This is a genomic window from Sporofaciens sp. St.21A7, from assembly GCF_059728535.1.
The window spans coordinates 115,343-229,702 of the sequence record NZ_BAAGFN010000001.1 but is presented as its reverse complement, the minus strand read 5'-3'; the positions used below and the strand labels follow the sequence as shown (position 1 = coordinate 229,702).

General features: G+C 46.4%; 115 protein-coding genes, 1 tRNA gene and 3 pseudogenes (2 of these 119 only partly in view). 28 read left to right on the top strand and 91 right to left on the bottom strand.

Going from position 1 to position 114,360, the window contains the following annotated elements; genetic code table 11:
* The 9 genes from AC6I3O_RS01185 to AC6I3O_RS01145 all read right to left on the bottom strand — a co-directional run.
* A protein-coding gene (locus tag AC6I3O_RS01185; protein ID WP_497849417.1) for a response regulator transcription factor crosses the window boundary here: on the bottom strand, window positions 1-474 show its 5' portion. Its footprint begins 189 nt before the window's first position; only the first 474 of its 663 coding nucleotides appear in the window; it begins with the start codon at window positions 472-474; its stop codon lies off the left edge, out of view.
* Between the two features lie 101 nt (window positions 475-575).
* The gene (locus AC6I3O_RS01180) at window positions 576-2,927 is read right to left on the bottom strand and encodes an ABC transporter permease (RefSeq protein ID WP_497849416.1); all 2,352 of its coding nucleotides are present in this window, start codon (window positions 2,925-2,927) and stop codon (window positions 576-578) included.
* The gene (locus AC6I3O_RS01175) at window positions 2,924-3,607 is read right to left on the bottom strand and encodes an ABC transporter ATP-binding protein (protein ID WP_497849415.1); all 684 of its coding nucleotides are present in this window, start codon (window positions 3,605-3,607) and stop codon (window positions 2,924-2,926) included. Before AC6I3O_RS01175 ends, AC6I3O_RS01180 begins: the two co-directional genes overlap by 4 nt.
* A 234-nt stretch (window positions 3,608-3,841) precedes the next feature.
* Complete coding sequence (locus AC6I3O_RS01170; RefSeq protein ID WP_004604849.1) at window positions 3,842-4,156, bottom strand: DUF6618 family protein; 315 nt, start codon at window positions 4,154-4,156, stop codon at window positions 3,842-3,844.
* Between the two features lie 13 nt (window positions 4,157-4,169).
* Window positions 4,170-4,976 (bottom strand): ExeA family protein, encoded by an 807-nt coding sequence (locus tag AC6I3O_RS01165; RefSeq protein ID WP_004604850.1) that lies wholly within the window; start codon window positions 4,974-4,976, stop codon window positions 4,170-4,172.
* A complete protein-coding gene (locus AC6I3O_RS01160) occupies window positions 4,976-6,244 on the bottom strand; it encodes a DDE-type integrase/transposase/recombinase (RefSeq protein WP_039909679.1) in 1,269 nt (422 codons plus the stop codon). The genes AC6I3O_RS01165 and AC6I3O_RS01160 overlap by 1 nt, the downstream gene beginning before the upstream one ends.
* A 90-nt stretch (window positions 6,245-6,334) precedes the next feature.
* Window positions 6,335-6,853, bottom strand: a complete 519-nt coding sequence (locus tag AC6I3O_RS01155) for a DUF6431 domain-containing protein (protein WP_290452057.1) — start codon at window positions 6,851-6,853, stop codon at window positions 6,335-6,337.
* A 461-nt stretch (window positions 6,854-7,314) separates the two neighbouring features.
* Entirely contained in the window at window positions 7,315-7,455 is a 141-nt protein-coding gene (locus AC6I3O_RS01150) for a hypothetical protein (protein WP_497849414.1), read from the bottom strand.
* A gap of 272 nt (window positions 7,456-7,727) precedes the next feature.
* Window positions 7,728-9,365, bottom strand: a complete 1,638-nt coding sequence (locus tag AC6I3O_RS01145; protein ID WP_497849413.1) for a DUF4368 domain-containing protein — start codon at window positions 9,363-9,365, stop codon at window positions 7,728-7,730.
* 28 nt (window positions 9,366-9,393) lie between these two features.
* Here AC6I3O_RS01145 and AC6I3O_RS01140 point away from each other — a divergent pair, with 28 nt between their 5' ends.
* The 4 genes from AC6I3O_RS01140 (at window position 9,394) to AC6I3O_RS01125 (ending at window position 12,664) form a co-directional block, all read left to right on the top strand.
* On the top strand, window positions 9,394-9,768 hold the full coding sequence (locus tag AC6I3O_RS01140) for a TnpV protein (RefSeq protein ID WP_491867378.1): 375 nt from the start codon (window positions 9,394-9,396) through the stop codon (window positions 9,766-9,768).
* 287 nt (window positions 9,769-10,055) lie between these two features.
* The gene (locus AC6I3O_RS01135) at window positions 10,056-11,135 is read left to right on the top strand and encodes an ATP-binding cassette domain-containing protein (protein ID WP_497849412.1); all 1,080 of its coding nucleotides are present in this window, start codon (window positions 10,056-10,058) and stop codon (window positions 11,133-11,135) included.
* Window positions 11,125-12,459, top strand: a complete 1,335-nt coding sequence (locus AC6I3O_RS01130; protein ID WP_497849411.1) for an FtsX-like permease family protein — start codon at window positions 11,125-11,127, stop codon at window positions 12,457-12,459. The genes AC6I3O_RS01135 and AC6I3O_RS01130 overlap by 11 nt, the downstream gene beginning before the upstream one ends.
* A 34-nt stretch (window positions 12,460-12,493) precedes the next feature.
* Window positions 12,494-12,664 (top strand): cysteine-rich KTR domain-containing protein, encoded by a 171-nt coding sequence (locus AC6I3O_RS01125; RefSeq protein WP_491867381.1) that lies wholly within the window; start codon window positions 12,494-12,496, stop codon window positions 12,662-12,664.
* Between the two features lie 454 nt (window positions 12,665-13,118).
* On the opposite strand, the gene AC6I3O_RS01120 is transcribed toward AC6I3O_RS01125, so the two are convergent.
* The 4 genes from AC6I3O_RS01120 to AC6I3O_RS01105 all read right to left on the bottom strand — a co-directional run bounded on the left by AC6I3O_RS01120 (window position 13,119) and on the right by AC6I3O_RS01105 (window position 17,387).
* Window positions 13,119-14,819 carry a recombinase family protein gene (locus AC6I3O_RS01120; RefSeq protein WP_497849410.1) on the bottom strand — a complete coding sequence of 567 codons (1,701 nt, stop codon included), beginning with the start codon at window positions 14,817-14,819 and terminating at the stop codon, window positions 13,119-13,121.
* Between the two features lie 133 nt (window positions 14,820-14,952).
* Entirely contained in the window at window positions 14,953-15,237 is a 285-nt protein-coding gene (locus tag AC6I3O_RS01115; RefSeq protein WP_497849409.1) for a hypothetical protein, read from the bottom strand.
* 9 nt (window positions 15,238-15,246) lie between these two features.
* Window positions 15,247-16,143 (bottom strand): ParB/RepB/Spo0J family partition protein, encoded by an 897-nt coding sequence (locus AC6I3O_RS01110; protein WP_497849408.1) that lies wholly within the window; start codon window positions 16,141-16,143, stop codon window positions 15,247-15,249.
* Entirely contained in the window at window positions 16,140-17,387 is a 1,248-nt protein-coding gene (locus AC6I3O_RS01105) for a relaxase/mobilization nuclease domain-containing protein (RefSeq protein ID WP_497849407.1), read from the bottom strand. The genes AC6I3O_RS01110 and AC6I3O_RS01105 overlap by 4 nt, the downstream gene beginning before the upstream one ends.
* Before the next feature lie 81 nt (window positions 17,388-17,468).
* Between AC6I3O_RS01105 and AC6I3O_RS01100 the strand changes: the two genes are divergently transcribed.
* Window positions 17,469-17,756, top strand: a complete 288-nt coding sequence (locus AC6I3O_RS01100; RefSeq protein WP_016220920.1) for a transposase — start codon at window positions 17,469-17,471, stop codon at window positions 17,754-17,756.
* Entirely contained in the window at window positions 17,753-18,670 is a 918-nt protein-coding gene (locus AC6I3O_RS01095; protein WP_016220921.1) for an IS3 family transposase, read from the top strand. Before AC6I3O_RS01100 ends, AC6I3O_RS01095 begins: the two co-directional genes overlap by 4 nt.
* Window positions 18,671-18,840: 170 nt before the next feature.
* On the opposite strand, the gene AC6I3O_RS01090 is transcribed toward AC6I3O_RS01095, so the two are convergent.
* The 5 genes from AC6I3O_RS01090 to AC6I3O_RS01070 all read right to left on the bottom strand — a co-directional run bounded on the left by AC6I3O_RS01090 (window position 18,841) and on the right by AC6I3O_RS01070 (window position 22,055).
* On the bottom strand, window positions 18,841-19,143 hold the full coding sequence (locus tag AC6I3O_RS01090) for a plasmid mobilization protein (RefSeq protein WP_497849406.1): 303 nt from the start codon (window positions 19,141-19,143) through the stop codon (window positions 18,841-18,843).
* 784 nt (window positions 19,144-19,927) lie between these two features.
* Window positions 19,928-20,599, bottom strand: coding sequence for a hypothetical protein (locus tag AC6I3O_RS01085; RefSeq protein ID WP_497849405.1), 672 nt, complete (start codon window positions 20,597-20,599; stop codon window positions 19,928-19,930).
* 87 nt (window positions 20,600-20,686) lie between these two features.
* Entirely contained in the window at window positions 20,687-21,199 is a 513-nt protein-coding gene (locus tag AC6I3O_RS01080; RefSeq protein WP_322203316.1) for a GNAT family N-acetyltransferase, read from the bottom strand.
* A 62-nt stretch (window positions 21,200-21,261) separates the two neighbouring features.
* Complete coding sequence (locus AC6I3O_RS01075; protein WP_217957973.1) at window positions 21,262-21,540, bottom strand: hypothetical protein; 279 nt, start codon at window positions 21,538-21,540, stop codon at window positions 21,262-21,264.
* A 143-nt stretch (window positions 21,541-21,683) separates the two neighbouring features.
* Window positions 21,684-22,055 carry a TnpV protein gene (locus AC6I3O_RS01070; protein WP_497849404.1) on the bottom strand — a complete coding sequence of 124 codons (372 nt, stop codon included), beginning with the start codon at window positions 22,053-22,055 and terminating at the stop codon, window positions 21,684-21,686.
* 416 nt (window positions 22,056-22,471) lie between these two features.
* Here AC6I3O_RS01070 and AC6I3O_RS01065 point away from each other — a divergent pair.
* Window positions 22,472-22,630: pseudogene (locus AC6I3O_RS01065) on the top strand (RNA polymerase subunit sigma-70); the annotation flags it as partial.
* A 388-nt stretch (window positions 22,631-23,018) separates the two neighbouring features.
* Here AC6I3O_RS01065 and AC6I3O_RS01060 read toward each other — a convergent pair.
* The 3 genes from AC6I3O_RS01060 to istA form a co-directional block, all read right to left on the bottom strand.
* Window positions 23,019-23,291 (bottom strand): hypothetical protein, encoded by a 273-nt coding sequence (locus AC6I3O_RS01060; RefSeq protein WP_125128212.1) that lies wholly within the window; start codon window positions 23,289-23,291, stop codon window positions 23,019-23,021.
* Window positions 23,292-23,401: 110 nt separating this feature from the next.
* Complete coding sequence (locus tag AC6I3O_RS01055) at window positions 23,402-24,046, bottom strand: ATP-binding protein (protein ID WP_497853397.1); 645 nt, start codon at window positions 24,044-24,046, stop codon at window positions 23,402-23,404.
* 119 nt (window positions 24,047-24,165) lie between these two features.
* Window positions 24,166-25,728, bottom strand: a complete 1,563-nt coding sequence (gene istA, locus AC6I3O_RS01050) for an IS21 family transposase (protein WP_497849403.1) — start codon at window positions 25,726-25,728, stop codon at window positions 24,166-24,168.
* Window positions 25,729-25,954: 226 nt separating this feature from the next.
* Between istA and AC6I3O_RS01045 the strand changes: the two genes are divergently transcribed.
* A complete protein-coding gene (locus AC6I3O_RS01045; protein WP_497849402.1) occupies window positions 25,955-26,698 on the top strand; it encodes a recombinase zinc ribbon domain-containing protein in 744 nt (247 codons plus the stop codon).
* A gap of 82 nt (window positions 26,699-26,780) precedes the next feature.
* Here AC6I3O_RS01045 and AC6I3O_RS01040 read toward each other — a convergent pair whose 3' ends face one another.
* Window positions 26,781-27,782 (bottom strand): hypothetical protein, encoded by a 1,002-nt coding sequence (locus AC6I3O_RS01040; RefSeq protein WP_497849401.1) that lies wholly within the window; start codon window positions 27,780-27,782, stop codon window positions 26,781-26,783.
* A gap of 188 nt (window positions 27,783-27,970) precedes the next feature.
* On the opposite strand from AC6I3O_RS01040, the gene AC6I3O_RS01035 reads away from it, so the two are divergent.
* Window positions 27,971-29,737 carry a recombinase family protein gene (locus tag AC6I3O_RS01035; protein WP_497849400.1) on the top strand — a complete coding sequence of 589 codons (1,767 nt, stop codon included), beginning with the start codon at window positions 27,971-27,973 and terminating at the stop codon, window positions 29,735-29,737.
* 130 nt (window positions 29,738-29,867) lie between these two features.
* On the opposite strand, the gene AC6I3O_RS01030 is transcribed toward AC6I3O_RS01035, so the two are convergent.
* From AC6I3O_RS01030 to AC6I3O_RS00985, 10 genes and pseudogenes are all read right to left on the bottom strand, one after another.
* Window positions 29,868-30,170: a hypothetical protein gene (locus AC6I3O_RS01030; RefSeq protein WP_497849399.1), complete on the bottom strand. Its 303-nt coding sequence runs from the start codon at window positions 30,168-30,170 to the stop codon at window positions 29,868-29,870.
* Window positions 30,167-31,531: a relaxase/mobilization nuclease domain-containing protein gene (locus tag AC6I3O_RS01025; protein ID WP_497849398.1), complete on the bottom strand. Its 1,365-nt coding sequence runs from the start codon at window positions 31,529-31,531 to the stop codon at window positions 30,167-30,169. The genes AC6I3O_RS01030 and AC6I3O_RS01025 overlap by 4 nt, the downstream gene beginning before the upstream one ends.
* Window position 31,532: 1 nt before the next feature.
* Window positions 31,533-31,889, bottom strand: coding sequence for a plasmid mobilization protein (locus AC6I3O_RS01020; RefSeq protein ID WP_497849397.1), 357 nt, complete (start codon window positions 31,887-31,889; stop codon window positions 31,533-31,535).
* Window positions 31,890-31,894: 5 nt separating this feature from the next.
* The gene (locus AC6I3O_RS01015; RefSeq protein ID WP_497849396.1) at window positions 31,895-32,056 is read right to left on the bottom strand and encodes a hypothetical protein; all 162 of its coding nucleotides are present in this window, start codon (window positions 32,054-32,056) and stop codon (window positions 31,895-31,897) included.
* A gap of 99 nt (window positions 32,057-32,155) precedes the next feature.
* Window positions 32,156-32,320, bottom strand: a complete 165-nt coding sequence (locus AC6I3O_RS01010; protein ID WP_497849395.1) for a hypothetical protein — start codon at window positions 32,318-32,320, stop codon at window positions 32,156-32,158.
* 203 nt (window positions 32,321-32,523) lie between these two features.
* Window positions 32,524-32,616, bottom strand: a pseudogene (locus tag AC6I3O_RS01005) (sigma-70 family RNA polymerase sigma factor); the annotation flags it as partial.
* Window positions 32,615-34,087, bottom strand: a complete 1,473-nt coding sequence (locus tag AC6I3O_RS01000) for an Eco57I restriction-modification methylase domain-containing protein (protein WP_497853396.1) — start codon at window positions 34,085-34,087, stop codon at window positions 32,615-32,617. The gene AC6I3O_RS01000 and the pseudogene AC6I3O_RS01005, both read right to left, overlap by 2 nt.
* A gap of 35 nt (window positions 34,088-34,122) precedes the next feature.
* Window positions 34,123-35,088, bottom strand: coding sequence for a XamI family restriction endonuclease (locus AC6I3O_RS00995; RefSeq protein WP_497849394.1), 966 nt, complete (start codon window positions 35,086-35,088; stop codon window positions 34,123-34,125).
* 4 nt (window positions 35,089-35,092) lie between these two features.
* Complete coding sequence (locus AC6I3O_RS00990) at window positions 35,093-35,242, bottom strand: helix-turn-helix domain-containing protein (RefSeq protein WP_497849393.1); 150 nt, start codon at window positions 35,240-35,242, stop codon at window positions 35,093-35,095.
* Window positions 35,243-35,428: 186 nt separating this feature from the next.
* Window positions 35,429-35,767 (bottom strand): TnpV protein, encoded by a 339-nt coding sequence (locus AC6I3O_RS00985; RefSeq protein ID WP_497849392.1) that lies wholly within the window; start codon window positions 35,765-35,767, stop codon window positions 35,429-35,431.
* Between the two features lie 93 nt (window positions 35,768-35,860).
* Between AC6I3O_RS00985 and AC6I3O_RS00980 the strand changes: the two genes are divergently transcribed.
* The 5 genes from AC6I3O_RS00980 (at window position 35,861) to AC6I3O_RS00960 (ending at window position 38,358) form a co-directional block, all read left to right on the top strand.
* Entirely contained in the window at window positions 35,861-36,499 is a 639-nt protein-coding gene (locus tag AC6I3O_RS00980; RefSeq protein ID WP_497853395.1) for a transposase, read from the top strand.
* Between the two features lie 288 nt (window positions 36,500-36,787).
* Entirely contained in the window at window positions 36,788-36,946 is a 159-nt protein-coding gene (locus AC6I3O_RS00975; protein WP_497849391.1) for a hypothetical protein, read from the top strand.
* 134 nt (window positions 36,947-37,080) lie between these two features.
* Window positions 37,081-37,245 carry a hypothetical protein gene (locus AC6I3O_RS00970; RefSeq protein WP_497849390.1) on the top strand — a complete coding sequence of 55 codons (165 nt, stop codon included), beginning with the start codon at window positions 37,081-37,083 and terminating at the stop codon, window positions 37,243-37,245.
* Between the two features lie 290 nt (window positions 37,246-37,535).
* A complete protein-coding gene (locus tag AC6I3O_RS00965; RefSeq protein WP_497849389.1) occupies window positions 37,536-37,694 on the top strand; it encodes a hypothetical protein in 159 nt (52 codons plus the stop codon).
* Complete coding sequence (locus tag AC6I3O_RS00960) at window positions 37,660-38,358, top strand: hypothetical protein (RefSeq protein WP_497849388.1); 699 nt, start codon at window positions 37,660-37,662, stop codon at window positions 38,356-38,358. The genes AC6I3O_RS00965 and AC6I3O_RS00960 overlap by 35 nt, the downstream gene beginning before the upstream one ends.
* Before the next feature lie 58 nt (window positions 38,359-38,416).
* Here the strand turns inward: AC6I3O_RS00960 and AC6I3O_RS00955 are convergent, their stop codons facing one another.
* From AC6I3O_RS00955 to araA, 9 genes are all read right to left on the bottom strand, one after another.
* Window positions 38,417-39,565: a sensor histidine kinase gene (locus AC6I3O_RS00955; RefSeq protein ID WP_497849387.1), complete on the bottom strand. Its 1,149-nt coding sequence runs from the start codon at window positions 39,563-39,565 to the stop codon at window positions 38,417-38,419.
* Window positions 39,566-39,648: 83 nt separating this feature from the next.
* Entirely contained in the window at window positions 39,649-40,335 is a 687-nt protein-coding gene (locus tag AC6I3O_RS00950) for a response regulator transcription factor (RefSeq protein WP_497849386.1), read from the bottom strand.
* Window positions 40,336-40,471: 136 nt separating this feature from the next.
* Complete coding sequence (locus AC6I3O_RS00945) at window positions 40,472-40,942, bottom strand: hypothetical protein (RefSeq protein WP_497849385.1); 471 nt, start codon at window positions 40,940-40,942, stop codon at window positions 40,472-40,474.
* Window positions 40,943-41,019: 77 nt separating this feature from the next.
* Complete coding sequence (locus AC6I3O_RS00940) at window positions 41,020-42,363, bottom strand: sensor histidine kinase (protein WP_497849384.1); 1,344 nt, start codon at window positions 42,361-42,363, stop codon at window positions 41,020-41,022.
* A complete protein-coding gene (locus AC6I3O_RS00935; protein ID WP_497849383.1) occupies window positions 42,360-43,058 on the bottom strand; it encodes a LytR/AlgR family response regulator transcription factor in 699 nt (232 codons plus the stop codon). The genes AC6I3O_RS00940 and AC6I3O_RS00935 overlap by 4 nt, the downstream gene beginning before the upstream one ends.
* Window positions 43,059-43,061: 3 nt before the next feature.
* Window positions 43,062-44,255, bottom strand: a complete 1,194-nt coding sequence (locus tag AC6I3O_RS00930; protein WP_497849382.1) for an ATP-binding protein — start codon at window positions 44,253-44,255, stop codon at window positions 43,062-43,064.
* Between the two features lie 227 nt (window positions 44,256-44,482).
* The gene (locus AC6I3O_RS00925; RefSeq protein WP_497849381.1) at window positions 44,483-45,184 is read right to left on the bottom strand and encodes an L-ribulose-5-phosphate 4-epimerase; all 702 of its coding nucleotides are present in this window, start codon (window positions 45,182-45,184) and stop codon (window positions 44,483-44,485) included.
* Window positions 45,185-45,196: 12 nt separating this feature from the next.
* Entirely contained in the window at window positions 45,197-46,792 is a 1,596-nt protein-coding gene (locus AC6I3O_RS00920) for a xylulokinase (RefSeq protein WP_497849380.1), read from the bottom strand.
* A 12-nt stretch (window positions 46,793-46,804) separates the two neighbouring features.
* Window positions 46,805-48,304: an L-arabinose isomerase gene (araA, locus tag AC6I3O_RS00915; protein ID WP_497849379.1), complete on the bottom strand. Its 1,500-nt coding sequence runs from the start codon at window positions 48,302-48,304 to the stop codon at window positions 46,805-46,807.
* A 321-nt stretch (window positions 48,305-48,625) separates the two neighbouring features.
* On the opposite strand from araA, the gene AC6I3O_RS00910 reads away from it, so the two are divergent.
* The 4 genes from AC6I3O_RS00910 to AC6I3O_RS00895 all read left to right on the top strand — a co-directional run bounded on the left by AC6I3O_RS00910 (window position 48,626) and on the right by AC6I3O_RS00895 (window position 52,428).
* A complete protein-coding gene (locus tag AC6I3O_RS00910; protein WP_497849378.1) occupies window positions 48,626-49,954 on the top strand; it encodes an MATE family efflux transporter in 1,329 nt (442 codons plus the stop codon).
* 357 nt (window positions 49,955-50,311) lie between these two features.
* The gene (locus tag AC6I3O_RS00905) at window positions 50,312-50,725 is read left to right on the top strand and encodes a DUF4430 domain-containing protein (RefSeq protein WP_497849377.1); all 414 of its coding nucleotides are present in this window, start codon (window positions 50,312-50,314) and stop codon (window positions 50,723-50,725) included.
* A 26-nt stretch (window positions 50,726-50,751) separates the two neighbouring features.
* Window positions 50,752-51,285 carry a hypothetical protein gene (locus tag AC6I3O_RS00900; RefSeq protein WP_497849376.1) on the top strand — a complete coding sequence of 178 codons (534 nt, stop codon included), beginning with the start codon at window positions 50,752-50,754 and terminating at the stop codon, window positions 51,283-51,285.
* A gap of 66 nt (window positions 51,286-51,351) precedes the next feature.
* Entirely contained in the window at window positions 51,352-52,428 is a 1,077-nt protein-coding gene (locus AC6I3O_RS00895) for an AraC family transcriptional regulator (RefSeq protein ID WP_497849375.1), read from the top strand.
* A 2-nt stretch (window positions 52,429-52,430) separates the two neighbouring features.
* Here the strand turns inward: AC6I3O_RS00895 and AC6I3O_RS00890 are convergent, their stop codons facing one another.
* From AC6I3O_RS00890 to AC6I3O_RS00855, 8 genes are all read right to left on the bottom strand, one after another.
* Window positions 52,431-54,890: an ABC transporter permease gene (locus AC6I3O_RS00890; protein WP_497849374.1), complete on the bottom strand. Its 2,460-nt coding sequence runs from the start codon at window positions 54,888-54,890 to the stop codon at window positions 52,431-52,433.
* Window positions 54,890-55,573, bottom strand: coding sequence for an ABC transporter ATP-binding protein (locus AC6I3O_RS00885; RefSeq protein WP_497849373.1), 684 nt, complete (start codon window positions 55,571-55,573; stop codon window positions 54,890-54,892). The genes AC6I3O_RS00890 and AC6I3O_RS00885 overlap by 1 nt, the downstream gene beginning before the upstream one ends.
* A gap of 103 nt (window positions 55,574-55,676) precedes the next feature.
* The gene (locus AC6I3O_RS00880) at window positions 55,677-56,897 is read right to left on the bottom strand and encodes a sensor histidine kinase (RefSeq protein WP_497849372.1); all 1,221 of its coding nucleotides are present in this window, start codon (window positions 56,895-56,897) and stop codon (window positions 55,677-55,679) included.
* Window positions 56,870-57,550 (bottom strand): response regulator transcription factor, encoded by a 681-nt coding sequence (locus tag AC6I3O_RS00875; protein ID WP_497849371.1) that lies wholly within the window; start codon window positions 57,548-57,550, stop codon window positions 56,870-56,872. Before AC6I3O_RS00875 ends, AC6I3O_RS00880 begins: the two co-directional genes overlap by 28 nt.
* A gap of 30 nt (window positions 57,551-57,580) precedes the next feature.
* Complete coding sequence (locus tag AC6I3O_RS00870; protein ID WP_497849370.1) at window positions 57,581-57,907, bottom strand: TfoX/Sxy family protein; 327 nt, start codon at window positions 57,905-57,907, stop codon at window positions 57,581-57,583.
* On the bottom strand, window positions 57,883-58,827 hold the full coding sequence (locus AC6I3O_RS00865) for a helix-turn-helix transcriptional regulator (protein WP_497849369.1): 945 nt from the start codon (window positions 58,825-58,827) through the stop codon (window positions 57,883-57,885). The genes AC6I3O_RS00870 and AC6I3O_RS00865 overlap by 25 nt, the downstream gene beginning before the upstream one ends.
* Window positions 58,828-58,870: 43 nt before the next feature.
* Window positions 58,871-59,509 carry a GyrI-like domain-containing protein gene (locus AC6I3O_RS00860; RefSeq protein ID WP_497849368.1) on the bottom strand — a complete coding sequence of 213 codons (639 nt, stop codon included), beginning with the start codon at window positions 59,507-59,509 and terminating at the stop codon, window positions 58,871-58,873.
* A 161-nt stretch (window positions 59,510-59,670) separates the two neighbouring features.
* Window positions 59,671-59,814 carry a hypothetical protein gene (locus AC6I3O_RS00855; protein WP_497849367.1) on the bottom strand — a complete coding sequence of 48 codons (144 nt, stop codon included), beginning with the start codon at window positions 59,812-59,814 and terminating at the stop codon, window positions 59,671-59,673.
* A 179-nt stretch (window positions 59,815-59,993) separates the two neighbouring features.
* Between AC6I3O_RS00855 and AC6I3O_RS00850 the strand changes: the two genes are divergently transcribed.
* On the top strand, window positions 59,994-60,368 hold the full coding sequence (locus AC6I3O_RS00850) for a DUF2200 domain-containing protein (RefSeq protein WP_497849366.1): 375 nt from the start codon (window positions 59,994-59,996) through the stop codon (window positions 60,366-60,368).
* Window positions 60,358-60,663, top strand: a complete 306-nt coding sequence (locus AC6I3O_RS00845) for a DUF1905 domain-containing protein (protein ID WP_497849365.1) — start codon at window positions 60,358-60,360, stop codon at window positions 60,661-60,663. The genes AC6I3O_RS00850 and AC6I3O_RS00845 overlap by 11 nt, the downstream gene beginning before the upstream one ends.
* Here AC6I3O_RS00845 and AC6I3O_RS00840 read toward each other — a convergent pair.
* The 10 genes and pseudogenes from AC6I3O_RS00840 to AC6I3O_RS00795 form a co-directional block, all read right to left on the bottom strand.
* Window positions 60,629-61,513: a sensor histidine kinase gene (locus AC6I3O_RS00840; protein ID WP_497849364.1), complete on the bottom strand. Its 885-nt coding sequence runs from the start codon at window positions 61,511-61,513 to the stop codon at window positions 60,629-60,631. The genes AC6I3O_RS00845 and AC6I3O_RS00840 overlap by 35 nt on opposite strands.
* Window positions 61,514-61,620: 107 nt before the next feature.
* Complete coding sequence (locus AC6I3O_RS00835; RefSeq protein WP_497849363.1) at window positions 61,621-62,427, bottom strand: ABC transporter permease; 807 nt, start codon at window positions 62,425-62,427, stop codon at window positions 61,621-61,623.
* Window positions 62,420-63,346, bottom strand: coding sequence for an ABC transporter ATP-binding protein (locus AC6I3O_RS00830; RefSeq protein ID WP_497849362.1), 927 nt, complete (start codon window positions 63,344-63,346; stop codon window positions 62,420-62,422). The genes AC6I3O_RS00835 and AC6I3O_RS00830 overlap by 8 nt, the downstream gene beginning before the upstream one ends.
* A 94-nt stretch (window positions 63,347-63,440) precedes the next feature.
* A complete protein-coding gene (locus tag AC6I3O_RS00825; RefSeq protein ID WP_497853394.1) occupies window positions 63,441-64,148 on the bottom strand; it encodes a response regulator transcription factor in 708 nt (235 codons plus the stop codon).
* Between the two features lie 24 nt (window positions 64,149-64,172).
* Window positions 64,173-65,690: an arabinosylfuranosidase ArfA gene (gene arfA, locus AC6I3O_RS00820; RefSeq protein WP_497849361.1), complete on the bottom strand. Its 1,518-nt coding sequence runs from the start codon at window positions 65,688-65,690 to the stop codon at window positions 64,173-64,175.
* Between the two features lie 72 nt (window positions 65,691-65,762).
* Window positions 65,763-66,173: pseudogene (locus AC6I3O_RS00815) on the bottom strand (NifB/NifX family molybdenum-iron cluster-binding protein); the annotation flags it as partial.
* Window positions 66,172-66,681, bottom strand: a complete 510-nt coding sequence (gene nrdG / locus AC6I3O_RS00810; protein WP_497849360.1) for an anaerobic ribonucleoside-triphosphate reductase activating protein — start codon at window positions 66,679-66,681, stop codon at window positions 66,172-66,174. The gene nrdG and the pseudogene AC6I3O_RS00815, both read right to left, overlap by 2 nt.
* A 90-nt stretch (window positions 66,682-66,771) precedes the next feature.
* Window positions 66,772-68,961, bottom strand: a complete 2,190-nt coding sequence (gene nrdD / locus AC6I3O_RS00805) for an anaerobic ribonucleoside-triphosphate reductase (RefSeq protein ID WP_497849359.1) — start codon at window positions 68,959-68,961, stop codon at window positions 66,772-66,774.
* A gap of 248 nt (window positions 68,962-69,209) precedes the next feature.
* Entirely contained in the window at window positions 69,210-70,025 is an 816-nt protein-coding gene (locus AC6I3O_RS00800; protein ID WP_497849358.1) for an HAD family hydrolase, read from the bottom strand.
* A 159-nt stretch (window positions 70,026-70,184) separates the two neighbouring features.
* Complete coding sequence (locus AC6I3O_RS00795; RefSeq protein ID WP_497849357.1) at window positions 70,185-70,430, bottom strand: helix-turn-helix domain-containing protein; 246 nt, start codon at window positions 70,428-70,430, stop codon at window positions 70,185-70,187.
* Window positions 70,431-70,558: 128 nt separating this feature from the next.
* Between AC6I3O_RS00795 and AC6I3O_RS00790 the strand changes: the two genes are divergently transcribed.
* Both AC6I3O_RS00790 and AC6I3O_RS00785 read left to right on the top strand, forming a co-directional pair.
* Window positions 70,559-70,903 (top strand): hypothetical protein, encoded by a 345-nt coding sequence (locus AC6I3O_RS00790; protein ID WP_497849356.1) that lies wholly within the window; start codon window positions 70,559-70,561, stop codon window positions 70,901-70,903.
* A 72-nt stretch (window positions 70,904-70,975) separates the two neighbouring features.
* Window positions 70,976-71,749 carry a TatD family hydrolase gene (locus AC6I3O_RS00785; RefSeq protein WP_497849355.1) on the top strand — a complete coding sequence of 258 codons (774 nt, stop codon included), beginning with the start codon at window positions 70,976-70,978 and terminating at the stop codon, window positions 71,747-71,749.
* A gap of 86 nt (window positions 71,750-71,835) precedes the next feature.
* On the opposite strand, the gene AC6I3O_RS00780 is transcribed toward AC6I3O_RS00785, so the two are convergent.
* The 4 genes from AC6I3O_RS00780 to AC6I3O_RS00765 form a co-directional block, all read right to left on the bottom strand.
* On the bottom strand, window positions 71,836-72,822 hold the full coding sequence (locus AC6I3O_RS00780; protein ID WP_497849354.1) for a diaminopimelate dehydrogenase: 987 nt from the start codon (window positions 72,820-72,822) through the stop codon (window positions 71,836-71,838).
* Between the two features lie 116 nt (window positions 72,823-72,938).
* Window positions 72,939-74,885, bottom strand: coding sequence for a methionine--tRNA ligase (gene metG / locus AC6I3O_RS00775; RefSeq protein ID WP_497849353.1), 1,947 nt, complete (start codon window positions 74,883-74,885; stop codon window positions 72,939-72,941).
* Window positions 74,886-75,242: 357 nt separating this feature from the next.
* Window positions 75,243-75,401, bottom strand: a complete 159-nt coding sequence (locus tag AC6I3O_RS00770) for a hypothetical protein (protein ID WP_497849352.1) — start codon at window positions 75,399-75,401, stop codon at window positions 75,243-75,245.
* Between the two features lie 45 nt (window positions 75,402-75,446).
* On the bottom strand, window positions 75,447-76,217 hold the full coding sequence (locus AC6I3O_RS00765) for a Uma2 family endonuclease (RefSeq protein ID WP_497849351.1): 771 nt from the start codon (window positions 76,215-76,217) through the stop codon (window positions 75,447-75,449).
* Between the two features lie 173 nt (window positions 76,218-76,390).
* Here AC6I3O_RS00765 and AC6I3O_RS00760 point away from each other — a divergent pair, with 173 nt between their 5' ends.
* Complete coding sequence (locus AC6I3O_RS00760; RefSeq protein ID WP_497849350.1) at window positions 76,391-78,133, top strand: DUF885 domain-containing protein; 1,743 nt, start codon at window positions 76,391-76,393, stop codon at window positions 78,131-78,133.
* A gap of 14 nt (window positions 78,134-78,147) precedes the next feature.
* Here AC6I3O_RS00760 and AC6I3O_RS00755 read toward each other — a convergent pair whose 3' ends face one another.
* The 3 genes from AC6I3O_RS00755 to AC6I3O_RS00745 all read right to left on the bottom strand — a co-directional run bounded on the left by AC6I3O_RS00755 (window position 78,148) and on the right by AC6I3O_RS00745 (window position 81,036).
* Entirely contained in the window at window positions 78,148-78,480 is a 333-nt protein-coding gene (locus AC6I3O_RS00755; protein ID WP_497849349.1) for a hypothetical protein, read from the bottom strand.
* 67 nt (window positions 78,481-78,547) lie between these two features.
* On the bottom strand, window positions 78,548-80,203 hold the full coding sequence (locus AC6I3O_RS00750) for a hypothetical protein (protein WP_497849348.1): 1,656 nt from the start codon (window positions 80,201-80,203) through the stop codon (window positions 78,548-78,550).
* A 191-nt stretch (window positions 80,204-80,394) separates the two neighbouring features.
* Window positions 80,395-81,036 (bottom strand): hypothetical protein, encoded by a 642-nt coding sequence (locus tag AC6I3O_RS00745; RefSeq protein WP_497849347.1) that lies wholly within the window; start codon window positions 81,034-81,036, stop codon window positions 80,395-80,397.
* 213 nt (window positions 81,037-81,249) lie between these two features.
* On the opposite strand from AC6I3O_RS00745, the gene AC6I3O_RS00740 reads away from it, so the two are divergent.
* Together AC6I3O_RS00740 and AC6I3O_RS00735 are read left to right on the top strand one after the other, a co-directional pair.
* On the top strand, window positions 81,250-81,882 hold the full coding sequence (locus tag AC6I3O_RS00740; RefSeq protein ID WP_497849346.1) for a cupin domain-containing protein: 633 nt from the start codon (window positions 81,250-81,252) through the stop codon (window positions 81,880-81,882).
* Window positions 81,842-82,201, top strand: coding sequence for a helix-turn-helix domain-containing protein (locus tag AC6I3O_RS00735; protein ID WP_497849345.1), 360 nt, complete (start codon window positions 81,842-81,844; stop codon window positions 82,199-82,201). Before AC6I3O_RS00740 ends, AC6I3O_RS00735 begins: the two co-directional genes overlap by 41 nt.
* A gap of 50 nt (window positions 82,202-82,251) precedes the next feature.
* Here the strand turns inward: AC6I3O_RS00735 and AC6I3O_RS00730 are convergent, their stop codons facing one another.
* From AC6I3O_RS00730 to AC6I3O_RS00665, 14 genes are all read right to left on the bottom strand, one after another.
* Window positions 82,252-83,970, bottom strand: a complete 1,719-nt coding sequence (locus tag AC6I3O_RS00730) for an AAA family ATPase (RefSeq protein WP_497849344.1) — start codon at window positions 83,968-83,970, stop codon at window positions 82,252-82,254.
* Window positions 83,971-84,061: 91 nt separating this feature from the next.
* A complete protein-coding gene (locus AC6I3O_RS00725) occupies window positions 84,062-85,699 on the bottom strand; it encodes a DUF4091 domain-containing protein (RefSeq protein WP_497849343.1) in 1,638 nt (545 codons plus the stop codon).
* A gap of 40 nt (window positions 85,700-85,739) precedes the next feature.
* Window positions 85,740-86,561 (bottom strand): carbohydrate ABC transporter permease, encoded by an 822-nt coding sequence (locus AC6I3O_RS00720; protein ID WP_497849342.1) that lies wholly within the window; start codon window positions 86,559-86,561, stop codon window positions 85,740-85,742.
* Window position 86,562: 1 nt separating this feature from the next.
* The gene (locus tag AC6I3O_RS00715) at window positions 86,563-87,441 is read right to left on the bottom strand and encodes a carbohydrate ABC transporter permease (protein ID WP_497849341.1); all 879 of its coding nucleotides are present in this window, start codon (window positions 87,439-87,441) and stop codon (window positions 86,563-86,565) included.
* Window positions 87,442-87,534: 93 nt separating this feature from the next.
* A complete protein-coding gene (locus tag AC6I3O_RS00710) occupies window positions 87,535-88,803 on the bottom strand; it encodes an ABC transporter substrate-binding protein (protein WP_497849340.1) in 1,269 nt (422 codons plus the stop codon).
* A gap of 242 nt (window positions 88,804-89,045) precedes the next feature.
* A complete protein-coding gene (locus AC6I3O_RS00705) occupies window positions 89,046-90,653 on the bottom strand; it encodes an ATP-binding cassette domain-containing protein (protein WP_497849339.1) in 1,608 nt (535 codons plus the stop codon).
* An 11-nt stretch (window positions 90,654-90,664) separates the two neighbouring features.
* Window positions 90,665-91,606, bottom strand: a complete 942-nt coding sequence (locus tag AC6I3O_RS00700) for an alpha/beta fold hydrolase (RefSeq protein WP_497849338.1) — start codon at window positions 91,604-91,606, stop codon at window positions 90,665-90,667.
* A 2-nt stretch (window positions 91,607-91,608) separates the two neighbouring features.
* Window positions 91,609-92,979: a citrate/2-methylcitrate synthase gene (locus tag AC6I3O_RS00695; protein ID WP_497849337.1), complete on the bottom strand. Its 1,371-nt coding sequence runs from the start codon at window positions 92,977-92,979 to the stop codon at window positions 91,609-91,611.
* 22 nt (window positions 92,980-93,001) lie between these two features.
* On the bottom strand, window positions 93,002-93,889 hold the full coding sequence (gene rsmA, locus AC6I3O_RS00690; protein ID WP_497849336.1) for a 16S rRNA (adenine(1518)-N(6)/adenine(1519)-N(6))-dimethyltransferase RsmA: 888 nt from the start codon (window positions 93,887-93,889) through the stop codon (window positions 93,002-93,004).
* Window positions 93,890-94,000: 111 nt separating this feature from the next.
* A complete protein-coding gene (locus AC6I3O_RS00685; RefSeq protein WP_497849335.1) occupies window positions 94,001-95,512 on the bottom strand; it encodes an extracellular solute-binding protein in 1,512 nt (503 codons plus the stop codon).
* Window positions 95,509-96,309 (bottom strand): ABC transporter permease, encoded by an 801-nt coding sequence (locus AC6I3O_RS00680; RefSeq protein ID WP_497849334.1) that lies wholly within the window; start codon window positions 96,307-96,309, stop codon window positions 95,509-95,511. The genes AC6I3O_RS00685 and AC6I3O_RS00680 overlap by 4 nt, the downstream gene beginning before the upstream one ends.
* Window positions 96,309-97,103, bottom strand: a complete 795-nt coding sequence (locus tag AC6I3O_RS00675) for an ABC transporter permease (protein WP_497849333.1) — start codon at window positions 97,101-97,103, stop codon at window positions 96,309-96,311. Before AC6I3O_RS00675 ends, AC6I3O_RS00680 begins: the two co-directional genes overlap by 1 nt.
* An 11-nt stretch (window positions 97,104-97,114) precedes the next feature.
* A complete protein-coding gene (locus AC6I3O_RS00670) occupies window positions 97,115-98,554 on the bottom strand; it encodes an ABC transporter ATP-binding protein (RefSeq protein WP_497849332.1) in 1,440 nt (479 codons plus the stop codon).
* An 80-nt stretch (window positions 98,555-98,634) separates the two neighbouring features.
* Window positions 98,635-99,192, bottom strand: a complete 558-nt coding sequence (locus AC6I3O_RS00665; RefSeq protein WP_497849331.1) for a helix-turn-helix domain-containing protein — start codon at window positions 99,190-99,192, stop codon at window positions 98,635-98,637.
* Window positions 99,193-99,510: 318 nt separating this feature from the next.
* Between AC6I3O_RS00665 and AC6I3O_RS00660 the strand changes: the two genes are divergently transcribed.
* Window positions 99,511-101,334: a LysM peptidoglycan-binding domain-containing protein gene (locus AC6I3O_RS00660; protein WP_497849330.1), complete on the top strand. Its 1,824-nt coding sequence runs from the start codon at window positions 99,511-99,513 to the stop codon at window positions 101,332-101,334.
* A 95-nt stretch (window positions 101,335-101,429) separates the two neighbouring features.
* On the opposite strand, the gene AC6I3O_RS00655 is transcribed toward AC6I3O_RS00660, so the two are convergent.
* The 5 genes from AC6I3O_RS00655 to AC6I3O_RS00635 all read right to left on the bottom strand — a co-directional run bounded on the left by AC6I3O_RS00655 (window position 101,430) and on the right by AC6I3O_RS00635 (window position 106,201).
* A complete protein-coding gene (locus AC6I3O_RS00655; RefSeq protein WP_497849329.1) occupies window positions 101,430-102,671 on the bottom strand; it encodes an aminopeptidase P N-terminal domain-containing protein in 1,242 nt (413 codons plus the stop codon).
* Window positions 102,672-102,770: 99 nt separating this feature from the next.
* On the bottom strand, window positions 102,771-103,442 hold the full coding sequence (locus tag AC6I3O_RS00650) for an RpnC/YadD family protein (protein WP_497849328.1): 672 nt from the start codon (window positions 103,440-103,442) through the stop codon (window positions 102,771-102,773).
* A 189-nt stretch (window positions 103,443-103,631) separates the two neighbouring features.
* A tRNA-Lys gene (locus tag AC6I3O_RS00645) sits at window positions 103,632-103,704 on the bottom strand.
* 325 nt (window positions 103,705-104,029) lie between these two features.
* Window positions 104,030-105,817 carry a hypothetical protein gene (locus AC6I3O_RS00640; protein ID WP_497849327.1) on the bottom strand — a complete coding sequence of 596 codons (1,788 nt, stop codon included), beginning with the start codon at window positions 105,815-105,817 and terminating at the stop codon, window positions 104,030-104,032.
* 219 nt (window positions 105,818-106,036) lie between these two features.
* A complete protein-coding gene (locus AC6I3O_RS00635) occupies window positions 106,037-106,201 on the bottom strand; it encodes a hypothetical protein (RefSeq protein WP_497849326.1) in 165 nt (54 codons plus the stop codon).
* Window positions 106,202-106,247: 46 nt separating this feature from the next.
* Here AC6I3O_RS00635 and AC6I3O_RS00630 point away from each other — a divergent pair, with 46 nt between their 5' ends.
* On the top strand, window positions 106,248-106,823 hold the full coding sequence (locus AC6I3O_RS00630; RefSeq protein WP_497849325.1) for a DUF6512 family protein: 576 nt from the start codon (window positions 106,248-106,250) through the stop codon (window positions 106,821-106,823).
* Between the two features lie 93 nt (window positions 106,824-106,916).
* Here AC6I3O_RS00630 and AC6I3O_RS00625 read toward each other — a convergent pair whose 3' ends face one another.
* Window positions 106,917-108,722, bottom strand: coding sequence for a GH32 C-terminal domain-containing protein (locus AC6I3O_RS00625; RefSeq protein WP_497849324.1), 1,806 nt, complete (start codon window positions 108,720-108,722; stop codon window positions 106,917-106,919).
* Between the two features lie 159 nt (window positions 108,723-108,881).
* Here AC6I3O_RS00625 and rbr point away from each other — a divergent pair, with 159 nt between their 5' ends.
* Window positions 108,882-109,421: a rubrerythrin gene (gene rbr / locus AC6I3O_RS00620; RefSeq protein WP_497849323.1), complete on the top strand. Its 540-nt coding sequence runs from the start codon at window positions 108,882-108,884 to the stop codon at window positions 109,419-109,421.
* A gap of 82 nt (window positions 109,422-109,503) precedes the next feature.
* Here rbr and AC6I3O_RS00615 read toward each other — a convergent pair whose 3' ends face one another.
* From AC6I3O_RS00615 to AC6I3O_RS00595, 5 genes are all read right to left on the bottom strand, one after another.
* The gene (locus AC6I3O_RS00615) at window positions 109,504-110,091 is read right to left on the bottom strand and encodes a hypothetical protein (RefSeq protein ID WP_497849322.1); all 588 of its coding nucleotides are present in this window, start codon (window positions 110,089-110,091) and stop codon (window positions 109,504-109,506) included.
* Between the two features lie 62 nt (window positions 110,092-110,153).
* A complete protein-coding gene (locus AC6I3O_RS00610; RefSeq protein ID WP_497849321.1) occupies window positions 110,154-110,771 on the bottom strand; it encodes a V-type ATP synthase subunit D in 618 nt (205 codons plus the stop codon).
* A gap of 26 nt (window positions 110,772-110,797) precedes the next feature.
* Complete coding sequence (locus AC6I3O_RS00605; protein WP_497849320.1) at window positions 110,798-112,183, bottom strand: V-type ATP synthase subunit B; 1,386 nt, start codon at window positions 112,181-112,183, stop codon at window positions 110,798-110,800.
* Window positions 112,184-112,197: 14 nt separating this feature from the next.
* Window positions 112,198-113,958, bottom strand: a complete 1,761-nt coding sequence (locus AC6I3O_RS00600) for a V-type ATP synthase subunit A (RefSeq protein WP_497853393.1) — start codon at window positions 113,956-113,958, stop codon at window positions 112,198-112,200.
* A gap of 4 nt (window positions 113,959-113,962) precedes the next feature.
* Window positions 113,963-114,360 carry the 3' portion of a V-type ATP synthase subunit E gene (locus AC6I3O_RS00595; RefSeq protein WP_497853392.1) on the bottom strand. The gene runs 190 nt beyond the window's last position, so 398 of the gene's 588 nt are visible here — the last part of the coding sequence; its start codon lies beyond the right edge, outside the window; its stop codon occupies window positions 113,963-113,965.

Below are 114,360 nucleotides of genomic sequence, written 5' to 3'. Positions count from 1 at the left end.
CAGCAGTTCAAACTCTTTGTGCGTCAGCTCCACTTCATTGCCATCTACCGTTACTCTGTGCGCCAAAGGCGACAAGACAATCCCCCCTGCCCTAAGCCCATCCTGTGAAATATTCCCTGTGCGTCGGAGCAGTGCGTTGATCTTTGCCAGAAGCAGCTTGAGGCTGAAGGGTTTCGTCACATAATCATCCGCTCCGTATTCATAACCTCTCAGCTTATCTTCCTCATCACTTTTCGCCGTCAGGAACAGAATCGGCAGATTTCCCATTTCCCGCGCCAGCTTACAGACCGAAAATCCGTCCAGATGGGGCATCATAATGTCCAGAATAGCCAAATCCACAGCATTATTTTTCAATGCCAGGGCTGCGTCCAAACCGTCGTCAGCGGTAATACAGGTATGCCCATTCCTCTTCATATAATCCACAAGTATCTCCTGCATCTCTTTTTCGTCTTCCGCAATCAATATCGTTGCCATCAGCCCATCACCTCGCTTTAAGCGCCGGATGCAGCGCTTGATGAACATATTATAATGCCCACATGAAAATTCTGCAAATAAAAACTATCCCATTCTCTCGCCTACTCCCTGCTTATCGTCTCCACAACCGTCATCCTTTTTATCTGCCTCGCCGGATTAAGCACCGCCAGACATACCGAAGCAAGCATAACGAAGACAATCACCACCATTTCCCATCCCGGAAGGCTCCAAGCCTCTCCCCACTTATTGGTCACTATGGTATGGAACATGAACCGGTTCAGCGGAAGACCTGCCAGACATCCGAAAATCAAGCCGAAAACCGTATACGTCAGCGTCTCCCCCGTTACCATCCGAATCAACTGCCCCACACTCATCCCGATCGCGCGCATCGCCCCATATTCCCGCATCCTTGCCGACACGCTCATACCAATACAGTTAATAATATTGAAAAATGCTATCAAAGCTATCACCGCCAAGAACCCATAGAGGAAAACCGCCATGGAAAAATATGCCCCTTTTATTTCCTGATTTTTCATTCGTTTATCCGAAAAAGTAAAATCCTCTCCGCACACCTGCCCCACAGCCTTACGGATTTCCTGCACCTGCATATCAGTGACATCCTTCTCAAGCTGTATGTCAAGCGCCGTGAAGCCCTTCTCCCCGGTCAGTTCCCGGAACATTTCCTCAGAACAGATGAGGGTATCTGTCGAGAAATTCAAGATATCAGACACACACTCTATGACGCCTGACACATGGATTTTTCGTTCCTTTCCGTCTGCCGATACCAAAATATTACTGCTGCATGCAAAAGTATGCTCCTCCAGAAACACAGAAAGTACGCCTTTCCCATCTATCACCTCCTGAAGCCTGCCTTCGATCAGCATATCTTCTGCCATCCTAAGCTGCCGCTCATCATATGATATCAAAACCACGTCTTTTCCGGCTGCCGGCATGGTAAGGTATGCATAACCTTTCCGGAATACCCGCTTCACCCCCGGATACTCTTCCAAATCTTCGGCAAATGCCGTCGGAATCCGGTTCATTTCCTCCGTCCCCACATTCACCGCAATATCCGGCGCCGAAGAGCGCAGAGGGGTGACGGCATGGTGCATGAAGTCAATCAGCGTACCAAAGGACAGGAATAAGATGATACTAAACGCAAAGGAACCTGCGACCAGAAAGAAATTCTTCTTACTTCCGGATGCATGATGGATGCCCAGCGCCATATCTACCTTGAACAGCCTGGTATGCGCCGCCTTCTTTGCCGCATAGACTGTCCCGGCATTTCCCGAGACTGCCGTAAGGGGCGAAACAGCCCCGGCTCTTTTCGCCGGAGAACGTGCAGCCAAAAGAACTGTGACCAGACCCATGAGAATCCCGGCTGCCGCCCCCAGCCAGCTAATCCCCAATACCGGCAGCCCGTCGAACAGCCCCGGACTTAAAAAACGCAGCATTCCACACAAAGCCCATGTGACTGCCACTCCTGCCGCCACTCCCGCCGGGATTGCATCTTTGCACCAGCTAAGAGCCTCTTTTCGCACAAAACGGACGACTTGTTTCCCGGTCGCCCCGAGACAGCGCATCATCCCAAAAAATTCTGTGCGCCTTGCAATACTGCTGTTCATGCTTGCCGTTATCATAAAAATCCCGGCTATCACCACCAATACTGCCAGCATTCCTGCCAGCAGATAGAATGACAGCAGATAGGAATCTCTGGTCTGAAGCATCAGCATCAGAACCTTCGCATTCTGCCGTACCTGCCCATCTTCAAGCCCAAACTGGGTGCGAATCTCGCCGATTGCCTTCTGGATATTACAGAACTTCCGAAACTCGACAAAATAGATTGTTTCCTGAGCTGTCCCCGTTTCTTCCGGGCGTAATGCCAGAAATCCGTCGGTATTAAGGAACACACAGAACGCATCCAGTTCCGCCGTCAACGCCGTATTCTTTGCAATCCCGGTAATTACGTACTGCCGCGCTTCCCCTTGGGGTATGGTCATAGAAACCTTATCCCCAATCTGCGTCCCAAGCCTGTCCATTGCGTTTTCATTCAGCGCAATCTCCTCTGCCGTTTCGGGAAATGTTCCTTCTAAGATTTCAGCATCCGGGAACATTTCCTGAAATTCCTTATCGAATCCGCAGATTCCCGTCTCGACTCCCTTTATCTGATAACCGCCCCCAAGATTGTAATTCAACGAGCCATATCGGGCGATTTTCTTTATCTCGGGGCGTTCCCCAAGCAATGCCCCCTGTTCTTCATCCATCACGAATCCCCCATGCCAGCTCCCGTCTGTCTTGACTGCTTGGAAATACTGAGAGCGCATTTCCATATCTGCCATCCCGAAAATTACCGTTACCAGAAATACTGCCAGCGCGATACAAAGCCGGGTCATACGGTTCTGTTTCCTGTGCTGCTTTGCCGAGATTTTGATTAAGTCCAGATAGTGTTTCACTTACACACACCTCCCAGCTCGCTAAGTTTCCCGTCCGATACCCGAAACACCCTGTCTGCCGACGCTGTCAGGTTCATATTGTGGGTAATCATCAGGACTGTCTGCTGGTAATGCCGGGATGCCTTGCACAGAAGCTCCATCACGTCCTGACTGCTCTGGGAATCTAAATTTCCTGTGGGTTCGTCTGCCAAAACCAACGCAGGATGTGTGATGAGCGCCCGCCCAATCGCCACCCGCTGCTGCTGCCCGCCGGATAACTGCCCAGGCAGATGTCTCCGCCGATCCGTTAACCCAAGGACTTCCAAAATCTCGTCTACCCGCCCCGGGTCTGGTTTCTTATAATCCAGCAAAAGCGGGAACATAATATTCTGCTCCACGTCAAGCTCCGGGATGAGGTGGAAGGACTGGAAGATGAAACCAATATTCTGCCTGCGGAAAATGGTGCGTTCGTTTTCCCCCATTGCGAATAAATCCTTTCCGTTCAGGAATACCTTTCCCTTGTCTGCAAAGTCAAGCCCTCCGATACAGTTCAGAAGCGTACTCTTTCCAGAACCGGAAACTCCAACCACTGCGCCGAACTCACCTCTTTCCATGGTGAATGAAACTTGCTTTAATGCCTCCACCCGGGCTTCTCCCGCTCCGTAGACCTTACTCAGGTTCTCTACTCTTAATATTTCCACTGATGACACCTTACCTTTCTTTCGGGGTTCATATATTGTTGGGCGGCGAATTGAGGGAGACGCAAACAGCAAATTATTTTTCCAACTTTTCTCCCGTAGACTGCGCAGTGCCTTCTGCAAATGCATAATGCTGTCGAAAATGTTGCACACTGCCGGTATTGATTTTTCCTTTGAAACGCAAAAGGCCATAGATCCTGTCGTAAGATCCACGGCCACAAGATGCATATAGGTGGTTCATTGTTTGTCAGCCAGAGTCGGGAGATAAGCCAAGCCAGAGGCAACCGTAACTGCATCTACCTTCCGCATCAGACTGCTGAGCCGCCCCTCATTCCAAAAAATATCAGAAAAATCAGACAGTTCACATCCTACATCATGGTTCGGGATACAAAGGTAATTCCCATATTTATGCTGCCCGGCCAGGATGTGGAAGTAAGTCCCCCGCCCATTGATCTCTGCTTCATACCACCCAGGCCGCCACCGTAATAAGAGGATCTTTCCTGTCCAGATTTCCCTGCGGGGACCATCCCTGAGGATACAGTTATATTCCATAAGCAGCACCTCCCTACCCAAGATTCTGGCTGCTGACGGAGGCTAGTATCACTTCTGTGTCGATCATCTTCTTCTCCATCTGTGCGCCAAGGGTGAGAGCGTTAGTCATGAGGTTGTCCACCAGCCTGGGACTTCCCTGGGAGTGGCTGTGGACCGCGGAAAGGGCGGCCTGCTCTATGATGGAGGAAGAGCCTCCCGCACAGGTGATCTTATGGAGCACGTACTGCGCCACCTCCGAATCAGAGAGACCGGAGAAGTTGTAGTGCACAGTGATCCTCTGCCGCAGGGCTTCATGAACGGGCTTGCGCAGGGTATTGTTAAGATGGGGTTCCCCGCACAGGATGAGCGTGAAGCAGTTCAGGGAGTCATAGCCGTAGTTCATGAGCATTTTGATGTCCTCCAGGATGCCTGTGGATAGGTACTGGGCCTCATCAACGGCCAGGAGGAGGGGCTGCTTCTTATCCTTGTAAAGGTAGAGGATCTGCTCCTGTATGGCGCGGAACATCCCGGGCTTACCGCCCCTTGGCTCCACCCCCAGGACGGAGCAGAGCTGGCGGTAGAACTCCATGACGCTTACGGTGGAGAGGCAGATGTACTCCATGTGGTAGAGGTTGGGGTTGAGTCCTTTTGCAAAACAGCGCAGGGCGAAGGACTTGCCCATGCCGGGGCGTGCCGTGAACAGGCCGATGCCCCTGGTATCTTTTAAGTAGTCCAGCCGGGAGAGCATCTCAGAAATGTCCTTAGAAAGGAAACGGTCTTTCTCCCGGGCCATTTGTTTATCAAAAGGATTGAAAGATAATCCATAGTAAGAACGGAACATCAACAGCCACCCCCTAACTTTGAGTAGTCAATGCCTGGTGCGTTATTGCGCTTGGTCCTGCAGTTTTCGTTCTTATCCGTAGGCCGGATGGGGTAATGCTCCCCTTCGTAAAGGATGAAGGCGGAGGACATGTCATCCGGAAGGAACCGGATCTCCACTTTTGATGAGATGAACTGCATGGGGACGTCGTAGGCCACCCTGTCGATGGAGACGGTAGAATCCTTGTTCACCTTCCTTGTAATACGGTTCAGGAAGCATTCCTCCAGCCATTCCCTGGACTTAGGCCTGCGGATGGAAGAACGGGTCTGCTGGTAGCGCGCAAGGGGTGTAGTGCCGATGCCGGAATGGACGGAAGTGTTGTAGGAGCGCATGTAATCCTTAAGGAGCCCGTTGAACTGCGCCAGGGAGGTGATGGAATCCATATCCAGGGTATAGAGCCAGGTTTCCTTGAGTGTCCTGAACTGGCGTTCTATCTTGGCTTTGGAGGCACCGTCCCGTACTTTTGTATGTAAAAGGACGGTGCCGATGGAACCGCAGATCAGGGAGAGCTGCGCACCCACGTAGCTGCAACCGTTGTCGACATAGAGCTTAGACGGGATCCCGTGAGCGGCCACGGCATCCTTGAGCACCTTCTGGAAGTTGTAGGCCGTATCATTATAGAAGAGTCCGCCGCCCACCAGGAAACGGGAATGGTCATCAATGACCAGGATGCAGTAGACCCTCCTGCGCTGGCCGTTTTCCGTGATATAAGGAAGGTAACAGGTATCCGCCTGCCACATTTTCCCAAAGGCATCTTCCTCGAAGGCCTTCCTGTCCCTCAGGTTTGGGTTGGATGCCGATTTCAGGTCATGCTTCTTCACAAAACGCTGGACTGCGCAGACGCTGACGGAAGCAGGGATGAAGGCTTCTTCCACAAGATGTTTGTGGATCTGGGTGGAATTCAGTCTTGGGAAAGCCGCCTTGAGCCGGCAGATTTCTTCGATGGCGGTATCTGGCAGCACCCGGGTGGCACCCTTATCGGAGCGCTCCCGGGGCATAAGTGCGTCGATGCCGCCGTTCTGGTAAAGGGATACCCACTTGCTGATGGTTTTGGGGCTATAGCGGAACACAGAACCATCCGGCAGGGTGAGAGGGTTCTCGGTGATACGCTGGTAGTAGGCGTTCCTGGACGCATCTGGGTAAAGGTCATGGATGACCGGTGCAATGAGCGCGAGCCGGAACTGTGCCATGGCGGCTGCATCCGAAAGGTTCTTTTGATTGTTGTCCATAAAAATATCCTCCTTAGGTTGTTTTGCACCATTATGAGGGAGGTGGGGAAAGGAAGCCATACCTATGGCGTGTGGTTGAGGGAAAGCATTTCACGGGCCGAATACCTGCTGGCAGTAAGGCGCCGGATTCCTATGGGACTGGAGGAAGGATTTCGCAAAGCGGCGGACAAAGGCGGAAGCAAAATCAGAATAGGCGGGTTGGATGGACAGAGCCTTCAGGAAAGAAAGGGCGGATATCTCCACGGAAGAGAGGATGCCCAGCCATTCCACCTTCTGCACACGGAAAAGATCCAGCCATCGGCGCAGCTGGGAAAGAGAGATGGAGAAGCGCTCGCAGAGTCTCTCCACGGTAGACAGGTGCAGGAAATACTCCGCCAGGACACGCAGGAGAAAGAACAGGCCATAGCCGGAGTAGGGGATGATGAAGTCCGGAAGGATGGCATGGGTATGGCCGCAGGTACAGATAAGGCGCAGAATGCAGAGGCTGTGGCGGACAGGGGTGCCACCCACGAAGTCCACCAGAGAACGGCCATAGTAGGCATGGATCCGGCAGCTTCCCTTAGCCCCACAACAGGGACAGGTCTGCAGCTCAGGGCAGAATCCCTCCATGAAAGAATCAAACAGGACTTTAGATGAAGTTTTTATACGAATCAGCTTGCAAAACAGGGAGTTTTCTCTTATCATAGTATATGTCGGTAGTGCCGGAGTCACAAGAGTGGGACATGATCCCGTATATGGCAGGCACACTGGTGTATGAGAGAAAGAACGAACTGTAGGGGTGCTGTTCTTTCTCTTTTTTTCGTTCCATAAAAACTATATCGGAACAGCATGGAATGGTCAAGAGGAAAACGTGCTGCTTCCTACAGCACATTCTTATAGACGTTATTTGGGACTTGAGATTTTAATTTGACGTTTTTGTGCGGGAGATTTGAACTTTAGTTTGCGGGACGACAATATATCTTCATATATCTTTTTATAATTTTGCCCCCCCCCCCCCTTACTATTTTCTACAAATGAAAAAGGTGTAAAGTCCTTAATAATTCAATAACGACTTTACACCTTGGTCTTAATTAATCTTCAAGTGTTTGTTGTAAATTGTCTGCAACTTTTTGCAGCTTTTCTTTTTCTTTTCCATCTGATAATGTTTCAAGGACTTCCCTTATGTCATCTAAAACAAATCTTACAAATCCCTTGAATTGACTATCTGTCATGCCCATATCCTCACCTACTTTCTATAAGTGCCGTTCACTTTGGTACTTTCATTATATCAACCGGTAATTTAGGTGTAAAGCCTTTATTGAATTATCAAAGAGCTTTTGGCTGTGCAACATTCTGGCTCCCTGTTATACAGCTTTGAAGCTTAAAAAAATTTAATAAAAAAACCTCCCATTTTACGGGAAAATACGAGATGGGTTAAACCAGATAGGGATAAAAATAGATATGTATCGGCAGGAGCATAGATTTTCTCCTGCCACGCCTATATTTAGGCGGTTTGACGTTTGGTACGCTGCATATATTCCCGTTCCATTTCCCGCATTTCCTCGTCCGTGGGGATGTCCACAATCCCGACATAGGAATAGTAGATGTCGATTTGCTGTGTCCGTTTCCCGTCCTTTTTCTCACGCTCATGGACTACGATTTTATCCACAAATGCGTTTAGGATTTCGGGCGTCAGCTCGTCGATGTGGGTGTATTTCTTGGTGACTGCTATCAGCTTGGCGACATTGGTCGCTTCTGTGTCGGCTTTGCTGACCTCGGCTGTCAAGGCTTCGATTTCCTGCTTTAGCTGTTCCTGCTCGGCTTCATATCCGTCTGACAGCTTGTAAAAGCGTTCGTCATTCAGCTTTCCGTTGACATTATCCTCATAGATTTTACGGAACAGGCGGTCAAGTTCCTTTATCTGCTTTTCGTCCTTTTCTATCTGTTTCTGCTTTGCGGATAACTCGTATCGGCGTTCCGCAAGGGTGGCGTCAATCTGCTGTCGGATAAACACATGCTCAAACTGCTGTAAATAGGAGAGGAAATGCTGAAGCTGTTTCAAGACCAACTGTTTTAATGCGTCCTCTCGGATATAGTGCTGCGTACATTCCTTTGCCCTGCTCGTCCTTTTATACATGGAACAGCGGAAATGCTCATATCCGTTTGCTGTGGCTAAGCTGAGTTTCGCCCCGCAGTCGGAACAATAGAGCAGTCCCGAAAAGATACTTGTCACGCCGCTTTTGGTCGGTCTGCGTTTATTTTCCCGTATCATCTGTACTTTTTCCCACATATCCCTGTCAATGATGGGGGCATGGGCATCCTCGATATACGTCCGCCTGTCCTTTGCGGTTGGAATACGTTTCTTGCTCTTAAAGCCTAAACGGGTGGATTTAAAGCTCTCCGTCACGCCGATATACGCCACATTTTCCAGAATGGATGCAATCGTGGCTGGCTCCCAGTTATAGGGATGTCCCGATTTTTTTGCAACGCCGATTCCCTTTGACATTTTGTAGGCTGACGGGGTAAGCACTTTATCTTCCCAGAGGGCTGTGGCAATGGCTGACACGCCTTTTCCCTGCATACAGAGTGAAAATATCCTGCGGACGACTGCCGCCGCTTCCTCGTCCACAAGCCAGCGTGTTTTATCTTCTGGATTCCGCAAATATCCGTAGGGAGGTGCGCCCAGATGTTCCCCCGCAAGCCCTTTCGCTTTCTTGACTTCCTTTACCTTTTTGCTCGTACTTTTGGGATACCATTCGTTGAAAAGGTTGGTAAAGGCGGCAAATTCGTTGCTCTCAAGGCTGCCCGTATCCACGTTGTCCATGATGGCGATGAACCTTACGCCCGCTTCGGGGTAGATAATTTCGGAGTAAGAGCCGACCTCAATATAGTTCCTGCCGAAGCGTGATAAGTCTTTGACAATGACGGTCTTTACAAGCCCTTTTTCAATGTCCGCCGACATTTCCTTAAAGCTTGGGCGGTCAAAATTCGTACCCGTATAGCCGTCGTCCACATAGTATTTCGGGTTAGGGAAACCGTGTTCTTTGGCGTATTTCATCACATATTCTTTCTGGTTTACAATGCTGTTGCTCTCACCTTCCCGCCCATCGTCTTGAGTAGGACGGATTTTGCGGACATTCAAAATAAAAAGAATGTGGAGGTAACAGACAATGGCAAAGACGATTTTTGAGGAACTGGGCGGCAAATACGAAAGGCAAGGCGACTATTTAATTCCATGTATAGCTTTACCCGCTGAAGAAGAACAACCGATAGGTATATGGGGACAACGGCATTTGAATTATCTGAAGCAGTACCGCAAGGTTACATACACCAATCTTCTCACAAGCGGCAGGCTGAACATTTACCTTGCCGACATTGACAGACAGGCGCAGAAACGCTTTGAAAGGCTCATAGAGGGCATGAAACAGGCGCAGGGCATAACGGAACGCCTAAAAGAAGAAAATGCCTTAGAATGGACAGGGCGGCTAGGCAACATAAGGGCTTGTGCAAGGGAGATTGTGAACGAGGAAATTATAAATGTATAGCAAACTGGTGGCAGGGGGTAAAAGCCCTGTCGCTTTTCTTGTCGGGAGACTATTATTAAGTTTGCTTAGTTGATAGAGTTTGTTTGAAGATTTATAATTAATATATAGGTAGCTTGCAATCTTGGGGGAAGGGCAAGTTCTGGACAAATTCTTGAAATTATCAGATTGCAGCATGCTATACTTTTGGTAGAATCCTATAAAAAGCATTTTTTTTTACTTCTCTACCGTTGGTAGGTGTTCATTTTATGCTGAATTTGTATAATAAATTGTTGGAAGGAGGATTTGTAATGAATCAAATAAAGATAGGTGCATTCATTTCTGATTGCCGTAAGGCAAAAGGATGGACACAGAATCAACTGGGGGAAAAATTGGGAATTACAGATAAAGCTGTATCAAAATGGGAAACAGGTAGGTCTATGCCAGACTTATCTTTGTTTATGCCTTTATGCAATCTTTTGGAGATTACATTAAATGAATTATTAGCAGGAGAACATATTTCAGAAGAAAATCTGAAAGAAAAAACAGAGGAGATACTTTTGGAAGTCATCACAAATTGGCTAGGGAATGACAAATGGGAATTAAGAGAGGACGGCATTGAAGCTAAGAATGTATTAGAAGTGCGGGATGTTTCAAAAATTTATAACACAGAAAATACATCGACTTTAGCCGTAGATAGTGTCAGCTTTCAAATTCCGTATGGGAGTTTTGTAGGTATTATGGGAGCATCTGGTTCTGGAAAAACAACTCTGCTGAATCTAATTGCAACAATAGATACTCCGACAAATGGAACAATTAAAATTAATGGACAGGATATTGTAGATTTATCTGAAATAGATAAAGCAAAGTTTCGGAGGGAGCATTTGGGGTTTGTTTTTCAAGAATATAATTTACTTGAGACATTGACAATTTATGAGAATATCGCTTTAGCTTTGACAGTAAAGGAAATTCCAAAGAATAAGATTAAACAAACTGTCCTTAATTTATCGGAAAGACTTGATATATCCGCTATATTGAATAAATTTCCTTATGAGGTATCAGGCGGTCAAAGACAGCGATGTGCCTGTGCAAGAGCAGTTTCAGTAAATCCAGACATAATACTTGCAGACGAGCCAACAGGAGCTTTAGATTCCAATGCCGCCAAACAACTCTTGGATACTTTTACTATGCTCCGTAATGATTATGGAGCAACAATTTTAATGGTTACACATGATGTCATGTCAGCCAGTTACTGCGACCAAATATTGTTTATGAAAGATGGAAAGATAAAAACAGTGCTGAATCGGAAGCAAGAAAGCAAGCAGGCTTTTTTCACAAGTATTTTAGAAAAGATGGCATGGATTGCGGGGGATGAAAACAATGTACTTTAAACTATCAATTCGTAATGCAAAGCGTTCTATCGTAAATTATCTTTTATATATTACGACAATGACAATTTTATTATCAATTATGGAAGTATCCAACTGTATTGCCATTGTAGGGAAACAAGTTGGTTTCCAAACAATTTCTTTACCGATTTTAATAACTTTACTTTTGGTAATATTGGTCGGATACATTGATTCCTTCATGTTGAAACAACGTGCAAAAGAATTTGCAAACTACTTATTGTTGGGAATGGAAAAAAGAAAATTGTCTTTTATGTTTCTGTGTGAATTTCTAATAATAGGGATTGCTTGCTTTATAGCAGGGGTGTTGATTGGATTTGGTATATATGCCGCACTTTGTATTGCAGTGTTGCATAAAGAAAATGAAATGAATATATCACTTTTTGGATGGAGTATATTACAGACATTTTTCTATTTTTGTTTGGTTGAATGTCTTGGCGCATTTCGTAAAAAGAATATTATTGATAAATTGCAAATAAGGGAATTGATTTGCGAAAAAGACCGTAATCAAAAAATCAGTAACAGTAATACCTATAAGAAATGGGGAATCGTCTTTATTATTGATTTAGTATGCTTAATAGGACTTTTATGTGCGATAGTTTTTTTGCCCAAATATATTGCTTTTCCAATTTTATCTATTATTGCAATTCCTTTATTGAGTTCTATTTTTATTTTTTACAAATGGTTATTTGGGTATTTATATGCAATAAGGCAGGAACAGCCCAATTCTCTATATCATAAAAATCGGCTTTATATGATTGGGCAAATAACATCAAGTTTAAAAACAAGTGCTGTTATTAATATTATTTTGTGTATATGCTTATTGTTTTCAGCGATGTCTTTCTTTTGCGGAGTAATTATGCTTCAACCGAGTGTTAATTTATTTAATACAGATAGCCAACAATGGATGGGAGTTTTGCAAATAAGCCTTTGTCTTATTTTTATTGTTATATATTTTTCAGTTTTGTCTTTGCAGCAGATTGTAGAATTAAAACAGGAATCAAAAGGCATTAAGGTATTGTCTTATATTGGGAAAAGCAATAAACAAATAAAGGAATTAGTAAAAAAACAGATTGCAGGCAAATTGCTTATGCCGATGTTTATGACACTTTTGGTTTTGCTCTTTAGTATTCCATTGTTAAATCTGAAATTAAATTTGCTATTGCCTATTGTCATGCACAATATTCTTTTGAGGGCTGCTTTCTGTTTTGCGATATGTTTCTTGCTTTTTTATGTTTGCTATTTTTTTGTGGTGTATACCATAAGCAAACAATATGTGGGGATTGCTAATTATAGAAAGCCCTATTGAAAAAATACAGTTTTTTATAAAGGAGTTTGAAGAGATGAAAAATAGATGGATTATGTGCCCTTGTTGTAAAGGTAAAACCCGAATAAAAATAAGAGAAGATACAGAATTATATAAATTTCCGCTTTTTTGTCCAAAATGTAAGCGGGAGCAGATTATCAATGTTCAGCAGTTAAAAGTAACAGTTATCACAGAGCCAGACGCATAGACGCAGAGCCGATGAACTTGTGCAATAAAATCACAGTTTGTTGGCTCTATTTTGTTTCATAAGGTTTTAAGGCAAACGCCCACCAAATAAAAAAAACGAGGTTCGGTGGGCGGTATTGCTATGCCCGAAAAGACTTAACAGACACTCTCCAGACCTGTTTTTAAAGTTTGGAGGGTTTTTTAATGTCCTTTTTTCGGGCAGTAATCTATCTGCTCAAGCAACGCAGATTTGACTTATACATAGCACATCGGGGAATGGCAGGAAGCCAGTTAAAAAAATCCCTGCTTATGCAAGGCTACTTCTCACCATGAAACCAGAAGTAGAATCTGCACTTAACAGAATATGTATCTCCTATAACCGTAGAGGTCACAGAGCCTTTGCTGTCGCCAGATAAGGATGTTTTTATGTAGGATACAGTGTAACTCTGTAAAAGGGATTACACCGTATCCGTTTGTTACGCCACAAATTTGAAGTCCTGCGGATTGTTCCGTATTTCTTCCATTGTGGCGAGGATTTCTTTTTCGGTGGGAATATCTATCATGCCCACCGCTGTAAAATAAATATCTACTTTCACATGGCTGTGTCCGCTGGATTTGTCGCTGTTGTGGACTTCGATACGCTCAATCAGAGAATTGACAAGCGTAGGGGTAAGTTCCTTAATGTCGGTCATTTCCCGCAGAGTGCGTAAGACAAGCCTTAAATCCATTACTCGCTGTTCGGCGTTCTGCAAGGTCTGGCGGTTTTCATCTACTTCCTGCGTCAATGCTTTCTGCTCCTTTTCATAGCTTTGGAGCATTTTAGCAAACCGCTCATCGGAGAGGATGCCGCCTGCGTTCTGTTCAAACACTTTTTCAATCAGCCTGTCGATTTCTGCTATCCGCTTTGTGCCGTCCTCAACCGTCTGCTGGAGCTGTTGGTATTCCTTCTGCCGCATGGCGTTGTTTTTCTTTGCCAGCAGATACAGGAATACCGGCTCATAACAGCGGACAAAATCGGATAAGTCGCTGACAGCTTCCAGCACAAGCCTTTCAAGGACAATATCACGGATATAGTGCATGGTGCATTCCCCTCTGCCAGATTTATATTGGGAACAGCGGAAATGCTCCTGCTTCCGTTTCATGCTCTTGGCGGCTACAAAGTGCATTTTTGATTTGCAGTCGTAGCAGTAGAGCAGTCCCGAAAAAAGGCTCGTCCTGCCGGTTTTCGTCGGTCTGCGCTTGTGTTTGCGAAGTTCCTGCACCCTCAGCCATTGTTCCTCGGAGATGATGGCTTCCTGCATGTCGGGTATGATTTGGTAATCTTCCTCGTTGTGTTGGATTCTCTTATGGACTTTGTAACTGACGGTAGTGCTTTTGAAATTGACGGCGCAGCCGGTGTACTGTCTGTTTTCAAGGATATACCCGACGGTCGCCTGTTCCCACCCGCAAGGGTTTTTGGGGACTTTCTGCGCGTGTTTCCTGCCGATGGATTCAAAATAGGCGGTGGGGGAGAGTATCTGTTCTTCTTCAAGTTGCCTTGCAATCTGCATCGGGCCTTTCCCTGCAAGGCACAGGGCAAAAATCTTCCTTACAGTTTGCGCCGCCGGTTCGTCGATTACCCATTGTTTCGGGTTATCTTCCGATTTTCTGTACCCATAGGGTACGATAGAAGCGATACGCTCGCCGTGTTCCGCTTTGGACTGCCACACCGCACGGATTTTTTTAGAGGTCTGCGCCGCATACCATTCGTTGAAAATATTGTGGAATGGCATCATCTCCACGCCGTCGCCGGTCAAAGTGTCCACACGCTCCTGTATGGCGATAAAACGGATGCCAAGGGACGGGTACACCACCTGCGTAAGCCTGCCCATTTCTACCTGCTCACGCCCGAAGCGGGAAAGGTCTTTTACAATTATCGTGCCGATTTCACCGTTTTCCGCCATACGCTCCATACGCATAAAATTCGGTCTTTGGAAGGTTGTCCCCGACACGCCGTCATCTACAAAAAACATTGTGTTTGCAAAGCCTTCTTTGCGGGCGTAATCCTGTAAAATCTGCTTTTGGTTCGTTATGGAATTGGATTCTTCGTCTTTGTTATCGTCGTCAACCGACAGCCTGCAATACAAAGCTGTGATTTTTTCTTCTGTCTGCCCGTTTATTTTCGTTGCTGTTGTCATGATTTTTTGCTCCTTTCCGACAACCGGGCATAGCAAAGGCAGGGTTATCTTACCATACCCAGTTATCTTTTTCCAATGTGCAATAAATAAATTCTCCGCAGCAAGCTGTGGGGGAATTAAAGCCTCTTTTGGATTAAATCAGATTTTCGGACAATATCAGTTCTTTAAACTGCTCCAATACGCTTTGTCTTCCTTTCTTGCTGAAATGGGTATTGACTTCGTAGGTCGTGCCGCCAATTTTTAATGAAAACTCGTTTTCCCCGCTGAAACGCACTAATTTCCTGCTTTCAATGCGGATATCGGGACTGCGGGGCAGTACCTCCTGTGACAAATTGATTTTCTTATTTTCATCTATCGGCTCATGCGGCAACATATAGACTGCATTTGGATTGGTTGCAAAGATTTCTAATTTTTTCATACTGATACCTTACCTTTCCTCACGGCTTCTGCGGCTTCGTTCCAGTTTTCTGTTGTATTCATAAAGCAGCTTCAAAATCGTGTCCGTCATCTGTTTTTGCGTAAAGTTTTTCGGGAAAAATCCCTTTAAATCCTGTACTTTAAAACTGATACGCTCGGTCTGATTGCCTTTTTCCTCTGACATAATTTCATAAATACCGTCCGAAGAAAGAGTATTCTGCTGAGCCTTTTTCTTCATGCGGATACTCTGTGTGTGGGAGGGTGTGCAGTCGTTCAAGTTCATTGCGTCAAGCAATATTTTCTGCTGTTCTTTGGAGAGGTAGGACAGTTCCACGGCGGGGCTGAGTGCGATAATGCCCCCGTCAACCTTGTCAAGCAGTTCGGGGATAAGATAAGTCAGACGGATATAGCGGAACACTTGGTCACGGCTCTCATTCTGTGATTTTCCTATTTCGGCGGCGGTATCCGACTTTGTCGCAGCTTGCGATAAAGTTAAATCGGTGCGTTTGCCCTGTTGTTTCATTGCATCCATTTTCATTTTGTAGGCAAAGGCTTTTTCACTTGGGAGCAGCTTCTCACGGTGCAGGTTGCTGTCTACAACGGCAATCATCGCTTCGCTGCGGTCAAGGGGATAAATTAAAGCAGGAACTTCGGAAAGCCCTGCTTTTATGGCTGCGTGTAAACGCCTGTGTCCGCTTATCACTTCATATTCATCTGTGCTTTCAATGGCACGAACAATTAACGGAGAAATAATTCCCTGCGCCTTTATGCTCTCTGTAAGATTGTTCATATCTTCATCATCCAGTACCTTAAAAGGATGTCCCTCAAAAGTACGGAGTTTATCTACTTGGATATTCGCTGCCTTTTTCTTCGGCGGGGTATTGGTTCTAAATTTGGTATTTGTCATCGTGCATGCCTTCTTTCCTTATTTTTAGTTATAACGGCGGTTTCCGCCTGCCGTTCGGCTTCAATTACTTCTTTCAGCTTTGGTATTTTTTCAAGGACAGCCTTTGCAAGGGATAATTCTTTCCGCAGGGGTTTTATCTTGGTGGAGATTTCCCTTGCCTGTGCATTTAATTCCCCGATTTTCTTATGGCGGTTGCGGTTGTAAACTGACTGCCTTTCTTTTTCCAAATCGGAAATCTGCCCACGCTTTTTACTGATAAAAGAAACAAGCTCCTGCGGGGAATCAATGTTGTTCTCACATAGGAAATTGTATTCTTTCAGCGTTTTATCTAATTTTACGATTTCCTGCCGCATGGCGGGAGAGAGCGGATGGGGAGTTTCGGGGGCAATGTTGTTTCCCGTAACCAACCTGCAAAGTTCAATCACAAGGGCGAAAAGTATCTGTATGCCGTCCATGCGCTGTATTTTGCGGTACTCGATTTCAAGCGTAAGGAGCGGCGTATATTTCGGCTTGTGGAACGGGACATAGCCGATATGCTGCTGGTTGTCAAGCAGCCTTTCCCTGATTGCTTCGGGCGTGTATTCCTTTCCAAGCCGGTCTAAGCGGACTGCCCTCTGCCAGCCTGTCCCCTTTACGGAATAATGGGCGAAGTTTTCATCACGGCAGATTTCATATCCCATGTCCTTTAAACGGATTTCAAATGACTTGAAGCTGGCGGACTGGGCAAGGGCGGCGTCAATATCTGCTTTCAAAAGCTCCCGATGTGACAGCCCGCCGTTTTGTTTCCGCCAGTATTCTTTTTTGCACCCGCCGTAAAACTCTGTGTCCTTGAGAATGCCCTTTCCATGTTCCAGACATACGGCGTCGGAGATTTCCCGCAGGTGGTAATGGTCGGAGATATGGTTTTCAAACTTCCTGCCCGTCTTAAAAGATACAGAGTTTACAACAAAATGGTTATGGACGTTATCTGTATTAAGATGAGTGGTAACGACGACTTCATACTTGTTTCCCCACATACGCCTTGCGGTTTCCAGTCCGATTTTGTGCGCTTCTTCGGGCGTGGCTTCGCCGGTCTGGAAACTCTGGTAGCCGTGGTATGCCACATTGCCGCCCGTTTTCCCGAAGCGTTTTTTCGTTGCCGTCATACGCTCATACGCCCGCTTTGCGTTGCAGTTGATGCCGCTGACATACATACGCTCATCTGTCTTTTTATCGTTTGAAACATACCGCAGGGCGGCGTACATGGTGTTAGAATATAATTAGTACAAGTTAGACATGGAAAATTCCCAACAGGAAAGTATAATAGAACAGATGGAGGAATGAACATGGCTACACAATATACAGAAGAATTTAAGAATGATGCAGTAAGGTATTGGAAGGAACATCCAGAGCTTGGGATTGCTAAGTGTGCAAAGAATCTGGGGATTAGTAAGACAGCTCTTTCTAACTGGAGAAAGATATATGATGCAAATGAGGGGACAGTCCCAACCAGAGGAAGGGGGAATTTTGAGAGTGATGATGCAAAGGAACTTGCACGCCTGCGTAAAGAGCTACGTGATACACAAGATGCTTTAGATATCTTAAAAAAAGCAATCGGCATACTGGGAAAATGACAGAGGCTCTCTTCCTGGAGACTGCCCGGTATGAAGAGCAGCTTCTGGAAGAGGGGAAACGCCGGCCGAATGTCTCTGGTGTGCTGAGGATCTTAGGTGTTTCAAGAAGCGGATACCTTGCATGGAAAAACCGCCTCCCTTCCACCCGGGAGAAGAGAAAGGAGCAGATAAAAGAGAGGATCGTTGAGATTTATCAGGAATCCCATCAGAATTATGGAGCCCCCAAAATAGCAGAATGTCTGCGCAGGGAAGGAGAAAAAATAGCAGACAAAACAGTGGGGAATTATATGAGGGAATTGGGGATCAAAGCACAGTACGTGAAACCTTATACCGTTACAACAATCGAACCGGATCTAAGCAGTAGGCTGAGAAATATTCTGAAAGAAAAATTTAATCCGGAAGAACCGGATGCAGTCTGGTGTTCGGATATCACTTATATCTGGACTTACGAGGGCTTTGTATACTTAACGAGTATTATGGATCTGTACTCGAGAAAGATCATCTCATGGGTATTAAGTAATACATTAGAAGCAAAACATGTCGTAAAAGCGGTAGAAAAGGCAAAAAGAAGGAGGAATGTGGAGAAACCCTTAATTCTGCATACAGACCGGGGGATCCAGTATGTGTGCAGGGAGTATGTAGAGGCAACCATTGGAATGAAGAGAAGTTATTCGAAAAAAGCGTATCCATGGGATAATGCCTGTATTGAATCCTTTCATGCATTGATCAAAAGAGAATGGCTGAATCGATTTAAAATAAAAAATTATGAACATGCCTATAAATTGGTATTTGAATACATAGAGACATTTTATAATACGGTAAGAATCCACAGTCATTGTGGATATCTATCACCAAATGAATACGAGAATGTGTATGAACAGAAATTGAATAAGATGGAAAGATTGGCTGGATAAAAAATGGAAGGTTGTAAGAAAAGTTCACTTTTAACTTGTACTTTTTCTTGACATAGTACCAACAAATCACTGTCCACATATTTTTTGTCGATGGTCTTGTCGGGATTTTCCGCATAGTCAATCACTTCCTTCAGCCTGTCCTTGACAGGCCAGAAGCCTGTGGTAGCCATTTACACCACCAGCCTTTCACGCTTCGGCAGTATCAGTTCTTCCGTAATACTGTCAATGAGTCTAATAATTTTTTCTTCCGTGTCCGCTGTAATTTTGCCTTCAACAGCGACGCAGAGTTCATCCAGTTTATCATTAAAAGAGAAGAATATTTCGGGCAGGACGGCTCTCGGCATATACCCCAAAGCACGCTGGCGGAGATACTCTGATACGGAAATCCCGCACTTTTTGGCGTTCTGCTCAATAATATTTTTTTCTTTTTCGCTTACACGGATAAATAAATTTTTGTTCTTGGCTTCGTTCATTACATCAATCCTTTCTTTGATTTTGTAAATGGGTTTTAGGGTGTCCCTAAAGAACAATCGGCTCTTAAAGCCGGTTGGGGCGGAAACTGTCAATACAGTTTCCCTGCTTGCTGCGGTATGCGACACTCTTTCTGCCGCATACGGTTGTTGTTTTCCGCCGGTCTGTCTGAATGTCGTTTTTCTGTCCCTGCCCCCGTTTCAGGCGGCGTTGTTTCGCTTACTCTCCGAAAAGAGGTTATCGCAAAATCATATCCCATCCAGCCGGTCATTCAACTGTAACCGGCATTTGGGCAACGAAAAAAAGCCGGTACATCAATGTGTACCGACCAACACAAAAGGATAGACTTATCCCTTGCGGTTTTGGTTTCACAATGATGTAACCGGCTTTGAGATTCAAAGTCGAAACTGTCTGTTACGCTTATCTGTTGCCGACAGTTCGAAGCAGTTTCAGAAGCGACGGTATTTCCTTTTCGCATACCGCAGGCGTGTGCGGCGTAAAGCCGTACTCCCAAATTTTGTGAGGATATGTAATTGGTTGTGGTTCTCCTAAGAGAGTTTTTTATTATACTCTGCGGAACGAGTGTATGTCAATACTTTCTAAAAAGTTTTTGAATATTTTTTTCGGAAGGTGGGCATACTATTTAATTTCAAATAAAAATCATGTTCGTTTATCTTTAGATAAAAGAGCAGAGCCGACAGGCTGTGATTGCTCACAAGCCTGCCAACTCTGCGTATTATGTGTCTGGCTTTTTGGTGAGATGTTGTCCGCCCGATAAATGGGAGATTATAGCAAATACCCCGTAGCGATGAAAAGATAGCTATACAAGTATTTTCTATTTAATCTTAAATACATTACCCCACTAAGAACAGAAAATATCATAGTAGAAATTCCGTTCCATATTTCTAGCCCTACTCCTCTTGATACAAAATGAAACGCCCCCCATGTCATAGCTAAAATAATACCACCAAAAGGAATGAGGCTTTCTTTTTTCAACAAGGTTTCAATCGCTTTTTGCCCATATATTATGATTAGAACAACGAGTACCACTTCAAATATATAATACAAATATTGCGCACAAAATTGAAATATGTTTTTACCCTGTGCTTCTCCAATAATCTTTAATGTATGCCAATCAATAAAAGTCATAATTTTGCAGCCAATGAAGCAAGCAAGCGTTACTATCCAATTTTTCAAGGAAATCTTGTCCCCTTTGTTCCCTCTTTCTGGAAAATGATAATATTTCCTTGAAAAAAGCAGGAGAACACCAATGAAAAATGCCCACATGAAAACCATTATAATACAATGGATACTTCTTTGGTGCGTTGTATAATTTTGTATATCTACATGTAGAAATATCACTTCAATTCCGAATATTGACAGGAATTCAAGCATAAATGCTCCAAATGAGAGCAGGCTCATCCATAAATATTTTGTCCATTTTACTTCTCTAACCATTATTCTCACCTTATGAAATTTCGTTTTCCTTTTATACTTGACTTCCCGACAAATTATGAATTTGACAGAATCATTATCAATAAATTTTCAGCATTTCCGCACAGTATCTATCCAAACAAATATACGTTCATCTGTTTGTTTCCCAATCACACCACCATTTGCAAATGCTACTGCCTTTGATGCAGCATTGTCCAACTGAATTGTAACAAGTACTCTATCAATTCCAAGACAGCTGGCTTCCTCAAGTAAAAGCTCAAGAATTTTCTTTCCATATCCTTTCCCACGGTACTTAGGAGCTATTCCATACCCTATATGCCCCCCCGCTTCACGAAGCGCATCTGTGAGAAAATGCCTGATAGAGCCAAAACCAACTGGCCTCTCATCTGCATAAAGCCAATATGTAGTAGACGGCACTTTCCAACCGTCTTTAAGTCCAATCTGCTCGGAATCTGCATATTTTCTCTTCAACCAGTCTTTATATTCCTCAAATGATAACCCGTTAGCATTGTTCATTAACCCGTTCTCTTCTTTGGGAATTTCTTGTAACATTACATATACATCCATTCCATCATCTACTGATAATCTCCTAAGCTCTATCATTTTTATTGTCTCCCCTCAAATTCCGATTTTTCGTTCTATTTAGCTTTCCGATAAACTGGAAGTTATCGCTTTCTGATAATCCAATCGTCATCTTGGTTTTTTCTCTCTGCATAGTAACCGCAAGGCATATCCTTTAAGGTACTGACAGAGTTATCTAAATCAAAAACCCATTTTAAAGATACTAACTTTGCTTCATCTGTTTCATGTGTTTCTCCGCATAGAAATTGCCACATTCCGTCATCTTCATCATGCGATACATATAGAATAGGTGCCTGACGCTCCAATATATGGCAACAGATAATCGTAGCAGTATCAGGTGAATCATAAAAAGGAAATTTCATGTCTGTTACTCCTTTCAAATCTCGACTTCTCAGTTTGACTTTTTTCCTATTATACACAAAAACATGAGATTTTTCAATTCACAAACTGTCGTTGCTTAAGTTTGAATGGCATTGTCGCTTATTGCGGAAACGCTATCATTCACCTATGAATAAATTATCTCATTTTCAACAATTTCTCTTACACATGCCAGAATGTTATTCATCTTTTGAAACCATAAGAATTGATTTTCGGTTTTCAATTGTTCTGTCACACCCTGCCTGTCGGAATATTCCGTTACCAGCCGAGAAAACATTTTATCAGCCCGCTTGTCAATATCAGCAAGGTAGTCGTTCAGCTTTCCACTTGTTAGTAGGTTCATATACAAAACCTTATGGCATTGTTCCAAATACTTTGCGTGCCGCTGTCCCCATAAGCCGATTAGCTTGGCTTCTTGTGGCGGTATAAGATTTGGCAGATTATAATCGCCAACTTTTGAATAAGTGCCGCCCATCCGTTCAAATATTGTTTTTTCCATAAGTTTAACCCTCTGTCATTCTGATTTTGAGAGCGTTGGAAATAATTCTCCGTTCTTTTTCGTCAATCACTATGTAATATTTTTGACATCGCATATTTCCCGTTCTCTTTCTCCTAAAGTATGGCAAAGGATTTCTCCCTTTGCGAATGTGTGATTTTATTGTTGACATTAAAGAAAGCCAGTGCAAGAAGCGTTTCTGCTTTTTACGCTGGCTTTTGCCTTTGCTATCGCCCATAAGCTGTAATCCAATAATGTTTTCAAATTATCTCCTTATGTGGCAACAGCCTTTGCGGTTTTTCTTTTGTCGTTTTTTATCGGAATGTGCCGCAGGGCTGTTCCCGCTGTTGGCTGTCGTTCGCCGCCTTTCCAATCTGGATTTTTACATTTTCAAAAATTCGGATTGGAGGAAATAAGGAATGGCATATAACCACGGACGTGAGGACAAGAAATGGCACATCTGGAAAGAAGCCGAGGAAAAAGTGCTGCGTGAGCATGGCGTTGATGAAGCGGTCATTGAACAAATCCGTATGGAGGACAGGGCGGACTTTAATTCCAATAGGCGGTTTTACCGATGGATGATTATTCTAATGCTTGGGAGCCACCAATTTAAAGCTTGAGAGCCACCCAAAATCCGTCCTGATTTTAATGCTTGGGGGCCATCTATAAGATACAAGATATAGTTGTACTGAAAATATCATGGATTGTCCAGAGTAATTTTGGAATGTTCCTGAATAAAATTAAGAAATAACAAAGCAGACCTTTGGCCAGCTATGCTGATACGAAATTCCTCGAAATCTTATTTTTCCAGCATATTCTCTTTTTGAACGAAAGAAGACAGAACCTTTGATGACCGGCTCTGCCCTCTCTTTGTCTGCTAATCGAAATCACCGAGACAATCTTTTGCATAAAACTTGAACAAAGCTTAAAATAACAGCTTCAAATTAATGGCAAATAAATTTCACCTCATTTTTTCTTTCTTACTTCATTAAAAATCTGAAGCTCGGAAAGTGCCTCCATGATGGCAAGTTCTGATATCCCTTCAACAGTGGTTCCTGTTCCAGGATTAAATAATTCTTGCTGTGCATCAGCTCTGAAATCATAAGATTTTAGTTCGGCTGTATACCATGCCAGGATTTCATCCCTTAAATTGTCTGCCAGATCAAGCAATACTCGTAGATTTCGTATTTTTTGTCGAATATCATTAGGAATGGTCGGTTCGTCTAACTTTATTTTCATTAAAAACCTCCTGATAAAAGGAATAAATGTTGTGGCATCTAAAGAGTCATCAGTGTTTCCTGCTAACGGTTGATTTATCGTCTGCCACATACAAAAATAAATCTGCGTTTTTATGAGTTTAAGGACTCCATAAGTTTTCTGGCTTTTTGAGAATCGTACAGCTTTCTGAGGTTATTTTCGGTAGTCGGTATGGAATAAGAGTTATGTATGATCCGGTCCATAATAGAATCGACCTGGGTTCCGCCGCCTAACCGTTCATGCCAGTCACAGACCTCGTATTGCCCGACAAAGATCGTCGGATTATTTCCACAACGCTGTTCTACCAACTCATATATGAATTTTGACTCTTTCTCATTGATCTTATAGTTCAGCCATTCATCTATGATCAGCACTTTATAGTTTCCCAGTTTCTTCCGGTATCGTACCTGCTCTCTGAGGTTATCTTTGTGGGCCTGAAAATGTCCCAGCATATCCGGCATTCTGATATAACACGTCCGGAGAGTCTGTTTACATGCTTCTACACCCAGGACACATGCAAGATAGGTTTTCCCGGCACCCGTCGGGCCTGTAATGATCAGGTTTGTTGCAGCACCTACGAATCCCATGGTTGCAAGATTTGCGATTTTCTCCCTACTGCTCTCTCGTGCATCACAGTCTAAAGTTTCAAGGCTTGCATTGGGATACTTTAAATCTGCATTCTTTGTCAGCCTGGTGATCAGTCTGTTCTGCCGTTCTGTTATTAGAGCTGAGAGCAGATGCTAAAGTCTCTCATTGTAAGTCAGGTCAACAAAAGATACTTCTTTTTCCTGAGCCTCGATCACAGCCACTAAATCACTGAGTTCTAATACTGATAATTGTTTCTTGATCTCTGTATTCATAAATTTTTACCATCCTCTCTATAATAATCCGCACCTCTTACGATTCCCTGCTTATGATCTTTTACGTTCTTTTTTGTAAGATCATTTTTTCTGTTTTTTGCAGCTCTTTTCACATAAGGCATAAGCGTGTTGTAAGTAATCAGATGAAAGTCCTTAAGTGCAAGGCTGCAAGCTGTTTCAAGGATATCTTTCCCATATACACCAGCGATATCCAATACGGTTCTTGCATCTACAAGAGCCTGTTCTTTTACTTTTGCATTGTCATACAACCTGCCTATCACGGTTCTTGTACTGTTGCCAATAGCTTCTGCTTTATTCAGCGTTGATTCCATTGTATCCGGAGTGTATATTGGATATGGAAGATGGGACATCTCTGTTCTTTTCGCATTCCGAATGCCTGTGGGAATACGTTTATGCTCAGCTACTAATTGATGTGAGGCGTAGATACAAACAAGAGAACTGTTATACTGCACATCAACGTATTTATTTATGTAACTGCTTGGAACAGAGTATTGTCCCTTGTGAAACCATATATGGGAATTCGGGCCTACTTTGTGATTATATGACCACTCACAGATCTCAAAGGGAAGCATTGGCAGGGTTCTGAGATATGGTTTTTCCTCCAGCTCATAAATTGTTTTTCTACTGCCGTTTCTCTTTTGGAAGGGTTTGTCATTTAGCCTGTCAAGCACTTTTCTGATTGCCGAATTAAGCCCTTCTATAGAATGAAAAGTTTCATTTCTGAGCATGCCGATGATCTTTCTTGCAATTTTTCCCACCGCGCCTTCGACACTTGCTTTCTGTTTGGGTTTCTTTACCTGTGCCGGCATAATTGCAACCTGGTAGTGTTCTGCAAAAGATAAATAGGAATCATTCAGCACGACCTCTCCATGTTTCGGGTGTTTGATCACGCCTGTTTTTAGGTTGTCACAGACAATCCTTACAGGTGTCCCGCCAAAGAATTCCAGCATGTGGACATTGCACGACAGCCAGTCTGATTGGTTCATAGAAGCGGCAGCCTCTACATAGGTATACTGGCTGTACGGAAAAGCCGCAACAAACAGATATGCCGTTTGCTGTTCCTGTTTGTCAGGATCCATGTAGCTCATCGTAGGACCTGACCAGTCAACCTCCAGAGTTACTCCCGGTTTGTGTTCGATATGACTGGTATAATTTTTATCAGCTATAAAGCGTTTATAGCCATTTGCGAATGTAGCATAACAGCAATGGGAAATCCCTTGTGCATTACCCTTTTCACAGTATTCCTCCCATAGCAGCATTTCTGTAACCCCGACCTCTTTCAATTCACTGTGGACATACGAATAGTCCACTGGAGCAAATCTGTTTCTTGGCCTGAAGGTATGGGGATAAAAAAGGTGATAGATCTCGTCATCGTTCATCAGACATATTTCATCCCAGTCTTTGTCACATTTGTCATAAGATTCTTTCACAAATGCAACAGAATTACGAGAGACCTTCAAAGTTTTAGAGATCTCTCTGGCACTTAGATCCTTGTGAAGAAGTTCAAGGATCTGTCTTACTTTTGTTTTCTTAAACATAGAAAACCTCCTTTAAAATGTATTTGAAAAGTACGGGTACTTTTCATAAACACATCTTAAAAGAGGGATCTTATCTTAAGCAATATATTTGGATGACCACAATATATAGTGGTGGCTCCCAAGCTTTAAAATACACTGGATCCAGATGGCTCTCAAGCTTTAAATAGATGGCTCCCAAGCATTAGAATAATCACTCACCAAGCAGAAGAAGGTAAACGAGGGCGAGGTGCCGCAGTATTATGTGGAGAACAACCACCAGGCCATCATCAGCCCCTCCGTGTTCGAGGAGGCGCAGCACCAGATGGCGGCCAGGCATTCCGGGAAGAACCGGGCGGGCAGCATGGGCGTATTCTCCGGCCGGATAAAATGTGCGGACTGCGGGGGCTGGTATGGCTCCAAGGTGTGGCATTCCAACAGCAAGTACCGCAAGACCATCTGGCAGTGCAACCACAAGTTTGACGGCGGGGAGAAATGCGGCACGCCCCACCTTGACGAGGAAACCATCAAACAGCTTTTCCTGAAAGCGGCCAATGCCATCTTTGCAGAAAAGGACGGGGTGCGGGAGGATTACGATTCCATAAAAGACACGCTTTTCGGAACCGCGGAGCTGGAGACGGAGCGCCTGCGGCTGCAGGAGGAGATGAACGTGGTGGCGGAGCTGATTGAACAGTGCGTGGCGGAGAATGCCCGCGTCGCCCTTGACCAGACGGAGTACCAGAAAAAGTATGACGGGCTGGCGGGGCGGTTCAACAGGGCGAAGGGGCGGCTTTCGGAAGTCAGCCAGGCCATCACGGAGCGGCAGGCGAAGCGGGAGAAGATCGGGAGGTTTGTTTCCGCCCTGGAAAAGCGGGACGGCCCGCTCACGGAATTTAACGAGGACGACTGGTACAGCCTTGTGGAGTACGCCACGGTGTACAGCAGGGAGGACATCCGCTTCACTTTCAAGAACGGGATGGAGATAAAGGCATGAGAATATAGTCCCCCGGAGCAGGGAAGAAAACGGCTCCGGGGGATTCTGTGTGGTTAATGTTTATGCTGCTATTTGTGTGGGATCATGCTTTGATGGGAAAGCTGATTTCTGCATCATTCTTTGGCTTTATCTGGAATACCATCCGCCACTGCACTTCTGACACAGGCTCAAAATGCAGGGAGGAAGCTGCCATCCGTTTGTCAGGAGCGGCATTTTTCCCGGCCATAAAAACTGCTGTGGGGCCGTCTGGCCCGCCCGGCGGCCCTTGGGCATCACCCATTCTTGGGTGGTCGCCTTCTGCGCAGTCGCGGATGCAAAAAAGGCTGCGGTCTATTTCTGGTGCAATGCTGTAAGAGAGTATCTGGCAGTATTCTGGGTAAACCACACCTTTCGCTCCAATTTCTGCGAAGCTGTTCCTGATCTGTTCGCAGCCATGTAGTGTCAGAGTGTATTCCTGACCGGTTATGGGATGGGCTGTCTTTACCGTTTTGCTATCGCAGGAAACGCCAGAGGAAAAATGCCCCGCAGTGATGGAGATTAAGTTTGCCTGGAAAGCAAGTGATATTTTCTGAGGGGACAGTATCGGTTCTCCGTCCCAGTCATAGCAAAGCCGTTCAAAATACCAGCAGCATTCCCTGTCGCAGGCATAAGCATCCATCCATTCCTCCGCAGTTTTGTTATTTTCAAAACCGTCTTCGCTGGCAGGTACATTCCCCATCTGAATTACATTTTCCGGATACCATCTCAGGCTGCTGCTCATGTGGCGCACCAGTGGCGTACCATCAAGGCATATTTCTACGGCAAATTCCCTGCTTCCGGGGTTGTCCGCATCTATCTGCTCAAATTCTTCTGGGGTTTTTAGGGACATCCGCCGCTCATAATCCCATTTTTTCAGGAATGCCGCCATATCTTCTATCGGGATTTTTGCGCATACATCGAGGGCGGCGCCTGCTTTGCCTACATAGACTGCTGGGATAAGTATTTCCTGTTCTCCCCAAAGAAAAGAGTGATTGACAGGGAGGGCTGTCAGCTTGGTTTCAGGCGAGCCTTTCCCCCATATATTGTTATCATGGTATACGTCCATTCCGTGTGCCTCCTTAAGTGTTCAATGAAGCAATTATACCACGGATGCCAGGATATTTCCAAAGCTTTTGATTTTTTATGGGAAAAATCACGGAGTATAGGAAAAATCGTGGAGTATGGGGAAAAATCACGGGGTATAGGAAAAATCATGGAGTATGATAAAAAATCGCGGGGTATCGGTAAAAAATCATGGGGTTTAAGGAAAAATCAAATTGTATCAAAGACAGCGTTTACATAGACGATGGTTATTCTGGTACGAATTTCCAAAGACCGAGCTTCCAGAACATGATTAAGGACATTGAAAACGGGCTGATAAACTGCGTGATTACGAAAGATTTATCCCGTCTGGGGAGGAATTACCTTGACTGCGGATTATATCTGGAAGTCTTTTTTCCTGAGCATAACGTGAGGTATATAGCAGTCAATGACGGCGTAGACACGCTCAATAAATCGGCGATGGACATCACGCCTTTCCGAAATATCCTAAACGAAATGTATGCCGCCGACATATCAGTTAAGATAAAATCGGCATATCGGGCGAGGTTTCAGCAAGGAAAATTTATGGCAACTTATGCGCCCTATGGGTATGTCAAAGACCCTGCCGACCATAACCATCTGCTGATAGATGACAGGGTGGCTCATGTGGTAAGGGAGATATTCGACCTTGCGTTAGCGGGGAACGGGATTGAAAAAATCCGTAAACATCTCAATAAGAAGCATATCTTATGCCCCGCCGCTTTTTCGGTTGCGCAAGGGGAGACAGGATATGAAAGGCATTTTGAGGGGGACGAGGACAGACGCTATTTCTGGAGCAATAACAGCGTAAGGAATATCCTAAGAAGCCCCGTTTATGCAGGGAACCTTGTCGGTTACAGGCGGGTTGCCGTCAGCATGAAAAGCAAGAAAAAACTGTATAGGCTGCCCGAAGAATGGGAAGTGATACCCAACACCCATGAGGGCATAGTCACACAGGCGGAGTTTGATACCGTACAGCAGCTTATGACGAGCCGCAGGCGGGAACAGAACGCAGGGGGATTTAAAAATATCTTTGCAGGCGTTATCAAGTGTGCGGACTGCGGTTACGCTTTGCGGGCTATGAGTGCTAACAGGAGGAAACGCCCCGACATTATCGACTGCGTACAATATAACTGCAATAATTATGGCAGGTATGGCAGTACCGTGTGTACCGCACACAGCATAGAAGCAAGGGACTTATTCAATGCCGTGCTTGCCGACATCAACCGTTTTGCGGATATGGCGGTAAATGATGAAAAGGCGGTAAAAGCCATAGAAAAGCGGCTTACGGAAACAGACCAGAGCAGGGCAAAAGCATTGGGGAAAGAACAAAAGAAGCTGAACAAACGCCTTGCGGAGCTTGACAGGCTGTTTTCCTCTCTTTACGAGGATAAGGTCATAGGGCGTATCACCGAGCGAAATTTTGAGATGATGTCGGAGAAATACCAAAAAGAACAGTTTGAAACCGAATCAAGGCTGAAAGATGTAACGGAAACGCTCAACGAAAGCTATGAGAAATCGCAGGGAATCCGTGACTTCCTCTTCCTTATACGCAACTATCAAGGTTTAAAGGAACTGGACGCAACGGTTGTAAATGCGCTGATAGACAAGATATTTGTTTCGGAGCGTGAGAAGATGGCAGACGGAACAGTGAAACAAAAAATAAAGATTTGTTATAAATTCATCGGCTTTGTCGATGAATTACATATCACACCCACAAAGCGGTGGACAGCGTTGCCCGCTAAACATTGTACGGTATGCGGCGTTGAATACGTCCCTGGCTCTGCCATATCAAAATATTGCCCTGTTTGTGCCAGAAAAGTAAAGTTGGAAAGGTCAATTGAGAGCAGACGCAGGAGCAGGGAACAGAAAAGGATAGCATGTATTGAATCGTCCGCAAAAAATGACCGACTTGGCTTAATCTACAATATAATGCCGTAAATTCTTCCTGCTGTCTTTTCATAAAGCTCTCCTTTCCGACAGCAGACACGGTATTGTGAAGTGTAGGTACAGTGTATCACATCTGCCCATAAACTTCAACGCTTTAAAGCGATAATTCTTCCGCTGCCTGTTATTCCCCGTCATCATCACCCCAATTCTTATCATCATAAAATCCATATCCCTGTATGCCACGCCGAAAAATATTCGTAAGCATTACAAGCAAATCCCGCCCGTATTTTCGGAAATGGGCGTTGACAGTGTATTCCGTGCCGCCGATTTTCTCGGTAAGGCTCATCGGTTCTGGAATACGGACAAGTGGCGTGACGTTCTGGACAGGCGGCAGAGGGGGATATATCTTATCGGGATTTATCATAGGGGCGTCCTTGTATTCCTCCATAATTGCTTGTATTTCTTCCTCTGACAGTCTGCTCATCGCAATGGTTCCTCCCTCCTGCGGTCTGCCCTGCCTGCTCTGGCATTTATATTTGACCGCTGATTTTCAATCGTGTCGTGGATTTGGTTTAAGCAGTCGTCGATATGGGCAGAGCGTTTCTCAATCCCGTCTGCATATTTCAGCCGCTTTCTAAGCTCCGTTATCCGCTCCGTCACGCCCTGTTTTTCGGCTCGGAGTGTTTCTTTTTCGGCTGGTGTGGCACGGCGTACCTTATTCCGCAAGTGCTGGCGGTAGTCAATCAGTTTATTCATTTCGGTCTGGTTTTTCTCCCTGTCGGCGTGTAAATCGGAGAGAGTAGAAATGTTATGCTTTGACATATACCGTACCTGTGCGGTAATCTCGTCCAGTTTCCGCAATTCCTCTTTCATCAGCGGGCTTGTCGGCTTGTAGTCCGTGCCTTTGGGAAATATCCCTAACTGATAGCACCAGTAGTAATATAACGCTAAGATTCCCGTGGTTTTCTGGTGTGATTTCCATGCGTTTTTATACTGCTCTGGCATATGGGGAGAGTAGGAAATCCTTGCTTTGTAGTTTCCATATCGGGAAGTTCCGCCTAAACATGACCGTATGAAATCGGAAGTCAGCCGCTCGTCAAGCGTGTCTAACCTTGTGAAATGGTTGTATTGTGGCAGCTTCATTTTCCAATGACTGCCCGAAAAATCAATTTCATATCCCTTGTCGGTAAGGTATTTCATCATGTGCTGTAAATCCCTGCTCCCGTTGATTGCTTCTTTTAAATCCTCCCGATAGACGTTGTAGCGTGTCGGCTTGCCGTTCTTTTCGTCCAGATACAGTGGTCTTGACGAGGCTTTCTTCGGCTTGTCAATTACCGACAGTTCGTACTCTCGGCATAGGCGGTCGGACACTTCCCTTAACCGTTTCTGCTCCGATTTTGAGTAATTATATTTGCTCCCATCCAGATAAGAAACGGAGTTGAAGCAGAAATGATTATGCAGATGTCCTTTGTCAAGGTGGGTGGCAACGATTATCTGGTACTTGTCGCCCCACATCTCCCTTGCTAGCTTCAACCCGATTTCATGGCACTGTTCGGGCGTTACCTCGTCTGGCTTGAAGCTCTGGTAGCCGTGCCAAGCGATATATCCGCCTGTCTTTTGGTACTGTTTTTTTGTCAAAATCATCTGCTGTAATGCTGTTTCTTTCAGACAGTTGATTGCGGAAACATACTCGCCCTCATTTGTTTTTAACGGATTTTTCACATAGGAGAACACGTCAAAAAAATCCTGCATATCTTGATTCGGCACGGTCTTTTCTAGGTTTTCTATATAGTCAATCACGTCTTTTATGCTCCCTTTGACATGCCATAGGCTTGTTACCGCCATATCAGACCGCCCCCTGTTCTGTCAATTCTTCTACGTTAAATCGTTGTGGGAGAGTTGTTTTTTGTTGCAGTTCTAAGATAAAATCCTCAATCTCCTTACAGATTTCGGCGGCGGTTGGATAGTAGGAAACACACTTTTTGAAAGCGTCATGCACTTCATAGAGCTTGTTTAACAGTTCCCAAAACTCGGTTTTAGGCTGTGGCTGCGGGGAGTTTCCCTTGCATAACTGGCGCATAAATTCTGCTGCGGACAGACCGCAAGCGGCGGCGCACTGCTTTAATTTTTCATGTTCTTTCTCGTTCAATCGGACGGTAATCGGGACATTCCGCACGTCCTTTTCTGATTTTTCTCTGCTCATTTTCCTTAATCCTCCAGTCTTAAATTCCTTTCTTCGGGGTATTCAGGGGCTGTCTCCTGAGTTAGTCCATGCCCGCAAGCGGCATGGATTGGGATTGTGGCTGACACAATCCGATGCTCGCTATCTCTGTGGACAATGCCGCAGAGCATTTTTCTTTGTAACAGCATTCTTCCATACCTGTCTTACCCTCCGAAAAGAAAATCCTATGTCTTTTCTACCTCCGTTCTGGATTTAATTTCTTGACTTTTGGATAAATGAAAAAGCCGCTACACTGCACCACGAATGACAGGAGAGATTTCTCCTGCTCGGATTCGCAATGCTATGTAACGGCTTTGGGATTCAAAACCATGCTGCCATACGCCAGCCGAAAAGGGCAGCATAAATTCGGCGGCGGTCAGCCTTGTCCGTTGGCTGACATTCCATTCTTCCATCTATGTTCTTATTTCATTTTCAATCTTCCAATTCCCTTACGGGTATTTCAGAATATCATAGTGGCTGTACCCATGTCAAGATTTTGGGCAAACTTTTTAGTATTCCCTGTGGACGGATATTTTATTCAGCTATTTTGAAAATTGGGCAAGGGAATTTTACCCCTCACCCAATAGTCCATAAGAAAACAGAAAATATTAGATGTTTATAAAATTTTCCGCAGCTTTTTCCGCAAGTGGTCTAACCTTGCGTATATCGCTCCCGTTGTCAGCTTGACAATCGGGGCAATTTCCTTACTAAACGTAACATAGTTTCATCAGATCCCCGCAAGGAACTTTTGCAAGTTCACTCGGCTCTATTTTTTTTAGACCACCACCATAAATGCGCCCTTCTTCTTCAATGTCATTTCCACTAATACCCTTTAGCAGTTCCCATATTCTATATACAGAGTTTGGATTATCTGAGATAGCTTTTTGTAAATGCTCTTTAGGATAAAGCATTAAATACGAATTGGTAACAATCGCTTCAGACAGATTAAGTATAAAGCGTATGGGTGAACCGTCGTCTTTTCCTCTCCCCATGTAAGAACACAAAAAATAGGTTGCGTCCCTCTGCTCTTGCCAGTACCATTTTTTTCTGTTCTTGCACAAATACTTTTTACTTGTTTTGTCAATTCCGCTTTGTAAATAATCCCATATAGCAGGGGATTGTTCCATTATTTCTTGCTCTGTTAGTTCACAGTCCAGCAAAAAGTATTGTGGTTCAATTTGGGGTATTCCGTCGGTATCAGTGTCTACAAGGTCGGTTTTCAAATATCTTGGACTTGGAAGAATAGGCTTAAAAAAAGACATATCCATTCCTAATTCCATTATTCTCTCCCGGCTCATTATAAAGAAATTATTATCTCCAGTAGCAAGTCCGCGTTTTACCTCAAAATAATCGCCTAACGTTCTTCCCGCAATTTCATCACAACGGATCTCTTTTCTGGGAAAGCGTGTCCATTTGCGTTCTTTAATCAAATCAGATTTTTTAATACACTTGTTCTGTTTGGGGTTATCATGCGTACAACCAAAAGAAAACTCAATATCATAATCGTCATTGATTTTTTCGTTTCTGAACCATACAACGCATGATGAAACTAATGCGTCAGAAAACATTGAGTTTTCCGGGTCGTATCGGTGTATTCTTAGTAAATGAACGTTCTGTAATAAGTATTCTTTAATTGCAGCTCCATAATTAACATCCATAAACTCACTTGGTATAAGCCATCCGCAAATAGCACCGGGGGCAAGCCATTTGTGCGCTAACAAAATAAAGTAACAGTATAGCCCAGCTAAACCCGACAAAACTATTTCGGTTTCTTCTTTTCCGCGTTCAATTAAATATGACTTGGTCTCCTGTGTTAGATAGTGGTGACGAACATAGGGCGGATTAGTAATTACAAAATTGTATTTATGTTTTGGGGCAATTTTTGTAAAATCATCGTTGACAAGGTTTATACCTGAATCTCCCCAAAGCGCATTTGCGCAATCATAATACACCGGGTCAATCTCTATACCCGTAGCTGCCTGAATGCAATAGTTCTCGTTTACTGCACTTAATAAGGCGGAATAAAACGCTCCACTTCCCATACATGGTTCTAAAAATGCTATATCACTTTCGGATAAAATGCTTAATCCGTATGTAACGATTTCTTTCGCTAAATCAAGGGGCGTTGAAAACTGTCCGTATTTCCGGCGTTCTTCAATGTCCTTTCCTTTGTCTATCATTTCCTGCATCTGACGGCGGGAGTGTTCTATTGAATTTAAATTCCCAATTGTTCTATATCGCTTATTCTGTGTTCCCATATCCAGTCTATCCCTTCTGCCGCTTCATATCCCAAATACCCGGAATCAAAATATCCGCATAAAAACAATGAATAAGAAACGTTGCCGCCATAGGTGTTTCTTAATTGCTGCATTTTGACAGCTTCCTCTTTTCGCCGCTTGTTTACATTTGTAAAATCCCCTGCGGACTTTGCCTCTAACAGTAAAGGCATATCGCCCGCTTGCGCTGAAAGCGACATGATAGCAACGTCTACCGGAATATTGACTGTATCTCCTTTTTTACCTGCGACATACACAGGGACGTTGGTGTGAAATGAAAATGAACCAGGGTTCATTTCATCATAGCGTACTCCATTTTCTACCAATGAATAACCTTTGCTTTTTAGTAATTTCGCAATAGCTGCAAGCTGTCGCTTTTCCTGTGCGTTACGAATAATAGGGTCTGCAACGGCTCCGCACAATCTATCTGCTATGATAGTAGATGAACGCATTATTTCCGTTTCATTCGGATTGCGCTTTTCCGGTAGCCATGTGAATATATCAGGGTCAGCCATTTTTATAATAATCTCAGAAATGCGTTGCAATTCTGTAATTAACCTTATTCTTTGCATTCTCGGTGAGATATGGGGATTTTCAGAATCTTCCATGTTCTGCACAAGGCTTTTGGAAACTCCCGCAAGTCCTACTAATCTATCTCTGGCAATAGGCGGACAGGTAGACATTCTTAATATGGGCAAAACTTCGGGATGCTTTTGTAGAATAGCAGGGGAAACATTATTCAAGTGATTTGTTTCTTTCAACGCTTGTTCAACACTCTTAGCAGTTAAAATGCGAGTTTCTCTAAACGCTTTAGGTGCAAAATCCATAAACCATGTGTTGTATAAATCCACAGATTGAATAATATCCTGTTTCCACAGATGCGGTTTATCAAGATTTATACCCATTTCATTAACCCTTCCTTTCGTCCTGTATTTCTACAATATCATCAAACCCGCATTGCAGAGCAGTAGTGATTTTCGCCAAACTGTCCATTACCACGGGTTCGTCTTTTTCCATTTTGGCAAGTATGTTCGTGCTAATACCTGCCGCCTTGCGCATTTATGTTTTCGTCCGAAACGCCTTAAAAAGCACCTAAGCACCTAAAATTACAAAATATATTATAGCACACCCTGCAGCGCGTTTCAACAATACACCATGTAAATTTGCAACCGTTTATAGCTAATAAATTTAATGTTCTATATTGAGGAGTTTCGCATCGTTTTATCAGAAACCTTATTCATACCACTATCCGAAAAATAACGGTAATGCTTTCTCCACAATCTCTCTTGCACACGCCCGTATGTTATTGAGCTTTTGCACCCATTCCAAGGCATTTTCTGCCTTCAACTGAGCCGTGATACTCTGCGCCTGTTTATCAATCTCCGCAAGGTAGATATTCAACCTGCCGCTTGTGAGAAGATTGATATATGTACCTCTGCGGTACTCCTTCGGATAGCGCAAGTGCCGCTGTCCGAATAAGCCTATGTTCTGTTCTTCTTCGTCTGGTAATCTCAAATCAGGGATAAGATACCCATTTTCTTCGTGATATGTGTAGCCTAACTGTTCAAACAATGATTTAGCCATTTTGCAATTCCTCCAAATAAGATATTCACTCCACTTTGTTGTGTCTGCTGTCTTAAACACAATTTTGAGTTTTCTCCCTATCTGGTTTAACCCATAATAGAATTAACAACAAAACTATTTCTTCGCGCACCCATAAAAGAGAGGAGATTTTACTATGAAGCAAGAATAAAAATCACAAGAAAAGAGGCCAGGGAACACCTGCCTATGCGGCCAGGGGATACCCAGAAAGTCGATTCTGAATATGTCCGGAACGGCACCTGCAGCATTTTTGTATTTGTAGAGCCTTTGGGAGGTGTACGCCATGTAAGCGTGCGGGCACACCGTACAGCAATCGACTGGGCTGAGGAGATTAGGTATCTTGTGGATGTTAGTTATCCTGACCGTAATAAGATCATACTTGTCATGGACAATTTGAATACTTATGCCCTTTCCTCCTTGTACAAGGCATTTCCTGCCCCGGAAGCCCGTAGGATTGCCCAAAAGTTGGAAATCCATTACACTCCGAAACATGGGAGTTGGTTGGACATTTCCGAAATAGAGCTAAATGTAATGACACGACAGTGTCTGTCCCGCAGGATTAAGGACATGGATATGCTCTGTCAGGAACTAGCAGCATGGGAGAGGGACCGCAATGAACATACAGCTTGTATCCAATGGCAGTTCACTACTGACAAAGCCAGAACTAAGTTGGTGTCGCTCTATCCTAAATTTAGCCCCATAGAGGAAAACTAATTTAGCTAAATATAATGCAGTCAATACACTAAATGGGACACAGCTGCATAGCACCCGGAGTGAATTAGACGGGAAGAGCCTGCATCGGACACATAACAGGGGGACAGAACAAGAATATCAGGAGAACTACTATTATGTGCCGGAGACGAAACTGGTGCTGCATCCCAAAATCCTAATAAGTATCCAGACGGAATGCGCAGAAAAAAACATGGCTACAACCTGGAGCATTTATACAGCAGAAATTACCAGGCCGTGAAAAAACATTATTATCTGATTTAGATAGGGCACATGATCGGACAGTTCATGGAGGCATGGGAAGGGATATGGAAAAAGGTGAAGCAGAGCTTGGAGCAGAAACATAGGAAGCTGCTGGAATCCATGAAAGGAACATCACTGAGAGAATATAAGGAAGAGATGGACAGAAAGATACAAATACGGATTATATAGAAAAGCTCAGGGAAAGGCGGTGGTGTAGAAAACGGGTGAAAATTAAAAAGGACGACGCTTTACATCTAAATAACCGCTTGATATAATAAAGATATCAAAAAAGACAATTACATTTTCAGAAAGCAGGTGAGCACATGCCAAGCGATAAAGAAATGATTAATAATTTAATTGACAGTTATACCAGTTTACAGCGTATCAAAAAATCGGATGATACTGAAAAGGAGATTAATTATCAATTAAAGATATTAAAAGCAAAGCTCGAATCATTCGGAATTGTAACGACTGACTTAGATTTATAAAAACAACAAAACCATACTCTTATAGGGTGTAACGTTTTTATTGAACTATCAAAGATTTTACACTCTTTTTATTTACACCTTATGAGTGCACCTTATCGGACGATAGTCCACCCGCCCCGCAAGGGGCATGCATTACGGTGTGCCCTTGGGTATACTATCTCGTAATGCGGTAAATAGACCCGAAAGGAGATGATTATTCATGAGGAAAAACATTCATGTCACTATAAACACATTCAACAAGGCAAAGAGGGCGACTGTACGCTGACCCTCTTTGCAGACGGAGGAAAAGTATGGTCGTATATGAAATTGACAAAGTAAGATTCAGGCTCAAGACACAGCATGATTTGACCTGGATAAAGAAGTATGGAACCGTTTTCTCAGTGATTGACGAGACAGGTTCCGGATGTATCGCCTTTGGCGTTGCAAACGGAGAGAATAAGTATATATGAGACATTAAAGCATCCGAATCTGGTAGAATTACTGGAACACTACCCGTATCAGGAGTATTATGTCGCCATATTCCGCTGGGTAGAAGGCGGCTGCCTGTTCGACTATTGGAACTTTGAAAAATATGACAAGAACCCAGATATCATCAGTCCAGCCGTAAGGTTCAAGGAACTGCCCGCCCGGCAAAAGCTGTCGGCTGTAGAAGATATTTTTTCCTTTTTAGAGACAGCAGCAGCGAACCATTATGTTGCGGTAGACTTTTACGACGGAAGCCTGATTTATAATTTTGAGACAGATAAGATGACAATCTGCGATATCGATTTATTCCGAAAACAGCCTGCCGTCAATGACATCGGGGAAGAATACTGGGGAACGAAGCGGCTGAAAGCGCCGGAAGAGTATATTCTTGGCGCTGATGTGGATGAGGTCACAAATGTTTACACTCTTGGAGCGATGATTTTTGATTTCTTTGGCACATTTACCTCTGAAGAAATCGGGCACAGGTATACGGACAGAAAATTTCTGCCCTGCCCCAAAGAAAGATGGAGCTTAGGGGAAGAGGCATATTCTGTGGTATTGCGGGCGGTAGAACATGACCGAAAAAAAAGATATCAGACAATCGCAGAATTTCATGAAAAATTCCACTCGGCAGTGATTGCCAGGTAAGTCATATCAGAAGGAAGGGGCGTTTTACAACGCCCCCTTCTCTGCATTATTAAAAAATTTATCGATTCACAAAACTCATCCGGAAGACACTCCCCTCCCCCAAACTGCTCTCCACCGACAGATTTCCTCCCTGTCCTTCTACAATCGACTTCGCCAACGACAGCCCAAGCCCCAAGCCCTGCCTGTTACCGGAAGCCTTGCTCCGGTAGAACTGCTTGAAAATATGATGGATATCCTCGCTTTTAATCCCGCGCCCGTCATCCTCTACACAGAGCTGGAAGACTGCCGGAGACTGTTTCCACGACACCCGTATCACCCCTCCCTTATCCGTATGATCCAGCGCATTTTTTACCAGATTCCCCACCGCCTCTTTCGTCCACTGCGGGTCGCACAACAAGCTCTCCTTAGGCTCCCCCTCCATACGGATTTCTTTTCCTTCACACCTTGCCCGCTCCATCAAGTCTTCTACCGCCTGTTCCACCATCTCTGAGACAAGACACTTACGTTTTTCAAATACAATATTTCCGGTATCCATCCGCGCCATCGTAAGCAGCGAACGAATCAACTGTTCCATCCTCTCCAAAGACAGGATGGATTTCCCAGCAAAGTCCTCCACAGCCTCTTTATTCTCCGGCTCCTCCAGAATGATTTCCATATACATGCCCAACGCCGCAAGCGGAGTCTTCAACTGATGGGAAATATTCGATATCATATCTCTGAGAAATATTTTTGCCTTGTACTCCATCTCACTCTTAGCCTGAAGAGACTGTGCAAGCTGCTCAATACTGCCGAACAACTGATAGATCGTCCCCGTCTCCCCCGACGGTAGATGCATGGCAAAATGGTTTGCAGCATACTGGTCAATCACCCTTCCCGCGTCTTCATAGACCCGCTCCCTGCCCCTAAGGAAATACGCCGCTCCCACGAGTATAACCGCGGCAAATAAGATTCCTGCCCCAACCAAAATAAGAAGCAAAGTCATGGACTCTGGCTCCGTAAGCATCAACCAATAACTCTGCGCATATTCTGTATGTCCGATTTTGCCAAGCAGTCTGGCTCCTTCCTCCGTCACTTCCCGATTGTTCCATGCCGCAGCCACCACTGCTTTAGGAACCGACTCATGAAGCAGATAAGAAGCCGCGGCAAGTTCTCGCTCTGTTAGTATCCTTCTGATATTCTGCGTCTGAAAAATGCCCCATGCTCCCAAAAAACAAACCTGCAAAATACACGCTGCTGCAAGAAAAAAATAAAATCGACGCGTCTGTTTTTCATATAGGAAACCCATCCCCTTCACTCCTTCCACTGATAACCGAATCCCCGGACAGTTTTCAGATGTTCCGGCTTCGACGGGTTCTTTTCCAGTTTTTCCCGGAGACGCCGGACGTATACTGACAAGGTATTATCGTCAACAAAATTCCCCGCCCCGTCCCACAGTTTATTAAGAATCATACTGCGGGTCAGGACTCTTCCGCTGTTTTTCAGGAACAGGCAAAGGAGCCTGTATTCCGCACTGGTAAACTCTATGGGTTCCTCATCCAGAAATACCCTGCCTTCCGTAAGATTTACAAGCAGGTTTCCCGACCGCAGGATGCTCTCCCCTGCGTCGTTTCGATTGCTGCGGCGCAAAAGCGCCCGGATACGGGAACATAATTCTCCTAATTTGAAGGGTTTTGTGATATAATCATCCCCTCCGCAGTCCAGCCCCCGGATTACACTGGTCTCCTCATCAGACGCCGTAAGGAAAATGATGGGAACCAGGTTCCCTGATTCCCGTAACTTTTCGCACAATGTGAATCCATTTCCGTCCGGCAGCGTCACGTCAAAGAGAAGCAAGTCAAAATCCTTAATTCTTGTAAGCAGTATCTCTGCCTCACAGAAATTCCTCGCTATCTCTATATCAAATCCATTTTTCTTCAAAGAGTAAGCCAAACCGTCAATCAGGCTTGCATCATCCTCAAGAAGCAACAACTTCTGCATCTCAAACACCTCCGCAATCTTCAAACACGCTCCAGAATATCTTTGCGTCCAAACTCAGTCATAAACATAAGGTATAGTTTAAATTATACATGATTTTTGGGAAATGTCTGCTTACAAAAATGTAAGATACATAAATTTATGAAAATTCATCCTTCCTGAATCCATAATATCCGGATGATTCCTGAGGCTCTGACTTGTTATCCCCAAGGGCATCCCGTAATTCATGCCCTACGGGCTGGCGGACTTCGTCCGATAAGGTACACCAATCAAAATTACGGCGCATCACCGACATCTGACTTTCCTCTGTCTGCACATCCTCCTTATGCCATTCTCCCGCCGCCGGCTTCCTGCCTGACTGAATCTCTTTCGTAATCTCTTCCAGCTTTTTCTCCAAAACTTCAATACTTTCTTCTGAAGTGCCTGCATCACCGGAAGTCCCTTTCATAAGCAAAAGAGAATTCTGGAGCGATTGCTTTTCTGCCTCTAATTCTTTTTGTCTTTTTTCCGCCTTCTTCATTCCTCCAACTAAATCAAGGGCGTTCTTGTGGCTGTCCTTCTTCATCATTTTCAATGGATTTACATAACCCGGCTTAATATTGTTTATCATACCTTCCACCTCCATATTTATGTTCATTCCATATATCGGACAGCATTTCATCTTCTCAAGCAGGTTCTCGTAAACGGTCACTCTCCCTTCGTAAACGGTTTCATGCACAGCAGCATGGTGAGCAAAAACCTATCTTTACCAGACTCAATTTCCATGGTTCCCTCATATTTTTCTACCGTATGCTCTATATTTTTTAACCCGGTTCCATATACTAGCTTTCTACCTTCCTGCTGCATATACCTGCCCAAGCGGTCCCCTGCCGGCTCTGCCCGGTAAGACAGCGTATTTTCAATCTCAAGAACCAGAAAATGATAGCGAGTCCGAACCCTGATAGTAATCTCCGGCTGTTCCTGTGCTCCTTTCAGGCACGCCTGTATAGCATTATCTACCCCATTTGCCAGAATAACGCACAAATCTATATCTTCTATCGAACATTCTGCCGGGAAATGTACATCATGGCTGACTGTAATACCGTTAGACCTTGCATAGCTTATTTTTTCATTTAACAATATGTCTGCAACCGGGTTTCCCGTCTCGATTCCCACTAACAGACCGTCGGAAATCCCATGGAGACCATCAAAATATTTTCCCGCTTCATCATATTTCTTCTCATGGAGCAGACCTGATAAAACCAAAAAATGATTGTTGATATCGTGCTGGAACCTACGGTAACGCTCATTCCGTTTCTTTGCTTCTGCCAAATAGATACGCTGTCTCTGCACCTGCTCTTTCATCCCTTCCTGCTCCGCTTCCTTCATGGACAGCATGATAATATTTCCCAATAATTTCAGGATAATGAAAAAGACAGCGCATGCGCCCAGAAGCCACGCCATTGCCCACAGTCCCGGGCGTTTTTCAAAGAAACCATTTTCAAGCCCGGACTCCAGCCACATATCCAGCCCCAGCCCGCTGCGGATTACCCATACAATAAATGCACAGGGCAAAAGCAGGGTAAACAAATAGGCTGAAATCTTCTGCCGCCCTATGCCGGCATATTTTTTTGAAATGAATTTTAATGTCACAGCCAATAAGAACACCAACACCCCGGAAACCGCCATCTGAAGAAAAATAGCCATGCCCCTCTTCACTGTCTGCCCTGACAGCCATCGCAAAAGAACTGTCTGGAAACCTTCCATAAACGTAAAAAGAGTCATAATAATCGCAGCGGGGGCAATCGCCAATCTCCAACTTATCTTTAAGACAAAGACAGAAAAACACAGGATAATTCCCGTGTGCAAAACGAATCTTAGGATGCCGCCGCTCTGTGCATACATTACCCCATACGTAAGCAGGACCCCAAGCAGCACGTAGGGCGCCATAAACCTCTTCGCCCGAATCCCGGCAAAATCCTCTATAAAATGAACCTCGGCAAAAAACAGACAGCCATTGATACATAACCACCAGATATAAAATCCCATCATATCACCTCATTTTTCAGAAAATGCAGCAGCTTCTGCATAAATTCCGACTGTTTTCGCCTCGATATCAATATTTTTTCTCCATTTGTCAGGATTGCGGTTCCTTTCTCCTGAAGCGCGACATAGCTCATATTTACGATATAGCTTCGATGACAGCGGAAAAACCGCTCGTCAAGCCTATTCGCCAAATCATCCAAAGCGCCAAAGTAACTGTAAGCGCCTTGCAGCGTATGAATAATGACCCGATGATTGAAGACCTCACAATATAAGATATCCCGTATAAAAAGCACATGGGTTTCCCCGGATTTCATAAGCGTCAATGATTGGCTGTCCACCTGCCCTGACCGCCGTACCGCCCGGTCAAGCGCCAGATACAGACGCTCCTCTTCGACTGGTTTCAGCAGATAATGTACGGCTTCTACCTCAAACGCTTCTACTGCATACTCCTGATAAGATGTAATAAAAATAATACGGCTTTTGCCGGAAACCTGACGCGCTACTTCCACGCCATTGATTCCCGGCAGCTTCATGTCAAGCAGGATAACGTCAAAGGCGGCAGATTCTTTTAACAGGTCCTCTCCTGATGTGTAGGTTTTGATATTTGCAGACAATCCTTTTATTTTTACATACTTTTTTACATTTTCATACAATTCTTCTAATATATACTTTTCATCTTCACAAATGGCTATCGCAAACATATCCTACTTCCGCTCCATCAAGAATTTAACCGCATTCTTATGGATAATCCCATCCTGCGAAAAATCCATCTTATCCATGGAAATAACATACTTAGGATAATTATCCTCAATCTTCCGAAACGCCCCAAATTCTCGTTCAACTACCGACTGGTCATAAAGATAATACGCCACCTGATAGTATTCCTTCTCCTGTCCTTTTACAGCTACAAAATCAATCTCGCCTTTTGGAAGCTTTCCCACAAAAACCTCATAGCCTCTCGAAGACAGCTCATTAAACACTACATTCTCCAGTAAAGCCCCCATCTCCGACTTGAACCCGCTGTTATGGATTTTCCCCAGCCCCAAATCTGTAAGATAATACTTATCCAACGTAGTCAGAAGTTGCTTCCCCCGAATATCATACCGCCGCGCTTTCGTCACAATTAATGACGTTATCATATGGTCAAGATAATTATACAAAGTCTCTGTCCCCACCTTACGGTTCACGCTCTCAAAATACTTCGCAATTCCTTTTGCCGAAAACATCTGCGACGGGGTCTGGGTAAGATATTCAAATATGCGGTTCAGCAAATCCACATCCTTCGCTCCCGTCCGTTGAACAATATCCCGCAATACAATCGAATTATACAAATCCCTCAGCATCGTCTCCATCTCCATCTCATTTTGAAGATGGAACCGCTGCGGCATGCCTCCCCAAGTCAGATACTCCGCCAGGTCTTCATCAGCCGGTTCCTCTAACTCTCTTATCTGGCAATATTCCCGGAAAGAAAACGGCGCAATCTTAAAACTTACATACCGCCCCGAAAGATAAGTCGCTAATTCTCCGGACAGCAGTTTTCCGTTCGACCCCGTAATAAAGATGCTCACATCCCAAGTCGCACGAAAAGAATTGATAACCAGTTCAAACTCATCTACCATCTGTATCTCATCAAAAAAAAGATAATATTTCTCTTCATTCACACGCCGCTCTACGACATAATCATATAATGCCTGAGCGGTCCTGATACCAGAAAACTTGAAATCCTCAAAATTCATGTATAGAATCTGCTCATCCCTGATTCCTTTCTCTTTAATCTCTCCAATAATCTGCCTGAGCAATACGGATTTACCACATCTTCGGATTCCAATCAATACTTTTATTAGTTCGCTTTCATAAAAAGGTCTAATTCTTTCGATATATCGTTCTCTCTTAACCATATTCTCATCTCCTTTCAATTATATCGAAATATTTTTAAGTTTTATTATTTTATTTCGTTCTATCGAAATAAAATGTATTTTTTATTATTTATTTCGATTATAGTATATTAATCAGTATTTGTAAATAAGTAATTTTTATACATGGAAATATTTTTCTTTCATTAAATAGCAATGCATTGAAAAAGAACCAGCCCACTTTGGACTGGTTCTTTTTATCCTCTATCCGATTATTTCCCCGGCTGCCCATAGTATGCATTCGCCCCATGCTTCCGATAGTAATGCTTATCCTGTAACTCCTGCGGAGCAGATACATTCTGGGGATTTATCATCTCGCAACGGGCCGCCATCTTCGCAACCTCTTCCAGTACCACCGCATTATGCACCGCCTCGTGCGCGTTCTTCCCCCATGTAAACGGACCATGGTTCTTGCACAGCACCGCCGGGGTCGCGTTATAATCAAGCTTACGCGCCTCAAATTCATCGGCAATCAATACGCCTGTATTCTTCTCATACGCCTCGTCAATCTCCTCTTTCGTCAGATTCCTCACACAGGGAACCTCTCCATAGAGATAATCTGCGTGGGTCGTCCCGTAACAAGGAATCCCTCTCCCTGCCTGCGCCCAGCTTGTCGCCCAGGAGGAATGGGTATGCACGATGCCGCCCACCTCGGGGAAACGGTTATACAACACCACATGGGTGGCAGTATCGGAAGAAGGATTGTAGTCCCCCTCCACCTTCTTCCCGTCCAGACCAACCACCACCATATCCTCTGGCTTCAGTTTGTCATACTCTACACCGCTTGGCTTGATTACAAACAATCCGCTCTTACGGTCAATTCCGCTTACATTGCCCCACGTAAATGTGACCAGCCCGTATTTCGGAAGCAGCATATTTGCCTCATAGACTTCCTTTTTCAGTTGTTCCAGCATAATTTTAACTCCTTATATCAAATATTCCAGAGCAGCCTTCTCAATCTCAATCCCCTTCTTATACCGCTGGGTAAAGACCTCGTATCCTTCCACATCCTTCGGATTCGGCTCCATCCGGCTTCCCGCATTTCCGGCGAACACCTTCTTTGCCAGATAATCTTCCAGACTCTCGCCATCTGCCTTATTCTTCATATAAGCCGCCAGAAGCGCAACTCCCCAAGGACCGCCCTCGCCCGCCGTCTCCATAACAGATACAGGCGCGTTGATTGCCGCCGCAAGGATTCTCTGCCCGACGCCTTTCGTCTTGAACAGCCCGCCATGGCCAAGAATCGAATCAATCGCCACATCCTCTTCTTTCAACAACAAATCCATACCTACCTTGATAGCCCCCAGCGCCGTATACAGATTCACACGCATGAAGTTCGCCAGATTGAACTTACTCTCCGGCGACCTTGCGAACAGTGGACGCCCTTCGTCTACGCCTGTAATAAATTCTCCGGAGAGATAGCCGTAAGCCAGCAGGCCGCCGCAGTCTGCGTCTCCCTCCAAAGCCTTATTGTATAACGTGCCAAACAGCCGGTTCATATCCACCTCGATTCCGAAGCTCTCGGCAAATTCCCGGAAAATCCCTACCCAGGCATTCAAATCCGAGGTACAGTTATTGGCATGGACCATTGCAACCAGGCTGCCGTCCGGCGTAGTCACAAGGTCAATCTCCGGATATACCTTGCGAAGCTCCTTTTCAAGCACAATCATGGCAAACACACTGGTTCCCGCAGACACATTCCCGGTACGCTTTGCAACGCTGTTGGTCGCCGCCATGCCTGTTCCGGCATCGCCTTCCGGCGGACACAGAGGGACTCCTGCCTCAAGATTCCCGCTCTCATCCAGAAGCTTCGCCCCCTCTTCGGTCAGGACGCCCGCCTCTTCCCCGGCAACCATGACCTTAGGCATGATATCCCTTAATTTCCAAGAGAAATGCTTTTCCTCCACCAATTCGTCGAATTTCCGAATCATTTCTTCATTGAAATCCTTCTTCTCAACGTCAATGGGGAACATACCGGATGCATCTCCGATTCCCAGCGCCTTCACGCCCGTCAGCTTCCAGTGGATATACCCGGCTAACGTGGTGAAATACGCCACATCCTTTACATGGTCTTCCCCGTTCAGGATTGCCTGATACAGATGGGCAATGCTCCAGCGAATAGGGATATTATACTGGAATAACCGGGTCAGCTCCTCTGCCGCCGGGCCCGTGGTCGAATTTCTCCAAGTACGGAACGGAACCAGAAGCTTCCCATCTTTATCAAATGCCATATAACCATGCATCATGGCGCTGAACCCGATGGCGCCTATCTTCCGAATCGTGGCTCCATACTTGTTCTGCACGTCTGCCGCCAGATTTTGGTAACTATGACGGAGCCCTGCCCAGATATCATCCAGAGAGTACGTCCAGTTTCCGTTCTCCAGCCGGTTCTCCCACTCATGGTCGCCCGATGCGATTGGCGTATGGTTCTCGTCAATCAACACAGCCTTGATTCTGGTAGAACCCAGCTCAATCCCAAGTACAGCCTTCCCACTCTCAATTACTTCTTTTACGTTGCTCATGCGTTGCTCCTCCTATTTCCGGTATACGGCACTGTTCCACAGCAATTCATTCTTGAACTGGCGGATGGTCGTATCCTTGTCGATATAGACAGCCTCAATGCCCATGCATGCCGCCCAATCACCCATTTGCTCGGAAGTCAGGTCATAAGAGAATGCAGTGTGATGCGCGCCGCCTGCAAGAATCCATGCCTCAGCGCCTGTCTGAAGGTTCGGCTCCGGCGTCCAGAACGCAGTCGCTACCGGAAGTTTCGGCATCGGCTTCTCCACCTTCTTGCAGTTTACGTCATTGATAATCAGGCGGAACCTGTCCCCTAAATCAATCAGGGACGTCGCCACCGCCGGCCCTGTCTTAGATGTAAATACCAGCCTTGCCGGGTCTTCCCTGTCTCCCATGGACAAGGGCTGTTCCTTGATGCTGATTTTCCCGTCAGCCACCGACGGGCATACCTCCAGCATATGTGCCTGCAGGATTCCTTCTTTGCCCGGAACCAGATTATATGTATAATCCTCCATAAACGAAGTTCCTTTCGCATCCTTCATGCCCTGAGTCATAATCTTCATCAGCCGAACCATTGCCGCCGTCTTCCAGTCGCCTTCTCCGCCAAAACCGTACCCTTTCTCCATCAATCTCTGGATTGCCAGGCCCGGTAACTGCTTTAAACTTCCCAAGTCGCCGAAATGGGTCACGATTGCCTGATAATTCTTTGCTTCAAGGAACCGCTCGAAACCAATCTCGATTCCTGCCTGTACCGCTACATGCTCCCTGAATTCTTTCTCATCTCTGCTTTCCAAAAGTATCTCATACTTATCATAATATTCTTCCACCAGTACGTCAATATCTCCTTTGGAAACAGTGTCTACTTCTGCCGCAATTTCATTTACCGGGTATGCGTCAATTTCCCATCCGAACTTAATCTGCGCCTCTACCTTGTCGCCCTCGGTCACGGCTACATTCCTCATATTATCAGCAATGCGCATGACGCGGATATGGCTGCTCTCAATAACGCCGACCGCCGTACGCATCCAGTCGCCAATCTTCTTCTGGATGTCCGCATCCTCCCAGTACCCCATAATGACTTTGCGCTCCATGCCAAGACGGCTGAAAATATGTCCGTACTCCCTGTCCCCATGGGCCGCCTGATTCTCGTTCATGAAATCCATGTCGATGGTGTCGTATGGGATTTCGCGGTTGAACTGCGTGTGGAAGTGGAGCAATGGCTTCCTGTACTCCTGCAGGCCGAGAATCCATGATTTTGCCGGGGAAAATGTATGCATCCATGTAATGACTCCGGCGCAGTTCTCGTCTGTGTTCGCCTCGTTCAAAGTCTTTCTGATCAGTTCATTGGTAATCAGCGTCGGTTTCCATACGACCTCATAAGGAAGATTGCCGGAAGCATTCAGCGCTTCCACCATCTTCTGTGAATGTTCCGCAACGTGGGACAGGCACACATCCCCGTATAAATCCTGTGACCCTGTACAGAACCAGAATTGGTAAGCTTTTGATTTTAACATGATAAAATTCCTCTCTTTCTTGAAAATGTGTCTGGATTTGTTTTCTATGGTTCATTATAGGGAAAAACAGGAATGATATACAAGTTCATAACTCTGCCTGTTTTTCGGGAAAGTTACCTATTCCGACTTGTATCTTGTTTTATCTTTTAAAATGTATCTTGCAATTACTTTTTCCATAGGATTGACATTCCCTCCCCCATATGACATACTAATACCAAACCCAAACGGGAGTGGATTTTTCAAGAGAGATCTTTTTTCGCCACACAAAGACTATAAAGTTCTTGTGTGGCGTTTTTATGTGTTGAAATGGAGGTAAAAGTTATGGAACAAACATTTATGAAAGAAAAGAAAATCCTGCCCCTTGTCCTGTCCATGTCCCTGCCCATGGTCATTTCCATGGCAGTCAATTCCCTGTACAACATCGTGGACAGCTACTTCGTGGCAAAACTAAGCGAGGACGCCATGACTGCCCTTGCCCTGGTCTTCCCTATCCAGAACATGATCAACGCGATCGCAATCGGTTTCGCGATCGGCATCAACGCCAGCGTGGCATATTTTCTCGGCGCAGGCGACCAGACTTGCGCAGACAAATCCGCCTCGCAGGGATGGTTCCTGAACCTGCTCCATGGAATCGTCCTGTCCATCTTATGTATTGCCATCATGCGTCCCTTCCTTCGGATGTTCTCCTCCGATGAAACAGTCGTCAAGATGGCCCTTAGCTATTCCAACCGGGCATTCCTATTCTCCCCGGTAATCGCCTTAACGTTGGTATATGAAAAACTCTTTCAGGCGGTGGGAAAGATGAAGGTGTCCATGTTCTGCATGATGTGCGGTTTTATCGCCAATATCATCCTGGATCCGCTGATGATATTCGGAATCGGTTTCTTCCCCGCAATGGGAATCGCCGGAGCGGCATATGCGACCGGAATCGGGCAGTTACTTACACTGCTTGCGTACCTGATTTTCTGCAAGACAGACCCTATCCCCGTAAAGATAAAACGCCAATACCTAAGGCCCGAGAAAAACGTCGCAATGAAATTATATTCCGTCGGGCTCTCCGCAACCCTGAGCCTTGCCCTCCCCTCCCTGCTGATTTCAGTCCTGAACGGAATCCTTGCCGCATTTTCCGGGACATACGTGCTTGTGCTTGGCGTCTACTATAAACTGCAGACCTTCATCTATCTGACGGCAAATGGAATCATCCAAGGCATCCGCCCCTTAATGGGCTACAATTACGGCGCAGGAGAAAAAGAGCGCGTCCAAAAGATTTTCCGCACGACACTTGCCCTCACCATGGGCGTCATGTGCATCGGCACGATTCTGTCCTGGCTGATTCCAGCCGAGCTGATCGGCCTGTTTACCGCAAATGCCCAGACCATCCAAATCGGCGTAAAGGCGCTCCACATTATCAGCCTTGGCTTCGTCGTCTCGGCAGTCTCCGTTACCTGCTCCGGGGCTTTAGAAGGATTGGGTAAAGGAACCCCGTCCCTGTACATCTCGCTGCTTCGGTATGTAGCGATCATCATGCCCGCCGCATATCTTTTCAGCCGGTTCTTGGGCGCAGACGGCGTCTGGTATGCTTTCTGCTTCACAGAATTCGTTTCGGCAGGCCTGTCGTACCTGATTTACCGAAAGCACGAGGCTCTGTAGACTGCCAAAGCCATAGAAAAAAATAACTTGAATATTATAAGATTTTATAGTATTATCTGTAACAGGATTTGCCGGATGACAGGCCGTCCTTATGCATATCATTGTGCTTATATAGAAAAACTACGCATATTTGCAGCGGGAATCAGGTGGGAATCCTGAGCGATGGGGTCACTGTGTGGGCTATGCCCGAAGCCAGACTACCTGCATATATGTAGAATGGGGCTTCCGTCCAAAGCGAAACATTCTATCTCTATTGCACTATTAAGGGGGAAGTTTGCTTTCATGAGCAAACTTTTTTGTTTCTTTTGGAAATTTTGCAATGATATTCAAACTCAACAGAAGAAAGGAACAAAAGAAATGGAACAAAAAGACCAAAAACAATCCAACAAAAAAGTAATTCTCCTGATTGCCGCACTGATTGTCGCTGCAATCGCCATGTTCGGCATCTACAAAGTATTCATGCCCGAAGGCAAGGCCGGGGCAAAGGAGATTACCGTAACTGTGGTACATGGAGACGAATCCTCCAAAGATTTCATTTATCAGACAGATGAAGCTTATCTTGGAGACGTGTTAAAAGCTGAAGAACTCGTCGAGGGAACCGAGGGTGAATTCGGCATGTTCATCACCTCCGTTGACGGCGAGACAGCCGACGATTCCAGGGAACAGTGGTGGTGCATCACCAAAGGCGGGGAAACCTTGAACACTTCCGCCGACCAGACGCCCATCGAAGACGGGGATAAATTTGAGCTGACTCTGACAGAAGGATATTAAACCTCTAGTGACAGAAGGGCAGGATAATGGAAACACGAAAAACACTGAACAAAGTCAATACAACCGAACTGGTAAGCATGGCGCTCCTGAGCGCGATCCTGCTCATTGGGCAGGTGGGCATGTCCTATCTGCCCAACATAGAAATCGTATCCCTTCTGGTCTACATTTATACACAGATCTACCGGAAAAAGGCATTCCTTATCATCTATGTATTCGTGTTCCTTGAGGGATGCATCTACGGTTTCGGCCTATGGTGGTTCGGCTATCTGTATATATGGAGCATTCTTGCGCTGTATGTAATTTTCAGCAAAAAACAGCAGACATCGGTCATTACAACCAGTGCAATCCTTGGGGCATACGGACTTTCCTTTGGCTTCTTGTATTCCATCCCCTACTTCTTCGCAGGCGGATGGGCTGCCGGCTTCTCTTACTGGGTGTCCGGCATTCCCTTCGACCTGCTCCACTGCGCGGGGAACGTCGCCGTATCGCTGGTCTGCTACCGTCCGATTCGGGCGCTTCTTGGGAAACTGCATGATACATGCCCAAAGAATACTCTTTAACACGTTACCTCACTCTATCCGGCAATACGGATTCACCAAATAATAATAGAAAAGGGGATACCAATTTTGACTCTCTCGGATTTATGCAACCACATTACCACAACCGAAAAACTCCTGCTGCCCCCGGAGCACAGGCTCGGCTCACGCCTTGTCTGCCCGGAATACTCCAAGTCCGCCCATGAAGTCAAGACCTATCCCCTTCCTCCAAGCGAACGTATCTTTGCACTGTGTTGGAACATCGGCTCTGCCAATGCCGCCGAGCTGGAACAGACCTCTTCTGCCTTACGCACCACCCTCTGTCCCGCGCCGGAACACTTCTGCTATCAGCTGCATTTTGCCTCCGGCGAGAAGACCCAGCTCCACACACACGATTATATCGAGCTGGCATACGTGGTAGAAGGCGAATTCCGCCAACGGATACTTGGGCGCGACATCGTATTTTCCAAGGGAGACCTGTGCCTCATTGACAAGAACTGCCTGCATCAGGACTATCTGCTCAAGAAGCCCGCAATCGTCCTGTTCCTTGGGATTGCCAACGATATCTTCTCAGAGATCATGGATGAAACGGTTGCCACACAGAAGATCATTTCGTTCCTGCAGTCCGCGCTACTGAAACAGAAAGACCTGCAGCAATACCTGCATTTCCGCCCGAATGCAGACGCCGCTCCTGCCGAGGAACTGGAGCAATGCCTTTGCCTTCTGCTTGACGAGCTGTACCAAGGCAGGATCGGGTCCCACTATATCTGCAAAGGGCTGTTGCTGCGCATCTTCCGGATCATCAGCACAAAGTATGATTTTTCTCTCTCAAAAGAGCAGAGAAAGACCATGAACTGGATTGTATTCGAGGAAATTTCAGACTATATCAAACGTCATTATGCCACTGTTACCATCCAAGAACTGGTCAGAGAATTTCATTTTCAAGAGGATTATTTTAACCGGATCATCAAAAATAAGACAGGGCTTACCTACTCCGATTATGTACAGCAGATCCGTCTTGAACATGCGGAGCATATGCTAATCTCCTCCACCCGGAGCGTGGAGGAGATTACAGAACTTGTAGGATATCACAACAAAGGATATTTTTACAAAATTTTTAAGGAAAAATTCGGCACAACGCCATCCAAATACCGCAAGAAAGGATAATATCACTCGCTGAACCGTACTCTGTCAATCAGTGAGTCCTTCCGCACAGACTTTCCTATCCCAACTGCCAGCAAAACCTGAATCAATATCAGCGCTGCCGCCAAGATAAGGGCTGCCGCCGCCGGATAATGGTAAGTGGTAATATTAAACATTTTATCATTCTTTGCATACAGAAATACGGGATATCCGGCAAGGCTTCCCAGTCCCACAGATATCAGGAGCGTGCCTGCCGTATAGAAAATTCCCTCCAACTGGAGCATTTTCATGAGCTGCGAATCAGACATTCCAATGGCCTGCATCATGCCAAGCTCTTTCTTGCGCACATGGACACTGTTCAACATGGTGTTGATCAGATTCATCACACTGATCAATGCCAGTATCCCAAGAAACGCATAGGCGGCTCCGCTGGTGGTTGCCATGGCTGATTTCCAGTGGTCATATTCACTTTTCCAAGTCTGCATCTCAATCCTTCCAGATGCCTTTACGATTCCGTCTAAAGACTCGAAAAGCTTCTGGTCATAGTCCTTATCTGCATATACATGGAAATATCTGGTGGAATTATTATCACTCAACCGGTCTGCAGCTTCCTTTGCCATGATCAGCCACGCATAGTTCGTAAGGCCAATCCTATAATTCCCTACTGCCGCTATCTCAATTTCTTTCTCATACTCCCGATCGCCGTCATGAACCGTTAATTTCAGCTTACTTCCCACATCCAGATCCGGATACCACTGACTCAGCGCACTGTCCATAATCACCTTGTCTCCGGATTTTAATTCTTCATAGGTCACTTTCCCTTTCTCTATCCCTTTTTCCAGTTCTTTGGCATATTCTTCCGGGACTCCATTGATCGAATTAGAATCACCTTCCATGAACAATTCGCCCGTTACTCTGACTGTGGTAAACGCATCGACCTTCTCTACCCCAGGAAGATTTTCAATCTGCTGCTTTAATGTCTCATCCAAGGGATTATCTTTCTGCACCTCTGACCATTTCAGTTCCGGATGTTCCTTGTCATACTCTTCGATAACAGGCGTAATCTCATACTGTCCTACCAAAGAGCTGTTGGCGCTCTCCCTTGGATTCGCACAGGATAAGACCGTAGCGACCACCATCAAAAACACTCCTGTAACGGCCATGGAGAGAACCGTAACCGCACTTTTCTTCTTATTGTCCATAAGATTCCGCAATGTCAGCCTTCCAATGGTAAGATACTCGTACCCCTTTCTGCTGCTTCGGAGCTTTTTCCCAGTCCCCTGCCCCCGCATTGCCTCTACTTCTGAGATTTTTGCCGCCTTATGCATAGGACGGAGCAGAGAAATATATACGGTACATAAGGTCACTGAAATTGCAATGAGATAAGCCCACCAATACCAAAGAGATACCTCGCCGCTCTTTGCTATCTTAGCTACAGCCTTCATAAGCTCGCCCTCATCACCCAATATATAGATAAACAGGGACATGACTGCATTGGATGACAGTGTGCCCAGGAGCAGCCCCACCGGGATTGCAAAACCGGCAACGCACAAGCCCTCCCGCAGCACGATCTGCTTGATCTGACGCTTCGTTGCGCCAATCGCTTTCAGCCTTCCAAATTCCTGAACCCTCTGGTTCATGGAAACATAATAGATACTGTAGATAGTAATCACTCCAGCCAGCATGACGATAGCCATAATCGCAATGACCACAGGTATCGTGACCGGATCTACATAGTTGGCCGCCAGATACTCCGTATTAATATTCGTTTCATTTTCCGAAATTCCAAATTGGCCGCCAATGTCCTTAATCCTTTTTTCTATGTTATCCGTTGTGGCTTTATCCGTGTCATTGATCTGCAAAAGGAAACGGTAAGCAATATCCTCTTTCGGAACCTCGTCTTTCAAAAATTCCTCCGATACCAGAGACGTATAGTTTCGATTCTCCAGATTGCCTGGGCTGTCTTCAAAAAATCCGCAGATCCGGAACTCCTTTGTCTCTGTCAGGTCCAGCTCCCCGCCCCGGTATATCTGGTAAGGGACTGTGACCGTATCTCCAATCTCTCCCTGCTGTCCCAGTTCATTCAGTATTCCCTCCGAAACCACGATCTCATCCTTTTGTTCCGGCAATCTTCCTTTGGCCAGCTCCATTTTGTATAATTCAAGCCCTTTCGCATCCATGAACATCATGGAAACTTGCGCGTCGGCCAAATTCATATATCCCGCATCACTTCTAAGTCCATATGTGGAAATATCATGATGTACGGCCAGTTGGCGTACCGTCTCCTCATCCACATTTCGGTAAAGGGCATGCCAGGAGGGATAAATCTTTCTCACCGCTGCAAATTGATAATCTGCCATCCCCTTCCCTACCGTAGGAATGACCAATAACAACAGCGTCGTCAGCACAATTGCAATCCCAATCAATATATTCCTGCTCTTATAGTATTTCATATTGTCATAAGCGACTCTCGTTGTCATTTTCATTAACAATTCACCGCCTTACCGTCTTCAATCTCAATCATTCGGTCTGACATCTGGGCAATCATCTCATCATGGGTAATCATAACCAGCGTCTGTCCCATATCCTTCACGCAGCTTTTCAGAAGGCTCATCACCTCTAGCTCAGTCTGTGAATCAAGATTCCCGGTCGGTTCATCCGCCAGAATCATGGCCGGATTTGTCACCAATGCCCTTGCAATGGCCGTCCGCTGCTTCTGTCCCCCTGACAGCGCATTGGGCATCGTATCCTTTTTATCCGCAATCCCAATCTTCTCAAGAACCTCCTCCACGTCTTCCTTTCTTACCTTCCGATTGTCAAGGCCCAAGGGAAGTACGATATTCTCCCACACATTCAAAGATGGAATCAAATTGAAGTCCTGAAAAATGAATCCAATCTTCTTTCTCCGGAACTCTGCCAGCCTGTCGTCCTTCAGGGCAAAGATATCCTTTCCTTCTATCCAGACTTTCCCTTCATCCGGTCTGTCCAATCCTCCAATCAAATGCAGGAGCGTAGACTTACCGGAACCGGAACGGCCCACGATTGCCGTAAACTTCCCTCTCTCGATTTCCAGGTCCGTATGGTCTACCGCCCGAACCTGACTTTCACCTGTTCCATAATATTTTACCAGATTTTCCACCACTAGAATCTTACTGCTGTCTGTATTCATAGATTACCTCCTGCCTATTTGTTAAACCCTATTATACCTTTCTAACATTGCAAAACCCTTACAAAAACCATAACAGTTTTGTAAGGGTTTGATACCTCTTATGTCACCGGCTTGGAAGCGTAATCCGAAATACCGTGCCTTTTCCTGCCTTCGTCTTGGCAGAAATCGTCCCGCCCTGACGTTCCAGAATCATTCTCGCAAGATACAAGCCCACTCCTGCTCCTTCTTCTGCCATTTTTTTTGCACGCTCTCCCCGGTAGAATCTGTGGTAGATTCTTATGAATTCCTCCTTTTGTATCCCGATGCCCTCATCCTCGATCTCAATCAGCACATTCTGGACCAAAGGCGTTACCCGCACCGTTATCTTGGTATGAGTTCCCGAATATTTTACAGCATTATCCAGCACATTGATGAAAGCCTCTTCCGTCCATTTCCTGTCATGGCAGATATCCATATCTTCCTCCATCTCCACCTGAATCTCCATATCTTTATTCTTGGCTTTCATATAAATCTGGCTCACAGCTCCCGCAATGGTCTCTCTCAAGTCCGCCAAAACAGGCTTGATCTGAATCATGCGAGTTTCAAGCCGCGACAGGTTCACCAATTCCTTCAAGAGTATCTCAAGCTTCTCGATTTCTTTTTCTTCCTGCTCATGAAACTCCAGACGCTCCTTGCTGGTAAGCTGATAATCCGACACCAGCTCGTAACTCATCCTAAGAGATGCCAAAGGCGTCTTTAACTGGTGGGAGATATCCGTAATCAGCGCCTTTGTGCTGTCTTCCTCTTCCTGGCACGCCCGTTTCAATGCCGCAAAATATACGCCCAACTCCCGCAGAGACTCCCACACTTTCCTCCACTCTTCCGAGTTTGCCCTGTATTCATTTTCGTAATCCGGAATGTCTCCAAATTCCCCTCTTCGGAATTGTTCCAGGCTCTCGTGCAGTATGAGGAGATTTTCTCTGGAATCATCCCTCTTCCTGCAATCCCAATACCCTATGCATACAATCACCAATGTTCCTGTCAATAGGCCTGCCCCCCAGAATACCCGCCACGAATTATGGGAAGCGGTATTGTTTGGGTCATAACCATACTTGTCTTTTAAGATTTTCAGGCCATCCTCGTCCTTTGTATGTTCCGTCTTCTCCCATGCCGCTATGATTTCCGCCTCAAGCTCGGGATGTGCCGCTATGATCCCAAACATCCTCTGCCTGTCATTTGCGGCCTCATATCTTTCCAGAAGGAACAAAAACATGGAAAAAAATACAAAGAATACAAGATAAATGATGATATATTTCCTTACTTTCTTATGACTTTTTCGGTCCATATATATCCTAATCCTCTCACATTGGAAATTGCATCTGTCAAAAGCTTGTTCTTCAATCTGCTGATATTGACTGTTACCGTATTCTCGTCCACGAATTGCCCGTCCACATCCCAGACATGCCCTAAAATACTGTCTTTGGATACGATCTGTCCTGCATTCTCCCAGAGATAAGTCAATAGCTGCATCTCCTTCTTGCTCAGTGATATCTCCTTGCCTCTCTTGTATACCTTCATCTCCCGCAAATTCAGCTCCATATCCCCACATACCATAACGCTCTTGTATTCTTCCGTACTGTCGATCCGTCTCATGAGAGCGTTTACCTTGGATACCAGCACCATCAGAGAAAATGGTTTTGTGATATAATCATCCGCACCGGTATCATATCCAGTTACGATGTCCGTCTCCGAATCCAACGCCGTCAAATAGATAAAGTATGTGCTGCCAAGCTCACGGATCTTGCGGCCAAGCTCTAAGCCGCTTCCGTCCGGAAGTGTGATGTCACAGATAATGAGAGAATATTCCTCCTTCTCAAGGAACTCCTCCGCATCTGCCAGCGTAAATGCCGAGGCGACGGCGTAACCTGCTTTCTGCAGAGTCAGCGTTATCCCGCGGTTCAAGCTCTTGTCGTCTTCCAGCAACAGTATTTTCTGCATGGTGTCCATATCCTTCCTGAATATATGTGCTTATTTTGCCTTACGCTTCTTGGGCTTTGGCTCCGGAAGCTCTTGATAGGTTGCTTTTACAAGTTTCGTCAACGTGTCTGCGTCCTCCACATCTTCCACGAGAAAATAATTTTTTGCCCCTTCATAAGGCGGCGCTTCCACCAAATCAGGACATGTCTCCTGTCCGGCCTTGGTAATCTTGAGGAATAGCTGGTCGTCGCAGATAAGACCGAAAATCTTTCCGTTGCAATAGATGCCGTATTCTCCGAACATCTTTCGATATGTAATCTCACCGGCTCCACGCAGCTGGTCCACAATAAATTCTACAAATTCAATTCTTGATGCCATGTTCTTTCTCTTCCTTTCTTCAATGAATGGATGATTCCTTCCGCAAACTCCAAAACATCCTTCCGAAACTCCGCAGGTTCAAGCAGCTCTGCCCCGCCCCCAAAGGAAGCGATCCACCCCACAATGCTTGTCTTGTCCGCAAACCCAAAAGAAAAAAGCAACGTGCCGTCCGGCTGTTGGGTAAAGCTCTCAAGCCCATATTCTTCCACAAGCCTCCATTTATATTCCGGCTGTATCATGGCCTTTACCTGATAGCCGCTGGGAAATACTCGTTCCGGAGACAAATCCGGCAAAGGCGGATTCGGACGATTTTCAAAAACCTCTCCCAGCTTTAGTTCAGTCATCCTTCCCAGCTTGAACAGCCGGAAATCCTCCCTTTTTTCACACCATCCCCAGATATACCAGCTGGCCCATTGGAAGAGCAGGTCATAAGGCTCTATCGTCCGCATTGATTCTCCTTTTGGCGCATGGTAACAGAAAGAAACCTTCCGCCTGGCAATAATCGCGCTGTGAAGCAATTCGATTTTGGGAGAAAGCGTGTCCTTGTACCAAGAAGAAAGGTCAATCAGAATATGTGTATCTCCTGCGAGGAGGTTCGAGGCTCCTGCCGATAATTTTTCCATAAGCTGCGCATACCGGTTCGTACCGCATACACTGTCCAAACTCCTAAGCCCAGCCAGGATTGCCTGCATATCAGAGGTACTGAGCAGTGTCCGCTCAATCCTATACCCTTCCATAATCGAAATACCGCCGTTTGCCCCCTGTTCTGTTACCAATGGGATTCCCGCCATGCACAATGCTTCAATATCCCGGTTAATAGTGCGCCGGGAGACCTCGAACTTCTCTGCAAGGTACGGCGCCGTCACCTTTTCCTGCTGTAATAAAATCGATAGTATTCCTATCATCCGGTCAAGCTTCATCCTTTTGTCTCCCCTCCTGCCCCGCGGTAGTATCTCCCGTATCTTAAAGATTTACGGTTTTCACTGGATGCCGAATTACTGTTTTTAGATTCTCCGGCTTACATCTGCGCACATCGCTCAGGTAAATCTCATGGTGAAAACGCGGTCCGGCCATATCCGGCTGATACCCTTGTGCCTTGGCAAATGCATCCATTGCTTCTATGGTCGCCGGTTCTTCATCATATGCGCCAATATGCATGCACTGTACACACAAGCCCTCGTCATAGGTAAAATATTCTACGGAAGAAAAGTCGGCCTTCTTTTTTGCCTCCGCCTCCCCTATGGCCCATTCAAACTCTTCTAATGTTACGAACTCAGGCAGACGAATCATGGATATCCACTCAAAATCCTCTTTTCTGGAATAGTCGATTCCTTCCGTCCCCTCTTGCCACCAAAGACCTTCAAGCGGCGGTACAACATACTCAAAATACCCGTCGATTCGATGGTCGCCCATCTTACTCATCTTTATGGTAAACGCAATTCCATAAAGCAGCCCGATTGACTGCTTGTATGCGCCGCCTTCCTCATTCGGATTCCCCTTGCCTCTCACAGCGATGAAATTCATTGGAGGAATTGTTACAAGTTCTGGTTTTCTTTTTGGCAGATAAAATTCCTTATATTCTTTCTTATAGTCAAATGCCATGATTTTATCATCCTTCCTTCATTCTTATGTGGTTTCTAAAGACTCTTATGTATACACAATATTCCCATTGTCTGGTTCGTCCGTCAGCCTGCTGATAGGATAAGTATATCATAAAATCATGACAAGAGTATGTCATGTTCAGAAATATATTTTCATCTACACTACAGCCTATCCCTAAGGGCCACTTTATACATATCTGATACATACGTCTCATCCTCTGAAAGGAAATGATTATACAGAAGCGTATCAAAAATCCGGTTAGCCGGTATCACTTTCCCACTGTCATTTTTTATGAACCCAAACATTTAGGCATCCTTCCCACCCCTTGACCATAAATTTTTGATTTGTCTAATTATAACCGATACCAAAAAAGATATTAATCAATCGAGTATGCAAATATTTCTGCAAATTGATTGACAAAACACATTTTTTTCGTAGAATGGATTCTATAGCACATTCCCCAAATTAACGGAGGTTTTAAAGAATGAATCAAGAAAAAGTCTATACAATGAGTTTTGCGAAAATCTATCCTCTATTAATCGCCAAAGCAGAGAAAAAAGAAAGAACAAAAGAGGAAGCAGATACCATTATCTGCTGGCTCACTGGTTATAATAAAGAAGACATCCAAAATGCAATAGACGGTTCCGTAACCTACGGAGATTTTTTCCAAAATGCCCCCAGGCTAAACCCAAACCGGAAATTAATCAAAGGCGTCGTATGCGGCGTAAGGGTAGAGGATATAAAAGAACCGTTAATGCAGGAAATCCGCTATCTGGACAAATTAATCGATGAGCTGGCAAAAGGAAAAGCCATGGACAAAATTTTACGGAAACCAAAGGAGAATAAAGATGCACAATAAAACCTACGAATTTCATGCAACCATAGAAGCCGTACCAGACAAAGGCGGCGCATATGTACGGTTTCCCCATGATATCAAAAAGGAATTCGGGAAAGGCCGGATCAAAGCCCAGAGCACCTTCGATGGAGAACCCTACCGGGGAAGCATTGTGAACATGGGCGTTAAAAATGCCGACGGTTCTGTCTGCTATATTATCGGAATCCGCAAAGATATCCGCAATAAAATCGGCAAGCAGCCCGGCGATGAGGTTCTTGTAACCGTTATCCCACTTCTGGAAAATCCAGACGAATCGTAAGCCTTTGCCCCGTAAGTTTAGCCTCTGACTGTCCCCCCATCCTTTCCATCAATTCCTTAACGATAAACATCCCAAGCCCGGAGGAGCCTTTCCGCCGGGCCGAATCCGCCTTATAGAATCGGTCAAAGATCTGTTCCGGGTCAGGCATGCTGGTCTCAGATACCAGATTTTCAAAAAATATGCTGCATCCCCTCTGCCGAATAGAAATCCCTCCCTTACCATGCAAAAGACCATTCTGAATCAGATTATGGAAAATCCGTCTAAGACATTCCTCATCCGCCTTTACCCGAAATCCCTCAGACTGAAACTCCACCTCCGGAGAGACTCCCTTTTCTTCAAACTGACGGTACAAGCCCACCAGACACTCGCCAAGGAGGGGAAATACCTGTATCTCACTCATATTCAGCTCAAATTCCACACTGGTCAGCTTCGTATACAGAAACAGCTCCTCCAGCATATCCCCCAGTTCTTTCAGCCGGTCGTCCGCTGTCTCAAGATAATGCTCCCGCTTCACCGAATCTTCACATTCCTGTGCAAGCTGGACATATCCTGCCGCCCCGGAAAGGGGCGTCCGGATATCATGAGCCAGACTGGTAATATTCTGTTTCAGCTGCTTCTCTACCTTCTCATACTGCTTCTGATTCCGGAACCATTGCTGCCTGAGCCGGTTCAACTGCCTGCATAACGAAAGCACCTCCCTCTGGCGGCACTTCACGCCAATCTCCATACGGCTGCCCCGCTCGATTTCCTCAAGCTGTCTGCGCAGAGAACGCACCGCAAGGATACTGCGGATGTACTGCATTGCCAATACCACGCAGACGCCCGTCAATACTACCAGTACAATCGTCATACCTACCTCCTGTCTTGCTGCGCCACACGCATACCATCCATCACAAACTCCAAAACCACTGTCGGACGCCTCCTGTCCACATTGGGCCGACTGGCAGCGCCGCCGGATTATATATCCTTCTTCTTCATCACAATCCCCGCGAGCATCGTATATAAAATCAGGAATCCAAATCCAACCGCATACACATAGAGATCCTTCACAGAAGTATATTTCTCCGGTCCAAGTTCACATGTCATAGAAATCGAGTATTTCAACCACTCACCCTTATGAAACATATTCAATATTCCCAACAAAAGCCTCACAACAGCGCCGCTCCCAAAAAGAAATGCTGCCAATGAGCCTGCCGCCACGCTTCTAGTCAGGACACAGATAAAGATAATCAGGGCAGCAAACGCCGTAGTCACGAACCATATCCATGACAGGTAAAATAGAATCTCCGTCCACCCCGCATAGGGAACCATATCCCCGCACATCCGGTTCAGCAGCAGAACAGCCAACAGATTCAGTACCAAATAACAAAAATCAACAATCCATGCCGTCATGACCTTGCTTCCGATATAATTCCACCGGTTCTGATGCAGGGCCATAACGTTTTTGATAAATCCGCTCTGGAAATCCGCACAGACAAATAACATTACCCAGATGCCGAATATAAGATTATACGCTCCGCCATCCAAACAGATATCTCGGTAAAAGATCAAAGAATCATATCCTTCCAGTATATAATCCGATTCATTTACCTCATTTGCAGAAAGCATGCCAATACGCAAAGAAATCTCCTGTCCCTGCGGCGTCGCCAAAAGCCACATCATTCCAAATACAAACGCCGTTGCAGCGAGCAGCGTCCCGAAACAAATATAAACCGACTTACCTCTCTTCACCCTGTACAGATCCATACGCAACAGGTTAAACATACTGACGCCCCCCTTCCATGCGGCTCAAGAAATATTCTTCCAGATCCATTCGATGGAATCCCGAGGCATACACCGGAATCTGATTCTCAATCAGCATCCGGTTCACCCCTGCTCCATCCTCGACTCCATAAAGCCGAATGGCTCTGGTATCCGCTACTTCTGCCTGCACTCCCGGAAACGCCTCCTCAATCAAGGCCAAAGCACGTTTCACGTCCTGTACCTCAACCTGAAAATAATCCTGGCATTTTTCCTCTAATTCTTCTCGGGTAAGCTGCTCAATCATTTCCCCGTCTTTGATAATCCCATAGCTGGTAGAAATCTTGCTAAGCTCCCCCAGAATGTGGGAACTTAGCAGAATCGTCTTCCCCTCCTCCTGAAGCCTGAGGAACAGCTGCCTAAGCTCTCGAATTCCTTCCGGGTCCAGGCCATTTACAGGTTCGTCAAGTACCAGCATGTCTGGATTCCCCAGGAGGGCCAGTGCGACTCCCAACCGCTGCTTCATTCCCATGGAAAAATGCTTCACCTTTTTCCTTCCGGCATCTGCAAGCCCCGTCATACCCAACACCTCATCCACGCTCTTGTCATCCGCAAGCCCCATGCATATTGCCTTCATCATCACATTCTGCCTTGCCGTCAAATGAGGGTATGCTCCCGCTGACTCAATCAAGACTCCTAGTCTTTGCCCCACCAAAGAGTCGTTGACTGGTTTTCCAAATAATCGGATTTCCCCCTCCGTCGGGCTTGCAAGCCCGCAGAGCATTTTCAACGTCGTGGATTTCCCGGCGCCGTTCCTGCCGATAAATCCATAGATTTCTCCTTCCCGTACCCGTAAATCCAACTGCTTCACCGCAGCCTTATCGCCATATATTTTTGTAAGGGCCGTTGTCTCTACGGCAAACGCACATCTTTCTGCACTCACTTTCTATTTTCTCCTTTCCCGCACTCTTTTACATCCTGTTCTGATTACAAGCATAAGTCTAATACAGGAGTTTTTAAAAAGTACTCAGAAAAGTTTAAGAAAGTTTAAAGCCCATCCCCCACACCGTCTGGATATAGGAATCCGTACCGCTCTTCTTTAATTTGGAACGGATATTGCTGATATGTACATTAATAGTCTTATCCTCCGCCAGATATTCCTCTCCCCATGCATACTCGTAAATCATCTGTTTCGTAAAGACCCGTTTCGGATTGCGTATCAATAACTCCATTATCAGAAATTCATGACGTGTCAATTCCACCGAACACCCGGAAGCCGTCATCTCCTGAGTATCCGGATTCATGGTCCATTCACGGTAAGCATAGACCTTCTGTTCAGGCACATGCTCTCCCATGCCAGCCCCGCCTGACCCATCCACCCCACTTTGCCGCTCCCGGCGGCGGAACTGCACCTGAATCCGCACCAACAGCTCCGGCAAATCAAACGGCTTGCAAAGATAGTCCTCCGCGCCTGCCGACAGTACCTCCACCTTGCTGTCCACCCCGCTCTTGGCAGACAGTACGATGACCGGTGTCTTTTCCGAAAATACTGATACCAGCTCCTCCCCGGAGATTCCAGGAAGCATCAAATCCAAAAGCACCAGATCATACTCCTCAAGCCCAAACAACAGCTTCGCCTCACTGCCGGAAAACGCCTGTGTACACGCATACCCATGTTCTTCCAGATAGTCATTAAGCATCTGGTTATTCTTCGCATCATCCTCTACAATCAGTATTTTCTGCAATTCTCTTCCCTCCAACCAGAACGATTACCTCCTGCCAAGCCGAATCACATTCCAGGACGCCCGGTTCAGCATACTCGTCATCACGCCCCCGTCTACCGAAGAGCGGTTCACAGCCTTAGGAATGACCCGCTGCTCTCCAGCACTGTTCACCATTTTCAGGTCCGAATCCTCCAGCACGATATGTTCGATGACTTGATACCCCTCCATCCCCCGCAAGTCCGTAGTCAGCAGGATATCCTCATCCAGCGTCCGGTTCACAGCAAAAACAGTCAATTCTTCCTCCTCTTCACGATACACTGCGACGCTCTCCACGTCCGTAACATCCTCATGCTTCGCCGTATCGTGTTTCGGCGCTGCCACCAGAGGCTTCAATGCCACGCCTCTCCCAAACCTCGACGCATGCATGAACGGATAGAAAATCGTTTGTTTCCATGCCGCGCCGCCGCCTGCCTCAGTCATGATTGGTGCAATCACATTCACAAGCTGCGCCAGACAGGCAATCTTAACCCTGTCCGCATGCTTCAAAAGTGTAATCAGCATCAGCCCCACAAGCAACGCGTCCTCCATCGTATAGATATCCTCCAGCATGGGCGGAGCCGTCTGCCATGGATGATTCTTCGTGATATCGTCATCCGCCGCATTGGAATGATACCACACATTCCACTCGTCAAAACTGATGTTGATATTCTTCCGTCCCCGCTTCTTCGCCTTCACATAATCACAGGTTGCAATCACAGTGCGGATAAATTCATCCATATCGTCAGATTGCGCCAGAAAGTCCAGAGTGTCGTTGTCCCTGTTGCCATAATACTGGTGCATGGAAACATAATCCACATAATCGTATGTACATTCCAGCGTCTTCGACTCCCACCTGGGAAATGTCGGCATATCAAGCGCTGAACTTCCGCATGAAACTAATTCAATAGCCGGGTCAATCAGCTTCATAGCCTTTGCCGTTTCCTCCGCCAGACGTCCGTATTCCTCCATGGTCTTATGTCCCAACTGCCATGGCCCGTCCATCTCATTTCCCAGGCACCACACCTTCACCTGATGCGGCTCCTTTACACCATGGGCAATCCGCATATCGCTATATTTCGTCCCCCCGGGATGGTTGCAGTATTCCAACAAGTTGCATGTATCCGCAATTCCCCGGGTTCCCAGATTCACAGCCATCATCACCTGGGAATCCACTTTCTTCGTCCATTTTGAAAATTCATTCAGGCCCACTTCATTCGTCTCCAGACTTCGCCAAGCCAATTCAAGCCGCTTTGGACGCTTTGCCGCCGGGCCTACGCTGTCCTCCCAGAAGAAATTCGATACAAAATTCCCGCCCGGATACCGAATGAGCGGCACATTAAGTTCCCTGACCATATCCATCACGTCTTTACGAAAACCTTCCTCATCAGAAAGAGGATTCCCCGGCTGATACAGCCCGTCATATACGGCACGTCCCAGATGTTCAACGAATGAACCGTAGATTCTGTCATCAATCTGTGAGATACGGAAATCCTTATCAATTATCATCTTCGCAGTCTTACCCATACAGCGCCTCCTTTATTCTTAATAATGAAAGAGGCTGTCGCAACAGCCTCTCTCAAAAAACTTCCACTCATTCTACCCACAATGATGCCCACATCCGCCTTCTCCATGTTCATGATGGCCGCATCCGCCTTCTCCATGTTCATGCCCATGGTGGCTGCACACCGTATCCGGGTCATAGTTAAGCTCTCCCGCCAGATAAGCCTGAACCTGGGCATCCGCATCCCCCTGCGCGCCCGGGAAGAGCTTAATTCCAGCCTCAGCCAGCGCATTCCTTGCGCCCCCGCCGATACCGCCGCAAATCAGCACGTCAACATTCCCCTGAAGCAGGAAACCTGCCAAAGCGCCGTGCCCCTGCCCATTCGTGCCGACCACCTCGCTTTTTACCACTTTCCCGTCTTCCACATCATAGACTTTAAACTGCTCTGAATGTCCAAAATGCTGAAAAACCTTTCCATCCTCATATGTCACTGCTATCTTCATATTATAAATCCCTGCCTTTCTCCTCACACTGTTTCAGCTCAATAATCCTCTGGTTGCTGCTCCCCCGAAATACCAGCGTCACATCCTTGAGTTCCTCCACGAACTCACCGTCCACCAGCACATCGATATAGGAAAGCATCTCATCCGTCACCTCCGTATGGACCTTTCCGCCTTTGGCAAGATCCACATCGTACAGATAACCACTGTAACACCAGACATCCTTCATAGGATACCTCTCTTTAATTCTCCTCAGAAGCCCCGTCAGCACTCCCTGGTTCTCCGGCTCAAACGGTTCCCCGCCAAGCAGCGAGAACCCTTGAATATACTCCGGTTCCAAGAGCCTCAGCACCTCTTCCTCCGTCTCCTTGGTATAAGGCTGTCCGTATTTAAAATCCCACGTCTCCGGATTAAAGCACCCCTTACAGTGATGCCTGCACCCCGAAACAAACAGACTGACCCGGACGCCCGGGCCGTCTGCTATATCACATTCTTTTATCTTTCCATAATGCATAATGTCACCTTTGCCGCCTCCATCTTACTTACAGATACAGCGCCCGGGCCGTCCCCTTCCTACAGATGAGACGCCTGGACCGTCTATTTCTTACAGATGCAGCACTCTGTCCTTAATCTCCTGAGTACGCCCCTGATTCCAGAACTGCGTCCCGATATACCCGCAAGTCCTGCGCGCAACGAACATCTTATCCTGATCCTTATTCTGGCAATTCGGGCATTCCCAGATTAGCTTCCCTGCCCCGTCTTCCTTGATGGTAATCTCACCGTCATATCCACAGCATTCACAATAATCACTCTTTGTATTCAGTTCCGCATACATAATGTTGTCGTAAATGAACTTCATCACAGCCAAGACCGCCGGAATATTATTCTGCATGTTCGGCACTTCGATATAGCTGATTGCGCCACCCGGGGACAATTTCTGGAAATCCGCCTCGAATTTCAGCTTCTTAAATGCATCGATATCCTCGGACACATGCACATGGTAGCTGTTGGTAATATAATTCTTATCCGTAACACCCTCAATAATGCCGAACCGCTTCTGCAGACATTTGGCAAATTTATACGTCGTGGACTCCATCGGCGTCCCATATACAGAATAGCTGATATGCTCTGCCTCTCTCCACTCCTTACACTTATCGTTCAATCTCTGCATGACTGCCAGCGCAAACGGCCTTGCCTCCGGGTCAGTATGGGACTTCCCGAGCATCCGCATGCACATCTCATAAAGCCCTGCATAGCCAAGGGAAATCGTCGAATACCCGTTGTACAACAGAGCGTCAATCACCTGTCCCTTTTTCAGCCGGGCCAGCGCGCCGTACTGCCACAGAATCGGCGCCACATCCGACACGGTCCCAAGAAGGCGCTCATGCCTGCACCTAAGCCCTCTGTGGCACAGTTCCAGACGCTCATCCAGAATCTCCCAGAAACGCTCCATATCTCCCTCGGAAGAACAGGCCACATCCACCAGATTGATCGTCACAACGCCCTGGTTGAACCTGCCGTAGAACTTATGACTTCCGTCCTCGTTCCGCTGTGAATCCTCCACCGTCAGGAAGGAACGGCATCCCATACAAGGATACACGTCTCCCTGTTTCAGTTCCTTCATAATCTTCGCGGAAATATAATCCGGAACCATTCGCTTCGCCGTACACTCCGCCGCCAGCTCCGTCAGATGCCAGTACTTAGTGCCAGCCTTCACATTATCCTCGTCCAGTACATAAATCAGCTTGGGGAATGCCGGCGTAATCCAGACACCCTTCTCATTCTTCACCCCTTGCATCCTCTGAACCAATACTTCCTCTATAATCAATGCCAAGTCATCCCGCACCTGACCTTCCTCTACCTCATCCAGATACATAAAGATCGTCACGAACGGCGCCTGCCCGTTACATGTCATCAGCGTAATCAACTGGTACTGAATGGTCTGGATACCGCTCTTGACCTCTTCTCTCAGCCGACGCTCCGTCACTCTGCTGATAATCTCCTCATCCATACTCTCGCCACACTCTTTACGCTCGGCAATCACAGCCTTGCGCAGCTTCTGCCTGCTGATATCAACGAACGGAGCCAGATGCGCCAGCGTAAACGACTGTCCGCCGTACTGGTTGCTCGCCACCTGCGCCACAATCTGCGTCGTCACGTTGCAAGCCGTAAAGAAACTGTGGGGCTTCTCAATCAGCGTCTCACTGATTACCGTCCCGTTCTGGAGCATATCGGCAAGGTTAATCAAATCACAGTTATGCTCCTTCTGGGCAAAATAATCGGAATCATGAAAATGAATGATTCCTTCTTCGTGTGCATTCACAATCTCTGCCGGAAGCAGCACTCTCTTCGACAAATCCTTGCTGACTTCCCCCGCCATATAATCCCTCTGGGTCGAATTAATCACAGGGTTCTTATTAGAATTCTCCTGCGTGACCTCCTCGTTAATATTCTCTATCAGGGAAAGTATCCCGTTATCCGTCGTATTCGACTTACGCTTCAGCTCCCGTCTGTAACGGTAACGCACATACTTCTGTGCCACTTCATAACCGCGCATCTCCATAATTCCGCGCTCAACCATATCCTGAATATCTTCTACATTCACAGCATGGGGCAGCTCCCCTATCTTTGATGCTATATTATCTGCAATCGCAACAATCTGATAATCGTTCATCTGATGAATCCTGTCCACTTCGCCGTTGGCAGCCTTCACCGCATTCACAATCTTCGACAGGTCGAACAGGACTTCCTCCCCATTCCGCTTGATTACATTCGTCTTAATGTCCACACCCATTGTATTCCCTCGCTTTCACACATACAAAATATTGATACTCCCTTGTAAATCTACACAATATGTTGGGTCACGTACTATCATACACTAAACTAGCGCGAAAGGGAAGAGGAAGTTTAAAAAAATTTTCAACAAATATCTTCTGTATTTTTCTACTTGTTTTCTCCATTTAAAATACTTGACAACGCTCTTTGGCATAATCTAAGGCAATTTAAGACGCATAGTTTGGCACGCCCCTATACGCGCCGCCTTTACAAAAGCCCAAGATGGGAAAACGCTTTCCACAGACCGTCTTTCTCAATCGAATCCGTCACATAATCCGCAATCTCCTTCACCCACGGCGAGCCATTCCCCATGGCAACCCCTGTTCCTGCGTAACGTATCATCTCAATATCGTTGTCTCCGTCCCCAATTGCGACAGCATCCTCCCGGCCGCATTCCTTCACCTTCAAAATCTGCCGTATAGCCTCTGCTTTCGTGATATAATTGGGCGTAATCTCCCCCGTCCACCTTTCCTCATAAGGCAGCCCAAGGTGGGTGATATGGAACGAATATCCCCATTTAGACAGGATCTCCCGGCTGACTTCTTCCCGGCTGAACACAATCAGCTGCTCCACATCCGGCACCTCCAACAAAGATTCCACCGGCCTTGGCATCAACGCCTCCGATTCATCCACGCATAATCTCTCGCATAGTTCCGTATAAATCTTGCAGTAATCCTCCCAGTTCTCCTGAAACACATAACTCTCCTTGTTATTTCCCATTTCCACAACACAATCCTGCTCTAACAGGTCTTTCATAAGCTCAATATACGCCAACTGTGTGAAATATTTATGCCCGATCCGCTCTCCGTGATACTCGATATATCCTCCCGAACTTGCGATTACTCCGTCAAATCCGATATCTCGTATCTTCTTCTCAATGCGGCAGTATAACCGTCCCGTATTCAGGATTACCTCATGGCCGTTCTGCCTTGCTTTACGGATTGCTTCCACCGCCGACTCTAAAACTGTACCGTCAAAATCCCTTATTGTACCGTCAATGTCCAGAAAAATTACTTTCCCCATCAGTCTATCCCTCTCTCACAGATGCCTTCTCTAATCTTGATACTATTTTACCATATATTGTACAATATCTCTGTTCGATTTTAAATACAATTTACAATTTCGTTACTATTTTTTCCAAAATGTAACCACATACAACTAAAACGGCAGCATCCTGTACTGCTACAGAACACTGCCGTCCATCTCTTCTGTTTCTCCCTCTGCCTCTACCATCTTGAGGATATCGCACACATCACACTCCAGATAGTCACACATCTTCTCCAGCGTATGCAGATCCACGCGGACTACCTTATTTTTACAGTAATTATTCAACTGAGTACGCTGTAGCCGACACCAATAGCAGAGCGTTGTCTTACTGACACCCTTCTCAGCCAGAACCCTCTCAATATCAATCACTATTTTCTTCATATTTCAACCCCACATTACATCTTTTCGATTAGTATACCCAGATTTTTCTTGAAAAAATAGATGTAATAAATTACACTGTAATTAATTGCACCGTTTCTCTTCGGCACAGAATAAGGAGGTATACATACATGAAGAAAAAGAAATTGGGGCTTATTATCCCACCCGCTATCCTGTTGTTAGCGTTCTGTATGGAAGAAATCAGACCGTATGAAATCCTACACTCTACCGTCATGTCTTCCCCCAATCTTACAGAAAATGAAATCACTATGGTAATACACAGCTTTCTTCCCATCGACAAGGACGCCCTTGCCAAAGAAGTTACAGAAACCCATATGATGCTGAATGGAGACAGACCTAACCAATATTTAGAGCTGGAACTCTATCGAACCGAGCTGCACTATAGATTTGGGATAGTATACGATACTATCCTATGCAATGAATCTGGGGAGCTTGTATCCGAAATTGAATTCTGAATAATGCCAGAACTTGCGAAATCCCAAAAGATGTAGTAATGTGTTGAGAGAATAATTAGAAAGGAGCTTCTTATGATTTTCGATACACATGCCCATTATGACGATGAACAATTTAACAATGACCGCGATACACTGCTGCAATCCATGGCAGACAACGGAGTGGGGACCATCGTTAATGCCAGCGCAACCCTCCGTTCCTGCGAGCAAGTCGCCCGCATGGCCGAGGACTATCCCTTCATGTATGCTGCGGTCGGCGTCCACCCAGACAATGTAGGCGAGCTGGACGACGAGTCATTCGCCCGCATGAAAGAATTGTTCAAAAGAGACAAGGTAATTGCCGTGGGGGAGATTGGTCTTGATTATTATTGGGACAACGTATCTCATGATATTCAAAAAAAATGGTTTATCCGTCAGCTTGCCCTTGCAAGAGAACAGAACCTTCCCGTCCTAATCCATAGCCGTGAGGCGGCTGCCGATACCATGGATATGATAAGGGAATATGCCAGCGGGCTTAAAGGCATCATCCACTGCTATTCTTATTCTAGGGAAATGGCGTTAGATTACGTGAACATGGGCTTCCATATCGGGGTGGGCGGGGTAGTCACATTCAAAAATGCCCGAAAATTAAAGGAAACCGTCGAAGCAATCCCCCTTACATCCATTGTCCTTGAGACAGACTGCCCTTATCTGGCTCCGGAGCCTTACAGGGGAAAACGGAACAATTCTGCGTATATCTCTTATATCGCTGCGGAAATTGCAAGGCTCAAAGGGATTACCTGTGAAGAGGTAATCGCACAGACGGAAGTGAATGCCAAAAATCTTTTGCTGCCAGATTCGCCGCTTTAAAAGCATATTGGGGATAAGATAAGGGGATGCCGAAAACGGCATCCCCTTCCGTATTTACCTGTCTGCAAACCTTGTGACCAACCTTCTTACAAAAGTTCTGCCCGCAGCTCTTCTGCCGTCTTCACAGACAAAAGCCCAGGAGCAATATCAAACACCGTCCTTGCCCCGCACTCTCCTGCCTTTGCCAGGCGGTACGCCGCCCTTGCATAACATATCAGCACGCTAGCCGTAAATTCCGGATTAGAATCAAGCTTCAAGGAATACTCGATAACATGCCTGTTTCCCTCTTCCCCAGTCTCACCGCTGCGGATTACAAACCCACCGTGAGGCATCTTACTGTGCTGCGCCTTCAATTCTTCCTCCGTAATAAATGATACCGTTGTGTCATAATCGTCAAAATAATTAGGCATCGTCTTAATCTCATTCTCAATCGCCTGCAAATCGGCGCCTTCTTCCGGAACCACATAACATTCCCTGAGGTGCTTCTCCCGCGTGGTCAGTTCCGGCTCACTTCCGCTCCTTACCCGCTCCACGGCCGCATCAATCGGCACCGTATACTGAATGCCGTTCTTCACGCCATCCACCCGGCGGATTGCATCAGAATGCCCCTGGCTCACGCCTTTTCCCCAGAACGTATACGTGCTCCCCTGAGGCAGAATCGCTTCCGTATACAGACGGTTCAGCGAGAACATTCCCGGGTCCCATCCCACCGAAATAATCCCAACCTTTCCGCCCTCTTTCGCCGCCTTGTCCACATTGCCAAAATACTCCGGAATTCTGGCATGGGTATCAAAACTGTCAATCGTATTAAAATTCGCCGCAATCTGCGGCCCCATCACTGGCAGATCCGTTGCAGAACCACCGCAAAGCACCATGACGTCTATCTCGTCCTTCATGGCCAGCATATCGTCCACATGCAGAACCGCCGCTCCCTCCGTGTATATTTTCACAGAAGCCGGCTCCCGTCTCGTGAACACGGCTTTCAATTCCATATCTTCATTGCGGGCAATGGCAAGCTCCACACCCCTGCCGATATTTCCATATCCGACGATTCCAATTCTAATTTTCTCCATAATGCGACATCCCTCTTTCTTTTTTCAGCGTTTACACTTCATCAGCCATCTGCTTCTTTCAACATTCACGCTCCATCAACTATCTGTTCCTTTCAGCATTCACGCTCCCCCAATGATCAGCAAATCTCCGCTCCCGCCGGCATCTCTTTCTCCGGCGTCATAAGCGCAAGATTCCCATCCGCATCCTCAGCGCACAGAAGCATCCCCTCAGACAGCACGCCAGCCAGCTTCGCCGGTTTCAGGTTCACAAGAACCATGACCTTCTTCCCGACCATATCCTCCGGCTTATAATGCGCCTTAATTCCTGACACAATCTGCTTCACCTGGCTGCCTACTTTCACCTGGGAACACAATAGTTTCTTCGACTTTTTCACTTCCTCACAGGCAATAATCTCGCCGACCTGGAACTGCATTTTCCCAAACTCCTCGAATGTAATCTCCGGCTTCGCCTCAATATCAATCACAGCGTCTTCTGTCTTTTGAGCCGCTGTCTCTCCATCCTTCCCAGCTTCCTCTTTCACAGGCGGATGAAGCTCTTCCACCTTCTTCATCACCTCTTCGATATCCAACCGGGCAAATAAAATCTCCGGCTTCTCCGTCACCTTACCGTCGCCCAACTGTCCAAGAATCTTTCCGGAGGTTTCCGGCATAAAGGGCTCAATCATCACCGCCCCTGCCTTGATGCTCTCAATCAGGTTATAAAGCACCGTCTCCAGCCTTTCTTTCTGCGCCTCATCCTTTGCCAGCGCCCACGGCATCGTCTCGTCAATATATTTATTGCACCGCTTGAACAGATTAAATATCTCCGTAATCGCATCTGCAACCCGCAGATTCTCCATTTTCGCATCCACAGCCTTAGGCGTATTCTCCGTCACCGCTTTCAAATCTGCATCCACGGCTGTGTCTTCCTCCGTCGCCGCCACACCCTTATCCGTCACCGTGCCGCCAAAATACTTATTGGTCATAGAAACCGTGCGGTTCACCAGATTTCCCAGCGTATTCGCAAGGTCGGAATTCATACGCTCCACCATCAGCTCCCACGTAATCACACCGTCATTGTCGAACGGCATCTCATGAAGCACAAAATAACGCACGGCATCCACCCCAAAGAAATCCACCAGCTCGTCCGCATACAGCACATTTCCCTTGGACTTGCTCATCTTGCCGTCTCCCTGCAAAAGCCACGGATGCCCGAAAATCTGCTTAGGCAGCGGCAAATCCAGCGCCATCAGGAAAATCGGCCAGTAAATGGTATGGAACCGGATGATATCCTTCCCAATCAGATGCAAATCTGCCGGCCAATCCTTCCGGAACTGCTCCGTACCCTCTCCGCCGCAGTCATAACCAATTCCTGTAATATAGTTCGTGAGCGCATCCAGCCACACATAGACCACATGCTTCGGGTCAAAGTCCACAGGGATGCCCCATGTAAACGAAGTTCTGGATACACACAAATCTTGCAGTCCTGGAAGCAGGAAATTATTCATCATCTCATTTTTCCGAGATACCGGCTGGATGAATTCCGGATGGGTATTGATATGCTCAATCAGCCGATCCGCGTATTTGCTCATCTTGAAGAAATATGCCTCTTCCTTCGCAGGCTGGACTTCACGCCCACAGTCCGGGCATTTGCCGTCCACAAGCTGGGATTCCGTAAAGAAAGACTCACAAGGCGTACAGTACATTCCTTCATAGTGCCCCTTGTAAATATCCCCTTTGTCATACAATTTCTTGAAAATCTTCTGAACCTGCTTCTCATGCTCCTCGTCTGTCGTGCGGATAAATTTGTCATAGGAGGTATTCATTAAATCCCAGATCCTGCGGATTTCCCCTGCCACGCGATCCACATATTCCTTGGGCGTAATCCCCGCCTCCTCTGCTTTCAACTCGATTTTCTGACCGTGTTCGTCTGTCCCGGTCTGGAAAAATACGTCGTATCCTTTGCTCCTTTTGTACCTCGCAATCGCGTCCGCAAGGACAATCTCATAGGTGTTCCCGATATGGGGTTTTCCTGACGTATAGGCAATCGCCGTCGTCATATAATACTTTGGTCTTTCACTCATTTTCTTTCTCTCCTTTCTCTAAACTTTGTCGGACGTTAGTCCGCCCGCCCCGACAAGGCATACAATCATAAAAAAACCGTCCTCCCGAGTATATTGTCAAATATACCAAGAAGACGGAATCTTACCGTGTTACCACTTCTATTTCGTCCTGCCCTCACAGACAGAACCTCGCTAAGTGCAGCCATTGCAATACCCGGCAACACTCTTACGCTATAACGGGCGAACCCATCGCAGCCTATATCGGACGATACTCAGACAGTTCCGAAATTTCCAGAATTCCTTTACTGTCCTACACAGATATCCCATAGTCGGTGCGCTGCTCAGAAGCCATCTTCAGCCATTCTCCCTCTATCCCTCTCAGCATCCCCATGCTCCAATCACTGCCGCATTTGAACCATAGTTCCAAACTGCCAAAACGATTCTCGCCGTCTTTTGCAGTTCTCCGGGAATTCTCTGTAAGATTTCAAAAAGCTTACTCTCTTCCTCATCGCTTTTTCTTTCATTAATTATGTTCAAAATCCTATCACACTCCGGCTTAGCTTGTCAAGTACGGTTTTTAATTTATTGCCCAATATCCGCCAAAGCCTTTTCTATAATTCTAAAATCAATCTGTAATCCGCCGCCAAAAATCCCCACCGGAACCTTCTCTCCCATGCCGTATATCGTTGGGAAATCGTCATTTTCAAAGAAATATGCAATCACAATACGCCTTTCTATATCCACCATCCAATATTCCCTTACGCCAGCCGCCTCATACTTGTGAAGTTTCAGACACATATCTTTCTTCCGGGTCGATTCTGACAGAATCTCCATAACGAAATCCGGCGCGCCCATAATACACCTTTTCGTAATCTTATCTCTGGCGCAGACAATCAATATATCCGGCTGTACCATCGTCTTGTCATCTCTGTCAAGGCACACGTCTACCGGTGCAATCCATACACTGCATTTTCCTTTTTGATGATCGATATAATCTGCAATCTGTCTGGAAACCCGAAAAATCACGTCCTGATGCCCGGTCGTCGGCGCTGCCATATCGTAGAACTTTCCGTCTATCAGTTCCACCCTCTGCTCGTCTGGCAGCGCATAATAATCCTCTAACGTATAGCCTTTCTTTTCTACCTGATATACACTTGTTTCCCTTACCTCATTCCCATACTGTTTCGGCTTCAGCGCCTCCTCCAACGCCTGTAAGGTTTCAGAATCCAGAGTTTCCATCTCACCGCTAAACATCTTCCGTATCGTTTCCATCGGAATGCCTGTCAACTCCGAAATTTTCTCATATGTATAGCCCTTTAATTCCCGGTAATATTCCATTAACGTTATATTCATGCAGCCGTCCTTTCTAAAAAATACGCCCAGAATAAAGCTGGAACTCCATTACACCTCTATTATAAAAAAATTTTTTCTGGTTTACAAGCAGCACTAGTACTAGGTTTGTCCAAAAATCCTGCATGTCTTTCACATTTGCTGCATATACATATAAAAAACATGGAAGGTTCCTTATGTCAAAAAAACGCTCTGTAATCATTGCCTCCCTGTTTCTGGCGGCTCTCATTGTGTCTGTCTTTTTATTCCGTCATTTTAGCGGAAATGAAAACCAGCGGTTTGAAACCTACACGAAAGAGCTTTTCTGCCAGGAAGTAGCAGGAAGCACGATTTCTTTACATTATACCTTAAAGAACCCTAAAGCCTATGGGATTGACCATGCACCCGTGACTTTCGGGTATTGCACCACAGACACCGCGGCGATTTGCGCCTCTGCGGAAAACGCAATTGCCGTACTTCACTCATTTGACCGAAACCGTCTATCGAAAAAAAATAAGCTGACCTACGATATTCTTGAAAATTATATGTCCTCCGCCCATGCGCTTGCCCCTTACGCACTCTACGAAGAACCTTTGGCGCCCATGACCGGGACACAGGCACAGCTTCCCGTACTGCTGTCGGAATATCAGTTCTACGGCCAGTCCGATATCGATACCTATCTGGAACTGCTGACCAAGGCCCCGGAGTATTTTCACTCGATTCTGGAATTTGAACAGGCAAAGTCTGAATCCGGTCTGTTCATGGCATCTTACTCTGCCGACGCCATCATAGCGGAGTGCCAGTCTTTCATCGATATGGGGGAGCAGAACTATCTCTATTCCTCCTTTGCAGAACGGCTCGCCGCTGTAGAACTGCCAGATGAAACGAAGAACGCCTACATAGAAGCCAACTCCGAACATATCAAAAATTACATTTTTCCGGCTTATGCTGAGCTAAAAGACGGACTTACTGCATTACGGGAAACCGGAAAGAATAACAACGGACTCTGCCATCTGCCCGACGGCAGAAAATACTATGAACTGACTGTCGCCTCCGAGACCGGTTCCTCAAGAACTATCCCGGAATTGCAGCAGTTGACTCAAGGACAGATGTTCACAGACCTTACGGATATGCAGAAAATTCTTTCTCCCACCGCAGAAGGGGCTTCGGTTTCCTCCGACCTGTTCAAGACACAGGGAACGCTCTTAGAAAACCCTGACCCGGCGGCAATCCTGGCGGACTTGGAAGAAAAATTAGCGGACAATTTTCCAAAACCGCCCAGAGTCAACACAGAAATCAAATATGTCCAAAAATCCATGGAAGAATATTTAAGCCCGGCTTTTTACATGATACCTGCGATTGACAATTCCTCCGATAATGTGATTTACATCAATCAGGGACATTTGCCGGATGACCTGTCGCTCTTTACGACTCTCGCCCATGAGGGGTATCCCGGACATCTATACCAGACTACCTACTACGCCAGCCGGAACCCAGATCCCATCCGGACTCTATTGAACTACGGCGGTTATGTAGAAGGCTGGGCGACCTACAGTGAGATGATGAGTTATTACTACGCCCCTGTTTCTAAGGAACAGGCAACGCTGATGCAGAAAAACACTTCTGTAATTCTGGGGCTTTATGCCCTTGCCGATATGGGAATCCACTATGAAGGATGGACGCTTCTGGACGCGGTGTCTTTCTTTCGGAGCTATGGAATCACTGATACGGATACCATAGAAAAGATTTATGATTTGATCATTGCCGATCCTGCGAATTATCTGAAATATTATATTGGCTATGTGGAATTTCTTGAGATGAAAAAAGAAGCGCTTGAGGCGTGGGAAGATGATTTTTCTCAGGAGAAATTCCATAAGGCAGTACTTGATGTGGGACCGGCGCCGTTTGAATTAGTGCGGGAATACGGGTTGAAGAGGTAGCGGGGAATGTGCCATTAGTGAAATGCGACTTCCATCTTAACGCCGTCTTTTCCGCTCAGGCCTGTGATGAAATGATAGCATACCCGCTCTTCCATTTCTTCACAGGCATAGACGTTAAAATAGCTGTGCCGCATGAACTCTGAAAGATGTAAAAAAATGTTTTTTGCTAATAGATAGGAAAATTTTTCCAATACAATGTTCACATAAATCTTCTGGCTGTCATCCGTCTCGACGCGGCATTCGCCCACTCCGTCTTCCACTCCAAGAAATAAACGGATATCCTCTAGCATCTCTGGCTTTGCATGTGAACGGAATTCTTCAAAAATTTTTAAATTTTCTCGCTCCATTTATTTTTGTCTCTCCTGCTTCTTATTCTCTCTAACTCAGTATTGCCATAAACCAGCCACTATATCGCTACCCGAAAAACAGCCGGTAACAAAGATATACGACGACCATAACCGCCACACAGGCCGCCTCCGCCAGAATGATTTTTTCCTTGCCCTTCTTCCCGTCTTTCCTCAGTTCCTCCGGTTCCATCAACATCGCCCAAGGACTATGCTTCTGCATGGTAAACGCAATCCCTTTCTTATCGCTCTCTCCGATAGATTTCAGGAATTCCCGCCAGTTCCCTTCTAAGAGTTTCATCCCTCTGATCAGATCTGCCTGTATATTCTGGTTTTTCAGAAACATCTGGAAGAACCCCGCCCGCTCGGAATACGCCTCCTGCTGCCGGTATACGGAATCCCCTTTTTTCTCTATGAATATCTTATATGCATATTGAAGCCCCTCTTCCGCTGCTTTCTGGGGACTTTTCGTCTTCTCGTAAATATTCGTCGTGTAATGGTATACCTTATAGACGCCCTTCTGGGCAAGATAATAGTCTACCATCTGGTTAATAGCGCTCTTGACCGGAACCTTCAATGCGCTGTTCTTCCCGGAACTCTCTGCATATACCTGTCCTTTGATAGACGTAAGCGCCGCAATCAGCCCCGTCACCTCTTCGTTCTTGGCGCTGATACCCGGATTCTTGAGCAGATTTCCGCTCCCGCCCATATGTGCGGCAAAGCTGTTCGCCCTTTCCAGTTCTTTTCCGGTCACTGCCGCCCTCCCCACCGTGATGCCCGGTGTTTTGGAAGCCTCTTTTCCGGCTTTGCTTATGGCCTGGTTTCTCTGGCTGATCTGCTGCTCTCCGGAACGGCTCCTGGTATCATACTCCTGACTGATTCGGACATTCCTGCCCTTCGTCACACTGTAGATTCTTCCTTCCTCCTCAGATGATGCGGACAGATTCCCGGAAGATGCATTCGTAACAGAAGCGGTATACATACCTTTCTTGCCCCTGCCGCCCCGTGCTTCCTGCATCTGTGTTTCCGGCATGAAAAATCGGGTGTTCCCCCCAGTCTTCATGGTGCCCCGTGTATAAAATCTGTCCGCAGCCCCAGGAGAAATCGACTCGCCCGTCGTCTGCTTATATACGCTGGATTTAACGACCTTAACTGCCTCTCTTTGTCCGGATTTCTCCAACAGTTCCAGAAGCTCATTCAGATCTTCCTCCAGTAAAAGGTTCAACTTCTGAGACAGGACTTCATTCAGCCGTTCCATCTGAACGGCCTGCTCCTCTCCCAATGTATGTGTCAGGATTGCCTCCAAAAGTGCAAGATAGAGCTTGGATAATTCGTTAAGCTGCGCCGAAAGCTGGGTGTCACCTGAGGGCATCCATGCAAGAAACGCCTCCCATATTTCCTGTTCCATCTCAAGAGTCCACTTGACATCAGCTTCCTCCAGAAGCTTCCCCTCGATTCCAAACCACTTGCTCTGCTTGGAAAGTTCCGGTGTATCCCGTTTCTCTTCCGTACGGTTTCTGCCATTGTCCTCTTCCTGCTGCGCTTTTCTGTCGGCACGCTCCTTCTCCAGATTCTCCTTCGCCTCCGCCGCGTGTCTGGCAGCTTCGGTAATCAAGACTTGCCCAGCCTCCATCTGTGCAATCTTTTTCGCCATCCTATTCTCTGCTGCCACAGACGCAGCCGTCGGCAGGCTCAAATCCCCGCCCGCTTCTTTGACCCTTGGCATGACCTATCCCCCTCTGCTGCTGCTTCTTTAAAACAACTCTGATACGGATTCTCTTATAATACATATCGGCGCAAACACAGATGTTTTAACCTCTCATCCGATATTTTTTCAAATTAACGCAAATACGGAAAAAGGGAACGGTATCTTCTTCCCGCTCCCTTGTGTCTTCGCAATATTCCAACCCAATCTTCTTATTTGGAAACTCCGGCCTTCTCGTAGTAGCTGTCGAACAGATCGCCGATTGCGCTGTGAGTCTCCTGAGAAATAGACGGCAGAGCCTTGCCCCATGACTTGGTCGCCTGCTCAAAGCCCTTCTCTACTGCTGCCTGCATCTCCTTCATCTTCTCCGAATCGTCTCCTGCAAGTGCATAAGCAAAATCAAAGATTCTCTGTGAAGTCTGCTTTACGCCCCAGTATCCGTCTTCGGAAATCGCCTGCTGAGCCTCTGCCTTCGTCTGTGCGTCTACCGTGAAGTTGCCGCTGGCAATCCTTCTCCACATGTCGTCGCCATTCGCACTCATGCCGGTAATTCCCTGTTTCTGGAACATCTGAGTCATCATGTTTGTGAAGCGTGCCATCTGGTTATCCAGATCAGCCTTCAAGCTCTGCACCAGTGAAGCCCTCTCGGAATCGCTCATCTTGTTCGTTACTTTCGTGTCCTTGCTAAATTCTACACGGTCTGTGTTAGCCTGTGTATTCTTCTTATCTACGGCATTCACCGCATCCTTATTCTGCTCCTGTGCTGCCTTCTCTGCCGCCGCTACATTGTTCGCATTTGAAGTATATCCAGTTGTCGCCTGGACATTCTGATAATAAAGGTCATTGATTTTCACAGTATTTCCTCCTTTTCTTCTTCTCTTGATCTAGTACAGCATTGCACTAGCGTGCTAAGAAAATCTTATATATGTTTATATTACTTATATCGGCGGCAATAGGAAAAAATTAAGGAACTCCTTGTAAATAACTTCCAGATTTGTTTTGTACTTGCCAATCTTTCAGTTTTTCTGTAAAATCATCATATACATTACGGAAGGAAGCCATTTACCATGACCAACTTAGCCCAATACGAAAGCATAACATTAAGAGAAGAATTATCCATTAAGGATATTTATTCCATCCACTATTTTGAATATTCCAAGGATTTCATATACGAAGGAGAATCCCATGACTTCTGGGAGCTGCTTTTCGTTGACTTCGGCAGCATTGAAGTCACTGCTAATACACAGACCATTCCTTTGAAAAAGGGCGAGATGATTTTTCACAAACCAAATGAATTCCATGCCTTGCGGGCGGACGGAAAGGTTGCACCGAACCTCATCGTCATTTCCTTCAAATGCGACGCCCCTTGCATGCACTTTTTCGAGAACCAGATAATCACCATTGACAATAACGAGAACTTTTATTTGGGGCAGTTGATTGCCGAAGCCAAAAGAACCTTTTACACGCCTTTGAACAACCCGCTGATATGTAAGCTGAACCGCTATTCCCAGACAATCTTTGGAAGCGAGCAGATTATTAAGACTTCTTTGGAACTGATGCTGATTAACATCTTCCGGCGTCTGGCTCCGCGGGATAATACTCAGTTTGCCCCTTCCACCCCCCCCCCCGATGAATTCCCAGAACAGCGATATGACGCGGATGAACCAGATCGTACAATATCTGAACAAGCATGTCCGTGAACGGCTCACCGTTTCCGATATCTGCCGGGACAATATTATCGGCAAATCCCAGCTCCAGCACTTGTTCCATCAATATGAAGGCTGCGGAGTCATCGAATATTTTTCACGCCTCAAGATTGATACCGCCAAGATGATGATAAGGGAGAACCGCTATTCCTTTACGGAGATTGCAAATGCACTGAATTACTCGTCTTACCAGTACTTTTCTTTGCAATTTAAGAAATATACCCGGATGTCTCCCTCTGAGTACAGTTCTTCTACAAAGATTTTTACGGAAAATAATCTTGATGCGGTAACTCCGGCACGTGCCATAATCTAAAGGGGGCGCTGCCAAAAAACAACGCCCCCCTCATGGAAGTTGATTAACCCTTAATCTCTATTCTCATTTTCCAGAGAATATGCTATTTTACAGCTTTTCCGATAACACGCAATCCCATACTTATGAATCGTCCGCATCCCGTCAGACCTTAGAACCTGAACATACCCATCTTCTTCAATCTGTCTCATAGCCTCGTCACATGCCTGCTCATACCGTCCGTTCTCCGCATATTTAACCTCTATGATACATCCTGTCTTTAAGGCAGGGACTTCCAACCGGATATCCGTGTACCCTACGCCTGATTCTACATTCGACTTGACCCCCCAACTGCCTTCTGCACGCAACAACCCCAAAAGCATTCCGTGATAAAAGTTCTCTTTCATTTCTTTCCTTACGAACGTATCCCTGATACTAATAGAATCAGACAGGAATTCATTGAATAACTGCTGTACCTCTAACGCCTTGCCCGCTTTCACAGCCTCGCAGAAATGCTTCCACCTCTCTGTGTCACCGACAATTTTCAGTTTAAACCAGGAACGAATCCGTTTCTCATAGATTCCCAATACTTCCCTGTTTGGAATTACAAGCCTGTGCAGGCCATTTTCAGGCTCCCCGGCATCCGTCAGGTATCCTGTCGCCAAAAGCACACTCCACAAATAAGTTTGACGTACCTCTTCATCCTCACTGTCTAAATCCGTGTAAGTCAATTCAGGAATAATTGCTTTCTCTACCGTCCCACCGGAAATCAATTCTTCTATCTGTCTTTTCGTCGTCTCTGTTGCCGTCTCAAGAATATCTTGCACAATCCCATTACTGCTGCTGTTCTCCCAGTGAGACTCCATCGGCGCATTCTTCTTCTCCAGAAATTTATCGCATTGATTGATTACATCCCAAGGGCAATACATCTCCGCCTGCCCAAAACGATATCCGTCATACCATTCCTTCAGCACGTCAAATTTATCTTCCAGGCAATAATAAGCCAGTAACTCCCTTACTTCATATTCCGTAAATCCAAAATATTCCGCATAACTTACATCTGAAATCGTCCTCACCTTGAAATTATTCAGCCCTGTAAAAATACTCTCTTTTGCAATCCTAAGGCATCCCGTCAGAACGGCAAAGTACAGATTTTCATTCGTCTTTAACACCTGACTGAACAGGGAGCGGACGAGACTGACCATCTCCTGATAGTATCCATTCTGATATGCTTTATCCAAAGGTACATCATACTCATCAATCAGGACAATCACCGGAATCCCATAATGTTTAAAAAGTAACTGTGTCAATACCCTCAGGCTTCTATGAAGATTAGCCGCCTTATCAAACTCCTCATCTATCAGTGCATTCAATTTCTTCTTATCCGCCTGTGTCAGCCTGCCGCTTCCCAAAAGGAAATCAAACCGTCCCGCCTCCTCGCAGACCACGCTTCCAAGCATATCATATGCCGTCTGGAAATCCATTCCTCCTACATCCTTCAAACTGATAGAAATGACTGGATATTTCCCCATGTACTGCCGGCACAGCTCAACCTCTTTTGAAATTTCCAGGCCATCAAACAGAGAGGGGTCTGCCCCAATCTCAAAAAAAGTTTTCAGCATATTCATATTGAGGCTCTTCCCGAACCGCCTTGGCCTTGTAAACAGATTCACACTGCCCCTTAAATCTATAAAGTCACGGATAAACGCCGTCTTATCCACATAATAAAAACCATCTCGCTTAAAATCTTTAAAAAATTCGATTCCTATCGGAAGTTTTTTCTTTTTTTCCATACAAATCTTATCTCCCTTCCGACCTACATTCCCGGCTGTTTGTTTTAGTATAACAACATCCGGCAGCGAATTCAACGGCATACTTTTACAATTATGGCAAGGCGTCCTTAATCGCCTGATTCACCTTCTTACGGAGTCCCAGCAAATAATCCTCATCCTGCGGATATTCATCGAAAGTGACCGTCTCTTCATCAATCAGCTCCAGCACCTTCTCCCTTCCTGCCAGCTTCTCCAACGCCAGAAACGCACAATAATCCGACATCGCCTCATCCATCAGCATCTGTCTCACAGAACCTTCCGGTCTTCCGTCCTTCCCCGGATATACAAGGAACGGATCTCCGGACGGGAACGCCCCGCCTGCATCCGTACAGCGGTAAGGGTCGATTGGATAGAGGGAATGCTCCGAGTTATAGAAATTATATCCCCAATGCAGGAATCCGTCCAGCCGATACTTATACAACTGCACCCCAAGGATACGCGTCCTGCATCCCGGCAGCACGATGAACCGGTTCGTCACATCCACGCACTGCGCCGTACAGTAATAGCCCCAGAGCTTCTCCGGACGTTCCTCAAGAAACGGCTGAATATGATTTACGGCACAAACCGGCTGCCGCACCAGCCCCTCCTTGTAGAAATCATAGTCTGACAAGGCATCCATCACCTGAAAACCTTCCAAATCCTTTGCCACGCCTTCCCACGCATTGCGGAAATTCTCCATATGCTCCTTCTCTGGCTCGTCCGATATATGGAAGTACGTCCTACCTTCAATCCCCAGCTCCTTCAACTCTTCTTTCAGCGCAGTAAGGAACTGATGCAGGAAATCCCGATACTCTTCTCCTGCTGAATCCGTATCCCATCCGAAAATCTGCTGATAGGTTCCATCCTTGACCGCCATTACCTTGGGAGCCGCCTTCGCGCCCCACTGGCTGAACAGATGGGAAATCTCGAAGTATTCAATCCCGCAGCCAGAAGCCATGCGAACCCATTTCCGGAAATTCCCGAACTCAAAATGATACTTTCCTTCCGTAACCGTAACATCCACAAGCTGTACCGTGCGGCGTTCTCCTCCAATCGCCGTGTCAAGGGGCGGCGTGAACACGGGGGTCAGCAACATATTGCACTTATGCTTTGCCGCTGACCGGACAAATTCCTCCACAATCTCCCAGAATCTATCGGAAAATACCTCTGCCTGATAATAATCTGCCAGACAATCACTGTGGAACCACTCCGTATACGGAATCGGCAGCTTGGGAAGCCGAACGCCCAGAACCTCGCAAGTAATCTCCGGCTCACAGAGAACCTCACCGTCTTTTTCAAGCCTAAGCTTTACAGGATATTCCCCTGCCTCCACCGTATCGTCCGGTTCCACGTCAACCCACAGGCACCTCCACTGTCCGGATACTAACGGGAATCCCAGTTTTGGAACCTCGCTGAGCCAATCCGGGTACATCCCCGGCTCCACGGCAAGATATCCCTCATCCCGCTTCATATGGCACGGGTACTCACATGGCACTAAATTGACCATACGGACATGCACCTTGTCCTTAATCGGGGACAGCACAGACACGCTGCCCCTTTCCTTTCTATCTCCCCCCCAGTAATATGCAATCTGGAATGACATCGTTTCCCCATTAAGGCCTGTCAGCCGCTTTTCTTCCAAATCTTTTCCATTCTCCCCGTCTGGAAATACTTTACACATAGACGATACGATCTTATATTGAAATTCCATAACAACCTCTCTTTCTTATCCGCAAATCTTTATCTGTATTTTATCCCTTCACTCCGCTTAATGCAATACCTTCCACGAACTGCTTCTGCAAAAAGATATACAGAACAAACGGGAACATGAAGGATACCGCCGCGCCTGCCATAATCAGCCCATAGTTCGTCTGGTACTGGGTCTTGAGCAGCGACAGCGCTACCGTCAGCGTATACATATCGGAATCCGTCGTAGACACCAATGGCCACAGGAAATCATTCCATGATGAAACGAATGTGAATACCACCAAGGATATCAGCACCGGCTTAATCAACGGGATTACGATCTGGATAAATATCCTGTACTCCGGGCATCCGTCTACCTTCGCCGCCTCTAACAGCTCGTCCGGCACACTGGACATGAACTGGCGGATCAGGAACACACCGAATGCGTTCAGAATCAGGACCACCAGTGAGAAATATGTATTCAGCACGCCCATTTTCCTCATGATAATGAATACAGGAATCATCGTAACCTGTCCGGGAATCATCAGCGTGGCAAGATAGACCTTGAAAATCTTCTCTTTCCCGGGGAAATTCTTCTTCTCGAACCCATAGGCAGCCATGGAGGAAATAATACAGTTGAACAGACAGGAGCTGATTACTACGATCAAACTGTTGGTCAGCGCCCTTAAAAATCCACTCTTGCCAAATACATAGGAATAATTCGTAAAATCAGTAAAATCAATTTCGTCAAAATGCAGCATCAGCGTCGTAGACTGAGTAAATGACATAATCATCATATAGATGAACGGGGCGATACAGATAATGGCGAAAAGCACCATGACCAGCATCCCAAGTACAGACAATGGCGTCCAGGATTTCTTCTTCATCTTATCTCGCCTCCTTCTCTTTGAACAACAGGTTCTCTAATCCATTAATGATCAGAACGATTACCAACAGAACCATCGCCATGGCGCACGCATATCCCATCTTGTACTGCTTAAACGCCGCATTATAGATAGCCATAACGATTGTGACCGTAGACCTTCCCGGGCCTCCGCCGGTCATCTGGTAGGACAGGTCGAACACCTGGAATGACCAGATAATCCCCAGCGTAACGACCAGATAGGTAATCGGCTTTAACATGGGCATCGTAATCTTGAAAAACTGCTGGATGTTTGTCGCGCCATCAACACGGGCCGCCTCATAGAGATCTTTTGAAATGCCCATGATACCCGCATAGTAAATAACCAGGAAATATCCTACATTCTTCCAGATTGCTACGATACAGATACTAATCAGCGCCGTCTTGGTACTTCCGAGCCAGTTCACGGGACTGATGTGGAATACGCCCAACAGGTTATTCAGAAGCCCTCCGTCCGTATTCAGGATGATTCTCCAAATTGTACCTGCCGTCACTGCAGAAGCAATGACCGGAATGAACATGATACTTCTTAAAAAACCTCCCGTCTTATTCTGCATCTTATAGGCAAGAAACGCCGCAAAGACCAGAGACAGGATTGTCTGAATCGGAACCGTGATTACTACATATGCAAGCGTATTCTTAATCGCATCCGCCACATACGCATCCTTAAAAATCTTCGCATAGTTCTCAAGCCCCGCAAATGTTGGATCATTCATGACATTATAATTGGTAAAGCTGAAATACCCGGACATGAAGATTGGTAAAACGCTAAAACATGCTATCAGGATAAAACTCGGCAATATATAGATAACTCCCTGAAGCGCTTCTTTTTTCTTCCTGTTCACACTCTCACTCCTTCCTTATTTATAATCGGAAGAACCAGATTACCCGATTCTTCCGATTATAGCTGTACATATCATTCAGTTTCAATCCGAGGATTATTTCAGGTTCGTATCGTAATAATCCGTCGTTTCTTTTAACACTTCTTCCGGCGTCATCTCGCCAAGCATCATAGACTGCAGGTTCTTGAACAGCGTATCATACATGGAACTTGCCCCCTTAAATACCGGAAGCGACTGGAAGTTGTCCGCATAGTCCGTGAACAGGGTCGCATATCTCTCATCGCCTGAATATTCCTCATCTTTGGAAATCGGCGGCTGTTCGCTTACTCTCTTATGGAAGTCCGACATTACCTCTGAGCTTGTGATATATTTCATTAACTTCGCAGCAAGTTCTTTGTTCTCGCATTTCTCGAACATAACCAGTGAATCGGCCGCAACGAATGTCTTCGCATCCTTCGGTCCCTGAAGCACAGGTTCAAAGTCCCAATTTACTCCGTCACATTTTAACAGGTTACTTGATGCTACCATGACCATAGCTGCGGAACCGTTCTTAAACGCTTCTACCGTATCGTCGTTGGACGTGCATGAATCTGGCAGGATTCCATCCTCCCTGAGCCCCTGTAAGAACTGGGTCGCTTCAAGTCCCGCATCGGTATCAATCGTAAGATTGCCATCCGCATCTACAATCTCACCGCCGGCGCTCCAGAAATATGGCCAGTAAATTTCATTCAGAGAACCATAGTGCGGGCTTCCCCAATCCTGAATTAACGGCGCTACATCCGGTTTCTTTTCTTTCACCGCTTCACACGTACTTACCAGCTCGTCCCACGTAGTCGGTACTTTCTCGACTCCGGCCTCTTTTAGGATATCCATATTCGCCGCCAGGATTCTCGGATTCCCTACGACTACCGGAAGCGCATACTGTCCTCCCTGAATGTTGCCCAGATTATAATAAATGTAATTCTCTTTCTCTTCGTCTGAGAAATACTGGTCTACATCTACCAGCGCCCCCATGTCAATATAGTCATAGAACATCTCCATATACATATATCCAACATCCGGGCCGTCGTCTGATGTTGTCCCGGTCAGGTATTTCTCCTCATAGCTGTCCCACGGAACAATCTCCACGCTGACTTCACAGTCATTCTCTTCTCCAAAAGTTTTTACCTTTTCTGTCCAGAATTCCTCATCCGTAATCTCTCCGTCTGCAGATGCAAAGGTCGGCATCCAAAGGTTCAGCTTCTCACCCTTTCCTGAACCGCCTGAGCCTGAATCCCCTGACCCCGAGTCCTTAGAACCACATCCGCTAAGCAGGCCAGCCATCATGCCTGTAACAAGCAACGCCGCTACAACTCTTCTCTTCATTTTTTTCCTCCTTACAATTATTGTGCAAATTTACAGATTATAATAATATTTCATCTGTATTTATTGTTAATTATATAGGATTTTTGAGTTTTTCTCTTCATAGGATTATCCGATAATTACATATAATCATCCGAGTTGTTTACAAAAACTTTATTATTTGTGTACACAAAAAGAAAATGGCAGCAAAATACGCGCCCGGCCTAAGCCGTGACGCGTACATCATTTTGAATCCTGTTTTCTTTTTACAATTCAATCCGCTTCGTGAAAGGTATATCCTCATTCTCTGCATGACTGATAATAAATATAATGGCATCCTTCCGCATTTCTACCAGATTCTTCTTTAACTGAATCAGGTGTGCTTTTGCCTCTGCATCCAGCCCTGCCTCAAGCTCATCTAAAATCAGTACAGATACATTCTGTGAACCGAGTAAAAGCCGCATCATCAGGAGCTTCTTGCGCTGTCCCCCTGACATGGACAGACCGTTGTTGGCAATCTCCGTTACCGAAGCATCTAACTGCACTTTCTCACGGACACATTGCAGTTCTTCTCCGCTGACCGGACGGTTCAACATTGCTTCCATATAGTTATGAACCGTATCATTTAAGAAAATCTCATCCTGGCTAATATAAAAAATTTCATTTTTCAGAGAATCCGATGAAACTTCCCTCCCCGGGATTCCGTTAAGAAGGATATTTCCCTCAGTCGGCCGGAGAAGCCCGGTCAAGAGCTTCACAAAGGTAGACTTACCGCTTCCATTCGCACCGGAAATCCGGACAATATCTCCCTGCCGGAATTGATAATTCTTTTCTTCAAAAATCTTCTGCTGTGTTCCGCGATAGGAAAACCCTACATTCCGAAACTCAATCTCCCGGATCTGACCGATTCTCTCCCCGGTATCCGGCCTATCCAGCTCTAAAATGCGGTCAATATTTTCATATGCAGGAAGCAGCTTTATGAGCGAGTACACAAGCGACTCAATATTCTGGCTTGTAGCAAGAATCAAATCCACGACGCAAAGATAGAATACAAGGTCTGCCGCCGAAGACTCCCCTGCCGTCATAGACAAAAACGCTGCAATCGCGAAGGAAACAATCTGGTGAAACTGTGAAATCACATTCCTTAGGAATATAAGCGCCGTGTCGCTCTTCAAGGAAGTCTGAATAAAATTCTGTAGGCTTTCCTTCATTTTCCCCACTGAATATGTATCCAGATGGTTCGTCTTCGTCAGCTCCATCCGGTCCACATACTCGTTCAGCGTCTCGTTATCCTCCTTCATCTTCAAATTCACCCGGCGGGATGCATTGGCAATCGGTCTCCTTGAAAGGTAGGAAATCCCGAACCCGGCGGCCGCAGCAACCATAAGCACAATGGAAAGCTGCCAGTTCACGCTTGCGGAAACTCCGAAGAACACGAACAGCAGAAATGTATTCGCCGCAATCTGAATCCCGAAACAGGCTACGGAACTATAGACGTTCAGGGTATCCATGTATAATATATTTTTTATTTTCTCTTTTCCAACTGAGAGCAGCTCTTCATAATCACCTCTGCTGATAGCGGCATAGAGCTTTTCCCGCACTTCCAGAAGAATCTTGCCGCCGAGCCTGTCCAGATATTTCATCCAGATTACGTCTATAACGTTATAGAGCAAGAGAACCGCGCAGTAAATAAGCACGCACACTGTCAGGAATAATACGGACTGCCGTACTGTCACCTCGGAAATCATCTTACGCATGGCAAGAGGGATGCTTGCCTGCAGCATCGTCAGAAACAAAATCATTCCCAAACCCTGTACCAAAAATGCCTTATGCCTTATAATGCTTTTTCGGATAAAGTTAAAATATTTCTTCATGGCTGATTTCTTTATCTTCCTTTGCTCATCCTGACACACCGCTCACACCAGACATACAAATCCTCATACACCTGTTCCCGGATTGTCTCATTCAGAATCTCATGCCGCCCTCCTGCGTACAGCTTCACAGCAACCTTCTGCATTCCCGAAGACTTGTATTTCTTGTACACCTTCATGACGTTCTTGCCGAACGCCCCTACCGGGTCGTCGGCGCCGGCGGTAAAGAGAACCGGCAAGTCCCTTGGAATCCGCGCCATACTTTCTGGGCGAGCCAGTACCTTCATTCCCTCAAACATCTGGTAATATCCGCCAACCGTAAACCGGAACATACACAGCGGATCTTCCACATACTTTCTGCAAAGTTCCGAATCCGACGTGACCCATTCCCTGCCCGTCTCGCCCGGCTCAAATCTCTTATTAAAACTTCCGAAGCTTAGATTGTCCACAAATTTGCTGCGGTATTTCCATCCCTTGAACCAAGCGGTCACACGGCATACCAACTGCCCCGCTTCCAGTACGGCCATGGGCTGGTATCCTGTCCCCATGATCACCACGCCTGCAAGGCCGTCCCCATGCTCGGTCAAATACTGCCTTAAAAGGAAAGACCCCATGCTGTGTCCAAGCATCAGATACGGTACGCCGGGATACTTCTTTGAAGTAATCATGCGGAGCTGATGAATGTCCCCGATTACGCACTGATTCCCGTTCTTCTTAGGAAAATAACCATATTCCGTCTCATCCTTCACAGACTTGCCATGCCCTAAATGGTCATGCCCTGTCACATAATACCCTTGCCTGCACAGATATTCGGCAAATTCATGGTAACGCTCAATATATTCCACCATCCCATGGCAGATTTGAAGCACTCCCTTAGGCGCATCCTCCGGCAGCCACTCCACGGCATGAATCTGTGTCTTCCCATCTCTGGAAAGATAGTAAAATTCCTTCTTCATCTCTATCTGTCTTCCATCCTTATATAATCTCTATGCTCAGCCAGCGGCTTATAAGCCGGGCGGATAATCTTGTCAACGTTCCTTAACTCTTCCAATCTGTGGGCGCTCCATCCTACGATACGCGCCGCCGCAAAAATCGGCGTATACAATGCCGGAGGCAGGTCAAGCATACTGTACACCAGGCCGCTGTAAAAGTCCACATTAGCATTGACGCCCTTGTAAATCTTCCGCTTCTCGGCAATCACCTTCGGAGCCATATTCTCCACCATCTCGTAGAGCGCATACTCTTCCTCGCAGCCTTTCTCCTGGGCCAGCTGCTTTACAAACACCTTGAAGATATCCGCTCTCGGGTCAGATACGGAGTAGATTGCATGTCCCATTCCATAAATCAATCCCTTCTGGTCAAACGCCCTCTTCTCCAGAAGGTCACAGAGATACCGGCGTACCTCTTCCTCATCCTTCCAGTCTTTCACAACCTGCTTCATATTCTCAAACATCTGCGTCACCTTGATATTGGCGCCGCCGTGCTTGGGACCTTTCAGGGACGCAAGAGCCGCCGCAATCGTAGAATATGTATCCGTCCCGGAGGATGTGACAACATGGGTCGTAAACGTGGAATTGTTACCGCCGCCGTGATCCATATGAAGCACCAGCGCCATATCCAGAATCTTCGCCTCAAGCTCTGTATACTTCCGGTCTTCCCTTAACATCATCAGGATATTCTCAGCCGTAGACAATTCCTGAGACGGCGCATAGATGAATAAATCCTCGCCCAGACGGTAATTGTATGCATGATATCCATACACCATCAGCATCGGGAACTCGCTGATCAGGTTCAGGCACTGCCGAAGCACATTGGGAATCGACGTATCATCTGCTTTGTCATCATAAGAGTACAGGTTGAGGATGGAACGCGACAGGCTGATCATCATGTCCCGGCTCGGCGCCTTCATGATTACATCCCTGACAAAAGTCGGGGGCAAGGTACGCCGCTCAACCAGCGTATCATGGAATACCTCAAGCTCCTTCGCATCCGGCAGCTCCCCAAATAACAGGAGATACGCAATCTCCTCAAAGCCGAAATGCTTATCCTCAAGGAAACCTTTCACCAAATCCTTGATATTATATCCCCGGTAATACAGATTCCCTGCACAAGGAACCTCCACCCCATCGACAAGCTTCTTCGCGCATACATCTGAAACGTTCGTAAGTCCCGCAAGCACACCTTTCCCGTTCAGGTCGCGAAGTCCCCTCTTTACATCGTATTTTGTATACAATTCCTTATCAATCTCATTATTCTGGTCACATAACCGGGCAAAATGTTCAATCTCCGGCGTCACCTCGAACAGGGAAAACTCCTTCTTTTTATCCATACAAACCTCTCCTTTCTCACAGTTACTTTCGTATCGCTCCACAAGAATTCGCCAGATAATTACTCAACTTTGCAAACTCTTCCAATGTCAAAGACTCCCCTCTGACACTGGCGCCCTTGCCTAACCTTTCAATCGCCTCCATGATGATTTCCTTTGGAAAATCCAACCTGTCCGAGTTTTTCAGCCCATTTGCAAGGGTCTTCCTCCGCTGGTTAAATGAAGCGCGGATAATATCGAACAGAAGCCTCTCGTCTGCAACATCCACCGGAGGATGTTCATGACAAGTCAGCCGTATCACGGCAGAGCCAACCTTAGGTCTTGGTATAAAACAATTCGGCGGCACATTCGCCACAATATACGGGCTGGCATAATACTGTACAGCCAGCGACAGCGCGCCGTAGTCCTTGTTCCCCGGTCCGGTCTGCATCCGGTCCGCAACTTCTTTCTGCACCATAACGGTAATACTCTCAATCGGCACATGCTCCTCGAACAGTCCCATGATGATGGGCGTCGTAATATAATACGGGAGGTTCGCCACCACCTTCACGGGCTTCCCTCCATTTTCCTCTTCCACGAGCCTTGGGATGTCCAATTTCAAGACATCCTCATTGATAATCCTGACATTCCCATATCCCCCAAGCGTCTCTGAAAGGATTGGAATCAGGTTCTTATCAATCTCCACAGCTACGACCTTTCCTGCCGCCTTTGCAAGATACTGTGTCATCGTCCCGATTCCCGGACCGACCTCCAGCACCATATCATCTTCATGAATGTCTGCCGCACGGATAATCTTCTCTAGCACATGGGTATCAATCAGAAAATTCTGACCAAACTTCTTCTGAAATGAAAAATTATACTTCTGCAGAATCTCTATGGTATTCTGCGGAATTCCTAAGACTGGCTTATACATATATGTCTCCCGAATTGTGGTAATGAACATTATTATACATTATTTTCCGTTTGATGAACATAGAAAAAAGATTAAATTATGATTAAGAAAATGGTAAGGGAAGGCCATCCCTTACCGCTTCACCTTCCGCACCCCGAGTACCATCAGAATACCTATCACTATCCCGGCAATCCCCCACGCCCATACCGGCACGTCATGGATATTATAACACCGGACATTGATCCACATCTGGTTAATCGCCCTATTCTGTTCCTCATCAAAACACACCATCAGCGAAGACCTCTCCATCGCTTCTCCCGTAGGATACTGTGCAAACAACTGCCGGTACACCTGATCCGACGGCGCCGTGATCACATAATCCTCCCCGGCTTCCTTTGCAAAGAAATATCCCAAATCATAATCCGTCGTATCTTTTTCATCCTCCCCGGCTCCATAACAATAGTCTGCATATTCAAATACACGAATATCGTCTCCGCCGGAAATCACGGAAGTATACCCAACATAATACATATTCCGAATTACATTGTCCGCCCTGGAAATAAAATTAATGAACGCCTCCGCAGCATGCTGCTTCACAGCATCCCCTTGAATCCCACTTTTTAGCATCACCCATCCGTCAAAATAAACGTTGGTAGCCTCCTTGGGAACGGCAAACGCAAGGGCAATCCCATCTTCATCTGCCTGATCCATCGTATACACTCCGTCGCCGGACCACTGGTAATTTGCCGCCACCTTCCCCGTGACCATATCCGCTTTACCGGAATCCGTCTCGAAGGAATACGCGTTATCCTTCACATCTTGCAGATACTCCTGCGCCCTGGTAATGGTTTCCTCGGATGTGTCGTTCATCTCCTCCTCCAGACGCTTCTGATAATCCGGCGCGCTGATAAATTCCTCCGAAGTCAAAAGCTCCGACTTAATCGCGCCGATTGCCGCAAAATAAGAATCCCTGACATTATCCTTAATCGTAATCTTTCTCTGATATGCGGGGTCATTCAGGATCTTCCAGCTTGCGGCATCCTCCTCACTGACCAGCTCCGGATTATACACGATCCCGGTAATCCCCCACATATACCCCGCCGCATAGTCCCCCCAGGGCTTGCCGTCAATCTCATTTTTTTCAAAGATCTCTTTAATGTAAGGAGAAACACCGTTAATATAGTAGTTATTTTGATTGGAGGCGTCAAAAAATTCCTCCGACAAGGGCACGAGCTGATTTTCCGTCATTAATTTCATAATCATATACTCCGACGGGCATACCAGGTCGTAGGTGTCTCCCAACGTCAGCATATTGTACAGGTCTTCATTCGTCCCAAATGTAGAATATTCAATCTTCACCCGAATCCCGTATGTCTCATAGTACCATTCTGCAAAATCATCCATCATGGAATTCTCACCGATAATATCCCCGCTGTCAAGCCCTATCGTCTCATCCTCATCCCAATCCCCAAGGTCAATATACTCTTCCCAGTTGCAGATTCGCAGGGTAACTTCTTTGGCACTGTCCTTGCCTCCGCTGCCTGCCGCATTGACCGTCATAGAGACAGAAGAAGCTAAGATAAACAGAATTCCCGCTATACCTGCGGCCATATTTTTCACGGAACACATTTGACTCACCTTCATACCGCCTTCCTTTCCTGCTCCGCCCCTACGGCACGGAGATTCATCACCAGAGAAAATATTACCACCAGTAGGAAAATCACAGTTGACAGCGCCCACAAGGCTGTTTTAATCGTAGTCTGGGCGCCTTTTGTCGCATTTACCACGTAGGTACTGATTGTGTCGAATGTGGCAGGTTTTGTATAAGTCGCCACAAAATAATCATCCAGTGACAGCGTTACCGCCATAGCGAACCCAGACAGGATTCCCGGAAAAATCTGCGGAATCACCACTCTTGTCAGCGCAACCAACGGAGTCGCCCCCAAATCCAGCGCCGCCTCGTAGATACTGGAATCCATCTGCTTGAGTTTCGGAATCACGGATAAAAATACAAACGGCGCACAGAGGGTCACATGCCCCACTACCAGCGGAATAAAGGTATCCTTACTGACACCGAACACCACCACCAACAGAATGCAGATAGAGAATCCCGTCACCACATCCGCATTTACCACCGGCACCTGATTCATCGTCATAATCGCCGCAGCCATCTTCTTTTTGGAATAGAAGGAACCGATTGCCCCAATCGTTCCAAGGAATGTGGCAATCACAGCCGAGCCAAGGGCAAGCGCCACCGTCCCGATAATCATATGCACCAATTCTGGCGTAGTAAAAAGCGTCACATAATTACGCAGAGAGAATCCACGGATTGCCCCAATATTCGCAGCATCCGTAAAACTGTACACCGCCAGCACCAAAATCGGCAGGTACAAAAACAAAAGGACAATGATAATGATCATCCATTTCCACGCTTTTCTCATTACAGCAGCGCACCTCCTCTCGTATTCTCCTCTTCCATCCCGCCGGAAAGCAGCGTGAACAGACAGATGATTCCCAGAAGGATCAGCGCAATCATAGAACCTCCGTTCCAGTTATACGCCGCAAAATAGCTTCCAATCAAGCTGCCCATAATGTAAGTGCTGTTGTACAGCATATCCAGCACCACATAATTGGTCATAGCCGGCAGAAAGACCATGGATACGCCGCTTAAAATCCCCGGCAGCGACAGCGGCAGCGTTACCTTCAAAAACGTCTGCGCCTCTCCGGCTCCCAAATCCCGCGCCGCCTCAAGCAGCGCCCCGTCAAGCTTCGAGATTGTCGTGTAAATCGGCAGAATCATAAACGGCAGGAAGTCATAGCTCATGCCAAGCACCGTATTGAGAAACGGGTGGTATGCCAGATTCCCCTCAAGCCATGTAAGGATTTCCTTCAGCGCAGTGATGCGCAGAGAAAAATTAATCCACATGGGCATTATGAAAATCAGCACAATCACCGTCTTCCCCTTCATCCTCCCTGTCGCAAGGACGTATGCCAACGGATAAGCAAGCAGCAGGCACACGATGGTCGTAACCATTGCAATGCCGAAACTGTAGCAGAGCGTCCCAAGCGTATTCGGATCGGAAAAAAATCCCGTCAGATTTTGGATGGTAAACTGCCCCTGTCCATCCGTAAACGCATAGTAAAGCAGCACGATCAAAGGCGCAACAACAAAAAGCGCCAGAAAAAGCGCATATGGAATTCCCAGATATCTTCTGGAAAATGTACGTTTCCTCATGTATCCGCCTCCTACTTCTTCACCGTAAATATCATCTTATCCACAGGCATCAGCAAACCGACCTGGTCCTCCATATTCCACAGATACTCGTCATTTACCACAAAATCCTGCTCCAAATCCGTGTGTATAACATAACTGTAGTGGTCGCCCTTGTAGATTAAGTTGCTGATATACCCTTGCACCAGCCCTTCGTCCTGATCGTCCGTCAGCTCAATATCCTGAGGCTTGATAGAAATCTTAATCCGCACCTTCTTAGGGTCAAGCTCAAGCCCTCTGGCATCCACCCAGCTTCCGTCTTCCGACATGGAGCTTCCCTTGACAATATCCGTCAGGCTGACATCCAGAACCGTGCCGTTGTACTCCAATTCATAATTCTTATTAATCTCCGCCGCAAAAATATTCGTATGGTCTTCCGCAATCATGACATGGATGTTGTCGGGTTCCACCTGCACCCCGACGCGGTCTCCCACCTTAGCAGAATGGACAGACTGGGCAACAATCTCATTTTTCCCGGACTCCACAGTAATCTCATAATGCATTCCTTTGAAGATTACAGAAGTCACAGTCCCCCGTATCCTTCCCTGTTCAGGCGCAGTCAAATTCACATCCTCCGGGCGTACCACGGCCGTAATGTGGGTTCCCTCCTCAATGTCGTCCACGCAAGGAAACTCCCCGCCGCAGAACCTTACCTTTAGTTTCCCTGTCATAATGCCGTTGAAAATGTTACTGTCCCCGATAAAGTCTGCCACAAACGCATTAATCGGCTCATTGTAGATATCCTCCGGCGTACCAATCTGCTGCATCTTCCCTTCCGACATGACCACAATCTTATCCGACATGGTCAGGGCTTCCTCCTGATCATGGGTCACGTAGATAAATGTAATGCCAAGCTCCCGGTGCATTTCCTTTAGCTCTAGCTGCATCTCCTTACGCATTTTTAAGTCCAGCGCCCCTAACGGTTCATCGAGCAGGAGAATCTGCGGCTCGTTGACCACCGCACGGGCAATTGCCACCCTCTGCTGCTGCCCGCCAGACAGCGTGTCAATACTGCGGTTCTCGAACCCTTCCAGATCCACCAGCTCCAGCACCTTCTTTACCTTCTTTGCAATCGCCTTCTCCGGCGTCTTCTTCTGCCTAAGCCCAAAGGCAATATTTTCATAGATGTTCATATGCGGAAATAATGCGTACCGCTGGAATACCGTATTGATCGGTCTTTTGTTCGGAGGCAGGCTGGTAATCGGCGTGCCGTTCAGCAGAATCTCTCCTTCTGTCGGGATATCGAACCCAGCAATCATCCGCAGCGTCGTCGTCTTCCCGCACCCGGAAGGCCCAAGAAATGTGATGAATTCCCCCTGCTTCACCTCAAGATTAAAGTCGGACACAGCCGTATAGCCGTCCTCGTAAGTCTTGGTAATATGTTTTAACTCAATAATATTCGTCGTCTGTCCCATCTTCATCCCCCAACTTCTATATATAATATGAACCCTCTTCTTCTCAGCCCTCCTGCAACGGTCTGCTATAGATCTGCTTTTCAAAATGTAGGCGGAGTGCTGACCCATATAAATTTCGCCGGCCTGCTGCCCGGATTCTCAATCCGGTGTTTCCGCTTTGCCGGATAGAAGAAGCTCTCCCCGGCTTTTACCGTATAGACCGCGTCCCCCAAATGCAGCTTAATCCTTCCTGACATCAAATACCCGAACTCCTCCCCGTCATGAGGCTTATCCTCCTCCAACGTCTGGTGAGGCTGGATTACCACCAACAGCGGCTCCATATGGTACTTCTGGGCAGTGGGGACAATCCACTGGATGCTGTTTCCCGCATCGTCCACCTTCTCAAAAAATCCCTCTTCCGAGAATACGACCCGTTCTTCTTCCGTCTCTTTGAAAAACTCAGAGGCAGTCGTCCCCAGACACTCAATCAGGTCAAGGAGCGTCACAATGGATGGGGATACCTGCCCCCGCTCCAACTGTGAGATAAATCCCTTGGTCAGCTCTGTCCTGTCGGCGAGCTCCTGCTGCGTCAGACCGTTCCGGTTCCTCAAATCCTTGATTTTGTTCCCAATGTGTTCATTCACATATTCCAGTTCCATAAAATGCTCCTCTGCTTCCTGCAAGAAATTATTCCTAAACCAAAAATATTCTTTTACTAAACTCATGCGCTGAATTAATTATACTCTTATTAAACTTTTTGTCAATTATAAATGTGATTGATTTCTATTCTTTTTATCCTTCCTAAAGAACTATTTTCTAATTTTCTATTCGACAAATTCTATCATTTAACGACCGCTGATTTTTTTCTATCTTTACACATGAATAGCAGGTTTTTCACGCAATTCCTCAACAATTTCTATATATTTTCATATTCTATATGATATAAGGACATATGGAAACAGGAGGGCATAAAGCCTATGGCTATCGGACATTTACTTATACAGGCGCGAACCGCCGACGGAGCAGTCCCCTTAACCGGCGCACAAGTCAGGATTACGGACACGAACTCCAACACGCTCTATGTACTTACAACGGACGAAAACGGGGAAACACCCGTGGTTTCACTTGAAACTGTCGATAAAAGCTTCTCACAGACTCCATACTATAATGGGCTGCCTTTTACAAGCTACTCCGTGCTTGCGCAAAGCTTTGGCTTCGATTCCCTGTTCGTTACGGATATTCCTATTTTTGACGGGCAAACTGCCGTCCTGCCAATCGTACTTACCCCCATGCGAAAGACACAGCGGCAGCCCGTTACAAGAGAGATTTCCATCGGGAAACCTGCCGTTGCCATGCGGGATACCAGTGAACAGGAAGGAACCTATATGGAACCACGCATTCTGCGCCAAGTCGTAATCCCAGACCCGATTACGGTACATCTGGGGACACCCAGTTCTAATGCGCCGAACGTTCAGGTATCTTTTCCGGAATATGTAAAAAATGTGGCGAGTAGCGAAATCTATCCCACCTGGCCGGAAGCGTCCCTCACCGCAAATATTTACGCGATTATTACGTTTGCACTGAACAGAATCTATACCGAATGGTATCGAAGCAGAGGTTACAATTTCGACATTACCAACAGCACAGCTTACGACCAGTATTTCGTGCAGGGACGCCCAATTTATGACTCTATCAGCAGAATTGTGGACAGAATTTTCAACGAGTATGTACGGAGGAAGGGACATAAGGCGCCTTATTTCACCTCCTTCTGCAACGGGACGACTGCCACCTGCCAGGGCTTATCCCAATGGGGGACTGTGACGCTGGCAAATCAGGGGCTTACGCCGATACAGATTCTCCGTTCTTATTATCCGAGCGATATAGAGATTGCAGAGACAGACATTGTTACAGGCATCCTGTCCTCCTACCCGGGGACACCGCTTAGGGTCGGCAGTACAGGGCTTGACGTCCAGACCATACAGACTTATCTGAACCGTATCCGCAGAAATTACCCGGCAATCCCTGCCATTACAGATGAGGCAGGAGTGTTTCAGGACAGCACAAGGGCGGCCGTAACAAAGTTTCAGAGTGTTTTTAATCTTACCCCGGATGGCATTGTGGGAAAATCTACTTGGTATAAGATTTCCAGCCTGTATACGGCTGTTACAAGACTGGCGGAACTAGACAGCGAGGGCGGCTCCCTTGGAATCGGAACCGTTCCCCCAAGCAGCATACTACGGCAAGGCTCCTCCGGGCCGGACGTAATTACGCTGCAATATCTTCTGGATTTCATTTCAGAATACTATCCGGAGATTCCAGGGCTTGCCCAGGATGGCATCTTCGGCAGCGGGACACGGCAGTCAGTTATTGCTTTCCAACAGGCTATGGGATTAAATGCCGACGGCGTGGTGGGACCGCTTACGTGGAAGGCACTGTACGACACTTATCAGGGGATTCTTCAGAATGTGCCGCCGCAGATACCGGATGAATCCGACACATTCCAGTATACCGTTCAGCCTGGGGATACGCTGTGGCTTCTCTCAAGGCGGTACGGGACTACGGTTGAAGCAATCAAACGGCTGAACGGACTGACGGGGGATATGCTGTATATCGGGCAAGTGCTGCGGATTCCTGTTTCACAGACAGGAGGGTATCGGGAGTATACCGTGCAGGCAGGGGATAGCCTGTGGCTGCTGGCACGGAGGTTCGGGACTACGGTTGAAGAGATTATGCGGCTGAATGGGCTGACCAGTGATTTGATTGATGTGGGGCAGGTTCTTAGGATTCCTTATGGAGATTAGACGCTGAGGATTTGGTGCAAAAAGACTGCCAGCGATTGACGGCTTGCCATACACGGCTTCCCTAAATTGCTGACAGTCTCTTCTTTATCCCTTTTCTATTTCATAATCCCCTCAATCTCTTCCACCGTCCTTGGAATATCCGCCGACAGATTCCGGCATCCATTTTCCGTAATCAGGCAATTATCCTCCAACCGGAACCCAATTCCCCACTCTTCGTGGTAAATCCCGATATCCACACAGAACACCATGCCTGGCGCAGTCATAGCATCCCGCGCCGCTACCATATCATGCACATCGAAACCGATATGGTGTGCGCCGCCATGCCACATATAAGTCCCAATCTCATCAAATGACTTACATACCCCGGCTTCCCTAAGCTGCCCGAAATTATATTCCTTTATCATCTTATCCACATCCATCATAGGAATTCCCGGCTTCAAGATTCCAAACATATGCTGCGAAGTCCGATACGCACACTCATACAACAATTTCTGCCGTTCCGTATACTTCCCGTTACAAGGCCAAGCCCTTGAAACATCCGTCACCAGATAGTCCCACCGGACGCCCACATCATTCAACACAATATCCCCGTCCTGTGCCTGCCCCCGGTAGCTGTCATAGTGGATACAGAAATTATTCTTCCCGGCGCTGATAATCGATGAGAATCCCGGTTCCAATACTCCATACTGAGCCAGCGCATAATCATACTCTGCCTTATACTGGTATTCATACATTCCCGGCCTTGAGTGTTCCATCATTGCCACGATGCCCGCCTTTGTAATCCGCTCCGCTTGTTCTAACGCCTTTATCTCACATGCTTTTTTAATCAGGCGCATTTCCTTTAAAATCGGCAGCGAATTTTTCACCTTCATCTGCGGATATCCGGTCATTATGTACTGCCGCATCCAGTCCGCTCCGTTCCAATTCCTGCGGTCTTCTTTGTGGTCAAGATCAAGGTAAATCGTTTGGATATGGTTCTTCCGGATCATTTCCGCAAGGTACGCCTGCCACTCGTCAACATACGCGATATCCTTCATCCCGGATCTTCCCGCTGCATCATCCGGCTTAATCCGGGCTCCGTTCCACCGCTCCGCAAACGCATCCGGCGCAAGGATGAACAACTTCTCTGTAAAGCTGTCCCCATCCTTGTAAAGCATCAATATGCTATCCCTCTGCTCGATTCCTGTTAAATAGACAAAATTCCGGCTTGCATAGAACGGATAATCGTCGTCCGCTGATTTCCGTAAGGTTTCACCGCTCAGGAAAACTGCCAGCTCCCCCGTCTCCATGTGTTCCGCAAATACTCTTCTGTTCTCCGCATAAAATAAAGCTTCCATAATCTTCTGTCTCCTTTTTTATATTTTTCCTAAGACATAAAAAACCACCGCCCCCGGAGTTCTCAAAAGCCTCCAAAAACAGTGATTTTCAAGTGCCGCCTACACAAATTGCTTTCCATATTGCTCCAAGTAGGCTGCCGCTGTTTCTAAGGACAATCCAATTTTTTCCTGCAGCCTTTTTAAAATAGCCGCGTCGTCCAAACCAAACTCCTGCCCCATTTCAATAATTTCTTCCGCTTTTCCAGCCTCCCTTCCTTTACGAACCAACTTTTCAGATGCTGTCTCAATGACTGTCCCGCCCATAATATTCACCAGCCTTTCTTCACTTTTATTTCCATTTGTAATATGGGTAATAATGGTATTTACAAATCCCATGAGATCTATCATCTCATCATCTGCTAATTCCCCTTTTTTATGCAGCCGAACCATTTCATTTCTAAGATATTCTAAATCTCCTGCAACATTCTCTATATTATTTTCCGAAGTAATATCTTTTTCATACCTGGCAATATAAAAAGGAATATAGGGAAACAATCTCTTTTCAACAATACGTTCCTTTGTAAATTCCTCCAGAATTACATTTTCAGACACATAATTCACTTCCTGTCCATCTGGAAATGTAAATGTAATCCTTGTTGCTTTCGGTGTTTTTTCTGTTCTTTTGATATAAATAACCGAAAATCTCGGCATTGGAATGGTTGCCTGGCCAATATCCCATGCTGCAAATTGCCTGGCAACAATAAATGCATACTCCGCAATTCTGATTGCCATGGAACCGTCATCATAACCATATTCTCTTTATCCTTTCACAACTTTTCCGGTTAAAAAGGTAAGATATCTTACCCTATTATATCGTTAATTTCCTTTTCTGACAACCCAAAAGAACTTTTCGCTATTTCCACACAAAAAAACCACCGCCCCCGGAGTTCTCAAAAGCCTCCAAAAACAGTGATTTTCAAGTGCGCGATCAGGGGCTCGAACCCTGGACACCCTGATTAAGAGTCAGGTGCTCTACCAACTGAGCTAATCGCGCTTAATTCTTAATTTTCTTTTATTATTTCCTTAACACGAATGCTATTATATAACAGATTTTACGGAAATGCAAGAGGTTTTTTCAATTTTTTTCATATTTTTTAATTTTTCTTATTAAACGACCTTTTTCTTATTCTAAGCCAAAAATTTCCCAATACTCTAGTACAGAATTCACCGTTAATTATGCAATACTAGGATTTTATCAAGATAATTGCCCTCGGATGTAAAACAGGACAATGTTCCCATTCCTGTTTTACATCCTAAGACAATATTCCACACGGTTACACTATGCCTTACCGGAAGATAGCACGCCTGCTATACGGTTTTCATTCTGCTATCTGCTCTGCAATCTCACGCAGCGTCCGATCTATATTATTTCCATGGACATACAAGATCTTCTGCCCCTTCTTCCTTTCATTCATGATCTTATAGTACAACCCATGCTTCAAGATATCTGTATTTACAATGATATATTTTTTATTATGGAGCACAGCCGGATCAAAATTCATATAATCCGATGCCAGAAATTGGCTGCCCGGCAGGCGTCTGCGAAGCTTCTTCTGCCAATTCCGGTGGCCTCCGATTACAATACTCCGCTCCAGTCTTCCGGCATCGAACATCCCCTCAAAATTCCTGATGCCTTCCGCGCCCACCTTGCTTACTCCTGCCCCTCCGGATTCCCCCCAGTTACAGGCGGCACAGGAAACCTCTTGGGATTCCCCTTTTCTCCGTGAGATAGCCTCCCGCAGTCTGGCAAGCTCCTCCTTCTCCTCTTCACGCCGCTCTTCATTCTTCCTGCTTTCCCGCTTCATGCGCTCCATCTCACACTTTGCCTCGGCAAGCTCCATTTCCCGCTCCTTCTTCTGCCGCTCCAGAGTACAGATTCTCTCCTCCATACGTTTCCTCTCGTATTCCAGATTCTTGACTGCACTTTCCTCACAAGACTTCCGATACTGAATCTCCTCTGGAATCTCATTCTCATACATCGCCTCAATCTGCTGGATATATTTACACAGCGTGGCAAGCAAGAGTATCTGCTTGTACCGTTCCCAATCCTTCTCTTCAAAAATGGTACATAGCATCTCTGCCTCCCATTTTTCCAGCGATATCCCATACAACGCCCGCGTCTCCATGCCGAAAATGTTCAGTAAGTCTTCCAGCCTTTCCCATCTGCCGCACATTTCCTGGTTTTTCTTTTCCAAAAAATCGCTCACATAGTATGCCCCTGGCTCCCAGTGCTCCCGCAAAAACTTTCGGAAAATCCGTTTCCCCTCAGCCATGTCAACATCCTTCTCTTTAGGGCACAGCCGCCTGTCCTCGTAGACCTTCAACATGCAAACCACCTGACAGAACTGATAATCCTCAAGCCTCGGTATCCCTAAATCCTCAGCAATCACCATCTCTATCACCATCTGGGATAAAATCAGCTCCACCATCGTATCTTTTTCCATAAGCTCCTCGAACTGTTTCCCTTCCAGATAGTCAAGTTTCTTAACCACATTCTTCAACGGCTTATACCCGGCGTAAATGATACCCATAACCATCCGGTACTTCTCCTCCGACTCTTCCTCCCTAAGGAGAAGCAACAGACCCACCGCCAGTTTTGCAGCCTTTCTCTCATCCAGCAGAAACTTCCGCAGAAATCTTTCCGCCTGATATTCCGAGCCGTGAAATGCCTCCAGGCATTCTTTCTCACATCCCGTCACAGACTCAAGCAGCATACTCCGGCAACGGCTGTTCCTGACAACCGCATAAGCAATAAAGGGAACCACGTCAATCCCCATCTCCTTCTTATGCATGATCCTTATTGGTTCCAGAAGCCTCTGGTGAATATCCGACAGTTTCCCAAATCTTCCATCCGTAAGTTTTTCTCCGAACACCTCCTCATAAATCCGCTCCCTTTTCTCCTCGTTCAGCTCCACTCTCAGCGCAAAAACCCCGCTTTTCTCCTCTTCTTCCAGTGTATAGAGCTTCTTCCCACACTCTTCCATAACTGCCGGGCTCTCCATCATTTTCGATGCCAGTGCAGGTGTCTGCATGCACATGTCCACAAACGCAGCCTTCGTATTCACCTTACAGCGCAGCCCGTTAAATAGTATCATATCTCTATCCATTTTTAATCCTCCTAAAACCCTTCCTTTCCGAACCTTCTTTCCTGAACCTGTGAATCTACTGCAATCATAGGCATCCCTCCCTTGCATACGCAACAAACTTACCTGACTTTGAAATAATCTGGCGAACCGCCAAAGATAAAAAATGAAAATCTTAGAATACATGAATCTCATATACACATTTCATTTGATGTGTTTCATTCTACCACAGCTTTTCTTTGGTCACAAGAAAAACCGTTCGACAAATTTCGCATACACACTCTGCATGTTGCCTTCCACACCCACGCCAATCACACCGCTGATTGGTGTGGAATTAATCCAGTTACATGGCCAAAGGGACTGCCCCTCGCCGAAGATGACTTTAAATGGGCAAACTTTCTCACTCATAATTCCCTCATAACCGGCATATAATGAAAAGAAGAGGTGTCTATCTATGAAAAATGCAAAAATAAGATTATCCCTAAAAAAAACGGCTTTCGGTATTCTCAGAAAAAGCCTGAATATTAAAAAATATATTGCCCGCCCGGACAGGCCCTATGCCGTTGCCGCAATCTTACTTGGATTCCTGAACCATTTTCTGTACCAACTGTCCAATGGCTCACCTTTTGCCGCACTTTTCTGCCCGGTTAATGAGTCCGTCTGGGAGCATTTGAAACTTATATTCTTCCCAATCCTTTTTGTATCTATCGCAGAATACCTAAGATACCGCCCGGAAGCCGTCCGGTTCTTTTACTACCGTTTTCTTGCTTCCCTATGCGCAATGGCGGCAACCGTTACACTGTTCTACACCTATACCGGAATTACAGGAAATAATTTCCTTGTAATGGATATCTTAATCTTTATTATCAGCATCCTTTTTGGATTTTATATGGACGCATTTTTCTATCGGAAAAGCCTGCGGAAAAAATCACAGACAACAACATTTTCGTTGTGGGTTGCCGTATCTCTGTCCTACTTTGTATTCACATGCTTCCCGCCCGACATCCCGCTCTTCTTCTCGATGCCTTAACGGGGGACTTGACGTCCCCCATTTTTTTTGCGCAGACCCGTGCAGAGGAAATATGCCGCTGAGACGGCGCAAGAATGTGCTTTGGCACATTCTTTATTTCCGCCAGATACCATCCATCTTCCAAAGACAGACTCGTCCCACCTTCGCAGCTTCTCCAAATTCCGCCTGAAAGACTCCGTCACGGTTATCCTGATAAAACAGCTTCGTCCCCACAGCTTCCCCGTCGTTTAAATAGACTTCTATAAGCCTCCTATCCACAAAAATCTCCGCTTTTTGCAGTTGCTCCACTTCCGTCACAAACTGTACGTTCTCAGACCGGACTCCTTTCGTCCGTATCCTCACCTGAACGCCTTCCCGCTCAAGCTGAATCTCTCCTGCTTCCGACCTCCCTAACAAGAGCCGGAAGTCCGTATCCTCTGTCAAATCAATTCTCGCATAGTAACAATTCCCTTCCACCTTCTCAAACGCCAGATTCTGTGCCGCCGCGTCACAGATCTTTTCCCCGCGCAACCGATAAATCTCCTCTGCCGGCTTCTGGTACAGCCGCCCATTCCGCACAGAAAGCTCCCTTGGAATCGTCATTGCGCCGCAGGAGCCATTTGCCTCAGGCACATGTTCCTGATAAAAGTCCGCCGTCCATCCAATCGCAATCCGCCTTCCATCATGCTCAAATGACTGCACGGCATAAAAATTACTTCCAAAATCATATGTCCCCTTGCTCTCAGGAATAAAGCTGCCATCCTGATAATCTCCAATATACCAGTACGTGGGTTGATATCTCTGCTGTGCATCCCGGTACATCATCCACGACCCTGCCGCCACAAACCGTCCGTCTAATGCGAAGAAATCCGGGCATTCAAAAGTATAGACGCCCTCCGTCCGCTCCTCAACCAGCACGCCCGCATAGTCCCATTTTTCCATATCCGCTGAACTGTACCGCACCAACGATGGAATCCCGTTTACCTTCGTACCGATAACCATCTGCCACCTCCCGTCAAGCCAATACGCCTTGGGGTCGCGGAAATTATTGAAAGAAAACGTATCGTCCAGCCGCTCCACAACCTTAACCTCTTCCCCAAAATGAATGCCGTCTTTTGACCTTACCATAGTCTGGTACTGCCGTGTATTCTCCTTTGTCTCCTCAGCAGTCCCGATATGCCGTGTCAGATAAAATACAATTTCATCCTCAAGAGCCACTGCGCTTCCGGAAAAAGCGCCGCCCCTTAACTCCTTCTGCGCCAGAATCTCTTCCTGAGGCTGTAAAGTATAAGGCAAATGAACCCAATGCAGCAAATCCTTGCTCGCCGCATGTCCCCAGTACATGACATCCCACTCCTGGCTATGGGGATTCGCCTGATAATATAAATGATAATACCCTTTATAATAACACAGTCCGTTGGGATCATTGATCCAATTCTTATATGCATTAAAATGATACTGCTCCCGGTTCGGCGTATCATACCACGCGCCCAAATCCTGGATTTCCGTCCAATTACCTGTTCCCTCAGGCAAAGAAGTACACTCTAAGCCTCCCTCCCCGCATCCTGCCTTGTTTTGGCGCATTTCATCTGTTACATATTCAAGGAAACGCACTCCGGTATCCATCATATCCTCAGATTCAGACAGATACGCAATGCTAACCTCGCAGTCCAAAAGCTCCAGCTTATACTCCGAATCATTTTCTAACGGAATCCTATGTAACGTATAACGTACGTCTCCTGCCGGATACTCCCGCATGTCTTCTCCATCCTTATAAATCCGTAGGCTTCCCCCTTTCCCTTCCAACGATTTCAAAAATATTTCCAAACATCTATACCTTTTTGGACGAAGTCCACCCGCCCGCAGGGCATGCATTACGGTGTGCCCTTGGGTATACTTTCCCGTATATATTTTTCCCATTGTTTTGTTCTCCCTTCCTGCCGTATTCTGACCTTCTTTTGCCTTTAGAAATATTATAATGGATACAACAAAAGATTGCAAAAATATGCTTGATTATTATGTAAAACATGCTATAATAACAATAATCATTACTATTTTATTCAAAGGAGGATTTCAATCATGGAATTAAAAGGAAGTAAAACAGAGGCAAATCTACAGGCTGCATTTGCCGGAGAATCCCAGGCAAGGAATAAATACAGTTACTACGCATCTAAGGCAAAAAAGGACGGCTATGTACAGATTGCCAACATCTTTGAAGAGACTGCCGCCAATGAAAAGGAACATGCGAAAATCTGGTTCAAGCTGCTTCACGGCGGCTCGGTTCCGTCTACCATTGAGAATTTGAAGGACGCGGCAGACGGTGAGAATTATGAGTGGACAGATATGTATGAGACATTTGCTAAAGAAGCAAGAGAAGAAGGATTCGATGAAATTGCGTATCTGTTTGAAGAAGTGGGAAAGATTGAAAAGGAACACGAAGAAAGATACCGCAAACTCCTGTCTAATATCGAAGGCGGTCTGGTGTTCTCAAAAGAAGGGGACAGTATCTGGCAGTGCTCGAACTGCGGTCATATTGCAGTCGGCAAAAATGCTCCCGAAAAATGTCCGGTATGTGCGCATCCTCAGTCTTATTTCCAGATTAAGGCAGAGAATTATTAGAAAACATGTGGGGCTTCCTGCTAACGGAAGTCCCCTTTTTATAATAATCCTTTTCTCCTGTCAAACCTTGATTTGTTTAACATTAATGCCATTCCACCGTATTTTCATCCGTCACTTCCATCGTATCCTTATCCACAAGAAAAAAACCTAGAATCTGCGTGTCCATAACCGGATTACCGCTCTCATCGCAATACTCTTCCTCATAGACAAACTCATCCTGCTCTCCATAATCTTTCATATACTCATAGGTAACTTTCTGCACCTTATATCCATTTACACCACCGTCAAATACCATTTTTTCCCGATAAACGACCGCATACGGCCACCCCTTCGCATCCATCATCGGAGTATACGCCGTATCGATTCCGTCCGCAGCCTCCACGCCTGCAAGCATACCCTCTGTGTAAAGATAATCCGCAACCGCCTGCATCTCCCTGTCAATACGAAGAAACTTCTCCTCTGTTGTCTCCTGTCCTTCCTCATACACAGACTCACTATCATCAATAGTATCCGGTACGTGAAAATCATCATCAACAATTCCCATATCTGATATTACTCTTCTAACAATTCTGGAGCTATATTGAAATACATAAAATACACTAAACCCAATATTCACAATCATTGAAATGACGGCAGCAGCCACAATCAAGACCGTTTTCCATTTTTTCATAGCGATACACCTCTCAAAAAAGAGCAAAGCCTCCGGTTAATCCCAAAAGGCTTCACTCATCCCTATTTCCCCTGCATCCGCTTAATCACCTTCAGCCTGGTAAACTCTTCCCGTTCCTTCTCCTCCAGCGCATTATTAATCGTATACACCAGATTACTATACATCGGAATCGTAATATTCTTCAGCGCATTCGCCCTCTTCTGCGTCTTCTTAATATTTGCCGCAAGCCGATAAGCCGCATTCTCCACCTCAGCCAGCTTAATCGTCAGGTTCTTGACCGCCCGGAACGCCTCCCTTACGATATCAATCGACTCCTTCGTCGTACCAAACGCATAAGTCAGGTCATTCTGCTTATCATCATACTTAATATGGGGAATCTCCGTCCCCATAATACTCCTGGTCTGAATACGAATCGACTCCTCAATGGGAACCGTAAACGCAAGCTCCTGCACCTTGCTGATGCCCTGCTCAATATTCGCCCGCTGCAGACACGCATATGCTCTGGTAAATGTAACATCAATCTCCTCCTGAATATTCTTCGCCTCGTCAATCAATTCCATCAATTCCTTCAAAAGAATATTCCTCTTCTTATCCATAAGGTCATACCCCTGATGGGCAAGCGCAAGAGAATTTTTAGCAAGCATCAGATTTCCTTTAGTAGGAAACTCTCTCGGGTCCATATACCGCCCTCCTCATCTGCCAAATGTTAAACATCCCCTTCATGAGGATAATACTTCTCCACCAGCTTCGTGTCGATCCGATCCAGCTCTTCCTTAGGCAGAACACCCAAGAGCCGCCATCCCAGATCCAGCGTATCCTGAATCGACCGGTTCTCCGTCGGTCCCTGGCCGATATAATGCTTCTCGAACTCCTCGCCAAACTTCAGGTACTTCTTATCAAGCGGAGACAGCTCATCTTCACCGATAACAGAAGCCAGATTCCTGGCCTCCCCCACCTTCGCATAAGCAGAGAACAACTGATTCGCAAGTCCCTGATGGTCTTCTCTCGTATACCCCTCTCCAATCCCATCCTTCATCAGACGGGACAGAGAAGGAAGGATACTAATGGGCGGATACACAGCCTGCCCATGGAGGTTCCGGTCAAGCACCACCTGTCCCTCCGTAATGTACCCGGTCAAATCCGGAATCGGATGGGTAATATCATCATTGGGCATGGTCAGAATCGGAAGCTGTGTCACAGAGCCGCTGGCCCCCTGCACAATCCCCGCCCGCTCATAAAGCGTGGCCAGCTCACTGTACAGATACCCAGGATACCCCTTTCTGGAGGGAATCTCCCCCCTGGAAGAAGACACCTCACGCATCGCTTCCGCAAAAGACGTCATATCCGTCAGAATCACCAGAATATGCATATTACACTCAAACGCCAGATACTCCGCCACCGTAAGCGCCACCTTAGGCGTAATCAGACGCTCTACCACAGGGTCATTGGCCAGATTCAGGAACATACACACATGGTCAGACACGCCGCTCTCCTCAAAAGTCTTGCGGAAAAACTCCGCAACATCATGCTTGACGCCCATCGCCCCAAACACCACGGCAAAATTCTCATTCGTCCCGTCCCCAAGGGACGCCTGTTTCACAATCTGCGCCGCCAACTGGTCATGGGGAAGCCCGTTCCCCGAAAAAATCGGAAGCTTCTGCCCCCGAATCAACGTGGTCAGCCCGTCAATGGCAGAGATTCCCGTCCGGATATAATTCCTTGGATACTCCCTGCGGACCGGATTCAGCGGCAGGCCGTTCACGTCTCTCTTCTCGGCAGACCCAATCGTCCCAAGCCCGTCAATCGGCACCCCGACGCCGTTAAACGTACGCCCCAGCACTTCCGGGGAAACCGCCACCTCCATGGGATGTCCGGTCAGCCGCGTATGGGTATTCCTAAGCGACATATTCTCCGTTCCCTCGAAGACCTGAATCATCGCCTTATCCTCATACAACTCCACAATACGGCCCATCTTCTTCGTATTGCCGTCCACCACAAACTCCACAATCTCATCAAAAAACGCACCCTGCAGCCCTTCCAGCACAACAAGAGGGCCGTTTATACTGCTAAGACCCAGATATTCAATAGACATATACAGCTTCCTCCTTATGCGTTCTTCGCAATCACACGATTATAGAAATCATCAATATCTTTCTTATATAAATCCAACAACTGCAGATTATCATTTGGCACATCATATTTAATCGCAATGACCTTCTCAAAAATGCCTTCTGCCTTCAACACAGACATGGGCTGTCCCATTGCCACCAGATGCCGCGCCGTCTTATACAGATACAGGATGACATCCATCATCTTAAACTGCTTCTCCATAGACACACAAGTATCATCCTTGTGAAATGCATTCTGCTGCAAAAATCCCAGCCGGATCACCTTTGCAATCTCAAGAACCAACTTCTGGTCATCCGGAAGCACATCCCCGCCGATCAGCTTCACGATTTCCATCAGGCTGCTCTCCTGATTCAAAATCGCCATCATCCGATTCCGGTAATCCACAAACTTAGGCGAAACATGATCTGCATACCAGCCGCTCAGATCATTCAGATACTCACTGTAGCTGCTCAGCCAATGAATCGCCGGGAAATGCCGGGAATACGCCAGAGACTTATCAAGCCCCCAGAAACACCGGACGAACCGCTTCGTATTCTGGGTCACAGGCTCCGAAAAATCACCGCCCTGAGGCGAAACAGCGCCGATAATAGACACCGAACCCGTCTCACCGTTCAACGTCTGCATCATGCCCGCCCGCTCATAGAAAGCCGACAATCTGGAAGCAAGATACGCCGGGAAACCTTCCTCCGCCGGCATCTCCTCCAAACGCCCTGAAAGCTCACGCAGCGCCTCTGCCCAACGAGAAGTAGAATCCGCCATAATCGCCACATCATACCCCATATCCCTGTAATACTCTGCCAGCGTAAGTCCCGTATAAATCGAAGCTTCACGGGCAGCCACCGGCATATTAGAGGTATTCGCAATCAGCGTCGTCCGATCCATCAAAGGATTTCCCGTCTTAGGATCGACCAACTCCGAGAACTCCTCCAACACCTGCGTCATCTCATTGCCGCGCTCGCCGCATCCGATATAAATAATAATATCCGCATCCGCCCATTTCGCAATCTGGTGCTGAGTCATCGTCTTCCCAGTCCCAAAACCACCGGGAATCGCAGCCGTTCCCCCTTTTGCAATGGGGAACATAGTATCCAGAATCCGCTGTCCCGTCACAAGCGGCACCGTAGCAGGGAAACGATGGCTCACAGGACGGGGAACACGAATCGGCCACCGCTGCATCATGGTAAGCTCCTTCCTGCTGCCATCCGACAACTCAACCACCGCCAGGACATCCTGAATCCTGTAATCCCCGTCCGGGACCACAGACACCACAGTCCCCTCCACATCCGGCGGAACCATACACTTATGAAGAATCGCCTGCGTCTCCTGTACCTCGGCAATCACAGCCCCACCGTGGACAGGTTCTCCTTCCACGATTGTAAGGTGCGTTTCCCACAATCTGTCCATATCCAGAGAATCCACAGAGACGCCCCTTGTGATGAACGCCCCGCCGTTATCGGCAATCCGCTCTAAAGGCCGCTCAATCCCGTCAAAGATATTATTCAGGATTCCCGGCGCGAGCGTCACCGAAACCGCCGCTCCGGAAGCCTCCACAGTCTCGCCGGGACGAAGCCCCGATGTCTCCTCATATACCTGAATGGTGGTCAGATCCTTGTCAAGAGAAATCACTTCTCCCACCAGCTTCTCCTCACCGACATACACCATCTCAGACATCTTAAACTCCGTCTTATCTCTCAGGTAAATGACAGGCCCGTTAATCCCATAAATCTTCCCAGTCATAACACTATCCAACCTGCACACCTCCCTTGAACATAAACTTCCTGTACTCATTCTCAATCGCACCCTTGAACGCATGGTCGATCAAAATATTTTTCTCCTGGATCACAGCGCGTACGCCGCCGATAAAATCCTCCTTGCTCACAGTCAGCGCCATGCCCGTATGCTCCTCAAGGTATGCCTTCTTATCCTCATCCGACGGATTAATATAAATCGTCATCGGCGCTCCGTTGGCAAACTTCGCCGCCTTCTCAATATAAGCCACTAAAAGGCGCGGATAATCCTCCGACTTCATATACTCCCGCACCACTTCACGGACTTCATCAAACAACGCCGCCTTCAATTCCTTCTGCGTCTTGCTCAATTCCCGCTTCAGCTCAAGCTGCGCCTTAGACATCGCCATAT

What these genes read in the sequence shown, in the direction of transcription:
- AC6I3O_RS01170 (WP_004604849.1), bottom strand. Translation starts at nt 4,156, where the DNA reads ATGGAATATAACTGTATCCTCAGGGATGGTCCCCGCAGGGAAATCTGG.
- AC6I3O_RS01165 (WP_004604850.1), bottom strand. Translation starts at nt 4,976, where the DNA reads ATGTTCCGTTCTTACTATGGATTATCTTTCAATCCTTTTGATAAACAA.
- AC6I3O_RS01160 (WP_039909679.1), bottom strand. Translation starts at nt 6,244, where the DNA reads ATGGACAACAATCAAAAGAACCTTTCGGATGCAGCCGCCATGGCACAG.
- AC6I3O_RS01155 (WP_290452057.1), bottom strand. Translation starts at nt 6,853, where the DNA reads ATGGAGGGATTCTGCCCTGAGCTGCAGACCTGTCCCTGTTGTGGGGCT.
- AC6I3O_RS01150 (WP_497849414.1), bottom strand. Translation starts at nt 7,455, where the DNA reads ATGACAGATAGTCAATTCAAGGGATTTGTAAGATTTGTTTTAGATGAC.
- AC6I3O_RS01140 (WP_491867378.1), top strand. Translation starts at nt 9,394, where the DNA reads ATGGCAAAGACGATTTTTGAGGAACTGGGCGGCAAATACGAAAGGCAA.
- AC6I3O_RS01135 (WP_497849412.1), top strand. Translation starts at nt 10,056, where the DNA reads ATGAATCAAATAAAGATAGGTGCATTCATTTCTGATTGCCGTAAGGCA.
- AC6I3O_RS01130 (WP_497849411.1), top strand. Translation starts at nt 11,125, where the DNA reads ATGTACTTTAAACTATCAATTCGTAATGCAAAGCGTTCTATCGTAAAT.
- AC6I3O_RS01125 (WP_491867381.1), top strand. Translation starts at nt 12,494, where the DNA reads ATGAAAAATAGATGGATTATGTGCCCTTGTTGTAAAGGTAAAACCCGA.
- AC6I3O_RS01120 (WP_497849410.1), bottom strand. Translation starts at nt 14,819, where the DNA reads ATGACAACAGCAACGAAAATAAACGGGCAGACAGAAGAAAAAATCACA.
- AC6I3O_RS01115 (WP_497849409.1), bottom strand. Translation starts at nt 15,237, where the DNA reads ATGAAAAAATTAGAAATCTTTGCAACCAATCCAAATGCAGTCTATATG.
- AC6I3O_RS01110 (WP_497849408.1), bottom strand. Translation starts at nt 16,143, where the DNA reads ATGACAAATACCAAATTTAGAACCAATACCCCGCCGAAGAAAAAGGCA.
- AC6I3O_RS01105 (WP_497849407.1), bottom strand. Translation starts at nt 17,387, where the DNA reads ATGTACGCCGCCCTGCGGTATGTTTCAAACGATAAAAAGACAGATGAG.
- AC6I3O_RS01100 (WP_016220920.1), top strand. Translation starts at nt 17,469, where the DNA reads ATGGCTACACAATATACAGAAGAATTTAAGAATGATGCAGTAAGGTAT.
- AC6I3O_RS01095 (WP_016220921.1), top strand. Translation starts at nt 17,753, where the DNA reads ATGACAGAGGCTCTCTTCCTGGAGACTGCCCGGTATGAAGAGCAGCTT.
- AC6I3O_RS01090 (WP_497849406.1), bottom strand. Translation starts at nt 19,143, where the DNA reads ATGAACGAAGCCAAGAACAAAAATTTATTTATCCGTGTAAGCGAAAAA.
- AC6I3O_RS01085 (WP_497849405.1), bottom strand. Translation starts at nt 20,599, where the DNA reads ATGGTTAGAGAAGTAAAATGGACAAAATATTTATGGATGAGCCTGCTC.
- AC6I3O_RS01080 (WP_322203316.1), bottom strand. Translation starts at nt 21,199, where the DNA reads ATGATAGAGCTTAGGAGATTATCAGTAGATGATGGAATGGATGTATAT.
- AC6I3O_RS01075 (WP_217957973.1), bottom strand. Translation starts at nt 21,540, where the DNA reads ATGAAATTTCCTTTTTATGATTCACCTGATACTGCTACGATTATCTGT.
- AC6I3O_RS01070 (WP_497849404.1), bottom strand. Translation starts at nt 22,055, where the DNA reads ATGGAAAAAACAATATTTGAACGGATGGGCGGCACTTATTCAAAAGTT.
- AC6I3O_RS01060 (WP_125128212.1), bottom strand. Translation starts at nt 23,291, where the DNA reads ATGAAAATAAAGTTAGACGAACCGACCATTCCTAATGATATTCGACAA.
- istA (WP_497849403.1), bottom strand. Translation starts at nt 25,728, where the DNA reads ATGTTTAAGAAAACAAAAGTAAGACAGATCCTTGAACTTCTTCACAAG.
- AC6I3O_RS01040 (WP_497849401.1), bottom strand. Translation starts at nt 27,782, where the DNA reads ATGGACGTATACCATGATAACAATATATGGGGGAAAGGCTCGCCTGAA.
- AC6I3O_RS01035 (WP_497849400.1), top strand. Translation starts at nt 27,971, where the DNA reads ATGGGGTTTAAGGAAAAATCAAATTGTATCAAAGACAGCGTTTACATA.
- AC6I3O_RS01030 (WP_497849399.1), bottom strand. Translation starts at nt 30,170, where the DNA reads ATGAGCAGACTGTCAGAGGAAGAAATACAAGCAATTATGGAGGAATAC.
- AC6I3O_RS01025 (WP_497849398.1), bottom strand. Translation starts at nt 31,531, where the DNA reads ATGGCGGTAACAAGCCTATGGCATGTCAAAGGGAGCATAAAAGACGTG.
- AC6I3O_RS01020 (WP_497849397.1), bottom strand. Translation starts at nt 31,889, where the DNA reads ATGAGCAGAGAAAAATCAGAAAAGGACGTGCGGAATGTCCCGATTACC.
- AC6I3O_RS01015 (WP_497849396.1), bottom strand. Translation starts at nt 32,056, where the DNA reads ATGCTGTTACAAAGAAAAATGCTCTGCGGCATTGTCCACAGAGATAGC.
- AC6I3O_RS01010 (WP_497849395.1), bottom strand. Translation starts at nt 32,320, where the DNA reads ATGGAAGAATGGAATGTCAGCCAACGGACAAGGCTGACCGCCGCCGAA.
- AC6I3O_RS01000 (WP_497853396.1), bottom strand. Translation starts at nt 34,087, where the DNA reads ATGATAGACAAAGGAAAGGACATTGAAGAACGCCGGAAATACGGACAG.
- AC6I3O_RS00995 (WP_497849394.1), bottom strand. Translation starts at nt 35,088, where the DNA reads ATGGGTATAAATCTTGATAAACCGCATCTGTGGAAACAGGATATTATT.
- AC6I3O_RS00990 (WP_497849393.1), bottom strand. Translation starts at nt 35,242, where the DNA reads ATGCGCAAGGCGGCAGGTATTAGCACGAACATACTTGCCAAAATGGAA.
- AC6I3O_RS00985 (WP_497849392.1), bottom strand. Translation starts at nt 35,767, where the DNA reads ATGGCTAAATCATTGTTTGAACAGTTAGGCTACACATATCACGAAGAA.
- AC6I3O_RS00975 (WP_497849391.1), top strand. Translation starts at nt 36,788, where the DNA reads ATGATCGGACAGTTCATGGAGGCATGGGAAGGGATATGGAAAAAGGTG.
- AC6I3O_RS00970 (WP_497849390.1), top strand. Translation starts at nt 37,081, where the DNA reads ATGCCAAGCGATAAAGAAATGATTAATAATTTAATTGACAGTTATACC.
- AC6I3O_RS00965 (WP_497849389.1), top strand. Translation starts at nt 37,536, where the DNA reads ATGGTCGTATATGAAATTGACAAAGTAAGATTCAGGCTCAAGACACAG.
- AC6I3O_RS00950 (WP_497849386.1), bottom strand. Translation starts at nt 40,335, where the DNA reads ATGCAGAAGTTGTTGCTTCTTGAGGATGATGCAAGCCTGATTGACGGT.
- AC6I3O_RS00945 (WP_497849385.1), bottom strand. Translation starts at nt 40,942, where the DNA reads ATGATAAACAATATTAAGCCGGGTTATGTAAATCCATTGAAAATGATG.
- AC6I3O_RS00940 (WP_497849384.1), bottom strand. Translation starts at nt 42,363, where the DNA reads ATGATGGGATTTTATATCTGGTGGTTATGTATCAATGGCTGTCTGTTT.
- AC6I3O_RS00935 (WP_497849383.1), bottom strand. Translation starts at nt 43,058, where the DNA reads ATGTTTGCGATAGCCATTTGTGAAGATGAAAAGTATATATTAGAAGAA.
- AC6I3O_RS00930 (WP_497849382.1), bottom strand. Translation starts at nt 44,255, where the DNA reads ATGGTTAAGAGAGAACGATATATCGAAAGAATTAGACCTTTTTATGAA.
- AC6I3O_RS00925 (WP_497849381.1), bottom strand. Translation starts at nt 45,184, where the DNA reads ATGCTGGAACAACTGAAAAAGGAAGTCTATGAGGCAAATATGCTGCTT.
- AC6I3O_RS00920 (WP_497849380.1), bottom strand. Translation starts at nt 46,792, where the DNA reads ATGAGCAACGTAAAAGAAGTAATTGAGAGTGGGAAGGCTGTACTTGGG.
- araA (WP_497849379.1), bottom strand. Translation starts at nt 48,304, where the DNA reads ATGTTAAAATCAAAAGCTTACCAATTCTGGTTCTGTACAGGGTCACAG.
- AC6I3O_RS00910 (WP_497849378.1), top strand. Translation starts at nt 48,626, where the DNA reads ATGGAACAAACATTTATGAAAGAAAAGAAAATCCTGCCCCTTGTCCTG.
- AC6I3O_RS00905 (WP_497849377.1), top strand. Translation starts at nt 50,312, where the DNA reads ATGGAACAAAAAGACCAAAAACAATCCAACAAAAAAGTAATTCTCCTG.
- AC6I3O_RS00900 (WP_497849376.1), top strand. Translation starts at nt 50,752, where the DNA reads ATGGAAACACGAAAAACACTGAACAAAGTCAATACAACCGAACTGGTA.
- AC6I3O_RS00890 (WP_497849374.1), bottom strand. Translation starts at nt 54,890, where the DNA reads ATGAAAATGACAACGAGAGTCGCTTATGACAATATGAAATACTATAAG.
- AC6I3O_RS00885 (WP_497849373.1), bottom strand. Translation starts at nt 55,573, where the DNA reads ATGAATACAGACAGCAGTAAGATTCTAGTGGTGGAAAATCTGGTAAAA.
- AC6I3O_RS00880 (WP_497849372.1), bottom strand. Translation starts at nt 56,897, where the DNA reads ATGGACCGAAAAAGTCATAAGAAAGTAAGGAAATATATCATCATTTAT.
- AC6I3O_RS00875 (WP_497849371.1), bottom strand. Translation starts at nt 57,550, where the DNA reads ATGCAGAAAATACTGTTGCTGGAAGACGACAAGAGCTTGAACCGCGGG.
- AC6I3O_RS00870 (WP_497849370.1), bottom strand. Translation starts at nt 57,907, where the DNA reads ATGGCATCAAGAATTGAATTTGTAGAATTTATTGTGGACCAGCTGCGT.
- AC6I3O_RS00865 (WP_497849369.1), bottom strand. Translation starts at nt 58,827, where the DNA reads ATGAAGCTTGACCGGATGATAGGAATACTATCGATTTTATTACAGCAG.
- AC6I3O_RS00860 (WP_497849368.1), bottom strand. Translation starts at nt 59,509, where the DNA reads ATGGCATTTGACTATAAGAAAGAATATAAGGAATTTTATCTGCCAAAA.
- AC6I3O_RS00855 (WP_497849367.1), bottom strand. Translation starts at nt 59,814, where the DNA reads ATGTTTGGGTTCATAAAAAATGACAGTGGGAAAGTGATACCGGCTAAC.
- AC6I3O_RS00850 (WP_497849366.1), top strand. Translation starts at nt 59,994, where the DNA reads ATGAATCAAGAAAAAGTCTATACAATGAGTTTTGCGAAAATCTATCCT.
- AC6I3O_RS00845 (WP_497849365.1), top strand. Translation starts at nt 60,358, where the DNA reads ATGCACAATAAAACCTACGAATTTCATGCAACCATAGAAGCCGTACCA.
- AC6I3O_RS00840 (WP_497849364.1), bottom strand. Translation starts at nt 61,513, where the DNA reads ATGACGATTGTACTGGTAGTATTGACGGGCGTCTGCGTGGTATTGGCA.
- AC6I3O_RS00835 (WP_497849363.1), bottom strand. Translation starts at nt 62,427, where the DNA reads ATGTTTAACCTGTTGCGTATGGATCTGTACAGGGTGAAGAGAGGTAAG.
- arfA (WP_497849361.1), bottom strand. Translation starts at nt 65,690, where the DNA reads ATGGGTAAGACTGCGAAGATGATAATTGATAAGGATTTCCGTATCTCA.
- nrdG (WP_497849360.1), bottom strand. Translation starts at nt 66,681, where the DNA reads ATGCATTATGGAAAGATAAAAGAATGTGATATAGCAGACGGCCCGGGC.
- nrdD (WP_497849359.1), bottom strand. Translation starts at nt 68,961, where the DNA reads ATGGGTGTGGACATTAAGACGAATGTAATCAAGCGGAATGGGGAGGAA.
- AC6I3O_RS00800 (WP_497849358.1), bottom strand. Translation starts at nt 70,025, where the DNA reads ATGGGGAAAGTAATTTTTCTGGACATTGACGGTACAATAAGGGATTTT.
- AC6I3O_RS00795 (WP_497849357.1), bottom strand. Translation starts at nt 70,430, where the DNA reads ATGAAGAAAATAGTGATTGATATTGAGAGGGTTCTGGCTGAGAAGGGT.
- AC6I3O_RS00790 (WP_497849356.1), top strand. Translation starts at nt 70,559, where the DNA reads ATGAAGAAAAAGAAATTGGGGCTTATTATCCCACCCGCTATCCTGTTG.
- AC6I3O_RS00785 (WP_497849355.1), top strand. Translation starts at nt 70,976, where the DNA reads ATGATTTTCGATACACATGCCCATTATGACGATGAACAATTTAACAAT.
- AC6I3O_RS00780 (WP_497849354.1), bottom strand. Translation starts at nt 72,822, where the DNA reads ATGGAGAAAATTAGAATTGGAATCGTCGGATATGGAAATATCGGCAGG.
- metG (WP_497849353.1), bottom strand. Translation starts at nt 74,885, where the DNA reads ATGAGTGAAAGACCAAAGTATTATATGACGACGGCGATTGCCTATACG.
- AC6I3O_RS00765 (WP_497849351.1), bottom strand. Translation starts at nt 76,217, where the DNA reads ATGAATATAACGTTAATGGAATATTACCGGGAATTAAAGGGCTATACA.
- AC6I3O_RS00760 (WP_497849350.1), top strand. Translation starts at nt 76,391, where the DNA reads ATGTCAAAAAAACGCTCTGTAATCATTGCCTCCCTGTTTCTGGCGGCT.
- AC6I3O_RS00755 (WP_497849349.1), bottom strand. Translation starts at nt 78,480, where the DNA reads ATGGAGCGAGAAAATTTAAAAATTTTTGAAGAATTCCGTTCACATGCA.
- AC6I3O_RS00750 (WP_497849348.1), bottom strand. Translation starts at nt 80,203, where the DNA reads ATGCCAAGGGTCAAAGAAGCGGGCGGGGATTTGAGCCTGCCGACGGCT.
- AC6I3O_RS00740 (WP_497849346.1), top strand. Translation starts at nt 81,250, where the DNA reads ATGACCAACTTAGCCCAATACGAAAGCATAACATTAAGAGAAGAATTA.
- AC6I3O_RS00735 (WP_497849345.1), top strand. Translation starts at nt 81,842, where the DNA reads ATGAACCAGATCGTACAATATCTGAACAAGCATGTCCGTGAACGGCTC.
- AC6I3O_RS00730 (WP_497849344.1), bottom strand. Translation starts at nt 83,970, where the DNA reads ATGGAAAAAAAGAAAAAACTTCCGATAGGAATCGAATTTTTTAAAGAT.
- AC6I3O_RS00725 (WP_497849343.1), bottom strand. Translation starts at nt 85,699, where the DNA reads ATGGAATTTCAATATAAGATCGTATCGTCTATGTGTAAAGTATTTCCA.
- AC6I3O_RS00720 (WP_497849342.1), bottom strand. Translation starts at nt 86,561, where the DNA reads ATGAAGAAGAAATCCTGGACGCCATTGTCTGTACTTGGGATGCTGGTC.
- AC6I3O_RS00710 (WP_497849340.1), bottom strand. Translation starts at nt 88,803, where the DNA reads ATGAAGAGAAGAGTTGTAGCGGCGTTGCTTGTTACAGGCATGATGGCT.
- AC6I3O_RS00705 (WP_497849339.1), bottom strand. Translation starts at nt 90,653, where the DNA reads ATGAAGAAATATTTTAACTTTATCCGAAAAAGCATTATAAGGCATAAG.
- AC6I3O_RS00700 (WP_497849338.1), bottom strand. Translation starts at nt 91,606, where the DNA reads ATGAAGAAGGAATTTTACTATCTTTCCAGAGATGGGAAGACACAGATT.
- AC6I3O_RS00695 (WP_497849337.1), bottom strand. Translation starts at nt 92,979, where the DNA reads ATGGATAAAAAGAAGGAGTTTTCCCTGTTCGAGGTGACGCCGGAGATT.
- rsmA (WP_497849336.1), bottom strand. Translation starts at nt 93,889, where the DNA reads ATGTATAAGCCAGTCTTAGGAATTCCGCAGAATACCATAGAGATTCTG.
- AC6I3O_RS00685 (WP_497849335.1), bottom strand. Translation starts at nt 95,512, where the DNA reads ATGAAGGTGAGTCAAATGTGTTCCGTGAAAAATATGGCCGCAGGTATA.
- AC6I3O_RS00680 (WP_497849334.1), bottom strand. Translation starts at nt 96,309, where the DNA reads ATGAGAAAAGCGTGGAAATGGATGATCATTATCATTGTCCTTTTGTTT.
- AC6I3O_RS00675 (WP_497849333.1), bottom strand. Translation starts at nt 97,103, where the DNA reads ATGAGGAAACGTACATTTTCCAGAAGATATCTGGGAATTCCATATGCG.
- AC6I3O_RS00670 (WP_497849332.1), bottom strand. Translation starts at nt 98,554, where the DNA reads ATGGGACAGACGACGAATATTATTGAGTTAAAACATATTACCAAGACT.
- AC6I3O_RS00665 (WP_497849331.1), bottom strand. Translation starts at nt 99,192, where the DNA reads ATGGAACTGGAATATGTGAATGAACACATTGGGAACAAAATCAAGGAT.
- AC6I3O_RS00660 (WP_497849330.1), top strand. Translation starts at nt 99,511, where the DNA reads ATGGCTATCGGACATTTACTTATACAGGCGCGAACCGCCGACGGAGCA.
- AC6I3O_RS00655 (WP_497849329.1), bottom strand. Translation starts at nt 102,671, where the DNA reads ATGGAAGCTTTATTTTATGCGGAGAACAGAAGAGTATTTGCGGAACAC.
- AC6I3O_RS00650 (WP_497849328.1), bottom strand. Translation starts at nt 103,442, where the DNA reads ATGGCAATCAGAATTGCGGAGTATGCATTTATTGTTGCCAGGCAATTT.
- AC6I3O_RS00640 (WP_497849327.1), bottom strand. Translation starts at nt 105,817, where the DNA reads ATGGATAGAGATATGATACTATTTAACGGGCTGCGCTGTAAGGTGAAT.
- AC6I3O_RS00635 (WP_497849326.1), bottom strand. Translation starts at nt 106,201, where the DNA reads ATGAGTGAGAAAGTTTGCCCATTTAAAGTCATCTTCGGCGAGGGGCAG.
- AC6I3O_RS00630 (WP_497849325.1), top strand. Translation starts at nt 106,248, where the DNA reads ATGAAAAATGCAAAAATAAGATTATCCCTAAAAAAAACGGCTTTCGGT.
- AC6I3O_RS00625 (WP_497849324.1), bottom strand. Translation starts at nt 108,722, where the DNA reads ATGGGAAAAATATATACGGGAAAGTATACCCAAGGGCACACCGTAATG.
- rbr (WP_497849323.1), top strand. Translation starts at nt 108,882, where the DNA reads ATGGAATTAAAAGGAAGTAAAACAGAGGCAAATCTACAGGCTGCATTT.
- AC6I3O_RS00615 (WP_497849322.1), bottom strand. Translation starts at nt 110,091, where the DNA reads ATGAAAAAATGGAAAACGGTCTTGATTGTGGCTGCTGCCGTCATTTCA.
- AC6I3O_RS00610 (WP_497849321.1), bottom strand. Translation starts at nt 110,771, where the DNA reads ATGGACCCGAGAGAGTTTCCTACTAAAGGAAATCTGATGCTTGCTAAA.
- AC6I3O_RS00605 (WP_497849320.1), bottom strand. Translation starts at nt 112,183, where the DNA reads ATGTCTATTGAATATCTGGGTCTTAGCAGTATAAACGGCCCTCTTGTT.
- AC6I3O_RS00600 (WP_497853393.1), bottom strand. Translation starts at nt 113,958, where the DNA reads ATGACTGGGAAGATTTATGGGATTAACGGGCCTGTCATTTACCTGAGA.